Below are 115,343 nucleotides of genomic sequence, written 5' to 3' on the forward strand. Positions count from 1 at the left end.
CGTTCAAAATCCGATTCAGGAAGAACTCGCCGAAAAGCTGGGCAAACTTTCAGGCTGTGAAAACTATAATCTTTTTCTATGCAATTCGGGCGCGGAGGCCAATGAAAATGCCCTAAAGATGGCTTCCTTCATTACGGAAAAGTCACGCATAATCGCCTTTAAAAATAGTTTTCATGGTAGGACATCCGCAGCGGTAGCGGCGACGGACAACGCTTCCATCAACGCTCCTATAAACAAGCAGCAGCAAGTTACCTTTTTGGCCTTGGACGATGCGGAAGGCTTGAAAAAAGAATTGAGCAAGGGCGATGTATGTGCCGTCATTATCGAAGCAATCCAAGGGGTTGGTGGCCTGGACGAGCCATCGACACAATTCTATCAAAAAATAGCCGCGCTGTGCAAGGAACATGAAGCTGTCCTCATCGCCGATGAGGTACAATCCGGTTACGGGAGAAGTGGGAAATTCTTCGGTTTTCAGCATCATGGGATCGAACCAGCTATTATAAGTATCGCAAAAGGCATGGGAAATGGATTTCCTGTAGGTGGTATTCTATTGCACGAAGACATCAAGGCAAGTCACGGTATGTTGGGCACCACTTTTGGAGGAAACCATTTGGCCTGTGCCGCCGCCCTTGCCGTTTTGGAAGTGATTGAAGAAGAGAATTTAATAGAAAATGCCGCCAAGCTTGGCTCTTATTTTACAAAAAAGGCTACCGAAATACCCCAAGTGAAGAGGGTGAAAGGCAAAGGTTTGATGCTAGGGCTGGAATTTGGTTTTGAAGTGGGTCCCTTGCGAAAAAAATTGATCTATGACCATCATTTGTTCACGGGGGGTGCCAAGGACAAACATGTGCTGCGAATTCTACCGGCCCTGAATATTTCCAAAAAAGACATCGATATATTTTTTGAAGCCCTAAAAACTGCATTGAAGTGAACAAACAGTTGGACATAACGACCAGAAACGCCGTGCTTACGACCATGGCGCAACTGATTTCCATGGAGAAATCGGCCTTGTTTGCCGCCAACAAATTGGATATGGGTAATTACGACGGGGCGGATCTGGCCATGGGCGATCGATTGAAAGTGGACGATGCCAAAGTAGCTGGTATGATTTCCGCCTTGAAGCAATTGGCATCGGAACCGGACCCTTTGGGCATTGAACGTTTTGCCTTTTCCCATGAAAACGGTATTAAGGTCAGTAACAAAACAGCTCCTTTTGGAACCATCTTGATTATCTATGAATCAAGGCCCGATGTGACCATTGAGGCAGCGGGAATCGCCTTTAAATCGGGCAACAAAATTTTATTGAAAGGCGGCAAGGAGTCCCTGAACAGCAACCTATTTTTGGTAGAACTTTGGCATAAGGCGCTGGAAAAGCACGAGTGTCCTAAGGATTGGGTGACCTATTTAGAATTTGACCGTACACAGACCCAAGCCTTTTTGGAACATCCAACGCAGAAATTGGATTTGATAGTCCCTAGGGGCGGGGAAAAACTGATTGCCTTTGTAAAGCAACATGCCCGCTGCCCGGTCATCGTAAGCGGTAGGGGCAACAATTTTGTATATGTGGATACCGATGCCGATTTACAGATGGCCCTGGACATTATCATCAATGGGAAGGCCTCGAAAATATCGGCCTGCAATGCCTTGGACAAGGTGTTGATTTCAAGGGATTTGCCAAGAAAACAAGAGTTTTTGCACCACCTCATCCAATCTTTAAAAAAGCACAAGGTCGAGATTCTGACCGATGCAAAGTTGGAAGGATTGGAAGGCACTTCGGTCATGCCCAATGAAAAAGTATGGTACGAGGAGTTTTTGGATTATAAAATACTCATAGGGCAGGTACCGGATTTGGACGAAGCGATAATTACCATCAACACGTATGGCGGCGGGCATTCTGCCGTAATCGTCACAAACAATGAGGAAAAGGCAGCCGAGTTTATGAATTCCGTGGATGCTGCCGCAGTTTATCACAATGCATCCTCCCGCTTTACGGATGGGGGCGAATTTGGACTGGGAGGTGAATTGGCCATCAGTACGGATAAATTACATCAAAGAGGGCCTATCGGCCTTCAACATTTGGTGACCAACAAGTGGTATGTGAAAGGAAATGGGCAGGTTAGGTAAGTTGTTGGTAACATAAATAAAGCTGTTCGGTCGAGCGAAGTCGAGACCTAAAGGTGAAAAAGAATATGAGTTCTTGTTTTATAGTTTAAAATAGAGGGATTCGAACAGACTGGAAAAGAAAATAAGTTCAGTAGTTAGATGTTAGAATAATAAAATATAAAAAGACCCTCCAACAACTAATAACGAACTGGGCTAAGCGTCCAGCGAACGGCGAATAGCGAATAATGAAAAAAAGGATTTTATTAAAAATAGGCTCTAATACCCTTACCAAGGAAACCGATCAGATTTCCAGAGGTAAGATTGAGGATATCGCACGGCAAATCGCCAAACTGAAAAACGATTATGAATTCATCATCGTAAGTTCCGGGGCGATCGCCGCTGCAAAGCAGTTCGTAAAATTGGAACACAATGGGAAGGAAATTACCGTGAAACAGGCCTTGGCGGCTATAGGTCAGCCGCACCTCATGCGCATCTATCAGGAGAATTTTAGGGAGTTGGGACTGTTCACTTCGCAATGCCTCCTTTCCTATTCCGACTTTGAAAAACCGGAATCCAAGGAAAATATCAAGAACACCATCAATGTCTTGGTAGAAAATAATTTTGTTCCCATCATCAATGAAAACGATACGGTGGCAACAGACGAAATCAAATTCGGTGATAACGATAAATTAGCGGCATTAGCGGCAAGCCTTTTAGATGTGGATGTGTTGATCATCGCCACAAATACAGATGGCATATATGTCAAGGATACTATCCACGATTCTAAACCACAGACAATCCCGGAGGTAATGAATATTGAGGAACTGGAAAAAGAAATAAGCTTGGAAAAATCCTCCCACGGTACGGGCGGAATGGAATCCAAGATGCAGGCGGCCAGAATCGCAAAAAAGGCCCGCATCGAAACATGGATCGTAAACGGGCTCAAGGATAATTTTATTTTGGATGCCATTGAAGGAGCATCGAACTTTACAAAAATAGTAGTATGACGCATTATTTATCCATTAAAGACATTGATAATTTATCCGTATGGGTAAAGGAGGCAAAAATTTTAAAATCGCAACCAAAGGCAGATAAAAACCTAGGAGCGAATAAAACCATTTGCATGCTCTTCTTTAATAATAGCCTTAGGACACGTTTGAGCACCCAAAAAGCGGCGATGAATCTGGGCATGGACGTAATGGTCATGAATTTTGGAAGCGAGGGTTGGACCTTGGAATACGGGGATGGTACGGTGATGGACCAAAACACATCGGAACATGTCAAAGAAGCGGCCCAAGTAGTTTCCCAATTCTGTGATATTGTGGCCATTCGTGCCTTTGCTTCGCTCACCGATAAGGAGCAGGACGAAGCGGAAGTTGTCCTGAACGGATTCAAAAAATACGCCGGTATTCCCATTGTCAATATGGAAAGTTCCGTAGGTCACCCTTTACAGGCCTTGGCAGATGCCATTACCATAGAAGAGCACAACAGCAAGGAAAGACCAAAAGTTGTGCTGTCGTGGGCACCACACCCCAAGGCGCTACCCCATGCCGTTGCCAATTCCTTTGTGGAAATGATGCAGCTACAGGAAGCAGATTTTGTCATTACACATCCCAAAGGATATGAACTTAATCCAGCTATTACGAAGGATGTCCACATTGAATACAATCAGGAAAAAGCCCTGCAAGATGCAGATTTCGTATATATAAAAAACTGGAGCAGTTATAAGGAATATGGCAAGGTCCTGAACCAAGATCCTAATTGGATGATGACCAAAAAGAAGCTGGGGTCTGCAAAATTCATGCACTGTTTGCCGGTTCGAAGGAACGTCGTGGTCGAGGATGCTGTCTTAGACAGCGATCAGAGTTTGGTCATTGAACAGGCCAATAACAGGACATATGCGGCCCAAATCGTTTTAAAGAAAATTCTGGAAAACCTGTAACCTTGATTGAAGCAAAACTGAAAGACAAAGTATGTATCGTTACCGGCGCTACCAGCGGTATGGGCAAGGCGATTGCAACCAAATTTTGGGAAGAAGGTGCTAAATTGATTTTATCCGGTAGAAACGAAGAACGTGGGTTGGAGCTCTCATCCAGCTTAAAAGATTCCATTTTTATTGGAGGTGATATCCGCAATATAGACTACAATGAAAAGTTGGTAGCAACGGCGATTTCCCATTTTGGCACACTGGATATAGTTTCCCTGAATGCTGGAATACTGGGTTTGGGCAATGTGGTCAATCTTTCTATGGAGGACTGGAACAATACGATACATACCAACCTCAGCGCCATTTTTTATCTGTGTAAATATGCTGTTCCACATCTTCAAGCATCAAAAGGGAATATATTAATCAATGCATCCATCGCTGCATTCAAAAGCTTTCCCAATCACCCTGCCTATTGTGCTTCCAAGGCTGGTTCAGTAGCTTTGATGAAACAAATGGCCGTAGAGTATGGTCCAGAAGTACGCGTAAACGCAATATGCCCAGGTCCGGTTGATACACCCTTACTTTGGGATTCGGCGAAAGCATTTTCAGTGCCTGGTAAAGCCGTTGAAGATGCGGCCAAGGCGACCCTATTGAAACGCTTGGGAACACCGGAGGACATAGCAAAATTGGCCTTGTTCTTAGTCTCTGAAGAAGCTAGCTGGATAACGGGAACAGCGATGACCATTGACGGAGGAATTATAAATTCGTAAGTTGAAACCCTTAACGAAGGATTTATTATGGTAAGTTAAATATCTATACAGAAGGAAATGTTTAAGAATCAAGATATTGACCCAATTTTAAACGTATGAGAGAAAAACTGTCGGTTGTAAAAATTGGAGGAAACGTCATTGAGAACGAGGCCGAAATGGAGCGATTCATCCATTTGTTTTCCGAAATGGAAGGTCCTAAAATCCTGGTACATGGCGGTGGCAAACTGGCTACACAATTGGCTTCCAAATTGGGCATAGCATCCAAAATGGTAAACGGTCGCAGAATTACCGATGCAGAAACCTTGGACATTATCACCATGGTCTATGCGGGTCTTACCAATAAAAATATTGTTGCTAAATTACAGGCAAACCAGTGCAATGCGATTGGTCTGAGCGGTGCCGATGCTGATAGCATACAGGCCCAAAAAAGACCGGTTAAAGAAATCGATTTTGGATTTGTGGGCGATATTGATGGTGTGAATACAACAACAATTTCCAATCTGGTTTCACTAGGTCTAACCCCGGTGTTTTGTGCCATGAGCCACGACGGCAATGGGCAGCTTTTAAATACAAATGCGGATACTATCGCCTCTGAATTGGCCATTGGATTGGGAGAAAAATACGACACAACACTCTATTACTGTTTTGAAAAACCGGGGGTTTTGATGGACGTGACCGATGAAGCATCGGTAGTTAGGCACATCGATACAAAAAAATACAAGGAGCTTTTACACGAAGGCATCATTGCGGACGGGATGCTGCCCAAATTGGAAAATTGTTTCCATGCTTTACATCATAACGTAAAATCGGTCTGTTTGGGAAATATGTTCATGTTGGACCAAAAAAACGACCTATTTACGACCATAACCTTATAAAATGAACCAACGAACACTTACGGAAAAGGCCTTAGAACTGCTAAAGGAATTGATTTCCACACCCTCCTTTTCAAAAGAGGAAGAAGGTACGGCGGCTGCCTTGGAAAATTGGTTCAAGGGCCTGGATATTCCATTTGAGCGTATTCACAACAACATTTTTGCAAAGAACAAGTATTGGGACGATTCCAAACCAACACTATTGCTTAACTCCCATCACGACACCGTAAAGCCTAACCAAGCATACACAAAAGACCCCTTCCTGCCCCATATTGAGGATGGCAAATTATTTGGACTGGGAAGTAACGATGCAGGGGGATGTTTGGTTTCCCTGTTGGCAACCTTCGCCTATTTTTATCATGCCGAAAACCTGAATCATAATATTTTGATGGTCGCTTCGGCCGAAGAGGAAAATGCCGGAAAAAACAGTTTGCGGGGACTTTTGCCCAGTCTGCCCAAAATTGATGTGGCCATTGTTGGCGAACCCACACTTATGCAATTGGCCATTGCGGAAAAGGGCCTTGTGGTTTTCGATGCCGTGGTAAAGGGAACGCCATCACATGCGGCGCATCCTAACGATAATAATGCCATATATAATACAATCGAAGTATTGGAGTGGTTCAAAAACTATTCTTTCGACAGGAAATCCGAAGTTTTGGGAGACGTGAAAATGACGGTTACTCAAATAAACGCGGGGAGTCAACATAACGTTGTCCCTTCTCAGGTAGATTTGGTAGTAGACGTACGGGTGAACGATAAATACACCAACCAGGAAATTGCCGATTTATTGAAACGTGAGGCACCCTGCGAATTAAAGGAACGTTCGCTGCGTCTCAACTCCTCAAGCATCGACAAAGACCATCCCTTGGTAAAATCGGGCATCGCATTGGGACGTAAAACTTATGGTTCCCCTACCCTATCCGATCAAGCGGCATTGAGTTGCCAATCCTTAAAATTGGGACCGGGGGACAGTACACGTTCCCATTCCGCGGATGAATTTATATATGTATGCGAAATTGAGGAAGGCATTGATTTGTATATTAAGTTATTAGAAGGATTTATTAAATAATAAACACAAGTTCAAACACAAATTTTTTGAACTTGATGTTTGCACTTGAAATTGAATTTGAAAAACGATGAAGCTCTGGGACAAAGGATTTAGCACGGACAAAAAAATAGACCAGTTCACGGTTGGCAACGATAGGGAATTGGATTTACAACTCGCAAAATATGATGTGATCGCCTCAAAGGCACATGCGAAAATGCTGGGAAAAATCGGTCTTTTGACGCAAAAGGAAACCCAGGAGCTGGTCAAGGAATTGGATGCCATCGCCTCAAGAATTGAAAGGGGGACCTTCACCATTGAGTCCTCCTTTGAGGATATGCATTCCAAAATAGAATACATGCTTACCTTGAGTTTGGGCGATACGGGCAAAAAGATCCACACGGCCAGATCTAGAAACGACCAAGTTTTGGTGGCAATGCATTTATATCTGAAGGATGAGTTGACTGAAATTAAATCCATGACCAAAGAATTATTCGACCTGCTTTTGGAAAAGGCCGAAACATATAAGGATGTCTTGCTCCCGGGATATACGCACTTGCAGATAGCGATGCCCTCATCGTTCGGGCTGTGGTTTTCCGCCTATGCCGAAAGCTTAATAGACGATCTTTATTTTATAGAAGCTGCCTATAAAGTGGCCGACCAAAATCCCTTGGGGAGTGCAGCGGGATACGGAAGTTCCTTTCCAATAGACCGAAGCTTTACCACTAAGGAAATGGGCTTTGAGACCCTAAAATATAATGTGGTGGCCGCCCAAATGGGACGTGGAAAAGTTGAAAAGGCAACAGCTTTCGGGATGGCAAGTATCGCGTCCACCCTATCCAAAATGGCGATGGACATTTGCCTTTACATGAGCCAAAACTTCAATTTTATTTCCTTTCCGGACGAGTTGACCACCGGGAGCAGCATCATGCCCCACAAAAAAAATCCGGATGTCTTTGAACTGGTCAGGGGAAAATGCAACAAACTGCAATCCGTCCCCAACCAATTGACACTGGTCATCAACAATTTACCCAGCGGTTACCACAGGGACTTGCAATTGGTGAAGGAAATCATCGTGCCAGCCATCCAGGACATGAAGGCCTGCTTGGAAATACTTACGTTCAGCTTGGAGGAAATCCAGGTGAACAAGGATATTTTGGAAGATGAAAAATACGATTACCTGTTCAGTGTGGATACTTTGAACGAGTTGGTCCAAAACGGAATGCCGTTCAGGGATGCCTACAAGAAAATGGGACAGGAAATCCAGCAAGGTACCTTTACCCCAAAACGGGATATTTCCCATTCCCATCAAGGAAGTTTGGGCAATCTTTGTCTGCCCGAAATCAAATCGAAAATGGATAAAATAGGTTAGCCTGACGAAACGAACCTATCCGAATAGATCTTGGTAAACTGTGCACCAAAGGTAACGATGAGGCTGGAGTAGGAAACCCATAACATGATTAAAATGATGGAGCCGGCCGCACCGTAGGTTGAACCGGGTTCCGCTTTCCCAAAATAAAAGGCCAGGGCGTATTTTCCCATCAGGAACAAAAGTGCCGTAAGTGCCGCCCCAATTTTTACGGCACTCCACTTGACCACTTTGCTGGGCAAAAACTTGAACATAGCGGCGAATAGAAAGTAAATAAAAACCAATGATAATAAGATGTCCATTACAAAGGTCCAACCTACTACCTGAGAGGACAATAAGCTCGACAATTGCCTGGAAAATGCCGATAGCAAGGATGTAATCACAAAGCTTATCAGCAATAGAAAACCAAAAATCAGAATAAAACCAAAGCTTTTCAACCTACCAAAAATGGTAGCCAAAAGTTCGTTGGAATAGTTAGGTGATACGCCCCAAATTTCGTTAAGGGCATTTTGCAATTGGTAGAATACCCCCGTTGCGCCGTAAATAAGCACGCAGACCCCTAAAATGGTGGCCAAGGTGGATGTGTTTTCACTGCCTGTATTGGCCAACATTTCCTGGATGGACTGTGCCGTTTCAGGGCCCATGGCTGAAGATATTTCAGAAAAAAGTTCCCCACGAACTATTTCCCTTCCCCAAATGGAACCAACAATTTCAAGTATTATAATTAAAAGTCCGGGTAAAGAAAGAATCGCGTAATACGCTATTACGGCGCTTATTTTAAAAGGTTCCTTTTCCAACCAGGAATTAAAAGTCGCCCATAATAATTTTGGAAGCTGTTTCAAACTAAATTTCATCGTATCACCTTTGGCTTTTTGAAGCTATTTTATCTACTCCAATTTCGTTGACCCATATCGGAATTATACTATCCCAAACCCTGAAAACACTTGTAGAATTAATTGTGTAGGACTGTTTACAACTAATAATGGGCAACTGACATCATTTCTGATCCTTCCTAAAATAATTCGAGGTTGAAAGCGTTTTCAGCAAACATTATAATGTCGTATTATGTTCAAGAAGTTCTTCCCGTTTTTCATACTACTGATACTAGGCTTAAAAGCCAATTCCCAATCCTTCACTTCCATTTGGAATACGAACAATACAAGCAGCGGATCTTCGGCGGCCAATGAGGTAACCATACCTACAAATCCCGCCTATACGACCTATAACTATGACGTGGACTGGGGCGATGGAAATACGGATACCGGTGTTACCGGAACTATTACCCATACCTACGCATCTCCTGGAAATTATACGATACAAATTAGCGGTACTTTTCCTGCCATTTATTTTAACAATACGGGAGACCGACTAAAAATCATTGAAATACTGGACTGGGGCAACATCCAATGGCAAACCTTGGAAAATGCATTTTTCGGATGTGAGAACCTCAACTTTGATGCCATTAATTCCCCAGACTTATCGCAAGTTACCAACATGTTCCAAACCTTTCGAAATTGCCGAAGCTTTAACGGTATCATGAACAATTGGGACGTAGGCAATGTCACAACCATGGCCGGTCTGTTTCACGGAGCTACCATTTTCAATAGGCCCTTGGATGCCTGGAATACGATTTCCGTTACGGACATGACCAATACGTTTAATAGTGCAAACGCCTACAACGAACCTTTGGACAACTGGAACGTGGCCTCCGTCACTACCATGGAAGGAATGTTCTCAGCTGCCACTTCATTCAATCAAAACATCAATAATTGGGACGTAAGTCAGGTTACCAATATGTCCGGGACCTTTCAAAGTACAAATAGTTTCAACCGCCCTTTGAACAACTGGAACGTTGGCAATGTAACGGACATGTCCAATATGTTCTATTCCTCTGATTTTAACCAACCTATTGGCAACTGGAACGTAAGCAATGTGACCAACATGTCCGGTATGTTCGCACAAGGGGAATTCAATCAACCTATTGAAGGTTGGGACGTGAGCAATGTGACCAACATGAGCAACATGTTCTTTAGACATAGAACATTTAATCAACCTCTTAACAACTGGAACGTAAGCAATGTGACGAACATGGCCGGTATGTTCGATGGATGGATTTGGAACGTTACCTTCAACCAACCCTTGGACAATTGGGACGTGAGCAATGTGACGAATATGAGCTATATGTTCAGGGACACGGACAACTTCAATCAGGACATAACCGGATGGAACGTTAGCAATGTTACCAATATGAAAGGGATGTTCAATGGAGCCCATATGTTCAATCAACCTATTGGAAGCTGGGATGTAAGCTCCGTTACAGATATGAGCGAAATGTTCCAGAATGCTCCGTTATTTAATCAGCCTCTGGATAGCTGGGACGTAAGTAACGTTACACTAATGAACAATATGTTTTTGAGGGCATTGGTGTTTGACCAACCCTTGAACTCTTGGACCGTGGATGTTGTTACCAATATGAACGGTATGTTCAGGGGGACACCAGTATTTAACCAATCTTTATCCAATTGGAATACCGCCAGTGTTACCAATATGGGCAGAATGTTCCAAGAAGCTACTGCATTTGATCAAAATTTGGGTATGTGGCCTATTGGCAATGCATCCAGTATGGAGAATATGCTGTCCGATTCTGGAATATCCCAAGAAAATTACGACAATACCTTGATAGGATGGGCAGCTCAAACGGTCCAATCAAACGTAAACCTGGGAGCTACGAACCTTACTTATTGTGATGGTCGCGATGCCAGACAAGATTTGATGGATAACCATGGCTGGAACATTACCGGGGATTCCATAAACTGTTCGTTCGTACTTTGCGCAAACATTACAATGCCGGCGGCAGGTGATACCCAAGTACCCGCCAATAGTGATATTCGATGGGACCCGGTACCCAATGCTACTGGGTATAGGGTAACGGTAACCAGGGACGATGGCTCGGGACCCGTGGAGGTATACAATCAAACTTTGGGAGCGACTATTGTAGGAGTAGATTTCACCAATGAATTTATCCCAGGGGACGATGTTTCCGTATTGGTAATTCCATTTAATGCCGAAGGCGATGCAGTGGGTTGTACCCCTATTACCTTCACGGTAGTTGAAAGCTGGGTCAATAGTCCAGCTGCTTTTAAATTGACCTACAATACTACCCTGACCGACTATAAGAGTACACCCGCCAATCAGTTGCGAATAGAGGCCAATACGGGGTATCCAGGCTATTTAGCATATCATTATTCCATCGACTGGGGTGATGGCCAATACAATAATCATGTTACGAGTACCATAACGCATACCTATCTTACCCCAGGAATATATACCGTTTCCATTATAGGCAATTTTCCGGCACCCTACCATTATTACTCAAATTCGGATAGTTTTAAACTAATCTCCATAGATCAATGGGGCACCCAACCATGGGAATCTATGGAACTAGCCTTTTATGGATGCTCCAACATGGAATATAACGCCACCGATGTTCCGGATCTGTCAAGTGTAGCCAATATGCGAAGTATGTTTGGTTCCTGTGCATTGTTCAATGGAAATATTTCCAATTGGGACGTAAGCAATGTGACCGATATGTACGGCGTATTCATAGGTGCGACGGATTTTAACCAACCTTTGAACAATTGGAACGTAAGCAATGTTACAAACATGAGCGCCATTTTTTTAGCAGCAACCTCGTTCGACCAGCCCCTTAACAATTGGAATGTAAGCAGTGTAACCAATATGGCGGATATGTTCCGGCAGGCATCCGTATTCAATCAAAATATAGATAGTTGGAACGTAAGTAATGTTACCAATATGTCTTCCATGTTCGAAAGAGCGGAATTATTTAACCAGCCGCTAAATTCCTGGAACGTTGGCAATGTAACGGATATGAGTCAAATGTTCGATGGCTTTGTATCTGATATGGCCTTCAACCAACCCTTGGACAATTGGAACGTGAGCAGTGTTACTAATATGCAGGCCATGTTCCGTAGGAGCACGGCATTCAATCAAAACATAAATAGCTGGGACGTATCCAATGTTTTGGACATGAGTTACATGTTCCGCGATACGGATAATTTTGACCAACCCTTGGGTAATTGGGATGTATCCGAAGTTACGAACATGCAATACATGTTCTACGATGCAAAGGTCTTTGATCAAAACATCAATACCTGGAACGTTACCAACGTTACCAATATGCGCAGTATGTTCCAATTGGCAGGTGCTTTTGACCAACCTTTGGGCAACTGGGACGTGAATTCCGTCGTGAACATGCAATCCATGTTCCAATCGGCTTCCGTTTTTAACCAACCCTTGGATTCTTGGAACGTAAGTGCCGTAGCCAATATGGCATCCATGTTCGAGAGTGCGGCGCTTTTCAACCAACCATTGAATAGTTGGGATGTTTCTTCGGTTACTCTAATGAATTCCATGTTTGAGGATGCGGCGGTTTTTAACGGATCCATAGGTAACTGGAACGTAGGTTCCGTAACCAATATGGAAGCCATGTTCAAGGATGCCATTGTTTTTGACCAGCCAATACCAAATTGGGATACCAGTGAGCTATTGAACGCAAGGGAAATGTTCAGGGGAGCATCGGCCTTTAACCAAAATATAGATGCTTGGAACACTTCTTTCGTAACAACTATGGAGGCTATGTTCCAAAGTGCCACTTCCTTCAACCAACCCATAAATTCCTGGAACGTGGCATCTGTGACGACCATGCTTTCCATGTTCAATGGGGCATCGGCCTTTAATCAACCTTTGGATAATTGGAACGTACGTAGGGTCACCACAATGCAAAGCATGTTCGAAAATGCATCGGCCTTCGATCAAAATATTAATACTTGGCGCGTTTCCGGGGTAGGCAATATGAATTCGATGTTCAGGAACGCCTCAGCTTTCAATCAGCCTGTAGATCAATGGGACCTTGGCAGTGTTTCCATGCAAGCCATGTTTGAAAATGCTTCGGCCTTTGACCAGTATTTAGGGGATTGGGTAATGGGGGATGTCAGCAATGTGACCAACATGCTCAACAATACGGCGTTGACTCGCATAAACTATGACAATACCTTGATTGCATGGTCCGAGCAAAATCTTACTCCTGGTCTTTCGCTGGGAGCCCAAGGCTTGCTATATTGCGATGCGCTTGAGGAAAGGCAATCCATGACGGATAATTTTGGATGGTCCTTCTATCAGGATTTACTGGATTGCCCGATTCCTGAATGTACCCTACTTGTTGCACCCTTAAACGGTGAAGTTGATGTTCCTGTTAACACCAACCTAAATTGGGAGCCTGTCCTTTACGCCCGTGAATATCATTTGACCGTTGGCACTACTCCGGGAGGAAATGATATCCTGAATAATGAAATCGTGGTCAATGCAACATCCTACGAGTTCCCAACCGAATTTTTAGGGGGTGAAACCGTATACGTGAACATAGTTCCCACCAATGATACGGGAAGTGCCGTGGCATGTAGCGAAGAGAGTTTTACGATAGCTAACAATCCACCAACCATACCGGAATGTACCCAACTTACTATGCCCATGAACGGAGCTACGGAAGTAGCCGTGGATACCGATTTGTCCTGGGAACCCATTTCCAATGCGGATGGCTATAGATTGACGATTGGCACCAGTTCCGGGGGCAACGAAATCCTGGATAATGTAGACGTTGGGAATACCACCAATTATAATCTGGCAGCCAACCTACCCGAGGATACGGATATTTATGTAACGATAGTACCCTATAACGAACAAGATCCTGCTCTGGGATGTACCGAGGAAAGCTTCCGTACGGAGTTAATTCCCGTACCACCTGTGTGCACAAACCTAACCAATCCTATATCGGGGTCCGTGAATGTACCTATTGACACAGATCTAACTTGGAATTTGGTAGACGGCGCGACCGGCTATATCGTCAATGTGGGGATTACGCAAGGCGGTATTGAAATCGCCAATGGAATAGACGTAGGAAATACGACTACCTATTCTTTCGCGCAGAATTTACAAATCAATAGAACCCACTACGTGACCATTATACCCTACAATGAGGTAGGCGATGCCGTTGGATGTGCCGAGGAGAATTTTAGAACCGGAACTTCCACCTTGAACAACCCTCCCCTTTGTACGGCGCTTTCATCTCCATTGAATGGGGCGGCGAATGTACCTTTGGACACCAATATTAGTTGGAACGCTGCCGCAAATACGGATGGGTATTATCTTACTATAGGAACAGCATCCGGAGCTACGGATATTCTTGACGCAATGGATGTTGGGAATGTGACGATGTATGACCTTCCTTCGGATTTACCCGAAAATGCAACTATTTTCGTGACCGTTGAACCCTACAACAGTTTTGGAAGTGCCGCTTCGTGCACCGAGGAAAGTTTTACGACGGAAACCTTGCCAACCGCACCCAACTGTACCAGTTTGACGGCACCGCTCAACAATGCGACGGATGTAATCCTATCCACCAATATTTCATGGAATACCGTTTCCAACGCGGATGGATATTACCTGACCATGGGAACTACTTCCGGCGGAAATGACATTTTGGATGCTATGGATGTTGGCAACGTGAGTATGTATGATTTGGCAACGGATTTGCCCGAAGCTACTACCATTTTTGTGACGATTGTACCCTATAATTCCATAGGAAATGCCATGGGCTGTGCGGAAGAAAGCTTCGTAACCGAAACCTTGCCAACCGTACCCAATTGTACCGATTTGACGGCACCGCTCAACAATGCGACCGATGTGATCCTATCCACGAACATTTCATGGAATACCGTTTCCAACGCGAATGGATATTACCTGACCATAGGAACTACTTCCGGCGGAAATGACATCTTGGATGCTATGGACGTTGGCAATGTGAGTATGTACGATTTGGCGATGGACCTACCCGAAGAAACCGCAATTTTTGTCACAATAATCCCATACAATGCCGTTGGAAATGCCATAGGTTGTACGGAGGAAAGCTTCGTTACGGAAAACGTAATGAATGTTCCGGATTGCACCAACCTGACGAGTCCATTAAATAACGCAACCGATGTGATCCTATCCAGCGATATTTCCTGGGCTACCGTTACCAATGCCGATGGTTACTACCTTAGCATAGGAACTTCATCGGGCGGTAACGAAATTCTGGACAATGTGGACGTTGGAAATGTAGGTACCTATAATCTGACAACGGACCTGCCCGAAGCTTCCACCATTTTTGTGACTGTTGTTCCTTACAATGCCGATGGCAATGCAACGGGATGTTCCGAAGAGAGTTTTACCACGGAAACCTTACCCACCATACCTGATTGTACCTCCTTGCTCACTCCAAGCAATGGAGATATCAACGTTCCTGTAGATGTAACCTTGACTTGGGAGGAATCCCCAACTGCAGACGGATACCGTCTCAGCGTTGGTACTTCTTCCGGTGGCAACGATGTGGTCAATAATGAAGATGTAAGCATCCTAACTTCCTACTCGTTTACGGAAAGATTGATGGAGGACACCCGATATTATGTGACGATTACCCCGTATAATTCGCTGGGCAATGCCATAGACTGTACGGAATTTATGTTCACCACCATTAACCAGGACGACACCCAATACGGTTTCTCTCCCAATGGGGATGGCATTAACGATTTTTGGACCATTGACGGTATTGAACTAAATCCTGATAACACGGTCTCCATTTATAACAGATGGGGGGACCTGGTATTCGAGATCCAGGGTTATGATAATCAGTCCAATGTATTTAGCGGTACCGCCAACAGAAAAACCCAGCTTGGGGCCAGTGAACTGCCCAGTGGCACCTATTTCTTTAACATACAGGTATCTGGTGAACACAATCTAAATAAACTACAAGGGTTCTTAGTCTTAAAGCGATAATAAATGAACAGAACAATGTACCAATTCGCTTTATTGGCGATATACTTTTTATTTCAGATAGACGGAAGCAAATTACAGGCACAGCAGACTCCTTTGTTCGCTGAGTATAATTACAATCCGTATCTCATCAATACGGCCTATGCGGGACTGGCACCTAGCACGGAAGTCTCCTTGAGCAACACCGGGTTTTTCAATCAGGTGGAGGGAAGTCCGCGTAGTTTTGCCTTAAGCCTCCATACCCCTTTGAACCGGGGAAAAGTAGGTTTGGGAGCGGGGTTCATTAGGGACGAGATCGGGGTTACCACATCTACCAATGCTTTTGCGACCTATTCCTATAAAATATTCTTCGATACCAAGAAAAATAGGCCTTATTGGCAGGTGTATACGCCCAACTCCCTTTCTTTTGCCATCACGGGAGGGCTACAGCAATACCAGGACAATCTCCTTGATCTGGGTATTGTTGGTGATCCCAATTTCGCCCAGAACATCAATGCATCCATACCCACGATAGGCTTGGGAATATTATTGAATCTGGCAGATTTTCATTTGGGCTTTTCGGCTCCCAATGTATTGGGGGACACCTTGGCTACGGATGACAATCTAGATCTTTCCAATTCCTATTACGGATATTTTGGTTACCGATTCTATTCGAACATCTTTGAAGAAATCATGATCAAACCCAATGTGCTGGCCAAATATGAAAACGGCGCTCCGTTTCAAGTGGATTTTAACATCGCCATGAGCTATAAAAATAGGTTCGAGTTGGGCACTGGGTACCGCACCAATTCTTCCATAAACTTGTTGGCCGGAGTGTATCTCTTAAAAAACATACGTGCCATTTATAACTACAACTTGGCCTTTAACAACAATCCGCTTGGAAACACCCATGGGATCGTGGTGAGCTATCTTTTTGGCGAAGGGTATCATAGGGATTAATTGCACAATTTAGTTCCTTTGACGGAACTAATCAGCCTTGTTGAATTCAGGAATTTTGGTAGTACGGTTTTCAAACCCCATGGATAAAACACGGATATATTTTATCTTAGGCCGATATATTGTAAGCCAAACGAATCCATGATCAAATATCCCTGCAAGTCCATCGGTACTGTTTTCATTCTTTTTTTATGCTCGCTTTCCTTGGTATCACAGGATACCTATGTTAGAAATGCATCGGTCGATATAAAGAAATATATATTCAATTTACAGCTAAACGACACTACCAATATTATTGCAGGAGAGGCGGAAATCCATGTGGATTTTGAAAAAGAATCGGTTCCCTTTCAATTGGACCTTATAGGATATTCCGGCAAGTACGGAATGAAAATTTCGAATGTTTCCGAAGCGGGAAAACCTGCGGACTATGTTTTTGAAAACAATAAAATTACCATCACCCCTAATCAATCCATTCCCTTATCTCAGGTATATACGGTAATCTATCATGGCATACCTGAAAGAGGCTTGGTGATAGACACTACCAAGTTTGGCCAACGTTCCTTCTTTGGTGACAACTGGCCCAATTTAGCCAGACATTGGTTACCTTCCGTTGATCATCCGTACGACAAGGCTTCCATTGAATTTAAGATTACCGCCCCGGACCATTATGATGTGGTAGCCACGGGCGAAAAAATTGAGGAAAGCTATCTTGATAATGACACAAAATTGACCATTTATAGGGAACCTGCGCCCGTTGCCATGAAGGTCGTAACCATTGGGGTCACAAGATTTGCCAGTAGGTTGTTGGGGGAAGTGTATGATATTCCGGTTACGGCATGGGTGTATCCTGAGAATCGGTTGGAGGGTTTTTCAGATTATGGGGTGGCCACCAAAGTACTTCGATATTTTATAGACCAAATAGGGCCCTATTCCTATGCCAAACTGGCCAATATGCAAGCAAAGACCCAGTGGGGAGGCCTTGAAAACGCGGGAACCATTGCCTATTTTGAAAATTCGGTCAACGGGAAAAATGAAGTCGAGGGACTCATTGCCCATGAGATAGCGCATCAGTGGTTTGGAAATTCTGCTTCGGAAAAAGATTGGAACCATGTGTGGCTTAGTGAAGGTTTTGCAACCTACTTCGCCATTTTGTACCAAGAGAGCGTTTACGGGGACGAAAAAAGAAAAGAGGAACTGCTTTTGGACCGAAACCAAATATTGGATTATTACAAGAAAAACCCATCGCCCATCGTAGACCCTAGCATTAAGGACCCAATGAAGGTCCTGAGCGTGAATACGTACCAAAAAGGGGGCTGGGTGCTACATATGCTCCGTCGGGAATTAGGGGACACCTTGTTTTGGGAAGGCATTGTAGCCTACTATAAAAAATACCAAAACTCCAATGCACTAACGGAAGATTTCAAAACCGTAATGGAAGAAATTTCAGGAAAAAATCTGGATACCTTTTTTCAGCAATGGATATACACAAAGGGTTATCCAGAAATAAAATGGGGATGGAATTATGAGAAAAACAAGCTTTTTGTAGACATAGAACAGGTGCAGGAACATGCTACCTTTTCCTTTCCTTTGGAAATTCAAATTGGAAATGAGCAGGGAAGAACCTTTACATTGGACGTGGTAGGCAAAAAAACCATTTTTGAAATACCCATGAAAGAAGCTCCCAAGTCCTTGACCTTAGACCCAAATGTCTGGTTGTTGTTTGAGGAAAAATCGTAATTGGGTCCCAAAAAAATCTTTCAGAAATATTATCTTACATACGTCATGGGTAACTTAGGTCCATGAAAAAAATTGGTATAATTATAGGGGTAGTAATTCTCATTTTTATTTTGCTTACCTATATCTCTGTTTCCTCTACCGAAAAGGAAAGTAAAACTTCCATAGTTCTGAATATCGAAGATTTAAAATCTATGGATTTTTCCAGAATAGATTCGGTTCTTATTGCCCCAACTACACTGTATAAAGCAAATAAATTAAAAACGATAATGCAAGGACAGCAATATCGTAAAGTATGGTCCACACCCTTTCAATTTCCAATATTACAATTGGACACTTTACATGGAGGTGCCAAGATTTTGGAGGAAGGCGGTGGAAAACAAACCCATAGTCTCAAACTAGAAACCAAAGATGGGTATATTTTTACCCTAAGAAGCATAAATAAAGATCCAGAACCATTAGTTCCAAAATGGGCAAAAACTCTTGGTTTAGAGAATATAATTGTTGATGGGATTTCCGCCCAGCATCCATATGCCGCCATAGCGGTGGCTAAATTGGCCGAAAAGTCAAATCTCTTGCATACCCAGCCAAAAGCTGTTTTTCTTCCTAGACAAAATGCTTTGGGTACTTACAACAAAGACTATGGCAATAAAATTTACTTGCTGGAACATGAAACGGATGGAGGAAAAAATTGGACACCCTTTAAACAGGTAAAAGAAATTGTGGATACAGAAAAACTACAAGAATCGAAAATTGAATTGGGTGCTATGCTAAAGATAGACAAATCAGCATTTATTAGAGCTAGGCTATTGGATATTGTAATTGGCGATTGGGACCGCCATTCCAAGCAATGGGGGTGGGTAGTGATTGAAAATGAGACTGGTCATATGGCAATACCACTTGCGGGGGATAGGGACAATGCATTTTTTAGTATTGACGGAATCATACCCTCGATTATTTCAAACAAATATATATTGCCGGACCTCCAATCCTTCCAAGAAGATATAGATTATCTACCTGGATTAGTTATGCCCATTGATATTTATTTTCTAAAAAATACCTCCAGGGAAAATTTCATTAAAGAAGCGGACCTACTACAAAATAAACTTACGGATTTGGCTATTGAAGAAAGTTTTAAGGCTTGGCCAAATTCCATATTTGAATTGGACGGTGAAGAAATTATCAACTCTATTAAATCAAGAAGAGATAAACTTCCCCAAATAGCAAATGAATTTTACGAAATCATAAAAGATAAAGATTACCTAACAGAGCCTCTTAAAGGTTCAGAAGATTTAAAACTACCTAGTTCCTTGATTAGATGTTTTGATTGTCCCTGATTTGGACTTAGAGTGTTTTCTTTTTCTGTTTTTCAAGTATTTATAGCCAATATACCCAAGTTGAGCTCCAATCAATATTAATTTTGTCTTCCTGCTTTTTACCAAAAGTTTAGCAAAACCTAATACGGGTGATATATTCATGATTTGTCCTTTTTGACAATTTCGCATAATTGACAAAAAGAAGCTACCACATTCAAATCAAAGTTTGGTTCAAAAACCTTTCCCTTTGATTAGAAGATTATGAATAAATGTCAATTTTGACTTTACAGGCTCTGATATTACAAAAGGGTAGGCATCGTCCTTTCCCATAGACCTGTTCATACTGTTCAATGTATAAAACAATGGAATCGCAGTTCGTAAAATAGCTTGAAAATCGTTCTCCATGTAAGGGTCGAAATTGGCATTCACGTCCAGGTCATTTGTCCCTCTCAATTTCGGGTATGTTTTTAGTCCAAAATTATATGCGGTTTCCAAAGTATCCATTAGATGGAGATAATGAGACCAGGTTTCTGCCCAATCTTCCCAAGCATGTGAAGATGCGTATTTGCTAATGTGAAAATTCTGCCAATCATGACGTGGGCCGTTGGTATAATAATTCTGTAAGGAATTCTCGTAAGAAATGGATTCGTCACCAAAAATTTCCCGAAAGTTTGACAACGTAACTTTATCATTGCGTATCAAAACATCCCAGTAATAATGACCTACTTCATGTCTAAAATGACCAAGTATCGTTCTGTAACGCTCTTCCATATTTTGCTTAACCTTTTCCCTAACAACGGCATCCGCCTCAGATATAAGAATCGTAATAACACCGTTGGCATGTCCAGTTTTTAGGTTGTCCCTGTTTTTTGGAGATAGGAAATCGAAACATAGTCCCTCGACAAAATTTTCCTTTTTGTTGAAAATGGGTAACCTTAATCGTAGGAGCTGATAAACGAGCCTGTGCTTTGCGATCTCAATTTTCTTCCAATTTTCTTGGTTTTTTATTACGGTTAAATCCGGTATGGTCCTATTTAATGAACAAGCAAGACAAAATCCGGAAGGGCTGTCTAGGGGGACCAGCCAATTGCAGGTTCCATGTTGGCTGTTGGCACAATACTTGTATTGCCCATCGCCCAGGGAGGGTGTGTTCCATTGTGAAAGATTTGGGGAAAGGGAAACCATTTGATTATAGAACGAACTATAGGCCAGGTAATATCCGCAGGAAACACATCTATTATTTTCAAAAACAATTGAATTTCCACAGTTGGAACATTGGAATAATTTCATAGAAACTTAGGCATGGGCTACATTCATTTTATCATCTTAAAATTAATGACCTCCTGCTCGGTCAAGTACCTCCAATGACCTCTGGGCAAATCCTTTTTTGTGAGACCTCCATACACCACACGATCCATTCTTGCGATGGTATACCCCAATTGCTCAAAAAGTCTGTTTACAATTTTATTTCTGGAACTATAAATCTCTATGCCCACTTCCCTTTTTGGGGCATCGTCTATAAAACTGATATCCTGTACTTTGACGACCTTCTCATCCACCACCACGCCTTCCTGGATCTTTACCAGGTCTGCGTTTCTAAGATCTTTGTCCAATACCACATGATAAATTTTTCGCAATCCGTTGATAGGACTTTTAAGGCGTTTGGTGAAATCTCCGTCGTTGGTAAAAAGAAGAAGTCCGGTATCTTCCTTGTCCATTTTGTCAACTGGGAGTAGTTTTGATTTTGATGCACTGGATATCAATCCGGAAACATGACGTTTGCCCTTTTCGTCGCGAATGGTTGTGGAGAAATCCTTCGGTTTGTTCAAAAGCACGTATTCCTTTTTTACGGGATTCAACAACTGTCCGTCAAACCTAACTTCATCAGAAAGTTTCACTTTGTAGCCCATTTCGGTAACGGGTTTCCCGTTTACGGTAACATTTCCCGCAGAAATATAGATATCCGCATCCCTTCTGGAACAGACCCCGGAATTGGCTACATATTTGTTCAGGCGGATGGAGTTGGGGTCGCTTACCTGTTTTGGAGCGGTGTTTTTCTTGATAGGCGCATTGCCCCTAGCGTAACTTTTTTTCCTAAAAGTCCCCCCTTGTCTTCCCGATGCTTTATCCCCTTTGTTTGACTCTCCCCTACTCATAACGGTTTTATTTTGGACAAAGGTAAGAAAGGCGAGCCAATGCGTACACTAATTCCTGTACGTATCAAATATTATATTAAATAAGTACTTCTATATATTGAAGAAAATGAAAACATCCAATACTAAGGATTAAAGAATGCGATTTAAAACCAAGTCTACATCGATCAAGAGAATACTAAAAACGCCCACCACAATGACCAGTTTCAGGATGTTGTGCAGCCACAAAAAATGCTTTCGGGTGCTTGATTTAAAGAGGATGCCTAAAAAGAGCATAAAAAGAAGGATACATCCGGCAAAATAATAGTTCATATACCCCACATCGAACTTAAAAATCAGCAATAAGGCGGGTATCAGGGTCAATAACATCAGTATCGCTATCAGGAATTTGGACACGTTGACCCCATAAATAATGGGTATGGTTCGGTAATTTTGGGCGACATCCCCGGAAATATTTTCCAAATCCTTGATCAATTCCCGCGCCAAAATCAACAAAAAGAGAAACATCGCATGCACAAAAATGACGGTTTCAAAATTCTTGTAGTACACAAAAACCGCAAAAAAAGGGGTGATTGCCAAGGTAGCCGATACAAAGTTGCTAACGAATGGGATTTTCTTCAGTTTGTGGGAGTAGAACCATATACCGAAAATATAGGCCGAAAAGAAAAGCACTGCCCGAAAAGAAACGTAACTGGCCGCAAAAACGGCCAAAAAATTCAAAACGAAGTAGGTGCTCAATTTAAATCGCTGGCTCACCAAGCGGTCCAACATGGTCTTTCGGGGCTTGTTGATTAGATCTTTTTCCGCATCGTAAAAATTATTGATAATGTAGCCTGCGGCGATTACCAGAGCGGAAGCAATTACGATTACAAATAGATTTACATCAAAAACAACCTGTCTCAAGGGTAAATTTGGGGAAAGGATATAGATGGACGCCAGGTACTGTGCCAGAACGATCATCAAAAGATTATACCCACGTACCACGGAAAACAGACTCAATACTTTTAATAGCAAGAGTTTGTTTTTTCTACTAAGCATGAAAATGTTGGGTATATACTAGAAGTTGTAGACCACCTCCAATTTGTAATCCTTTAGGGCTTCCTGTGCTTTTTCAAAATCCTCTGTAAACCCAAGAAAGTAACCTCCGCCTCCAGAGCCACATAGTTTTAGATAGTAGTCATTGGTCTCGATTCCTTGTTTCCAAAGGTCATGAAATTTGGCGGGAATCATTGGTTTAAAATTATCCAATACCACATGGGAAAGCTTTTTCAAATTCCCGAAAAGTGATTTAATGTTACCGTTCACAAAATCCTCCACACAAGCATCGGTATGCTTAATAAATTGGTCTTTAAGCATATTCCTAAAGCCTTCATTCTTCATTTGTTCCATAAAGATTTGAACCATTGGGGCCGTTTCACCAATAGATCCACTGTCCAATAAAAATACGGCTCCCTTGCCTTCCAAATTTTGGGAGGGGATACTGGTAGATTCAATATTATCTTGGGAATTGATAAGTATAGGCAAACTTAAATAACTGTTCAAGGGGTCCAGACCGGATGACTTACCGTGGAAAAAGGATTCCATTTTACCAAAAATGAGCTTTAAAGATAAAAGCTTTTCCCGGGTCAGGTTCTCCAATACGGTAATCTTGTCCTTTGCATATTTATCGTAAATAGCCGCGACTAAAGCACCACTGCTACCTACTCCGTACCCTTGCGGGATGGAACTGTCAAAATACATGCCTTCCTCAATATCGGTATCCATCGCACTAAAATCAAAGGACACCAAATTTGGTTCCGTTATCGATAATTCCTTTAAATAGGACGCAAATTCACGCAACGCCTGATTGGACTTTTTCGCCTTTTCAGAATCGTTATTGGTTTTCAAAGCACCTTTAAAAAAATTATACGGAATGGAAAGTCCTTTGGAATCCTTGATGATACCATACTCCCCAAAAAGAAGAATCTTTGAATAAAATAATGGTCCCTTCATTTGTTTAAGTAAACCGGCAACGCCTTAGACAATTTAAATATAGACAACTAATTTGCAACTTAGGTGCTATAACATCAAAAATATTATTTCAAATGCTTAAAATCCTACTTCAACAACGCTTGAATTGAATTAGAAGTGTAGCAATTAATTTAATTTTACCGCACCCTGCCCAATTCGATCACAAATATACTGCTGGTTTTCGCAGTATGCAACCAACTCATTCACAATAAATTGATTTACTTTTTCCTTTTCAGTTTCAGGATAAAGCACATGAACATTTGCACCTGCGTCCAAAGTGAAGCAAACATGTGATCCGGATTCTTCCCTAAACGCCCAAATTCTATTGATAATTTCCAGTGTATTAGGTTTCATCAAGACAAAATAAGGGTCTCCTGTCATCATAATCGCGTGCAAGGTCAACGCCTCACTTTCAACAACCTGTATAAATTCTTCCAAGTTGCCGGATTTTAAAATCGGTTTTAATCGGACCAAATTCCTATGCGCCTGCTGAAAACGTTGCTCGGCAAATGGATGCCCCTTGACCAAATCGTGCCCCACGGTACTACTTACCTGTTTTTGTCCTTTGTCCACTAAAAGGATGGTATCGTGATAGTTTTTGAAAATAGGGTGTACCTCCCCTTTATAGGGAATTCCGTATAAATCCGTACTGTCTGGAATTTCCTTATGGACACCCCAAGTTACCAAGGGTCCTTCCAAACTTCTACAGGCACTTCCAGAACCCAAACGCGCCAGAAAAGAGGCCTTTTTTATGAAGAAATCATCATCCATTCCAGGGTAAAGCATTCGTTCGATTTCCATGAGACAGAGGGCCAAAGCCGACATACCACTTGCCGATGAAGCGATGCCACTGCTGTGGGGAAACGAATTGGAGGTTTCTATGGTGAAGTGATACTCCGTTAAAAATGGACAATAGGGGCTTATACGTTTGAAGAAAGTCTCGATTTTTGGTCTGAAACTAGGCTTAGGGCTTCCCTCGAAAAAAAAATCAAAAGTAAATCCATGAGAAGGACTATCCAGTTTTTTAAATTGGATTTTGGTGGTTGTGGCACAGGCACTCAAGGTAAAGCTGATGGAAGGGTTTGCAGGAATCTGTCCTTCCCTTTTCCCCCAATATTTCACCAAGGCAATATTACTGGGAGATTTATAACCGACTTTCCCCGCTTCGATAAAAACCTTGGGCTTTGAAGGGATAAAATCTTTTTCTGTCATGAAGCCAACAATTTCCGCAAAGATAGTTTTTAGGAGGAGCAATAAAAATAAATGATTATTTTAGGGCATGAACACAGCCCTACTTAGAAAAAGACTCCCATTTGTTTTTATAAGTGTTACCGTGTGTCTCATAATTGGGTTCGTATCCAGTGTGGTTACCCAAAGTTCCGTGAACGATTGGTACCTTACGTTGAACAAGCCCGGTTTTAATCCCCCTAATTGGCTGTTCGCCCCTGTTTGGACTACACTGTATATCCTAATGGGCATTTCTGCAGGTTGGGTATGGGCCAAGGGTTTCCATCATAAATGGGTAAAGACCGCCCTATATCATTTTGGTTTTCAGCTTCTATTGAATGCCCTTTGGAGCATTGTATTTTTTGGGCTGCAATCGCCTTTTTGGGCCTTATTGGTCATCTTGACGCTACTGGTCATGATTGTATTTACCATAAAATGGTTTAGGCTGGTGAGCAAGATAGCGGCACTTCTGTTGCTACCATATTTGGCATGGGTCTGCTTCGCGACTATCTTAAACTACAAAATCTGGGAACTTAACTAGTTTCTCCCATTTCGATTAACTTCATCATCGTACGATAGTTTCTGGTGGTTGCCTGGACGTTTAATTTTCGTTCCACAAGATTGTTGTTCAATTTGGCGTTTCCATACCCATTTTTGCAGCATAAATAGAGGCAATCTTCCACTAGCTCCCATGATTCGTCCGGATAGATTTCTTCCTTGAAAGAGGCTAATTTTTCCTTTTCCGGAGGACCGAAAAGCATGACAAAGTAAACCCTGTTGAACTCCAAATCCTCCTTTTTTGAAAAGGGATTATTGAGGATGATGTTTTGCAAATCGGGTAGGGACTTCACTAAAACGGGCACCTCAAAACCAAAATGGGCCCTAATGGTTTCTTCCAAAGTGACTTTTGCTTCTGGGGCCGAAACATGGGCTTCCTCAAAAATAATGTTGCCACTTTGTATATACGTACTAACGCCCTTAAACCCATTGTTGGTCAAGAGCGAACGCAATTCTGCCATGGGCACTTTCTTTTGTCCGCTCACGTTGATTCCCCTTAAAAAAGCGATTTGCTTGGGCATGTTTCTAGGTGTTATCAAAGCTATTTACGATTCCTTGGGCGGCCAAAAATCCGCCCGTCCAGGCATTTTGGAAATTAAATCCGCCCGTAATCGCATCAATGTTCAAAACTTCCCCCGCAAAGTACAAATTGGGGAGGACTTTGCTCTCAAAGGTCTTAAAATTGACTTCCTTTAGGTCTACGCCCCCGGCGGTCACAAATTCCTCCTTAAAGGTACTTTTCCCGTTCACAAAAAAAAGACCTTGTGTCAGTTGAGTCGTTAATTCCTGTAATTGGGCCTTGGTGACGTCTGGCCATGTAACATTGTCATCGATACCGGAAGCCCTTACCAAATTGGCCCAAAGTCTTTTAGGGATATCCAAGACCTTGGTCCGTAGAACGGTCTTTTTTTCCACCAGCTTAACCTTCAATAACAATTCCAGGAGTCCGGCCGGATGGTATTCCGGCACCCAATTGACCTTAATTTTGAACTCGTATTTATAGGAATCCAAAATTTGGGCTCCCCAAGCGGAAAGTTTCAAAATTGCCGGACCGCTCATGCCCCAGTGGGTAATCAACAAAGGACCTTCCGAAGAAAGGATTTCACTTTGGGAGGCGTTGTCGGTATTCCTTCGGGATTTAATTTTGTCCAAAACGGCAACTTCGGCGTGCGTACTTATCCCTGGAATATTTTTGATGCGTTCGTCCTGAATGTTAAACGTAAACAAGGAAGGAACTGGACTCACGATGTTGTGGCCCAACCTATGCAACAAATCCCAAATTTTGGGATTACTGCCCGTAGTTACCAATAGTTTTTTGCACTTGTACGTTTTTTTGGTGGTGTTGACTTGCCAGTAATCGTCTTTTGCGGAAGTAATATTTTCAAATCCCGTAACGGTACAAATCCTAAAAATTTTTACACCCAATCTTTCCGCTTCGGAGGTAAAACAATCGATTATGGTCTGTGAGGAGTCGGTTGTTGGAAACATTCTGCCATCCTCCTCAATTTTTAGGGGGATACCCCTTTTTTCAAAAAATCCGATGGTATTGCCTGTGGCAAAACTGTGAAAAGGACCTAACAATTCCTTTTCCCCTCTTGGATAATTGGACGCAAGGTCCGCGGGATTGAACTCGGCATGGGTAACGTTACATCTTCCACCGCCCGAAACCTTTACTTTGGTCAACACCTGTTTTCCGCGTTCCAAGATGGCGATTTTTACGTTGGGCCTAGCTTCGGCGATATGGATGGCCGCAAAAAAACCGGCCGCCCCGCCCCCGACGATGACCACATCGAACATTATTGTAGCCTTTCCGGGTAGTTGGTAATGATTCCGTCGACCCCAATACGTTTCATGGCGTCAATATCAAAATCCTGGTTGACGGTCCATACGTAAATTTTGAGTCCGGCTTCCCTAATTTTATTCGCAGTTTCCAAATCCAGATTTTTAAAATAGGGATTTATGGCAACCGCGTTCAGCTCCTTGGCCACGGGAATGGCGTCCACCGGGTTTTCCTCCGTCAAGACCGCTATCTGTACATTGGGGTTCAATTTTCGCATTTCCCGTAACTCGTCCCATTTGAAACTGGAAATGATAAAATTTTCGGGCGACCATCCTTGTTTCTCAATGTAATAGTTCATGATATGGTTGACCTTATCGGCTGTATCATCCCCTTTTAATTCGATGTTTAAAGCGACTTTATTGTCTATCAATTTGAGGACATCCTGTAACATGGGTATTTTATGTCCCCCATTTACTATTAATCTGCTTAGGTCGAAAATGTTGTATTCCTCGATCTTTCCCGGGCCGTTAGTCAATCTGTCCACCGTTTCGTCATGGAAAACAACGATTTCCCCGCTCTGTATCTTGAACACATCGATTTCTATCATATCAACGCCCAAATCCATTGCTTTCTGAACGGAAGCCAAGGTGTTTTCGGTCTCATGCCCCATGGCACCCCTATGCCCTATTACCAAAGGTTGATTCATATTGCAGGAAGATAATAGTATCCCAAATACCAAGGTTAATAATACTCTTTTCATTTGCTCTCTATATATCGTTTTTATCAGTCAAATATAAGTAACCCTGTTGATAGATATCAGGAGGATTGATCACATATTTATAAAACTTCAAAAATAAAGGACTCCAATGGGTCCAGATGCACATCTATATGCCCTTCATTATTAATGATTTTCAAGGTATATGTTTTTCCGTACAGTGTATCCCTTAAATCGTAGGCAGCTTTATTGAACCCCCATGATTGCAAGATCTCGGGCGGAACTTTTAAATCGAAGGAAAAAGAATCGGTCACATCAAAATTAACGATGATGATCAATTTTTGATTTTTGGACCATCTCACATAAGAAAGCACCCTATGATTATAGTTTTGGGTTCGTTCCTTATTGTAAAAATGAATCTCTCTGTATTCGGCCATCAAGGCCTCACTTTCCAGGGTGAAATTCAACAGCCTCCGGTAAAAATCACGTAAATCCTTTTCCTGTTGGGTTAATTGACCCCCGTCAAATTTTTTATTGTTCACCCATCGCTGATGATGTGGCACGCCTACATAATCAAAAATGGAAGTTCTGGAAGCGCTTCCAAACCCAGGATTTTCGGCGGCAGGTTCTCCCACTTCCTGTCCGAAATAGATCATGGTGGGAGAAGTACTGATGGTGGCGGAAATCACCATGGCCGGTTTTGCTATTTCGGCCTTGCCTACAAATTCCGGACTCGCAATACGCTGCTCGTCATGGTTTTCCAGAAAATGGAGCATGTGGTGTTCAATATCCTTCAGATTGTTCTGCACTACCGGAATATGGTCGGACCAACCATAGCCTTTCATGATATGTTTGAGGCCGTCATAAAAATCGACCTTATCGTACAAATAATCCATTTTCCCTTTATGGATAAAGGTCCTGTACAGATCGGGATTATAGACCTCGGCCATTAAAAATGCATCCTCGTTCCGCATCTTTATGTAGGAATTCATAAAGCTCCAAAATTCCACGGGCACCATTTCGGCCATGTCGTATCGGAAGCCATCCACTCCAAAATCCATCCAATACAGGGCAATGTCCCTAAATTTTATCCAGGAATCCGGAACGTCCCTATGCTGCCAAAACCGGAAATGTTCGGTATAATCCTTCTCCCCAAAATCATATGGCAGGAGGTCAAAATCCAAACCTCCATCGGGTCTTACCCCATAATTTACGCGTACGGTTTCGTACCAGTCGTTCATATCCGGCTTGGGACTTCTGGAACCGTTCCCTGTCCATTTGGCCGGATTTTCCTTGAGCGTACCGATGGATGTATGCTGTTCCCCGCCCAAGGGTTTATAGCCATCCTTCCAATCCGGCACTTCAAAACGGGCGCCGGGTATGTAATAAAAATCGTTGTTTTTCCGATACTCGTGATCGGTATCGTCATCGGCACCAAAACTGCGTACGCCATTGGGATTGGAGATACCTTGATAATCCCGGGCTACGTGATTGGGCACAATATCCATGATGACCTTCATACCATGTGCATGGGTCCTATTTATTAGCTCTTTAAATTCCTGCAACCTTTTTGCAGGGTCCAGGGCCAAATCCGGATTCACATTGTAATAATCCTTTACGGCATAGGGGGAACCTGCGCGCCCTTTGACCACGTTGGGGTCGTCATTTGAAATGCCATAGGCCGTATAATCCCTAATAACCGCATGGTGCGGAACACCCGTATACCAAATATGGGACACGCCGAGTTTCTTAATTTCGGATAAAGCCTTATCGGTAAAATCCGCAAACTTGCCCACCCCGTTCTCCTCGATGGTACCCCAAGGTTTGTTGGTGGTATTGGTATTTCCAAAAAGTCGGGTAAAAACGTGGTAGATAACGATTTTTCCTTGCATTTCAATTTCCTATTTCCAACAGATCGCTGGGAAGCCAAATTACGGGATTTTAGTTAACTTTTAAGGGCGTGTTGGGCAATAATTCATATGCTTCACCTCGCACCAGAATGGAAATTCCGTTGTCCCCGTTCAGTTCAAAGGTCAATTCGTTGGAAGCGACCTCTACCTTGATGATGCGGTTCCTAAAATTCACCTTAAAGGAATAAGCGTCCCATTGCTTTGGTATGCGGGGCTCAAAGGAAAGTGTATCATTGACCACACGCATACCCCCAAAACCTTCTACAATGCTCATCCAGGTACCAGCCATGGAGGTTATATGGAGTCCTTCCTCCACTTCTTTGTTATAATCGTCCAAATCCAATCGGGAAGTCCTCAAATAAAAGGTATACGCCTGCTCCATCCTTCCCAATTTTGCCGCCTGAATACTATGCACACAGGGCGACAAGGAAGACTCGTGCACGGTGAACGGTTCGTAAAAATCAAAATGCTTCTCCAGTTCCTCAGTGGTAAAATGATCCTCAAAAAAGTAGAACCCTTGTAGCACATCGGCCTGTTTTATATACGGCGAACGTAGAATACGGTCCCAGCTCCATTTTTGGTTAATAGGTCGTTCCGTTTTTTCCAAATCGCTCACCTTGACCAAATCCTTGTCCAAGAATCCGTCCTGTTGCAGGTATACGCCATGTTTCTCCGAATACGGGAAATACATGGAATCCGCCACTTTTTTCCAGGCATCGTATTCGGTAGGCGTAAGTTTGGTCTTGCCCATTATCCTTTTGTAATCCTCCGGATAGCCTTCCTTAACCTTGGTCAATTGTTCCAGGGTAAAATGGATACACCACTGGGCCAAGTAATTGGTGTACCAATTGTTGTTGACGTTATTTTCATATTCGTTGGGACCGGTTACCCCCAAAATGACATATTTGTTCCTGAAGGTGGAAAAATTCGCCCGTTGATGCCAAAAACGGGCAATACCAATGAGCACTTCCAAGCCCATCTCCGGTATATAGGAGTAGTCCCCTGTATATCGATAATAATTGTAAATGGCGAATGCGATGGCGCCGTTCCGGTGGATTTCCTCGAACGTTATTTCCCATTCGTTATGGCACTCCTCACCGTTCATGGTCACCATGGGATATAGGGCCGCCCCATTGGTAAACCCGAGTTTCTCAGCATTCTCAATGGCTTTTTCCAAATGGTTGTACCTATATTTCAATAATTTACGGGCAACCATTTCGTCCTTGGTGGCCATGTAAAAGGGAATACAGTAGGCTTCGGTATCCCAATACGTACTACCCCCATATTTTTCTCCTGTAAATCCTTTTGGACCTATGTTCAGCCTGGAATCCGTCCCTAAATAGGTTTGGTTCAATTGAAAGATATTGAACCGGATGCCCTGTTGGGCTTTCACATCGCCTTGGATGGTAATATCGCTCATTTCCCATATACCTGCCCAAGCCTCCTTTTGCTTTTTAAGCAAGTTTTCAAAGCCAAGCGACGAAGCCACGTCCAATACCTCGTTGGCAGCATCTACCAGTGCATCCTCGGGATGGTTTCTGGAAACGGTGTATCCCCCAAATTTTGTAAGGGTCAGTTTCTCCCCCTTTTCAGCTTTCTGCGAAAATCGTAAGGATACAAAGGTATCCTTGGATATATCCAAATTTCCGGGAACCGAAACACCTTTGTAATCCAAACTGGCCTGCATGAAAGTGCAGGTCTTGAAATTCGTTTTTAGGGTATGGGCTTCAATAAAGGCCCTGTTGCCTGATGAGGATACGTTGGTAGTGTTCCAGAATTTATCGTCCCAATTGCTATCCTCATTGGTGATACCGCTATCCAGATACGGAAGGAAAGTTATCTCTCCGCCTGTATTCTTCAAGGATATCTCAAATGAAATGGCCCCTACCTCGTCCAATGCCAAACTAAGGAATCTGGTAACAAGGACCTCAACTTGGGCGTCGTTGGCTAAAACCGCATCGTAGCTCCTTTTGTACCAACCTTCCTTCATATTAAGTTCGCGCCTAAAACCCGATACTTTCTTACAGGTAGCCAAATCGAGTTCGGTCCCATTTACCAGCACCTGTATACCAATCCAATTGGGCGCGTTCAAAACCTTGGCGAAATATTCCGGATAGCCATTTTTCCACCAGCCCACTCGGGTTTTATCCGGGTAGTAGACACCTGCGATATAACTGCCCTGGAACGTTCCCCCGGAATAGGCTTCCTCAAAATTGGCGCGTTGGCCCATGGCCCCATTTCCTATACTGAAGAGACTTTCGGAGGATTTTACCCTTTCCGCATCAAAGCCTTCCTCTATAACGGACCACTCGTTAGCTTGTATGTAATCCTGATTCATTATTTATTTGGGATAAAATTTTTGTTTCATTTTTAGTTAGCCGATACAGCCGATTTATGCTAGCAAGCCGTTCAAAAAATCGTCGGTCATTTCGGTGAAATCGTTGAAATTATAGTTCGCTTCGGTCAAGGTATTCGCATCCCCAATACCTATACTTGTCATTTGGGCATTGTTGGCTGCTTGTATTCCGGCCACTGCATCCTCAAAGACCACACAATCCTGGGGGGCTACTTGAAGATTTGTGGCGGCGATCAGGAATACTTCCGGATCTGGTTTCGCCTTGGTTACATTATTGCCATCAACAATACTCTCAAAATAGGGAAGCAACCCCACCTTTGCCAATATGGGCTTTGCGTTTTAACTTGCAGATCCCAAAGCGATTGGAGCCTTCTTATTTTTTAGAAATTCCAGGACACGCGGCACATCTGGTAAAATCTCCGATGCGTCCATCTTTGTTATATATTTCAAATAGTCCTCGTTCTTTTCGATCATCCAACGATCAAACTGCTCTTGACTGGCCTGGATGTTGCCTAATTCCAGAAGAATTTCCAGGCAGCGCTTTCGGCTTACCCCTTTAAAAAGTTCATTCTGTTGCAATGTAAATTCAAAACCTAATTCATTGGCCAGTTTTTTCCAAGCGAGGTAATGGTATTAAGCCGTATCCACGATAACGCCATCCAAATCAAAAATAAATCCTTTTTTCATGCGCTTAAAATTAGATTAATAGCTTTAATTAAAACATTTTCTATTTTAGTGGTATTTTACTTACCATAACAAGTCTCTCGCTAAGGGTCTTACAGATTTATATTTAAGGTCAACTATCCAAGATTTAAAAATTTCCCTCTTAATTTTGAAATAAAGGTTGCCTTACCCTATCCCTCGAAGAGGTTTTCATGCCGGCAAAAGTAACTAATTGATTGTGGATTCCCTATGGATGATAGTAGCGGAAATCACTTCTGTTTTATGGTTTCCTTCCAAATCGTTTTCTATACGGTCTATCAACAATCTGGCAGCAGTTTCGCCCATGAGCTCTCCATGTTGGGCCACAGTCGTCAATTTGGGCGTTGAATATCTGGACAAAATTCCGTTAGTAAACCCAATGAAAGAAATATCCTCCGGCACTTTCTTTCCCTGCCTTTGAACCACGTCCATGCATTTGATCGCAAAAATTTCGTTTACGCAGAGTACGGCATCGATATCGTTGCTTTCGAAAAAGTCCCAAATTACCGTATCGTCCTCACTTTTGTAAGGCAAGGTCAAGACCAAGGCCTTGTCCACATCCAATCCGTTCATCTCCAGGGCCCGTTTATAACCCCTTGCCCGATCGAAACTTACATTAAAATAACCCTCCGTGGTTACCAACGCAATTTTCCTTTTTCCAGAACGGATCATGCCCTGTACCGCGTCATAAGCTATCTGCTCATCGTTCAAAATGACTTTATCGCATTCGATATCTTCTGTAACCCTATCAAAAAGGACCAAAGGAATACCTTGACCCAATACTTCCTTAAGATGGGTGTAGTCATTCTTTTCCTGAGTTTCCGCGGATAAGGACATTATAAAGCCATCGATACTACCATTGGCCAACAATTCCATGTTCAAAATCTCCTTTTCAAAGGATTCATCCGAAACACAAATCATGACATTATAACCCCTTTCGCCTGCGTAGTGTTCAATTCCCCTAAAAACAGTAGTAAAAAAATGATGGACAATATCAGGTATGATAACTCCTATATTCTTGGTCTTTTTGTTCTTAAGACTTAAGGCAATATTATTTGGTCGATAATTGTAAAGCTTGGCGAAAGCTTGAATCTTGTCCTTCGTATCCCTACTAATCTCTTCGCTGTTTTTCAAGGCCTTGGAAACAGTTGAAACTGAAACGTCCAATTCCTTCGCAATTTGTTTTAAAGTAACCCTTTTTTTCAATGTGTACGTGAAGTTCTAAGCTGAATTTATTGGAATTTACACAAAATTTCAAACCTTAAATGAACGTGAACAATAAAATTGAAGATTAGATAATGTTAATAAGGGCTTAACGAAATTTAAAGAAAAATAAAATTTATATATTTGGCTAAAATTGCATTATTACATTAATAAGCCCTAACTTATTACGAATAGATTAATTAATAACTTGTATAATTAAGAATCCATAATTTAAAAAAGTTATTAACACGAAACCGTTTTCGTGAGTAAGCCTTTAGACTTACGATGTTCTTTATTGCTGTTTTTACATATTTTTAACGCTTGAATAAAATTAACTCAACTTAAATTAACATTTTATGAAGATTACGCTACTAAAATGCTTAGTTGTACTAGGAGCCTTTTTGACTTTTGGTATGGCTCAGGCTCAAGAGGTGTCTGGAACTGTTTCAGATGCTAGTGGTCCTCTTCCTGGGGCCAGTGTGGTCGTCAAAGGAACGACCAACGGAACTCAAACCGACTTTGATGGTAATTATACCATTGATGGTTTGGGTGATAATGCAGTATTGGTATTTAGCTACATTGGTTATAAAAACCAAGAAATACCAGTAGACGGTCAAACAACCATCGATGTAACCCTAGTGGAAGACACACAGGCATTGGATGAAGTAATTGTTGTAGGTTACGGTAACCAAGCAAAAAAGGAAATCACATCTTCAGTGGTAAGTGTTAGTACAGAAGACTTTAACCAAGGGGTGGTTCAGGAACCTACCCAGTTATTGCAAGGTAAGGTTGCCGGTTTGAGTGTTGTTAACAGAGGGGGAAACCCCAATGCCGAACCCGTTATACGGCTTAGAGGTATTTCTACCGTTGGAGGTAACCAACAGCCCCTAGTGGTAATTGACGGTATCTTGGGAGGTTCGCTAGCTAGTGTGGACCCAGCGGATATCGAGAATATTACCGTACTTAAGGATGGATCTGCCGCTGCAATCTATGGTTCACGTGGTTCTGCCGGTGTTATCGTAGTTACTACCAAAAGAGGTAAAGGCAATCAACCCTTACAAGTCACTTACAATGGACAAGTGGGTGTTTCTACCATTGCCAATCAAATAGACATAATGAATCGTGAAGAGTTTTTAGCTACTGGTGGTAATGATTAGGGAAGCGATACCGATTGGAGAGATGAGGTAACCCAAACAGGAGTTGCCCAAGTTCACAATATAGCAGCTTCTGGAGGTGGCGATGGTTTTAATTACCGTATTGCCGGTAACCTAAGGGATACCGATAATATCTTAATAAACACAGGTTTTCAACAGTTCAACCTTAGAACCAATTACACCGGTTTTCTTTTTGACGATAAATTAAAGATTGATGTGAACGCTGCCTTTACACAGCGTGATTCACAAATAGGTTTTAACGAGGCAATGCGTTATGCCACCAGTTATAATCCAACCGCACCTATTTTCGGGGATGACGCGCCTTTTGCATTTAATTCTTCACAATTTGGTGGTTATTTTGAAACATTGGGGCTTTTCGACAGTTTTAACCCCGTTTCAATTGCCGAATTGAACAGAAACGATGCGGCCGCTACTACATTAAATTATGGTGTTAATTTAAATTATAAAGTTACAGATAACCTGACACTCAATCTGAATTATGCAGCACAAAACATTAAGAGGGATAATAACCAATACTATCCAACTACCAACTTGTGGAGAGGCAATGCTTTAAGTCCTACAAGACGTGGGCGTGCAGATTTTAGAAGCGAGGAAAGAAAATTTAGACTGTTGGAAGGTTATGCAGCCTACACTGGTTCTGCTGAAAAGTTTAATTACACGGTAACCGCAGGTTATTCGTTTCAAGAAAATGATTATAATTTCAATTACTTCCAAATTGGAGATTTCCCTCCAGGGGTAGATTTTGATTGGAGTAACAATATTAGTGTTGCACAAGACCTTTTGGAAGCTGGGCGAATCGTAGCTGACAGTGGCCGTGAAGACGGAGACCGTATTATTCGTTTCTTTGGTAGGGCCAATGTAACCTTTGATGATGCCATCTTCTTTGATGCTTCCATTGCTCGAGAAGGTTCCAGCCGTTTTGGTTCTGAGAATCAATGGGGTATATTCCCATCGGTAGGTTTAGGTGCTGATGTGAATAAGTATTTGGAATTACCAAATGTTAATCTGTTGAAGGTACGTGCCGGTTGGGGTCTTACAGGGGCTATTCCACCTTCTGTAGGTCTTTACCAACAAATTTTCAACGTTCAAAATGGAGCCGATGGATTTAGCGGTGCAGCTACCACACAAGCTGGGGGTCGTGCTGCCAACCCAGACTTAAAATGGGAGGAAAAGTCCGAGTTCAACTTTGGGGTTGAATTTGCCATGGATCGCTTTGGAGCCACTGCAGATTACTTTGTTCGAGATATAAAAGACTTTATTACACTTGCAAACATAGATGCTGCAGAAAACAACGGATTCAGCCAAAGATGGCAAAATTCAGGTCAGTTAGGAGTAACAGGTATTGAGTTGTCCGCTAACTATGATGTTGTAAGAAATGATAAACTGAAGTATAATACGGGTCTAATCTTCACACACAACAAGAACATTTTGGAAGAGAATCCACAAGGAGACCAAGTTTTGGGTAACCTTGGCGCACCAGGTCAAAATAACACTTTCGTTGTACGTGTAAAAGAAGGCGAGGAAGTTGGACAAATTTGGGGGCCCGTTTTTTCAGGGGATGTTGATGCCAATGGAACGCCAATACTTGTAGATATTAACGGAGACGGTAATTTGGTTACCGGCCAAGGTAGTGCTTTGGACGATGATGCCGACTTTAGAGTATTGGGAAGTGGTATTCCAGATTTTGAATTGGGTTGGACAAACCAAATAAACTACGGTAATTGGGATGCCAATGTATTCTTTAGAGCCGTGGTAGGTCATAGTTTGGTAAATAGTTTCAGGGCCTTCTATGAACCCATCATTGGTTCACAAGCCTCCTACAACTTTGTAAATACCAGTTTGGCAAGGTCGGATATTAGAACAGCACAGTTTAGTGACTATTATGTAGAAAAAGCAGATTTCTTGCGTTTGGATAACATGTCCGTAGGCTATACCTTTGATATGAAGGAAGATAGCTATATTAAAGGTTTACGGTTGTCATTAGCCGGTCAAAATCTTTTTACAATCACTGGTTATACTGGCGTCGATCCAGAACCTTCTTTACAAGATGGTGGTTTGGGATTAAGTAATTTGGAAGGGTCTACTCCCAACCAAAATATACAACAGGTACAGGCGAACCCTCTAATTGCAGGTATCGAAAGAAGGGAAGCCTATTTTACAAGCACCACGATTACTTTAGGTGTTAATGTTAATTTCTAAAAAAAAAACTATGAAACGTATACTAAAACTAACATTGGCAAGTGTAGCATTGATTGCCTACTCTTGTACTGATTTAGATGATGAATTGGAAGATACCGTTACCGAAGAATTCTCTATTGAAGGAGTTTCTGTAGGTGGTGGTGGTGCAGATGGAGGTCCTTTGTTGGCACCATTTGGAAGACTAAGGTCTGGATCTGCCGGCAACACGGGTTTCTTTGCTTCGCAAAGTGTACCTTCCGATGAAATGGCCGTAGGTCAAAAAGGAGGTGACTGGTTTGACGGTGGTATTTGGATTCAACTACACCGCCATACATGGGATGCTGCCCACGAAAGAATTGGTGAAGCTTGGAACGATGCCTATGGGGGAATCGGAGAGTGTAATATTGCTTTAGCCGGAGGTAATTTGAATACAAACCAAACCGCTCAGGTAAGAGCTTTAAGAGCTTATTTTTATTGGAGGTTATTAGATTTATTCGGACGTGTAAAAATCGTAACGGCACCGGGTGGTGATGCACCACAATCAGAACGTACTGAGGTATTTGATTTCGTAGAGAGCGAATTGTTGGCCGCTTTGGGGATTCCAGCAGTAACTGCAGGAATGGATTTATCCGGCAGTGACTTAGGAACTGAAGTCAATAATTATAGAATCAACCAGTATGCTGCATTGGGTCTATTGGCTAAATTGTACCTGAATGCAGAAGTATATACGGGCACACCAAGATACCAAGAAGCCGATTGGGCTGCATCCTACATCATTGACAACAGTCCATACATTCTTTGTGATGAGGGGTGCGTTGCACCAAACTTGTCGAAAAGGCCGGAAGTAGATTCTGACCCAGAGACTCTAGAAGGTTATGCAACCGTTTTCGCTCCTAATAATGAGAACAACCCAGAAATCATTTGGTCTATTGAATACAATAGTGTAGGGCTTGGGGGTATGAATTTTAATCAAATGACATTGCACGGCCCCAGCCAGTTGACTTACGGATTGGACGCCGCTCCGTGGAATGGATTCCAGGTTCTAGAGGAATTCTACAACAGTTATGAAGATGGGGATGCACGTAAAGAAGCAAATTTCTTGGTGGGTCCACAAACAGATTTCTCTGGGAATGCCTTAATTGATTTCGCATCGGATGACGATGATCTTCAAGTGGTTTACACTCCAGAAATCAACGAGTTGGAGCCCAATTCCATTAGACAATCAGGAGCCCGTATGAAGAAATTTAGTTTCGAAGTATTGGGAAGACAGGATATGAACAATGACTACCCAATTATACGATTGGGAGATGTTCACTTAATGCGTGGGGAAGCTCGTGCAAGGGCAGCTGGGGATTGGAGTCTTTCCTTGCCTGATGTCAATGCAATAAGAGCTAGAGCTGGGGTAGCACCGCTAACATCTATCGATGCAGCTGAATTCTTGGCGGAAAGAGGACGTGAAATGTTCCAGGAATCAAGCAGAAGAACAGATCAAATTCGTTTTGGAACCTTTGACGATGTGTGGTGGGAAAAAACCAACACGGATGCTTTTAGATCTTTGATGCCTATACCATTTTCTCAAATCCAGGCTTCCAACGGAACCTTGACCCAGAATCCTGGATATTAAGAGATTTAGTAGTTATAATTTTGAAAGGGTTGTTCGTAAGAACAGCCCTTTTTTTACTAAGATATATACCTTTGTAATAAATTCTTGCTACCCAAGACAGGTTATCAATACCCATGAAAGTTATTCGTTCCCTATTCTTTTGGAATTTTATTTTCGCTTTTCTAACACTATCACTTTTTAGCTGTAAAAAGGAAGAAGCTAACCCATTTATTCCTCTATTTAATTTGCGTGACAGCAATACGGGTATTCATTTTGAAAATAATTTAGTGTACGATGAGCAATTTAACCCCTACCTCTACAGAAACTTCTATAATGGCGGAGGTGTAGCCTTGGGCGATGTAAATAATGACGGCCTTATCGATATCTATTTTACAGGCAACATGGTAGATAACAAATTGTTTCTGAATAAAGGAAATTGGCAATTTGAAGATATTACAATCAACGCAGGAGTAGCTTGCCCTAACGTGTGGTCCACAGGAGCTACCTTTGCAGACATAAATAAGGATGGCCTTTTGGACCTATATGTATGTAAAGCTGGAAAACCAGAGGGTTCCAATCGCCACAATGAACTCTTCATAAACAACGGTGACCTTACCTTTACGGAATCTTCCAAAGAATACGGTCTGGATATTGAAGGACTATCGGTGCATTCCGCCTTTTTTGATTATGACAAGGATGGGGATTTGGATGTGTATATCCTGAACAACTCGCTTCGTTCCATAGGCGGCTTCGATTTGAAAAAGGACTTACGAATGATACCCGATAAAAATGGCAATAAATTTCTTAGGAACGATGATGGCAAATTTATTGATATAACCCATGAGGTTGGAATATACTCCAGCAAAATTGGTTTTGGACTTGGAATAACATTAGGCGATTTCAACAACGATAATTGGACGGATATTTTCATTTCAAATGATTTTTTTGAAAGAGACTATTTATATATCAACGATACTAAAGGCGGTTTTACCGAAAATCTAGAAGAATACTTTGAATCGATATCCATGGGGTCCATGGGGGCGGATCTAGCGGATTTGGACAACGACATGTTGACAGACCTTATCGTTACAGAAATGCTGCCCGCCACGGAAGAACGTAAAAAAACCAAAACCCTGTTCGAATCCTGGGACAAGCAACAGCTTGCAGAAAAACAGGGCTATTTTAACCAATTTGCTAGGAATGCACTACAAAAGAATCTTGGTAACGGATCCTTTTTAGAAGTAAGTAGACAGGCCAATGTATCCGGAACGGAATGGAGTTGGGGTGCCCTTATTTTTGATATGGACAATGACGGATTCAAGGACATATTTGTAAGTAATGGAATTTACAAGGATCTATTGGACCGTGACTATTTGGCCTTTGATGCCAATGAGGAAAAAATTAGAAATAGAATTGCCCAAAAAGAAAAAAATGTCATCACAACGCTTATAGATGCCATGCCTTCACAAGCAGTCGCAAATTCCGTTTTTAGAAATAAAGGAAACTTTAATTTTGAAAACACTGCAGAAACTTGGGGTTTGGACACTCCCAGTTTTAGTAACGGAAGTGCTTATGGAGATTTGGACAATGATGGAGATTTAGATTTGGTAGTGAATAACGTAAATATGCCTTCCTTCCTCTATGAAAATACAACCGATACACTTAATCAACGAAGCATACAATTAGAATTTTTTGACAAAGAATTAAGGGCTATCGGTGCCAAGGCCATGATTAAGTCCAATGGCAAAGTCATAGGGTACGGAGAGAACTTCGTATCAAGGGGTTTTCAAAGTAGTGTGCCCTATGGCCTCCATTTTGGAGTTGGAAATCGCACAAAAATCGATTCCTTGATAATTACATGGCCAAACGGTACCGTTAGTACACAAACCGATTTAAGAACAAACCAAAAATATAGAATCGACCAACCCATTAAAGAAACCTCTCGATTGGAGTCCCTACCTAGCATGGAAAAGTATTCCTCTCCCCTTGGTAGAATCAATCCATTATTTCATTTTATGCATACGGAGAACCGTTATATTGATTTTGACAACGAAAGGTTATTGCCCCATATGAGCAGTAATGAAGGTCCAGCCCTGACCACAGCGGACATAAATGCGGATGGTAAACCCGACTTCTTTGTTGGAGGAGCAAAAAACCAAGCTGGTAAGTTGTTCATTTCCAATGATAATGGGTATACTGAACATGCTACACCATTTCTAAAGGATGCAGGCTCAGAAGATACCGATGCCGTTTTTTTTGATGGGGATGGGGATGGGGACCTGGATTTATATGTCTGTCACGGAGGAAAGGCATTTTCACCATATTCCATTGAACTTAATGATGCCTATTACATCAATGATGGCAATAGTTTTATAAAATCCCAAAGCTCGCCCAATTTTAGTTCTACATTTAGTTCTTCGGTCGTAACGACGTCGGATTTTGACAAGGATGGAGATATTGACCTATTTGTTGGTGAACGCTACAAAACCAATTTGTATGGTCTTCCGGGATCGGGATATATTCTTGAAAATGATGGAAAAGGGAATTTCGCCACAAAGGAAAACCCGCTTTTTAAAAATTTGGGGATGATTACCGATGCCCAATGGGGAGATGTCAACGGCGATGGATGGGATGACCTCCTAGTCGTTGGCGAATGGATGCCTATAAAGGTTTTCATCAACAAAGGGGGAATTTTTGAAGATCAAAGTACTGCTTTTGGATTCTCGGGGAGTTCAGGTCTCTGGAAGGCCATCGAGTTAAAAGATATTGATGAAGATGGGGATTTAGACCTCATTATTGGGAATATTGGCCGCAATGCTTTTTACGAGAAGAATATGAAGATATTCATTGCCGATTTTGATGGGAATGGTTTTCAAGAACAATTGATTTGTAAAGAACGGAACGGTAAATATTACCCAATAGCGGATAAAGATGAATTGGTTTCCCAAATACCTTCCTTGAAAAAGAAATTCTTATACTATAAGGATTATGCCAAAGCCGATATGACCATGATCTTTTTCCAGGAGCAACTTGCAAAATGCTATACCGCAGAACTTGATATCATTGAAAGTATGCTATTTATTAACAAAGGCGGAACCTTCAAAGCAAAGGTACTTCCTGATGAAATACAATATGCGCCAGTTTATGCAATCTCCATAGAGGATATTAATAACGATGGATATCAAGATTTATTTCTTGGTGGAAATCAATACATGGTAAAACCGCAATTCGGGAGGTATGATGCTTCAAAAGGATGGGCTATCTTTGGACCGATTATTTCTCAAAATTCTGAAGCTAACGTGAATCCTCTTTTTATAGAAGGGCAAATACGGGCTTTGGAATGGGTTACTTTAAAAGGAAAAAAAATACTAACGATAGGTAATAATAATGAAGAAGTTCTTTTTTATGAGTTCAAGAATAATCAATAGAATTGGCATCCCCTTATTGTTTTTATTAATCTTGAACTGTTCTACTGGTTCAGAATATTCGAAACTTATAAAGCGTGAAATGGCTACCGGCATCATTCACGACTCTCTACTTTTTAATTTGAAATTCGGTCAACATAGAATGGAATTTTTTAGTGCTTGTTGGAAACTGAACCAGCAAGGTTTGGTCTCCAATGGCCCCCAGAATGAGTCCGTAAAATATAAATTACCTTTGAGGCCAGAGGCACCCATGGAATCAGAAATTACCCTTCTCTTTGCAGGAAATTTCAATAATGAAAAAATTATGACAGGAATGGATCTTCAGTTTTTCTATACCGCATGGTCCATTTGGAACAAAGAGTTGCAAGCAAATAAATTGGTTCCAGTAGTTATGGATACCTTAAAAAAGTGGTATCCTGGAAATGATTTCATTAAGGTTCCTTTAGAGAAGGATAGTACCCATCTACTCGTAAAAGTTGACGGAAACCGCAGAATAGTGATAAGGCCCTTGGATGACGATCGCATTGTAAAGGCAAAAATAGACGACCTAAGGTATGTGCTTGAAGAAACAAAATAAAACGACGTTTGATAAGATGCTTTTAAGAGTAGGTGCATTTGCTTTTTTGACTTTGCTCCTGCCCTCTTGTAAAGACAAAACCAATGAGCCCGCCAATGATGTAAAAGGAACAGTTTTCAAATTACTATCGGCCCAAACTACTGGCATTGATTTCGTAAACGATTTAACATATGACCAAGAGTTCAATGTCTACAGATATCGTAACTATTACAATGGTGGAGGTGTTGCCATTGGCGATATAAACAACGATAGTCTGCCCGATATTTACTTCATTGCCAATCAAAAAGAGAATAGACTCTATCTCAACAAAGGCAATTTTCAATTCGAGGATATTACAGAAAAGGCCCATGTTGGGGGTACAAGGCCATGGTCAACCGGTGTAAGCATGGTAGATATCAATGCAGATGGTTATCTGGATATATATGTTTGTAATTCAGGTGACTTAAATGGCGAAAACAAACAGAACGAACTTTTTATCAACCAACAGGATGGTACCTTCAAAGAAATGGCGGCCGACTATAATTTGGATGATAAGGGTTTTTCTACGCACGCGTCTTTTTTTGATTTTGACAAGGACGGGGATTTGGATGTCTATATACTGAATAATTCCTACAAAGCCATCGGTGGTTTTGATCTAAAAAAGAACGAACGTAACAAACGCGATATCCTTGGTGGTGACAAACTCATGGAAAATGTAGATGGCACCTTTGTGGATATTAGCGAAAAGGCTGGGATTTATGGAAGTGTCATAGGTTTTGGACTGGGGGTTACCGTTGGCGATGTGGACAACGATGGCTGGGAGGACATTTATGTTTCCAATGATTTTTTCGAGCGTGATTATCTATATATCAACAATCAGGATGGCACTTTTACGGAATCTCTGGAAAATCAAATTACCGCCACAAGCGTCGCTTCCATGGGAGCGGATATGGCGGATATCAATAATGACGGCTATAACGATATCTTCGTTACGGAAATGCTTCCATCGGAATATGATCGATTAAAGACGGTAACCACTTTTGAAGATTGGAATAAATACCAATTAAACCTTAATAGTGGATATTACCATCAATTTACAAGGAATACCTTCCAGCTAAACAATGCGGACAATACTTTTAGCGAAATAGGTAGGCTAAGTGGTGTGGAAGCATCAGATTGGAGTTGGGGCGCCTTGATATTCGACATGGACCATGATGGCCTTAAAGACCTTTTTATCGCCAACGGAGTGTATCAGGATTTAACGGACCAAGATTATCTAACTTACATTTCCAATACCGAAATTCTCAAATCCATGATTACAACAGATTCGGTGAACTATGCCAAACTCATTGACCTAATTCCTTCGAACAAAGTTGAAAACCATGCCTATAAAAACCTTGGTAATTTGGAATTCGAAAAATACGAGGAATCCGGTTTACTTGTGGAGAGTTTTTCAAACGGGGCTGCCTATGGAGATTTGGACAATGATGGTGACTTGGATCTAGTAGTAAATAACCTTAACATGGAATCTTTTGTCTATGAGAATACTACCATGGATTCCAAAAAATCGAATTACCTCAAGTTTGATTTACGGGGCGAAGGCAATAACACCTATGCCATTGGTACTAAAATTGAGGTGCTACCGTACAATATCTCGGTGGAAAATCAGCCCGTACGGGGATTTCAATCCAGCATGGACATTAGGCCGAATATCGGATTGCCCAAGAATCAAAACGTTTCGGTAAGAATCACTTGGCCCTCAGGAAAGATTACCAAACTAAATGACGTCAAAGTAAACCGGACACTTATTGTTTACGAAAAAGATGCGCAAGACCCAACATTGGATAAATCTCCTTCGGAACCCAAACTTTTCGAAAAAGTAGCGGGGCTATTGGATTTCGTCCATCTGGAGAATCGCTTCGTTGACTTTGACAGGGACCGTCTTCTTAATCACATGGTAAGTACCGAAGGTCCTAAAATGGCTTTTGGCGATGTCAATGGTGATAAAAGGGTAGATTTATTCATAGGTGGGTCAAAAGGGAACCCCCCAAGTCTTTTTATGAACACCGAAAATGGTTTCATCCTAAAAAAGACCACCGACTTTGACCAAAGCAAAAATTCTGAGGATATGGAAAGTATTTTTTTCGATGCCGATGGGGATAACGACCTGGATCTGTACGTGTGCAGTGGTGGTATCGAATATTCACAGTATTCCGCTGAATTCTTGGACCGTCTCTATGTAAACGATGGTAAGGGGAATTTTAAATTATCCGATCAAAAGCTTCCTGTTAGCAATACCTTTCATAGTTCTTCCACTATCGATGTTTCTGATATAGACCAAGATGGTGACTTGGATATATTTGTGGGGGAACGTATGATTCCTTTAAAATATGGCATGGCCGGTTCGGGCTTTTTGTTGGAGAATGACGGAACCGGCAATTTTACCGATATCACGATGACTGCCGGAACAGATTTTCAGGGCATGGGTATGATTACCTCGGCCCTCTTCCAAGATCTGGATGATGACGGGGATGAAGATTTGATCATTGTTGGTGAATTTATGGCAATCGAAATATTTATCAACGAAGCAGGAAAATTTGTTAGAAAGGCAGATAATCCGTTATTGGATTTAAAAGGCTGGTGGAACACCATTGTCCCCAGTGATTTGGACGGTGATGGCGATGTTGATTTCATTGTTGGAAACCATGGGTTAAACAGTCGGTTTAAAGCCAGTAAAGACCGGCCTATACGCTTATACGCTGCCGATTTTGACAAAAACGGATTTATTGACCCCATACTCACATTTAGAAGAGAGGATGGACAGGATTACCCCTATGCACTTAGACATGATTTGATCGAACAAATAAAGGCTATTACAAAAAAATATCCAGATTATGAGTCCTTTAAAGATGCATCTGTGTCAGCTATTTTTTCGGAGGAGGCCTTGAAAGAAGCAAGAACATTGGAAGCCAACACCCTTGAATCCGTTATACTTGTAAATAACGGTAACTTGACTTTCGAGGTTTTGCCACTCCCCATCGCTGCCCAATTTTCAACTACCTATGCAATTGCCACGAACGATTTTGATGGAGATGGCGACCAGGACATCGTGTTGGGAGGCAATCTATACAATGTAAAACCAGAGGTGGGACGATATGATGCTTCCTATGGTGTATACCTGGAAAACAAGGGAGGACTTAAATTTGAAACAATAAAAAGCGGAAAGGGCTTCAAAGTTAAAGGTGAAATTAGGGACATGGGCATCATCGACCAAAAGTTATTCGTAAGTAGAAATCGAGACTCCCTAGCAATATTTAAATTCAACTAATGAAAGCTAATCTCCTACTAGTAACAGCTACATTCCTATTCTTAGCGTGTAACAAAGTACCAGAAGATAAGGCTACTTTGGAAAAGGCTCCTATTTACTTCAGGGATGTTCCTTCGGATAGCAGCGGAATCAATTTTTCCAATGACCTTGAGGATACGGGAGATCTAAACATCATCGAATATTTATATTACTACAATGGTGGTGGCGTGGCGATAGGGGATATTAACAACGACGGATTGGAAGACGTCTACCTAACGGCAAACCAAAAACCGGACCGTCTCTATTTGAATTTAGGTGGGTTAAAATTTAAGGATATTACTGAGGACGCTGGCCTTCTTATGGATACTAGCTGGTCAACCGGGGCTACGATGACCGATGTCAACAATGACGGCTTTTTGGATATCTATGTCTGTAAGGTTGGCGATTACAAAAGTCTTAAGTCCCAAAATGCACTTTATCTAAATAATGGTGATGCTACTTTTAAAGAGGTTTCCAAAGAATATGGTCTGGATTTTTCCGGGTTTTCAACCCAAGCCGCTTTTTTCGATTACGATAATGACGGAGATCAGGATATGTATCTCTTAAACCATTCCGTTCATACGCCTAGAAGTTATGGTAATATTTCCCTACGCCAAGAAAAAGATTCCTTGTCCGGCGATCGGTTCTATGAAAACAAGTTGGATGAAGGGGCTTCCTTTTTTGTTGATGTGACAGATGCCAGCGGTATTTACAGCAGTGCCCTAGGATATGGTCTGGCAATAAGTGTTTCCGATATCAACAACGACGGGTTTTTAGATATCTACGTAGGCAATGATTTCCATGAGAACGATTATCTCTATATAAACCAAGGTGATAAAACGTTTAAGGAATCTGTGGCAGATTATTTTAATCATACCTCACGTTTTACGATGGGTGTTGATATTGCCGATATAAACAATGATTTGCTTCCCGATGTCTTTTCGCTGGATATGATGCCTTTTGACGCACAAATCTTTTTGAGATCGGGCGGTGAGGACTCGGATAAAGTGAACCTCATCAAAAAAGGTTTTGGTTTTGAGGACCAATACGCCAGAAATACGTTCCAACTGAATACGGGCCAAGGACATTTTGCGGATGTTACCCTTTTAACAAATACACATGCCACGGACTGGAGCTGGTCTCCATTGATACAGGATTTTGACAATGATGGACAAAACGACATTTTTATAACCAATGGCATCTATAAAAGACCCAACGACCTGGATTACATAAATTATCTAAGCAATATCGACTTTTCAAAATACCAACAAGAAGAACAAAATGAAATTGAATCCAAGCTAATTGCTCAAATCCCTACGGTAAATATTCCCAATATAATCTTTAGGAATACAGGAAACCTTACCTTTGAGCGCCTTTCGGAAGCTTCTGGACTCAGTGCCTCTTATTCGAATGGAGCCGCGTATTCAGATTTGGACAACGATGGTGATCTTGATCTCTTGGTGAACAACATCAATCAAAAGGCAAGCCTTTTGGAGAATACAAGTAATCGTGGCGGAAACAACAATTATGTCTCTGTCAAATTGCAGGGAAATCAGGAATATAAGAGTCCATATGGGGCCAAAGTACTGGTGTTTTCAGGAGAAAATCGGTTTATAAAAGAACTGACGACCGTAAAAGGGTTTCAGTCTTCTTCTACGCATAGGTTGCATTTTGGATTGGGAAACAACACTAGCATAGATTCTATTCAAATTCGATGGTTGGATGGAAAAGTACAATCGGAAACAGGATTAGGCATCAATCAAGAACATGTTATTACAAGAAAATCGAAATTACCTGATACACCAAAAAAGGAACTGGGAGAAGCCACCGATTATGAATTTTTCAATTTTGTCCATTTAGAGAACAATTATCTTGACTACGAGCGAGAACGCCTAATTCCTGAAAAATTGTCCACCGAAGGCCCTGCCTTGGTCAAAGCAGACTTTAATGGCGATGGTATGGAGGACCTTTTTATTGGCGGTGCCAAATATCAATCCCCATCCCTTTACTTTGGAAATAACGATGGTACTTTTTCCGAAGTTAAAAATACCAGCCTTAGAAAGGATGTCATTTATGAAGATGTTGATGCCGTCGCATTCGATATTGAAAATGATGGCGATCTGGACCTTTATGTAATGAGTGGGAGCAATGAACTGGTGGAAGGAAATCCCAATTTGGAAGACCGGATCTATGTGAACGATGGAAAGGGTACATTTGAACGCCTCAACATCCCTTTGATTAAAACCAATGGAGGTAGTGTTTCTGCCGCGGATTTTGATGGAGACGGCTATGACGATCTTTTCATTGGCAATCGTTCCATTCCCGGTGGTTATGGATTGTCACCCGTTAGTTATATTTTAAAAAATGATGGTACCGGAAAGTTCGTGGTTTTACAACAGGAAAGAATAGGTATGGTAACGGACAGTGAATGGGCGGACTTGAATGCCGATGGTCTATTGGACCTAGTAATCGTAGGTGATTGGATGCCCGTTACGGTTCTCATAAACCAAGGCGGTTCCCAATTATTGAACGAGACCCAGAAAATGGGCCTGGAAAACACAAACGGAATGTGGAATACCGTATCGGTAACGGATTTGGACAACAATGGCCAACCGGACCTATTGGTGGGGAATGCCGGTTTAAATTTTAAGATAAAGACAAGTGTAGAGCGTCCCTTAAAATTATACATCGATGATTTTGATGAAAACCAACAACCGGATCCTATTATTTTTTATGATTTCTTCGGTAAATATGTACCTTTTGCCTCTAAGGATAAGCTCACGGAACAACTACCCTATTTAAAGAAGAAGTTTTTGAGCTATACCAAGTTTTCAAAAATTGAAGGTATCGAGGATTTGACGGGTAAAAAGGAAGAAGAAATTATGGAGACCAAACAGGTACAGGAACTTCGTTCCATGGTCTATCTAAACCTAGGAGAAAATATCAAAGCAGTTCCATTACCAATACCTGCACAAATGAGTAGTATTCAGGACTTCTTTATATCGGAAGATGGGAGTATATACTACGTTGGAAATTTCAAGGGGCAAACAAACGAATTGGGCCAAAACATTGAAAACCCCGGGGGGATTCTTCAAATGGATTCCAATAGGAACTTTATCCATAAAAGATTCCTGGAACTTCCGAAAGGTTCAGATTCGAGAAAAATAGCCCCAATTTCCCAAAACAAACTTCTGATTTTGACAAATAACGATCGTTCCTATATCCTTAAAGGAAATTGATACTTGGATTGTTAGGATTTGCCCAGCAACTCCCATAACACAATATTCTTTCTGTAATGCGCGTATCTTTTATTTTTATAATTCAGGTAGGCCATTTACCACTGACCGGGACTAAATTCATCGATAAGACTCGTTAGAACTAATAGGACCATTTATAATAAGAATGAAGCCCAATGTCAAAGTTTTACTCTTAGTCACAAATTGGATTAGAACATTTTACATATAAAAAACTAAAAAGGTTTAAGGAAAGTTTAATGTAGACCTTTTAGTCTCATTTTTAACCCTAAAGAATTGATTGGCAGTCAAAATAATGTAATTTTGTTGCTAAATCGAGGGCAAATTGATGATGAAAAATAAAATGAAATTAAAGATGTTCAAGAAAGTTTTGGCAGTATTGCTTTTAGCGGTCTTTTTTTCCTGTTCCCCGGAAAAGCAGCCTAGCACTGAACCGATCAAGGTAACGGCAGAAGACCTGCATACATCCATTGATAAGGTGGTAGAGATAATGATACACGACATTTTTTCCCCACCTGTGGCCAGTAGAATATTCGCCTACCCCAATATTGCGGCCTACGAAATCATTGCACAAGTAAATCCGGAATATAATTCCTTGGCCGGACAGGTAAATGAATTGACCCCGATACCAAAGATGGACTCCTTACAAAATGTGAATCCCAATTTGGCGGCACTTATTGCCCACATGAACATTAGCAAACAACTGATATTTTCAGAGGACAAATTCAACGTTTTACAGGATAGCCTTTTCAACAAATGGGAAACCATCAACAAGACGGAATTTGAAGCCTCAAAAGCCTATGGGGAAAAAGTTGCGGAGCATATTAAGGCATGGATGAACAAGGATAACTACCCGCAGACCCGCACCATGCCCAAATTTACGGTGGATACGGACGACCCTGCAAGGTGGCAACCCACCCCACCTGCCTATATGGACGGTATTGAACCCCATTGGAACAAAATACGTCCCTTTTTCCTGGATTCCGCAGCACAGTTCAAACCGGTACCGCCTCCGGCCTTCTCCATGGACAAGAACTCCCAATTCTATAAGGAGCTTCTGGAGGTCTACGAAACCAGTAACCGGATTACCGCCATTGGCGATGCGTCCGAAGAAGTGGCCATAGCCAAATTTTGGGACTGTAATCCGTATGTATCCGTAACCCGCGGACATTTGATGTTTGCCACCAAAAAAATTACCCCAGGGGCCCATTGGATCGGTATCACCAAAATTGCCTGCAGAAAGACAGATAGTGATTTTCAAAAATCACTTTATGCATATACCAAAACTTCTATGGCCATCGCAGATGGTTTTATCAGCTGCTGGGACGAAAAGTACCGGAGTAATCTTATCCGCCCGGAAACTTTGATAAATCAACATATTGACGAAAACTGGGTTCCCATACTTCAAACCCCTCCCTTCCCGGAATATACAAGTGGGCATAGCGTTGTTTCAGGTGCGGCCGCCACTGCCTTAACGGATATCTTTGGGGACGATTTTAGCTTTGATGACGATACGGAGCTTCCTTATGGTCTTCCCGTTAGAAGTTTTACTTCTTTCAACCAAGCTGCGGACGAGGCTGCAATCAGCAGAATGTACGGGGGTATCCATTACCGGGCCGCTGTAGAAGTGGGCGTGGGCCAAGGAAGAAAATTAGGTTCCTTGCTTATTGACAAGATAAAAATGAAAAACGACAACGCGGTCGCAACAAATCACGAATAAAAAAGTACCAAAGGAAAATTCTCGAAGTACAGACCCCTTTGGCGATGCCAATAAATTTTAGATTCGTAAATTCATACGTTCGTATCAAGATGTTACCCTATGATTAGAACGTTTCTTTTTTTACTATCCCTCACCTTCTTTTCCTGTACAAATTACGGTCAACTAAAGGTCGTTACAGATTTGCCTAGCAGCCTCAAGGAAAACTCAGGAATGGTTAGCCTAAAGGATTCCACGGTTTGGATTATTGAAGATGGAGGGAATAAGGATGAGTTATATAAGGTCGATTTTAAGGGAAATATCCTAAAGACCTTGAAGATGAAAAACGGGGACAACGATGACTGGGAAGATCTTACCAAAGATTCGTTGGGAAATGTATATATCGCCGATATAGGCAATAACAACAACAGCAGGAAAAACCTGAAAATTTACAAGGTTCCCAATCCGGAAATAGAACCTGGCGATAAAATCGATGCCGAGAAAATTGAATTAAGCTACCCCAACCAAAAAGAGTTCCCCCCTAAGAAATCGGGCCGTTATTTTGATGCCGAAGCTATCTTCCATCATAACAACAAACTGTTCATCGTAACCAAAAACAGGGCCAATCCCTTTACCGGTAGTGCTTACATCTATAGTGTCCCGGATCAAAAGGGAGTATACGAGGCCAATTTAGTTGGGGAAATCAATGTGTGTAAGAATTGGAAGACCTGCCAAATTACGGGCATAGCTATTTCACCAAGCGGCAAGAAGATAATCGCACTCAGTTACGGAAAGCTGTTCATTTTTACGGATTTTACCTGGGATAATTTCTCTAACGGAAAAATTGAGGAAATAGATTTGGGCATTAGGACGCAATTAGAATCTATCTGTTTCTTAAATGAAGATTTGATTTTATTGTCCGATGAAAGCTCTCATGGTTCTGGCAACAATCTATACTCCCTGGACTTAAGCAAGGTCAAAATCCAAAGCCGAGACCAAAGGTAAAACGAGGTCCGTCCTCGCTATGGAACAGGGCAAAGTTCAAGGTCAGGATATCCGCACTATTCAGATAAAAACCACCACCATAGGAAGTATGCCAAGTGTTTGAGGAAATTCCGGGCGACCATACCCTACCATAGTCAAATCCTCCGAAAAGCCCCAATGCCGAAGGTAAAATTCGGGTGCGCATTTTACGTAAGCTAAACCTCACATCCGTATTTTGGTAATAGGCAGCCTTTCCTGTAAAGCGTTGGTTTCGATAGCCCCTTAATCCATCGGTTCCCCCTATACTGGCAGCCTGATAGAACTCATAACCATTCCCTATATTTATGTGCCCTTTCCACTTGGTCGCCAAAACGAGTCGGCCACTAGGAATCAATTTATAGTCGAAGGAGATACTTGGAATCAAATATCCAAAATTCCTATTGGCCACACCAATGTTCTCCTTGAAGCCCAAGGCAATGGAGGTCGCCATGCCCATGGTAGGAAAGCTCCGGTTGTCATGGTTTTCATAGGAATAGGTTCCTTGGACGCCTACAAAACTATTGCCAGTCTCCTGTCCGTTCTGTTGGTAAAACGTATTGATGAAACGATCTGAAGTTTCCTCTACTTCAATGGATTCATATGAAACCCCCAGGTCGAATTTGGCACCCAAAGGGCTTCTCCATACCAATGATGGGGCAAATTCAAAATTCTGGATACGTACCCTGTTATAATCCAAGCCCAAGTCATCGTCCAAATTTTCGCTTTCATTCCCAAATCCAAAAAAGTTTATGGCAAAATTAGGGGTGGTAAATCGTGTATCCAGCGACAAGTTCCAACTCTCGAATACATTGGCAAACTCCCCCTTGTACCGTAGTTCTACGCCACTTGTGGCAAAATAATAGGAAGCACTTAAGGAATGTTGTTGGGTAAAGGGGTTTTGCCTGAAACCATTGTAGGTGTAGGTATCCATAAACCCTATTTTGACACCATCATCTGGATTGAAGCCTACCGTTGGGATCACTTGGTTATTGCTACTTCTAATATTTAAGGGGTTATAGGTGTTCACCGGATAATCGTCAGTCAGTTTGACCTTGGTTTTTGTCACCTCCTCAAAGGTGTTCTTTTTACTTTTGTAGTCATAGACAGCTACTCCCCTACCGTTCCCAATCCTATAAATATCATTGTTCTGTCCGCCAATGATCCTGACTTTAATACCACCGTAATTGTCTGGATTCTTTACCTCAAAAATATCATCGTCATCCAGGCCATAAACCCAGATTTCATTGGTGTTGGAAGTGTAAAAGACCTTATCAAAAAACTGCTTTTTCCTTTCCCCATCAATAATCCTATAGGCGCTCACTTGGGTTCTTTGCTCATCCAATCGGGTGATTACGAACCAATCATCCTTGTCAGTACCCACTACCGTGGCAAATTTGTTCAAGACTTTAAAATATTCGATAGCGGTATTTTCAATACCTTGAACCCTTGACAGCAGAATTCTTTTGATTTCTTGAACACCTGCATCCTGCACCTCCTTTGGAAACATGGTAAACGCTTCGTCAATAACCCTCTCATCAATCCTTTGCCGTAAAAATTTGGCCTGATTCCTCCAATCTTCCAAGGTACTTTCGGATAATAAGGCGAGATCCAGTACATACGTTTTTGGAGAGGAATTGAATCCTTTGACGTTTCTAATTTCCTCATGGAAACCTTCCATTAACCTGAGTCCGGGGATGATACGGGTGGCAAGACCCATAAAAATGCCATCGCCCATTTGGGAATAGGCCTGATCACGATCCCTGGGAACCGGTCTATAGACAACCTTTCCATCCTCCTTAAACTCCGCCCATCGCCATTGGTCCACATGACGGTCCCAATCTCCTATGACCATATCGAACAATCTGGCCCTGATGTAGGCATAAGTGTCTACTTCATACTTCTCGTCATCCCGAAGGTCTTCAAGCATGGAATCCGTGCTTTTCAGTTCATCGGAATATCCAAAACTCTCCAAATCCCCATGTCCATCTCCGGCATGCTCTTCGATCATATAGAGTTCGTTTCCAAAAACCTCGTTGTACTCACCCAACGCTTCCTGTTTTGGAATATAATAGAGTACCGGATTGGTATGAAGGATTCCAACGGCATCGGAAAGTTTACCAACCGTGAACGGGGCGTAGGGATGTGAACCTGTATAAAAGTCCTCCAGCAGTTCCTTTGTATAAGTTTCCTTTAAATCGTCCATAAGGTACTGATCTTGAAAAGCCATGGATTGCAAATACAGTTCAGGTAGTTTTCGAAGGGCGCGCATGACATATTCCTTTCCGGAAGCATGTCTTAAACGCAAGGACTTGGACTGATGCCCTCCTCCCTTTTTAACGGGTGTAAGTCCCCCGAACAAGGTATCTATATAGACCACGGGTGCGGTCACTTCCCTGCCATAATAGCTACGATAACGTTCTCCCCAAATCGCCTTGAAAAAACCGGATTTATCGATTTCCTCTTTGGTGTAAACGGATGCTTTTAGTTCCTTGTTGGGAATTCTAGGAAATATAGTGTCCAATTTCTGTGCATTTGGGGGCAATACTGCAGAAGTAAAAAGGAATTCCTCATTCCCCTGACCATCAACACCGTAATACCGAACCCGTGAAGACCCATCGGTATAGACTTCCAAGGTAGCGTAACCCATTCTACCGGTGGAAAACCGGGATCCATTCAATAACCTTGTTTCTCCCTTTTTAGCTCCGGAACCACTTACAATCTGAGGCGTACTGTTTTCAACGATATACTGTAATGTATGTTCGTGGCCAGAGGCAAAAATGACCCTATCCGAGTATTGCGCCAAGGTCGTTACCCTTTTTACAAGATCTAAATATCGTTTGTTTCCCATATCCTCTGTGGAAGCCCCGGATGTCCGCCTCAAAATATTTATAAAGGTTCCCAAACCTGGCAAAGGAACGGGTTGGTCCTTTGGATAAAAGTGTTTTTTGAAAGAGTATTGACCACCGTGAGGACCATAACTAGTCATTGGATGGTGCATGGCAATCAAGGTAGTTCTATCCCTGTAATCCTTTATGGCATCTTCAAGCTCCAAAAGAAATTTTTCCCGGCTTTTTATTTCACATTTATCGTTGATACCCGGCCTCCTGTTCCAGTTGGTGAGGTACCATTCCGTGTCCAAAACAATGATGGCCAGTGCATCGTTCACCTCTATTACGTCAATTGGACAACCATTTTTTGGCAAAAAGGCATCTTTATCATTCAGTTGTTCCTTGATATAATCCTCTTCCCGTTCCAATCCAATGAGGCCTTCCGTGTACCAATCGTGATTGCCCGGTATAAAAAGCTTTCTTCCCTTAAAATTGGTAAGCGTTCTCAATTGTGCATCCAAATGGCTCTTAGCGGTTAAATAAGCTACGGTAGAATCCTTGGGGTCCGGCAATCCTGCCGGATAAATGTTATCGCCCAAAAAAATGGCCGTACTATTTTCATCCGCTTGATCCAGTTTATTTTTGAAGATTTTTAAAGCCGGGTTCATACCCCCTAAAGGAGAAAGGCCCGCATCGCCAATGAGATAAAAGGTATGTTCAACTTCCTTGTGGATTTGAATATCCTCTGAATCCCGAATGTCCGCATATTTTGTCCTATAGGTAGCACAACCCGTAATCAAAAAAAGCAATAAAAGAGCGGTACCATATTTTTTCATGAAGACGTCCCTATGTTCTATTTTTTGTAATTTGGAATTCCTAAAAATATTTCCTCATGGCGGATATTCTTCAGAATACCAAAAATCACGTTGTAACCTTGCTGACAAAGGAGTTGGATTCAAACTATCTCTACCACAATCTAAGGCATACGCAACGTGTTGTTAAAAGTACTAAAGAATTATCTAAAGCATGTGCGATATCGGATAAGGAAAAAGAAGTATTGGAAATTGCCGCATGGTTCCATGATACTGGATATACGGTGGGGACTAAAGATCACGAAAAAAATAGCTGCATCATTGCGACAAAATTCCTTGAGGACCAAGGTTATGACCCGGACCTGATTTCCAAAGTAAACCGATTAATTATGGCGACGGAGAAAGATTCAGTGCCCAATTCCATTGAGGAAGAGATCATCAGGGACGCAGACGCTTCGCACTTTGCGCAAACAAGCTATTTGGAAACATCGGAACTATTACGCGAAGAGCTTAAACTATTGAACATAGCCGACTATGCTTACAAAGATTGGGTGGATGTCAATATAATAATGTTGGGCAATCAACATCGCTATTATACGGATTACGCCAAGGAAATCTGGCAAGAGAAAAAGGATGACAATTTAAAGAAGCTCATAAAAGAGAAAAAATCCATCAAGAAAATCGCAAAAAAAGAGAAGTTAAAGGCAAAATTCAAGGGTGAAAGTCCGGATAGGGGCATACAAACTTTATTCCGTGTTACGCTCAGGAACCACCTTACTTTGAGTGACATAGCGGATACAAAGGCGAACATCCTACTTTCGGTCAACGCCATAATCATCTCATTGGCTTTATCAAACCTTATCCCCAAATTGGATAATCCCTCTAACGATTATCTCATTTATCCAACCGCAATCTTTGTCCTATTCAGTGTCATATCCATGATTTTGGCCGTATTGGCCACTAGGCCAAATGTTACCAGTGGGGAATTCACTAAAGAAGATGTTGCAAAAAGAAAGGTGAACCTTTTGTTTTTTGGAAATTTCCACAAAATGGACCTACCCGATTATGAATGGGCCATCAATGAATTGGTAAAGGACAAGGACTATATCTATTCGTCACTGACCAAAGATCTCTATTTTTTGGGTGTTGTCTTGAACAAAAAATACAACTTGTTACGTTGGACGTATACAACCTTTATGATTGGAATGATTATTTCGGTTATAGCATTTGCATTGTCCTTTAAATTTTTTGGCCCGGAGAGACAGCTACAGGAACTGGTATCCCAAGCATTAGTCTTTTAAAGTAGCCATTAGATCTTCGTAGGTATAGGATTCCTGCGATTCTTGATCGGTCTTGTATAAAATTTCTGCCCTAATGGCCTTTAGACCGGAAACTCCTTGCAGTCCTTCCAACTCAACGATTTCTATCTTGTCTGTAAAGTATTTTTTGGATTTTAAAAATTTGATATATCTCAAATATTCCAGCTCGTCCTTTTTCTGAGAATAGACGATTGCAATTTTGCCAGTCTGGGTAAGTCGCTCGTTGGTTCCTTTGATATATGCCTTATCGATACGCTTTTTAATGACTTCATAACGGGCATTATAAGTTCCATCCACATCGAATTTTTTCTCATCCATTCGAAACCGAATGGACAATGAGGAACTGTAAACCAAAATCAGGGACGTGGCATCCAAGGGAATTGGCAACTCAGGTTTAAGTTTATAATGAACATTTTCCATCTCGCACATGACCTGTAACTGCCACAACCTAAGATTGCTTAAATAAAGTGAATTAAAACCTCCATTTTCGCTAATACTCTCCCCAATGTACATGTTGTGTTCCACTCCGTCCGTTTTGTAGCGTTCAAAATAATGCGGGAACATACCCTGTGCGTTTTCTTGTTTTTTATCAAGGACAGAGACCAACTTCTTATTAATCATGGTCACACTTTCATCATAGTTCTTTCTATGATCATAATAGGAACCCGTTCCCATATCGATCTTGGCCTCATAGGCCTCTATTTGTTGGGCGATTTTAGCGTCCGTCTTTTTTAGATGATCGAAAACAGGGTCGATTTCATCTTTTACAAAATCAAAAATGGCCTGCTCGCTATTGGTATAGAGCATTTCCTTGATACTGTCCAAATGGTTTTTTACCCTAAAAACGAGTTCCTCGTAAATGGGCAGTCTATTTTTTGCCAATACCTCCTCCAAGATGCCATTGATTTGGGACAATTGAATCATCAAATCCCTTTGAATGGCCTTATTACGGGCTTTGGACGAATCCTTAATATCGATTTGACCATATAGCGGATAAACATCCTTAAAAACGATTTCCTTGAAGGACGGAGATCTACTCTCCAACTGATCTTTTATAAAGTATTTTGCCTCTTCCTGAAATCTCCAATAGACGGAAGAATGCACAGAGGTACACTCATTTTGGATAATGGCATCAATTAGATTTTCTTCCTCTACCTTGGACCGCACCACTGCAGAAACTATGAAGGGCATTACATCATCCAGCTTTCGTGCATTGACTCCGTTCAATTCGTTTTTTCGATTGGAAACTACTTCCAAAACACCCAAAAGCTCGCCTTCAAAGGCCATTGGCGCCAATATGGCACTTTTAATCTCTTGTCCTTCCAGCACGTGGTATGGATCACTTTCATTCGATGTCTTGTTATATTTTTCTACATCGGAAATGGCAAAATAACTATTTTCTTGAATTAGCTTCTTATAGGAATAATTACAGAGGGCATCATGGCAAGGCTTCGAATCCTTTCCGTTGAGGATAAAGCTTGTCATATTTTTCCCGTATACTGGTTCAAATTGGTCCTTTTTTGCATTATAGACCACAAAACCAACCTTTATATCGGGCAACCTAAAGAATGACCGAAAGGTTTCCTGTAGGTTTTCCATAAAATTGTCGCTGGACCGCTTGTCGCTCGCGATTAAGCTGGATTTTATTTCAGAAATGGAATGCTCCGAAGTTACATCGAACATATTGGCAATAATAAAGCCCTTGGCCACAAAGCTATCGGGCGGAATCTTATCCTGCCAAAGGCTAAGGTTATCCGGGCTTTCCATAAGCTCATTGATATCTTCTTCAGACAGTTCTTTGGATTTATCCGTAGGAAGAATTTCCATGAAGTCCGCATTGTACATGATGCGGTAATGGTGCATTACCCCATTCGAATCCGGTATATCATAAAAATAGGGCCTGCTAAAATCAAGTTCAACCCCATAATGGAACTTGAGAATAACGATACAACCCATGATGTAATCCACCCCAATTTCCTGGTTCCTTATTTTTGGTTTATACGTTGGACCAGCCTGTTTGACGATTTTTTGAAAACGTTTGGAGGGATTGAAAAAGAAATCGAAATAAGGAATGGATGCTACCTTAATTTCGTTCTCGCCCAAGATAGGCGAAAAACTATCCTGTAGGATTAAGGAAATGACCTCCCGGTGCTCTTTTATCAATTCAAGATCGGAAAAACCGTCCCGCAACATTGGATAGGGCTTTTGGGCATCAAGAACTTGCTTGGCCCTTGCCGCCAATACAGGGTCATCGCCATCAAGCATACTTTCATACTCCCTTAAAAGTTTATCAAAACTTATTTGATAAACCAAGGGTCTTAATTTGTCATCACATCCCATATTGCGTTGGTCTCCCATACTCTCTCAAAATTACAAAACATACACCTGTTTTTTGTTAAAGTTTTACATTGCGATTTTACGGTTTTTCGGATATTTATAAAAACTTTGTAGATGTCCTCCTCAAATAGACTTTCAAGAGCGTATTCAAACGCAAAATATATTTCGTTTGATGATACCTCTAAGTTTATCCTTTTTAGTGATTGTCACCGGGGAGACAATAGTTTCGCCGATGATTTTGCCAATAACAGGAACATTTATTTCCACGCCCTAAACCACTATTACAATGAAGGTTTCGATTATTGCGAGTTGGGTGATGGTGACGAACTTTGGGAAAACCTTCATTTTGAATCAATCTTTGAGGCCCACAAGAATGTCTATAAACTCTTGAAAAAATTTCATTTGGAAAAGAGGCTACATATGATATGGGGAAACCATGATATGGTCTATAAGGATAAGGCTTATGTAGACAAGTATCTCTCCAGTTATTTTGAGCCTATTGACAATACCGATAAGGAGTTGTTTGAAGGTATAACCTACAACGAGGCCATCGTATTGAAACATACCAAGACCCAACAGGAATTGTTTCTTACCCACGGGCACCAGGCAGATTGGTGGAACTATACCTTTTGGCGATGGGGTAGGTTTTTGGTGCGCATTCTTTGGAAACCCTTGCAGGTTTGGGGTATAGCGGATCCCACCAGCCCGGCAAAGAACTTTAAGGAACTGATAAAGCTGGAGCGCCGGATCAAACGATGGATATTACAGAACAACCTACTCATTACCATTGTAGGCCATACTCATAGACCTAGGTTTCCGGAACCCGGAGATATTCCCTTTTTCAATGATGGTAGTTGTGTACATCCAAGGAGCATAACGGGCATTGAAATCGAAAATGGTCAAATTTCGCTTATAAAATGGCAAATCGATACTACTTTGGATGGAACACTAAAAGTTGTAAGATTACTGCTTGAAGGACCTCAAAAGTTAGTGGACTATATGAAAAAAAAGTAACTGTGGAACTTGACAGGCTTATCGAATACATTCCAATACGTCATAATCTTATTTCAACCATAATGTTTTTGGGGGTAGTCCAAAGCTCCTTCCTGTCAATTGTACTCCTTCTTAATTCCAGCAACAATGTTGGCCTTAAATGGTTGGGGTTTTCCATTTTGGCTACCGCCCTTATTTTTTTGGATGTTTATGTTTGCTACACAGGTCAAATTAAATATGTGCTGTTTCTAAACGATTCCACAGAAGCCTTGGTTTTAACTATAGGACCAACACTTTATCTGGCCATTTACTGCTTTTTGAAACGAGAGAATGTTACTTTCAAAAAACATTGGTTGCACTTTATGATACCAATTGGATATTTTTTGTCGCAGATTCCATTCTATTTGGCTCCAATATCGGTGAAATACAATGCCTATATTGGTGCCTATTATTCGAAGTTTCCTAGTGCCAGGATACCGGAATCTTTTAACTACAGCTATCATTACATAAAAGATATTTTTGATTGGCTGATACTTGCTACATTTCTTTTTTATACAATATTGTCCTTAAAAATGGTATGGGAAGAAAAATCCAGATTAAAAGAAATTGGGGTAAAGAACAAATCCAGTAAATATATTTTCACACGAAATACGGTTATAGTTCTGTTCATATTACTGGTACTCATATTTTCAATCTTCTATTCATTTGATGACGATGGAGGAGATCATTACTTGGGTATTTTCAACAGCTGTCTTGCATTTTTAACAACCTATGTCTTGGTCTCGGAATCCCGGTTTTTTGAAAAATCCTGGGTTGCGGACAAGTATGAAACCATTGGTCAATCTAAATCAAACCTAAATCTTGTTAGTATTGAATCCTATGTAGATGAAAACAATTATTTTCTTCTCCAAGATGCTTCACTAAACGATTTGGCCACTATTCTAAAAGTTCATCCAAACCATATATCAAAAATTATAAATCAAGGTAAACATTCCAATTTCAACGATTTTATAAATCAGAAAAGAATAGTCTTCTCCCAAGGGAAATTGATAGACCCCGGCTTTTCCAATTTGACCATAGAGGCCATAGGAGCAATGGCGGGTTTTAAGTCGAAATCCGCGTTTTATTCTGCATTTAAAAAGCACACAGGCACTTCACCATCCGCATATATAAGGTCTTTTTCTCCAAAATTGTAATTCAGGACAGTAAGCGTACCCTAAAAATTTGTCCATTTTAAGGTCAGGTCGATATTTGCCGAAAAAGTAAATCATGGAGACCACTATTAGGAGATACGATTTGGACTGGCTAAGGGTTATCGTATTCGCATTGCTTATTTTTTATCATGTAGGAATGTTTTTTGTACCCTGGGGATGGCATATCAAAAACAATGTGATTTACGATTGGTTAAAGTGGCCCATGCCATTTTTAAACCAATGGCGATTGCCCATATTGTTTGTTATTTCCGGTATGGGTACCTACTTAGCATTATCTAAAAGGAATCTTGGTCAGTTCAGTTGGGAACGAATTAGAAGATTAGGGATACCCCTTATATTCGGTATGATCTTCATTGTACCTCCTCAAGTTTATATGGAACGATTGGCCAAACACCAATTTTCAGGATCTTATCTAGAGTATTTTACCTCGGTTGCCTTTAAAGGTGTATATCCAGTAGGCAACATAAGTTGGCACCACCTATGGTTCCTACCTTATCTACTTGTTTTTTCACTTTTATTAGGGCCTTTGTTCGTTTACCTAAGAAATAACAAAAACCGTTTTAGCAATTGGATTAAAAAAATCATTGGCAAGCCCTTTGGTATATATTGGTTCGTTTTGCCACTCTACCTTTTGGAAGCATTGGTAGAACCTTTTTTTGATATAACCCATGCATTGATAGACGACTGGTTCAACTTTAGCTTTAGTTTGGTCTTGTTTTTTTACGGCTTTCTTCTAATTTCTACCGGAGATATATTTTGGAAAGTTGTGGAGGAATTAAAATTCAAAGCACTTTTAATAGGTGTTTTCACCTTTCTGAGCCAAGTTTTCATTTGGATATTTTTGGAAGACGGATATGTGGTCCATTTTACCGAAGCATTACTTAAAGTAGGCAATATTTGGTCTTGGATTTTGGTGCTTTTTGGGTTTGCAGCAAAATATTTAAACCATAAAAGTTTCTCTCTTTCCTATGCCAATAGGGCCGTGTATCCCTTTTATATCCTTCACCAAACAGTCACCGTTGTTTTGGCTTACTTCTTAATGGACCTTTCTTGGGGACTATTTCCAAAGGCATCACTCCTTATTTTGGGAACTTTTGGATTTAGCTGGTTGATATATCATTTCTTAATTCTAAAAATTCCGTTATTACAGCCCTTCTTTGGTTTAAAAAAGAAACGACAGCAATGATCTAAACTCTATTCGCCAATGTCTTCAATGCAATTATAAATGCATCAAGTTCCTTGGTGGTCGTATAAATATTTGGGGTAATCCTACAGCCCTGAACATTGGCATAATCAATCGCTACGGTAAATATGTTGTATTCTTCCAACAAGCTTTTGGCCAAGTCGGCCGGTTTCATGTGTGCTATGCCAACATTGGCAATACCACAGCTTCGGTGGGGATCTACAGGGGTATTTACCACAATGTGTTCCACGTTTCGGACTGCATCGCTCCAATACCGTTGTAAATAACGGAGTCGGTCTTCCTTTCTTTGTAGTCCGATATTTTCCAAATAATCTATAGCATCGTCTATGGCCAAATCGGTATGAACGGGCAATGTCCCCGTATGGTTAAGTCTTCTGATTTCGGGCACCTCATCCGTATGGTCAGCGAAAAGGGGCCAAATCTTGGCGATGTGTTTTTTTGCAACGAACAACATGCCACTGCCCAAAGGAACACTTAGCCATTTATGAAGGCTACTGCCATAATAATCACACCCAAGTTCCGCGATATTTACATCAATATGTCCAACACAATGCGCACCGTCTACCATTACCTCAACCCCGTGGCTATGGGCCATATCACATATTTTCTTGATAGGTAGGATTTGTCCCGTGATGTTAACCATGTGGCAGACCATCAACAATTTCGTCCTTGGGGTTATTTGGGATTCGTATAGGGAAACGATTTCTTCATCGGAGGCCGGATGGTTGGGAAGGGAAACGACCTTATTGACAACACCAAACCTTTTTGCCACCAAACCAAACTGGTCTTTCATGGCCCCATAATCCTGTTGTGCAAAGATGGCCTCGTCTTTCTTTTGCCATGGATAACCCCCAATGATCATATCCAAGGACTCCGTTGTATTTCTTGTGATAATCAGTTCCTCTGGAGAAGCACCTACCAATTGTGCCAAACGGTCCCTAACCTTGTCCTTATTTTCCCATTGTACCGTACGCATGTAATAGGAGGCCTCATAGTTCACCATATGGATGTGCCGTATATACTTTTCCATGGTAGGTTTTGGAATGAAGTTATAGTAGCCGTTTTCCAGATTGATATAATCCGGTTTTAGGTAGTAATCCTCGCGTATCCGCTGCCAGAAAGCATCCTCATTTTTGGGATATGGGGTTTGGGATTCTTCCAAAGGGTACTGGGGAAGTGCCAAAAACGGGGAAAGGAGCGCCGCACCACCCAATTGCTTTATAAAATCTCTTTTGTTCATCAGGATAGGGTCTTTTCTTAAAAGTATTAAAAAAGGAGCACTTGCATTTTACAAACCTTAAAAATTACGGATAGGTCAGGAAATTTATACTTTTTAAGGAAAATGGAATCGGCATGGAAGCGATACCTTCCTCCTAAAAAATTATCTTATATTCGGGTTTACAAACCAATCCAATAACAACCCATGCCTCTTGTCATCGTAGTCCTTGGAATCCTTCTTTTGTTCCTTTTGGTCGCAAAATTCAAACTCAACGGTTTTATCTCCTTTATTTTGGTTTCCCTTTTTGTGGGAATTACCGAAGGAATGGAACCCATTGCCGTTGTTAGTTCCATTCAAAAAGGTATTGGAAACATACTGGGCTTCCTCGTTCTCATATTAGGGCTTGGCGCCATGTTGGGCAAGCTGGTTGCGGAAAGTGGGGCCGCACAACGAATAACCACAAAGTTGGTGGATAAATTCGGGAAAAAGAACATTCAATGGGCCGTAGTGCTCACAGGTTTTATTGTGGGCATTCCCATGTTCTATTCCGTTGGTTTTGTGATTTTGGTGCCCCTGGTATTTACGATTGCCGCAGCCACAGGTTTACCACTACTTTATGTGGGCCTTCCCATGCTTGCTTCCCTTTCCGTTACCCATGGCTACCTTCCCCCGCATCCCGCCCCTACGGCCATAGCGGCGACTTTTAATGCGGACATCAGCAAAACGCTCCTGTATGGTATCATCGTGGCCATTCCGGCTATAGTGGTAGCGGGACCGTTCTTGTCCAGAACAATGAAAAATATCAAGGCCTCCCCTTTAAAAGAATTGATGAACCCCACCATACTTACGGATGATGAAATGCCAGGAACCGGAATCAGTATTTTTACGGCCCTACTTCCAGTAATCCTTATGGCGATTGCGGCCCTGGCCGCACTTTTTCTTCCTGCCGATTCCTTCCTAACTTCTATTTTAGTTTTTTGCGGGGACCCAGTGATGGCCATGCTTCTTTCGGTATTGGTAGCAATCTACACGTTAGGTTTGGCCCGTGGAAAATCAATGAAGGAAGTAATGGATACCGTTGGTGAGGCCGTAAAGGGTATTACCATGGTTTTATTGATCATTGCCGGGGCAGGTGCCTTAAAACAGGTATTGGTAGATAGTGGGGTAAGCGAATATATTGGAAATGCCCTAAGCGGATCTTCCATTTCACCGCTAATATTGGCATGGTTGATCGCAACGATCATAAGGGTTTGTGTAGGATCGGCCACGGTCGCAGGGTTGACCGCTGCAGGTATTGTTCTGCCGCTGATCGAAGGTACGGGCACCAGCGCGGAACTTATGGTGTTGGCCATTGGATCTGGCAGTCTTATGCTTTCGCATGTAAATGACAGCGGATTTTGGTTATTTAAAGAGTACTTTAATCTTTCCATTAAGGATACCATTAAATCATGGACTTTGATGGAAACGACCGTAGGTGTCATGGGTCTTATAGGTGTTTTGATCTTGAATCAGTTTATATAAATTATAGTATAATGAGTATCTCCAAAAAAATACAGGAATTAGGTCTGGAACTTCCTCCTGCTCCCCCACCGGCCGGTCTATACCGACCTATATTGGTGGTCGATAATTTTTTATACGTTTCCGGTCAAGGACCGGTTTTAAAAGATGGATCGCTCTACAAAGGAAGGGTGGGCCATGACCTTGATTTGGCCGGAGGAAAGCTGGGTGCAAGACACGTTGGCCTTACCATGTTATCCACCATCATTACCCATTTTGGGGAGGTAGACCGGATCAAACGCTTGGTGAAAACACTGGGAATGGTGAACTGTACCCCAGATTTCCAGGACCATCCCTTGGTAATAAACGGCTTCAGCGAACTAATGTCAGATGTCTTTGGTGCCGAAAATGGCGTAGGCGTACGAAGTGCCGTGGGCATGATGCTTCCGGGAGGTATCGCCGTGGAAATCGAGGCAATGTTTGAACTTCACAAATAAACTCTTATTAAGGGATTTGTTTTGGAAATACTAATGAACTTGCCCGCATACGTATTAAAATATCGATTTGTTAACTAAAAATTATGGGAGAAGAAACATGGTATCGGCTGAAGGATAGTACAAAGGTCATTTCCCCATCCTTATTAGTCTATAAGGAGAGGATCATCCATAACATTGAGGAGATGATAGGTATGACGGGGGATGCGAAGAAGTTGTGCCCCCATATCAAGACCCATAAATGTGCGGAAATCGTTCAGATGCAACTGGAACGTGGCATCACAAAATTCAAATGCGCTACCATCGCCGAAGCCGAACTGCTGGGAAATTGCGGTGCTCCCGAAGTACTTTTGGCCATGCAGCCCGTGGGCGCCAATATAGACCGATTTATCACCTTGATGAAAACCTTCCCCAATACCAAGTTTTCGGCACTGACGGATACCTCTGCCATTGCCGATACATTGGCAACATCGGGGAAAGAGAACGATGAAAAAATCGGTCTGTATATCGATTTGAACGTGGGCATGAACCGAACGGGCATTGCCCCAGATGAAAAGGCCTTTCAATTATATGAATATGTATCCGTAAATCCCCATTTGAAAATTCTCGGCTTACACGTATACGATGGTCATCTGAGAAATCCCGATTTTGATACCAGAAAACAGGATTGCGATAAAGCCTTCGATTCGGTCTTGGAATTGAAAGAAAGAATTTTGGAGGCCAAGCTTCCAAACCCCATTATCATCGCCGGGGGATCACCAACTTTCCCCATTCATTGTAAAAGGGAAAACGTCATAGCCAGTCCGGGTACAACGCTCTTATGGGATGCAGGTTACGGCAATCTTTTCCCCGAAATGAATTTTCTTCCCGCGGCCGTATTGTTCACTAGGATCATTAGCAAGCCCAAAGCGGGCATCCTATGTTTTGATCTGGGCCATAAATCCATTGCCCCGGAAATGCCCTTTCCAAGGGTGGAGTTTCTAAGCTTGGGACATGAAAGACAAATTGGCCAATCTGAAGAGCACTTGGTCGTGGAATATGATGACCTGAAAGTAATGGAAATAGGCTCGGAGCATTATGCGATACCCAAACATATTTGCCCCACGGTGGCCAAATACGACGAACTTCTGGTAGTGGACAAGGGTCACATTACCGATGCATGGAAGGTAGCCGCCCGTAACCAAAAAATTACCATTTAGCATGTTTATCCTGGATGCCCATTTAGACCTTTCCATGAACGCCATGGAGTGGAACCGAGATCTTACATGGTCCGTTGCCGCCATCAGGGCCAGTGAAAAAGGCATGACGGACAAGCCCGATCGGGGGAAGAACACGGTTTCCTTTGAGGCAATGCGAAAGGGAAACATAGGTATCTGTGTGGCGACACAGATTGCCCGTTATGTAAAGCCTGGCAATAATTTACTGGGATGGAAATCCCCACACCAAGCTTGGGCACAGACCCAAGGGCAATTGGCTTGGTACAGGTCCATGGAAAAAGAGGGGCACCTTTTTCAGATTCGGTCAAAAACCCAATTCAAAAACCATTTCAAGCGATGGAACCAAGATAAATCAAATTCGCCCATTGGTTATATTTTGAGTTTGGAAGGTGCGGATTCCATTGTTACCATGGAGTATCTCCACACCGCTTATGAAGAGGGCCTGCGCGCCATTGGGCCTGCGCATTACGGCCCGGGAACCTATGCGTATGGAACGGATTCCGTTGGGGAAATCGGCATCAAAGGAAAAGAACTGCTAAAGGAAATCCAAAAGCTCAACCTGATTCTGGACGCGACCCATCTGTGCGACCAAAGTTTTTGGGAGACCATGGCCGTATATGAAGGCCCGGTTTGGGCCAGTCATAACAATTGCCGGAAATTTGTGGATCATAACCGTCAGTTTTCGGACGAACAGATCAAGGAACTCATTACCCGAAAGGCTGTAATAGGTATGGCATTGGACGCTTGGATGATGGTACCCAACTGGGTTCGTGGGAAGTCAACTCCAGAAAGTACCGGAGTGTCTTTGGAACATACCATTCAGAACATTGACCATGTTTGCCAGTTGGCCGGAAACTCGGAACATGTTGGAATCGGGACCGATTTGGACGGTGGTTTTGGTTTGGAACAGTCACCAAAAGATATCGATACCATTGCCGATCTACAAAAAATTCCGGGTATGTTGGAAAAAAGAGGCTATGCAAAAACGGACATCGAAAATATCATGCACGGAAATTTCGTTCGCTTCCTACAGGAACATTTACCGGATTAAGAAGGCAAGGGTTACGATAATCGAATTTAACACCCCGTTAAGTCCCTGTGGCAGGGTATTTGCTATCTTTATTCCGATTATGGATATCCTAATGAACGGACGTAATTCATTTACTAGTTTCCTTTGCCTTTTGTCTTTTGGGTGGATTCAGGCCCAAACGGACCTACCTACGCAGAAACCCTTGAAGATTGAATCGGTCAACCCTATCGATAATTCGGGTACCACTAATTCCGGCAGTGTTCTGAACATTCCATCGGTCATAAAGGAACAGCCCAAACTGGATATGACCACTAAAAATCCAGTGAAAATGCTTCCGGACGAAGAACTCGTACAAGCAGGAACGGGACTTAAGATAGATCCGCGCATTGGCCCAGGCGAGCGCATGAACGGGTCGGGCCAATTCTTCCCGGACCAATATCTTGGTGATATCAAGAGTAATGGAAAATTCATAGGCATCGTTTGCAGGGACCACGAATATGTGGATGGTGATCGGGTCAAGATCTATGTCAATGATGTAGTGGTCGAATACAACCTTTTGTTGACAGGAGCCTTTAAAGGGGTCAACGTAGACCTACAGTCAGGGTTCAACAAAATAGACTTTGAGGCATTGAACCACGGTTCTTCCGCACCAAATACGGCCCAAGTGGATGTATACGATGAAAAAGGACAGCTCCTATATTCCAACAAGTGGTTGTTATCCACGGGCTCAAAAGCCACACTAATCGTTACCAAAGAATAACCCGTACCTCTGGAAATTTATTAATTAGGTTTAATTGCTCCTTTAAACTGGGGCATTCATCTTCTATTTAATATCTTTAATTTTCAAAACAATCATTTTTAGATGTCAAAGAATTACAAAGTCGCCGTTATACAGCTCAATTTGAATAATACCGCCGATGAAAATCGAAAAAAATGTATGGAGTGGATTAAAAAGGCCGCGCACCAAGGGGCCGAAGTTATCTGTCTCCCTGAACTGTATAGCAGTCACTACTTTTGCCAGAGCGAGGATGTGGAAAATTTTTCCATAGCCGAACCTTTGGGCGATGTTTCCTTTACAGCTTTCAGTGCCTTGGCCAAGGATTTGGGTGTAGTGATCATCGTTCCTTTTTTTGAAAAAAGAATGTCCGGCATCTACCACAACAGTGCCTACATCATTGATACCGATGGAAGCCAAGCAGGCCTGTACCGCAAAATGCATATTCCGGACGATCCCCATTTTTACGAGAAATTTTACTTTACCCCCGGGGATTTGGGCTTTCAATCCATCGGTACAAAAAAGGGAAATATTGGAACATTGATCTGTTGGGACCAATGGTATCCGGAAGCGGCCCGATTGACCGCCTTAAAAGGTGCCGAAGTATTGTTTTACCCCACGGCCATTGGCTGGCATCCTGCTGAAAAAGCACAATATGGCCAAAACCAATACGGGGCATGGATGAACGTCATGAAGGGACACGCGGTCGCCAATGGCATCTTTGTAGCTGCGGCCAACCGGATAGGTCTTGAAAAATATATCCCGGATACGGATGGTATCGAATTCTGGGGAAAATCATTTATCTGTGGACCACAAGGCGAAATATTGGCCTTGGCCTCCCATGACAAGGAAGAAATACTAATGGCCGAAGTAGATTTGGCCCTTCAAGAGAATGTCCGCCAAAACTGGCCCTTTTTTAGGGACAGGCGCATCGATGCCTTTGGGGAACTGACTAAACGTGCCTTGGATTAAGCTATATGGGTAAAAGAAGATTTCCCGCAGAATGGGAACAACAGAAAGGTGTTTTGCTTTGTTTTCCACATAATGGGAAGGACTGGCCAGGAAAATTTGGGGCCATTAAATGGGCCTTTGTAGAGTACATAATAAAAGTAGCGGCCTTTGAAACCGTTTTTTTGGTGGTCGCATCTGAAGCGCATCGCAAAAACGTAACTGAAATGCTCGAAATGGCCCATGTTGACCTTTCCAAAGTATCTTTTATTGTACATAAAACCAATCGCAGCTGGATGCGCGATTCCGGACCCATTATGGTCAAAAATGGAACGCAATGGGAAGCACTGAATTTCAACTTCAATGGCTGGGCCAAATACAATAATTGGCAATTGGACAAACACGTCCCTTCTTTAGTGGCCAAACATTTGAATGTTCCTATGACCCAAGTCACCTATAAAGGTAAAAAAGTGATTTTGGAAGGTGGTGCCCTGGAAGTCAATGGAAAAGGTACGTTGATTACGACCGAAGAATGCCTATTGCACCCCTCCATTCAGGTCCGTAATGTAGGATTCACCAAAGCCGATTACGAAGCTATATTCGAGGAGTACTTTGGCGTTACAAATACCATTTGGTTGGGCGATGGAGTCCAAGGGGACGATACCCACGGCCATGTAGATGATTTATGCCGATTTGTTAATGCCGATACAGTCGTGACAGTAGTGGAAACCGACCCTAAAAACAAAAATTACAAACCGCTGCAAGAAAATCTGAAAAGGCTCCAAAAAGCAGTTTTGCAAGATGGTTCCCCTTTGAAGGTAGTGGAATTGCCCATGCCAAAAACCATCCTATTTGAAGGTTTGGAACTTCCGGCCAGTTATGCGAACTTTTTAATCATAAACGGTGCCGTATTGGTCCCAACATTTAATGATCCCAAAGACCGTTTGGCACTCAATATACTATCCGATTGTTTCCCGGATCGGGAAATCATTGGCATCAATTGTATCGATTTGATTTGGGGCTTTGGAACGTTGCACTGTTTGAGCCAACAGATTCCGGGGTAGCAAATTCAAATGCAAACACAAATACAAGTTCAAGTGTCAAGTTCAAGCTCAAAAACAAATGGACCGACAACCTTGCTATCAAAAGAGATTACCTTCTTTCTCCAGGCCGATAGGTTTTTGTAGCCCTTTTCAAAACATCTTCCCTATAATAAGCGGCATCTTTCCAATCAATATTGATGTAGCGTTCCGTTTGGTCATCAAAATGCGGTGAAGCCGGGTCGCCACTTTGTCCCCCCGCCAAAATGGTCTTGGCTTTCACTTGGTCACCAAATTCCACTACTGCGGCAAAACTATTGCCCCTTGTACCGTATATATTTTTTGCATCTGGGGTAGTATATCTAGCCCCATACGCCGCCAAAGCACCCCAACGACCGGAGGCAAATCCAACTCCCACGCTTGGCAGGCTGTCGTTAAATACCTGAACAATGTCCCCGTTCAGACGTTGATAGCGATTGACCTCGCCCCAAGGCATTTTCCAAGTACCGAAATCCGAAATCAATTGATCGACAACTTCCTCAAAAATGCGTAAGCCCTCATCCGTGTGTTCGCCAAAATAAATCATCCGTTCCATATCGCTGAGACCTTGAGGGTAGTTGGCCCGCTGCCCCATGGCGGTGCCATAATAATGCGCCAAGGTCATGGCAACGGATTCTTTCGAGGTCTTATAATCCCATTCTTCAAGAATTTCTATGGGTTCCTGCAATTTTGGATTTTTATCATCGTGGGAATTATAGGCTTTTACCAGTCCCGGAATCAAAGCCTTGAAAGCAGGTAAATACGGGTCGTGGGCCAATTGAATAAGGCTATCAATGGTATACCCTTTCCGATCAGTCAATAATTCAATCGCATGAATCCCTCTAAAATTTTCCTGGTCTTTGGACATGTAGTAAGGATACGCCTCTCTTTTTGGGCTAAATTCAGCAGCAGAGGTATATGGGGTTGAATTACAATTCTGTATCCATCCGTTTTCCGGGTTCAATACCAAAATATTTTCATCCACGGTATGAAGTCCCTGCCAATCGGTTTGGGGGTTGCTCCCATCTACAGGTTCAGAATAATCAAAGCTGACATCCCGCTTCGGAATAAAATTACCGTGGAAGTAGGCGATATTTCCCTCGGCGTCGGCATAGACCGTATTGTTGGAGGAATTGGTGCGAATGTCCATCATCTTTCGAAAACCATCATACCCATCCTGTTTAGTGCGAATATACGACTGCTCCAAAGCCTTGACCGGTTCCCACATCATCGCCGATGCCGTCCATTGACCATCAACGGCATGCGTGATAGGTCCGTGGTGGGTACGGTACATGGGGAAGGTACGTTCCTTGATCCCCGTATCCGATGTATATTTTAAGGTTACCGATGTGGAATCTACCGGCCGCAGCTCCTCCCCATATTGGTAGTACAATTTTCCGTCGTTCTTTACAATGGTCTCCTTGAATTCGTCCATAACATCGGTATAGGTAGATGTGTGCATCCAACCTGTTTTTTCATTGAAGCCCTGATATACAAAAAACTGTCCCCAGGTAACAGCACCATAAGCATTCAGTCCCTCTTCGCTGACCACGTGAACCTCTCCCCTAAAATAAAAGGAAGTGTGCGGATTGATCAATAACATGGGGTTGCCCGATTCCGTTAATGATCCCGATATCGCTATTCCATTGGATCCTTGTGGTTCCGCCATTTCTTCCTTCTTCTGTATTTCCAACAACTCCATTACGGGAAGTTCCATCCAACTCTCGTAAAAGGATTCAATTTTTTTGGTAGAAATGCGTTCGATATCCCCACCGATACTGCCTTCGCTAAAATACATGGGCATCCAAGGTTCAAACCGGGTCAATAATTTGGGCTTCACTTCGGGGTGGGTATATAGGTAATAATTGATACCATCGGCAAAGGCGTCGCACAATTTTTTCAACCACTCCGGACTTTTTTCGTAATTGGCCTTGGCCTCTTCTTCGGTCATAAAAAGTTTCGCCCTCAAATCGCTGTAAATGGCATCCTCACCATCAACTTCGGCCAACCTACCGGTTGCCCAAATATAATTCTGTTCCACACGGTTGAAATCGTCCTCACATTGGGCATAAAGCAATCCAAAAACGGCATCTGCATCGGTCTTGCCATAAATATGGGGCACACCAAAATCATCACGAATGATTTCGATTTGGGAAGCCTGGTCCTTCCATTTTTCAACTTCTGAATTCTTTTCTTTACTTGATTTACAGGCAAATAGTAAAAATGCAAAAACGAGAAAAAATACTTTATTCATATTTTTAATATTTACGAATTGGAAGATACATAATTGTATGCCCTTATTCAAAAAGTATATGACCATGGTCATATTTATGAAATAGGAATTAATGTAGGTTTGGATACAGATTTTGAACTAACATGTCCATTATCATAGGTTATTATGTTTACAAACTATTTTAGATATCCCTTTTTAAAAAAAAGCATTCTATTGTTCGCCATGTTATGGTTGTTTTCATGTGGAGAAAAAATCGAAAAAATCTACCCGAAAAAAATGGCCATGACAGAATCAGTCTATGCCTCCGTAACTGTACAACCGGACAGTTTATACCAAGCGTATGCATCCGTTTCTGGAATTCTGCATAGAAACTTGGTAGAGGAAGGAGACTTGGTTCCTAAAGGATTTCCCTTAGTTCAGATTGTTAACACGGCACCGGAACTCAATGCGGAAAATGCAAGATTGAACTTTCAATTGGCGGAAGAAAATTATCAGGGTAGTTCTGGCGTTTTAAAGGCCTTGGAAGACGAAATAAAGTCAGCAAAATTATCCTTGGAAAACGACTCCGTCAACTATTTTAGGCAAAAAAGGCTTTGGGAGCAGCAAATTGGTTCCAAAGCACAGTATGAGAATAGAAAATTAGCCTATGAGCTCTCCCAGAACAACTTTCGTTTAACCATCAATCGTTACCAACGAACCAAAAATGAGCTTACTACACAATGGCAACAAGCACGTAACAATTACATTACAGCGCAGAGCAATACCCAAGATTTTACAATAGAGAGCAACATAAACGGAAAAGTGTACGCCTTGTTTAAAGAACCCGGGGAAATTGTAAATACGATGGAACCCATTGCTACGGTAGGTAGCAGTGATACTTTTATAATAGAAATGTTGGTAGACGAGGTAGACATAGTAAAACTTTCCAGAGGACAAAAAGTACTGGTCATCTTGGACTCATACAAAAACGAAGTTTTTGAAGCTAATGTTTACAAAATTTATCCAAAGAAGGATCAACGCTCCCAAACCTTTAAGGTTGAGGCTTCTTTTATTGACCCTCCAGCAGTCCTATATCCTGGATTGGCAGGGGAAGGCAATATCATCATTGCACAAAAAAATGAAGTATTGACTATACCCAAATCCTACCTCAACAAAGGAAATCAAGTACAAACAGAGGATGGCCCAGTAACCTTAAAAATTGGTCTTCAGAGTCTTGAACTAATCGAAATCCTCGAGGGGATAGACGAAAATACAGCTATCCTAAAACCCATAGAATGATAAATTGGAGCGTAATAATAGGAATAGCCAAAACACATTTACTAACCAAGATGAAAAGTACGGTGACAGCGGCCTTAGTTGTTACTTTTGGGATAGGGGCCTACATTACCATGGCAGGCTTCATGACCGGCTTGAACAACTTATTGGATGGACTCACGCTAAACCGGACACCCCACATCAGATTGTATAACGAAATAGAACCTTCCAAAAAGCAACCAGTTTCCTTATACGCAGATTTTGAAAATACCTTTAATGTAATTAACTCCATAAAACCCAAGGAAAGCCAAAAAAAAATCCATAATGCGCTACCTATTCTACAGTATTTAAAGACCGATGATGCCGTCAAAGGGGCCACACCTCAACTACAGACACAAATATTCTATCTATCAGGTTCCATTGAACTTGGAGGAATGTTGATAGGCGCTGATATTATGGAGGAAGCCAGACTCTCCAATATTAAAGACTACATAGTAAAAGGTAGCCCAGAAGCCCTTAGGAACAATGCCAACGGAATTCTTTTGGGAGCTGGGTTGGCGGACAAAATGACTCTTACCGTAGGAGACCGTATACAGGTTAGTACGGTGTCTGGCGACATTTTCCCGCTAAAAATCGTAGGGATTTATCAAAGTGGATTGGCAGAGATTGACAATGCACAAAGCTACGTGAACCTAAAGACAGCCCAACGAATATTGGGACAACCCGAAAACTACATCACGGATATACATATTAAACTTTTTGATATAGAATTGGCTCCAACAATGGCAAAAAGATTAGAGCGACAATTTGATATCAAAGCGATAGATATTAAAGAAGCCAATGCCCAGTTTGAAACGGGTTCCAATATAAGAAACTTGATAACCTATGCTGTTTCCATAACCTTATTGATTGTAGCGGGTTTTGGAATATACAACATTCTCAACATGCTCATATATGAAAAAATGAAGGATATTGCCATTTTAAAAGCCACCGGGTTTTCGGGAAACGACGTAGCACTTATCTTCATCAGTCAAGCAGTTATCATAGGATTCATGGGAGGCATTTTGGGTCTCTTGGTTGGATTTGGCCTTTCTGCTTTGATTGATAATACACCGTTTGAAACTGAGGCATTGCCAACTATCAAAACTTATCCTATAAATTATAGTCCTTTATATTACATAATAGGTATCGTTTTTGCCCTACTCTCCACTTTTATTGCTGGATATCTTCCCGCCAACAAAGCGAAAAATATTGATCCGGTCAAAATAATTAGGGGCACATGAGGTTAAACAAAGTAATATTTTGAAAAAGATGAGTTTGGTCCTGGAAACAAGAAACATTGACAAACATTTTTATAAGCCCAAGGACTTTCATGTGCTTAAAGATATTTCCTTTAAAATTAAGGAAGGTGAATTTGCTTCCATAGTCGGGAAGTCCGGTTGTGGAAAATCTACCTTGCTCTATATTCTTTCTACTATGGACACGGAATATACCGGAGAACTGTTTTTAAATGAGCAGCTTATTACCGGAAATTCCAAAGAGGAACTATCACGGATACGCAACAGGAATATTGGTTTTGTTTTTCAATTTCATTATTTGTTATCGGAATTTAGTGTTATTGAAAACGTGATGTTGCCAGCTAAAAAACTTGGAGAAAAATCCCCAAAAGAAATAGAGCAAAACGCAAGAGAGAAATTGGAAATGCTTCATATAGGCCATTTAGCAGAGCAAAAGGCTTCACGAATATCGGGCGGAGAAAAACAGCGCGTAGCCATAGCTAGGGCACTAATCAACAATCCAACGATTCTTATGGGCGATGAACCTACAGGTAATCTTGATAGCCATAATTCTGAAAATGTATTTAATATTTTCAGACGGCTTTCCATTGAAGAAGGTCTTTCTCTCTTGATAGTTACTCACGACAATGATTTTGCACAACGTACAGACCGAATCATAGAAATGGAGGATGGCCGGATTATAAGTTGACGATATCAGAAGAGGTTGAAACCTTTCCAAGCAAAGTGTATTGATAGAAAAACTACCTCTATCGTACTCCATTCATTACACATCCCCATAAAAAGGTATTTTTGTACTATGGCAGATAAAAAAGTAAGTATTCTACAGGCATTTAAGACCATCATTTGGCCTAGGAGAAAATTGGTTTTGATCGGGTTGCTATTAATCGTAATAAGTAAAGCGGCCAGTTTTGTGGCTCCCATATCCTTGCGCTATTTTTTGGATGACGTAGTACCCAATAAAAAATACGACTTTTTAAAGTTACTCGTAACCGTAGTCATCCTTTCATTTTTGGTCCAAGCCGTAATGTCGTTTCTTCTCACCAAAGTTCTCAGTATACAGGCCCAATACATGATTTCGGAATTGCGGGCGCAGGTTCAAAAAAAGGTATTGGCTTTGCCTATCCGGTTCTTTGACAATACCAAGTCTGGCTCATTGGTTTCAAGAATTATGAGCGATGTGGAAGGGGTTCGCAACCTCATCGGTACAGGATTGGTCCAATTGGTAGGAGGTACTTTGACCGCAGTGGGGTCATTGATCCTCTTGTTACGAATCAGTGCCACAATGACCCTGTTGACCTTTATTCCCTTGATTCTTTTTGCGGTCATCGCTCTAAAAGCCTTTAAAATCATACGCCCTGTTTTTAGGGACAGGGGCAAGATAAATGCGGAAGTAAAAGGCCGATTGACAGAAACGCTTGGCGGAATCAGGGTGATTAAGGGGTTCAACGCCGAAGCACAGGAAGCCAAAGTTTTTGAAGATGGTGTGGAGCGGCTTTATAAAAACGTGAAGAAAAGCCTAACGGCTACCGCAGTAATGACCAGTTCCTCTACCTTTCTTTTAGGTTTGGCCACAACGGGGATTATGATGGGTTATGGGGGGTACAAAATGATGCAGGGCGAACTCACCACGGGCGAATATTTTGAGTTTACCTTTTTACTGGCACTCATGGTAGCCCCTATTGTACAGATGAGCAATATTGGAAGTCAGCTGACCGAAGCCTTGGCAGGATTGGACCGTACCGAAGAACTCATGAACGAAATGACGGAAGCCGATGACAAACAACGAACCCTAGAACTGACCGAGATTAAAGGGGATATGCGCTTTGAAGATGTGTCTTTTGCCTATGAGGAGGATAAGGACGTATTGCACAATATCAGTTTTGAGGCCAAGGCCGGGGACGTAATCGCTTTGGTGGGAAGTTCTGGTTCCGGAAAATCGACCATTGCAGGTTTGGCGGCCAGCTTTTTGAATCCTGATTCTGGAATGATTACCATTGATGGCCAGGACTTGGCCAAAATCGATTTGACCAGCTTTAGACAATTTCTGGGGGTGGTCTTACAGGACGATTTTCTCTTCGAGGGTACCATACGCGAAAATATACTTTTCCCACGGCCCAATGCCACAGAAGAAGAACTAACAGAAGCGGTCAAAGCGGCCTATGTAAACGAGTTTACAGATAGATTCGAAAAAGGATTGGATACGATAATCGGGGAACGTGGCGTAAAACTATCCGGTGGTCAGCGTCAGCGCATTGCCATTGCCCGGGCCATTTTGGCCAACCCGAGAATATTGATCTTGGACGAGGCCACCTCTAATCTGGATACCGAAAGTGAATCCCTGATTCAAAAAAGCTTGGCCGAACTTACCAAAGGACGAACCACTTTCGTAATCGCCCACCGTCTTAGCACCATTCGAAAAGCGAACCAGATATTGGTCATAGAAAACGGTCGTATTGCCGAGCTGGGCACCCATGAGGAATTGATTGCTAAAGAAGGTAGGTATTACAATCTGTTTACGTATCAGGCGAGGATATAGATGGTTGTTGGTTGTGTTAGTTATTGGTAAAAAGTATACAACCTGACCGTTCGAGCGCAGTCGAGAACTATTGGTAATCAAAAGTTCAAGTACAAATTCAATAGTAACTATCCTGATAAGTAATTTCTAGTTTCTAGTTTCTAGTTTCTAGTGCAAATTTAAATTTTCGCTTGGTCTTGAACTTGACTCTTATATTTGAACTTGAATTTGAATTTATTAGAGTTCCTCAGGTGCAAGCTCCACTTCCAAGCCGTCCATAGCCTCCGTAATATGCAATTGACAACCTAGTCGACTATTTTCGCGTACGTTGAACGCCTCCGCTAACATCGCTTCCTCATCATCACTTTTCTCCGGTAATTCATGGTCAGATTTTACATAGCATTGGCATGATGCACACATGGCCATACCGCCACAGATTCCAATAGTTCCTTCAGGAGCCAATTCATAAGAGCGTACCACTTCCATCAGGTTCATGTTCATATCTGTGGGTGCGTCTATTTCGTGGAGGACACCATCACGGTCGATTATTTTGATTTTTATATCCATAAAGGGGTTAGGGGTTAAGGGTTAAGGGTTAAGGGTTAAGAACTAATAATTTTTCATGGAGTTGATTAATCCATAAATCCTCCTTGAAATTTCATTGGAACTATCTATTAACTTTTGTGTTTCGCTACTATTTAAAAAGTTCAACCTTTGAGATAACCAAAGCCTAGATCTAACCTCACTTTTAGAACTTGTGGCAATGTAAAGAAATCTTATGAAATCAATATTGGTTTTTCGGTCAAAACCCTCTCCTCTATTCTTGGAAATTGAAACGGAAGCCTTGAATATCTGGTCTTTATAGAAGTAGTCCTTTAAGCCTGAAAAGGATTTATATTTCGAAATTGCAAAATCTTGTGATTTTTGCCACACCACTAAATCCTCATATTTTTGAACGGTCATTATTACTGAACTCTGCTTCCTAAGTACTACTTCCTAAAATCAATCAATCGCTTTTATTACTGCCTTGGGAGCTTCTTTTTTGGAACCATCAAAACCACTAACACCCCCCACAGTGGTATATTTCATCACGTATTTTTTATCTGGGAAAATTCTTTGATAGGCACTTTGGCACATTAAAGTGGCTTCATGAAAACCACAAAGAATCAGTTTTAATTTACCGGGGTATGTATTTACGTCCCCAATGGCATAAATTCCTGGTACATTGGTCTGGTAGTCAAACGTATCTACTTTAATGGCGTTCTTTTCTATTTCCAAGCCCCAGTCCGCAATAGGTCCCAATTTAGGGGACAATCCAAAAAGCGGAATGAAGTTATCCACATCTAAAGTAATATCTTCCGCGGCATTTGAAGTCTTTCGGATCACCACGGATTCCAGTTTTCCGTTCCCGTTAAGACCAACGATTTCCCCTGGTGTTATCAAATTTATCTTTCCTTGGTTCTTGAGATGCTGCACTTTCTCCACAGAATCCAAAGCGCCTCGAAACTCGTTCCTTCTATGTACCAAAGTGACTTCAGAAGCTACATCGGCCAAGAAAATACTCCAATCCAGGGCGGAGTCCCCGCCACCTGCTATGACAACGCGTTTGTTTCGAAAGGCTTCTGGATCCTTGATAATATAGGAAACCCCATTGTCCTCGTAATCCCCAAGGTTCTCCAATAGCGGTTTTCTTGGCTCAAAACTACCTAGTCCGCCTGCAATGGCTACGATTGGGGCATTATGTTGGGTTCCCTTATTGGTGGTAACAACAAAAGAACCGTCCTCCAATTTTTCAATGGTTTCAGCCCTTTCGCCCAAGGTAAAACCGGGTTGGAAAGGCCTGATTTGTTCCATGAGATTGTCCACCAAATCCCCAGCAAGAACTTCCGGAAAACCTGGAATATCATAGATGGGCTTTTTAGGATAAATTTCGGAACATTGTCCACCTGCCTGTGGCAATGCATCGATTAGGTGACACTTTAATTGTAATAATCCTGCCTCAAAAACGGCAAAGAGGCCTGTTGGACCGGCCCCTATAATAAGTATATCTGTTTTAATCATGAAAAGCGCTATTAGCTAGCTAAACTACTTTCGGGAAAGCTTAAAAATTATGACTTTTATCAAGTTATCAATCCACATTGATAACCTCCTCGATTTGGGGGGCATACTTTTTTATGGTCATTTCCACACCACTTTTTAAGGTCATCTGATTGACACTACAGCCTACACAGGCGCCGTGAAGTTTTACCTTGACGGAATTTCCATTATCAATCGAAATCAAGGAAATATCCCCACCATCACTCTGTAAAAAAGGTCGGATTTCCTCCAATGCCTTTTCCACTTTTTCCTTTAAGTCGTCCGAAGTCATTGTTGTCATAACTACTTCTTTTTAACGGCAGAACAACCTGCCATTGTCGTTATTTTAATCGCCTCTGTGGGCGGTATATTTTCATTCCTTTCCACTACTTGTTGAACTACATTTTTTGTGAGTTCCTCAAAAGCGGCCTCAATAGGCGTAGCGGTCTGTAAGGCTGCCGGTCTCCCTACATCGCCGGCCTCCCTGATGCTTTGGACCAACGGAATCTCTCCTAAAAAAGGAACGTTCAAATCTTCCGATAGATATTTGGCACCTTCCTTTCCAAAGATGTAATACTTGTTCTCCGGAAGTTCGGCAGGAGTAAAATAGGCCATATTTTCAACAATTCCTAAAACCGGTACGTTAATGGAATCCTGTTGGAACATAGCTACCCCTTTTCGTGCATCGGCAAGGGCCACCTCTTGCGGCGTACTTACCACGACAGCTCCCGTTACCGGCATGGCCTGCATGATGCTCAAATGGATGTCTCCAGTTCCGGGAGGCAAATCCAATAACATAAAGTCGATTTCACCCCAATAGGCATCGAAAATCATTTGGTTCAGCGCCTTGGAAGCCATGGGTCCACGCCAAATTACGGCCTGATTGGGCTGGGTAAAGAATCCAATGGACAATAATTTTACCCCGTAATTCTCAACAGGCTTCATTTTGGATTTTCCGTCCACATTCACCGCCAAAGGTTTTTCCTGGGCCACATCGAACATGATGGGCATTGACGGACCGTAAATATCCGCATCCAACAGCCCTACCTTGAACCCCATTTTGGCCAAGGTCACGGCCAAATTTGCGGTTACGGTTGATTTGCCAACGCCTCCTTTACCGGAGGCCACCGCTATGATATTTTGAATTCCCGGAATGGGCTTCCCTTTTATTTCGTTCTTTTTTGAAGGCGTGGCCGGGGCATCTACCTTGATGTTCACCTTTATCTTGGCTTTCTCGTATACCTCCCTATGGATTGCCTTGAGAATTTCCACCTCCGTTTTTTTCCTGGCCTGAAGACTCGGGTTTTTTATGGTAATATCCACCTCGACCTCATCCCCAAAAATCTGTATGTTTCGCACGGCCCCGCTCTCCACCATATTATGTCCTTCACCTGGAACCGTAATGGATTCCAAAGCCTTTAAAACCTCCTTCTTATCTATCATCATTATGTAAATTCATTCTAAACAACAAAGATAATCCTTAGGCTTGAGATAAGGAAGCTATTACATTGAAATTGAAGATAAAACGATAGGAACAGTTTATAGGGTAAACCATTCAAATTTGGCTACAAAACATTTTAACTACCGATTATAAATACCGAATCAGTGTAATGTAGTATTTTAGGCCAAAACCAATACTGACTATCCATGCGGCACACCCTCAAAAGAAAACCCTTCCTTTTAGTATTTTTCATTTTTGTCTTCCTGATGTATGCCTGTGGAGGGACGAAGCGCGAATTCAACAAAAGGGACGTAAAGCGAGCTCAGAACTTGGTGGGCGTTGCCTTTACCAAAAAACAGCTTGATACACTTTATCCGTATTTGGAACGCAATAGGGAAGGATTCGACTCGCTACGAGCCTACGAATTGGATTATACGGTATTCCCTGCTATCAAATTTGATCCGCTGCCCTTGAATTTCGTCCCAAGGCCGCAGGACTCCTTCCCTATTTGGGAGATTCCTAAGGGTGTTGAACTACCTGCCAATAAATCCCAACTCGCCTTTTATACCATACCACAACTGGCATCGCTCATCAAGTATGGAAAAATAAGCTCAGTAGCATTGACCCAGTTTTTTATGGACCGAATCAAAAAATACGACGGAGTACTCCAATCCACCATCACCATTACCGAAAAAATGGCCATGGAACAGGCCGAAAAAATGGATGCCGAATTGCAAGCGGGAAAATACCGTGGAATTTTACACGGTATTCCTTATGGCGTAAAAGACTTGATTTCTGTAAAAGGATATAAAACGACTTGGGGAGCAGAACCGTATAAGGAGCAGGAGTTCGATATGACGGCCACCGTAGTCGAAAAACTTCAGGATGCCGGGGGCGTATTGATTGCGAAACTGGTATCCGGTTCCTTGGCGCGTGGTGATGTATGGTTTGGTGGGAAAACTAAAAATCCATGGGATATTAAAGAGGGCGCAAGCGGTTCATCCGCAGGTTCAGGGTCCGCCACTTCCGCGGGGTTGGTTCCTTTCGCCTTGGGTACCGAAACTTTGGGAAGCATTACTTCTCCCAGTACCCGTAATGGCATTACAGGGCTACGCCCTACCTACGGCCGGGTGAGCAGGTATGGCGTTATGAGCCTGAGTTGGTCCATGGATAAAATTGGCCCTATGGCCAGAAATGCGGAGGATTGCGCCATTGTCTATAGTATTATTTCGGGAAAAGATGCCATGGACCCCACTACTACGGACTATCCTTTTGGGTTAGACAAAAACAAGGATGTTACTACCCTTAAGGTAGGTTATCTGAAAAAAGACATCGACAAGGACACCTCCAAATCCAAGGACAACATGGTAAAGGCATTGGAGGTTATTAAAAAGATGGGTGTGCAAATGGACTCTCTGAAATTGCCGGAAGATGTTCCCTATAGTGGTTTCGATATCATATTAAGGGCCGAAGCGGGGGCCTTTTTTGATGACCTGGTACGTTCATCCGACGTAGACAAGATGGTGGAACAGGACCAGCGCTCCCGAGCGAATTCCCTGCGCCAGGCCCGGTTCATTCCCGCTGTAGAGTATCTTCAGGCCAATCGGCATCGGGAAGTCCTGATCGAGAAAATGCACGAACTGATCAAGGACTATGATGTAATTATCTCCCCCTCCTTCGGAAACAGACAATTGGTTATCACGAATCTGACGGGACATCCCGTTATTTCCATTCCAACGGGTTTGGACAAAGACAAACACCCGACCAGCATCACCTTGGTTGGGAATCTGTATGACGAGGCGAGTATTCTTTTATTGGCAAAAGCGTTCCAAGAACAAACGGAGTTTGATGAGATGCATCCGGAAGGGTATATGGATTAAACCTTCCTGCCGTCCAACAAATTGATAATCCGGGAACCGTAAGCAGCGTTTTTTTCTGAGTGCGTAACTTGAATAATGGTAACACCTTCCTCTTTATTCAGTTTCTTGAAAAGCTGCATTATTTCCTCGCTCTGTTGTGAATTGAGGTTTCCAGTAGGTTCGTCGGCCAAGATGAGTTTTGGATTGGCTATCAAGGCCCTGGCAACACCCACCAATTGTTGTTGCCCTCCACTTAATTGTGCCGGAAACAAATCCTTTTTGCCCACAATATTGAATCGGTCCAACATATCGGCCACCATGGCCTTCCTTTCGGAACCTTTAAATTTTTTATACAATAGGGGCATTTCCAAGTTTTCCTGTACCGTTAAATCATCTAAGAGATGATAGGATTGAAAAACAAAACCGATGTATTCCTTATACAGGTTGGAACGATGCTTTTCCTTTAAGGTGTGCACAGATTCATCCAAGAAATTATATTCGCCCTCGTCAAAGGTGTCCAACATTCCTATAACGTTCAATAAAGTTGACTTTCCAGAACCCGAGGGGCCCATTACGGAAATGAATTCACCCTCCTCGACTTCCAAATTAATGTCCTTTAAAAGGAAAATTCGTTGGCCGCCCGAATTGACCCACTTAAATATATTTTTTAGTTGCAGTAACATATGTTTAGTTGATTTTACTTTACAAAATTCCTATTTAAAATAAAATCTTAACCACTATTGTACCAAAATTTAATTATTTGATTTTTAATTATATAAGAAAGAAAATAAATTTTAAATGGTAAAATTTTTTTACAGGTAGTGTAAAAATATTTTACATTTATAGATTTTACCCAATGTACTTAAGCCCAAGTGAACACCAACCTACTAACTTGCTTTTTTGAAAGTTAAGCTCCTTGAAATTTTCCTATAGACTAGTTTGCAATTGATAGGTTTTGTAGCATAATCATTGACTCCTAGTCTAAAAATTTCTTTTCTAGTCTTATCGGTACTGTCCGCCGTTAAAACAACGATGGGAATATTTGTAACTTTAGATGAAACCTTGCCTCCCCTTATCATGGCAATTGCCTCAAAACCGTCCATGACGGGCATTTGAAGATCCATCAAAACGATGTCGAAATCCTCTCGGCAAAGTAAATCGAGACCTTCTTTACCATTGTTGGCGATGCTAAGTGTTGTATTTTTCCACTTTTTAGCCATTAATTTAATCACCTGTTGGTTCATTTTATTATCCTCTACCAATAGAATACGGGCACCGTCCAAATCATAAGCTTCTTCTTCGTCCTTATCTACTAGGGTGGTATTCAATTCCGCATCATACCCCAATACTAGATTGACGTTGAATTTGGTACCTCCGCCTTCATTATTCTTTATATCTATCGTGCCATTATGTAAGTCTACATAATTCTTCACAATAAATAAACCCAACCCTAACCCACTGAACTCTCTTTTATCCAAAAAAGACTTTTTGGTGAACGCTTCGAAAATAGTGCTCATTTTCTCTTTGGTAATTCCTGTTCCAGAATCGGAAACTTCAAGATTCAAATAGAATTTTGATTCTTCCTCTATTCTATATCTAAGAATAAAGGTAACTTTTCCAGTAGACGTGAATTTAATGGAATTGTCCAATAAATGATCTATTATCCTAATCAATTTTAATCTGTCCCCTATGATTCTTCCGGGTAAATTGGAAGGGATATCGATATTGAAATCCAGACCTTTTTGTTTTGCTTTTAGCTGGTTTTCGTCCAGCACTTTTTGAATTGCCGTTGATATATTAAAGGGGCACTGCTTCAATTCTTGATTTCCTTTTTCAATAACTGTAAAGTCCAGAATGTCATCTATATGACCCAATAAGTTTTCGGAGGAATTCAGGATTAGTTCACATTTTTCACCAATCTCCTTTTCCTGTTTTTTCTCCTTTAGGGAATGGGCTACACCCATTATTAGGTTTAATGGCGTTCTAAGTTCATGGCTAATGTTGGATATAAAAGAGGACTTAATTTCGTTCATATCCTCAGCACGTTGCAAAGCCAATAATTGGTTTTTCTCATTTTCCATACGCAGTGTACGTATTCTTTTGCTCATGGATATGGACAAAAAAGTGATTTCCAAACCAATACCGAATTTGGCCCCGTTATCGGTAAAAAAGGAACTCTCAACGGCATTGAAGTTGTTAAGAATAAAAACGATGAAACCGAATACCAAAAATGAGATACCCATCACAAAACTTGGGTCTACGGATATTTCTTTTTTTCTATAATAAACCAATGTAGTTAGAGCCTGGACCAACACGACGAGACCAATGGCATTTGCAATGGGGTAGGTAATTGACAAAAATCCTGGTATTACCACTAAGGCTCCCAGAGCTATTAAAATTACCAAACACATACCTAGGTAAGAATTGTAAAGCCATTTGTTCTGTTTTTTTACACCCAAAAATTCGCTTCCATATTTCACAAAAAAGAGCAAGGATAATAATGCGGTCAGTAAAACGGCGTAATTAGAAAGCCAACCTCCATTTGGCGTGATGTACTGGTGAAAAAAACCATCCAAGGAAAACTGCATCAATGCGATGAAAAATACATAAAGGCTGTAATATGCAAAGGCAACATCTTTGAGTCCAAAATAGAAAAACAGATATACTATAAATGCCATAAATAAAATACCATAAAAAAGCCCGTAGAACATTTGTTCCTTATAGGTGGTTTCCAAAAAATAATCCGTCGGAATCAAGTCTAAAGGAAGCATTACAACTTCCCCATCGCTTTTAAGATGAATAATCCCTGATAATGTACCATTTGATGGAATGAACACCTTAAAAACAGACTTACGATTCCGGACACTTTTTTCTTGAAATGGAATTACATCCCCACTTTTTTGTAAGGATATAACTTCATTGTGGCCAATTTCATAAAATGTAGCTACATCAGTTATTGGCCTTGCCGTTTGCAAGTATGCAAAAAGATCTTCGTTTGAAACATTTTCTATTTCAAATTTTATCCATAGATGGTCTTTTGTAAAACCATAATTGTTTTTAAAATCCTTTAGCGGCCTAAAATTTAAATTACCTTCATTTTTAAGAATGTAATCAATGCTATGAACTTCGTCACCAGCAACATACATTGTAGCATTGGATTTCAATGAGGTTATTACATTTAAATCTGTACTTACCTGTATTTGCGCGTTTAAAAAGGTTATACCAAATACAAGAAAAAGGAAAGTGATCCTAGTTGAAAATAACTGTTCTTTTGAAAGCATAAACGTAAGTAGGTTTTACAAACTTACCTTTGGGTAGCAAGTTTATTTTGGAAACCAAAGTACTATACCCTGATTTTTACAACTATTTAAAAAACGTGAGTTATGGTTTTATTGTACTTTTATTGGCTCTACGGTAAAGAAAACTCGTCGAAATAATCCCTAGCTTGTAAATCCTTATCTTTATAAGGAGTTGCCATCTATTCCGTTCGTAAACTTTTTACCGGGTTTGCCATTGCAGCTTCGATCGTTCTAGTCCCAATAGTTAAAAAAGCTATAGCCACAGCCAGAATACCTGAAACTGCAAAAAACACCCAGCTTAAATCAATCCTGTATTCATAATTTTCCAGCCATTTTTTAAGAAACCACCAAGCAATTGGAGAAGCAATCAAAAAGGCAAAAAGAACTAATTTTAAGAAATCCTTTGTCAGAATAAAGGTTATATTGGCCACGCTCGCACCTATCACCTTTCTTATACCTATTTCCTTCGTGCGTTGGGTAACTACCAGAATAGACATGGCAAAAAGGCCAATACAACTTAATATTATGGCTATTAGGGCACCACTGGTTATCAATAGAGCCATGGACTTCTCACTACGAAAGGTCCTATCTACATTTTCATCCAGGAATGAACCTAAAAAATCTGCATTGGGCTCCAGTTTTTTATAGGCATTCTCTACGGCCTCAAAACTATTCGCCATATTTGAAGAGGCCATTTTCACATAGGCATAGGTCAACGGCAAATCCTTACTCATATAAAATGTGATAGGTTCAATAGCTTTGTCCAAATCCTCAAAATGATAATCCTTAATAACACCTAATATTGGGCTTGTTTCATCACTGTCAATTGGTAGGGAAGCTGATAGGATATCCTCTTCGCCCAGTTGTTCGGCCATTTTTTCATTGATAAGAATTCCTATACTATCACCTATCCCGTTAAAGTTTCTGCCTAATGCCATTTCAAGTCCTAGGGTGGGCACATAATCAGGATCCACCACTAAAAAGTTTGTCCTTATAATTTTACCTTTGTAATCAAAGCCGATAACGCTCGATGATCGACTACCATCCTTGCCTCGGCCCAAATTGTTATCAGCACCGGAGACCTCCAAAATATCCGGATTGCCTCTTAGCTCATCCTTTAGCAAATTTAGCAGGGCATAACTCTCCTTTTTTCCGTTCAAAGGAAAGGAAAGCACATGAGCTTTATCATACCCCAAATCTTTGTTGCGCATATACTCTATTTGTCCCCTCAGCACAAGTGTACCTGTAATCAAAAGAATCGCAATACCAAATTGCACGACCATCAACATATCCCGTAACCTATTTTTACCGTTACTTTCCAATTTCCCCTTTAGGGATTGAATGGTTCCCAATTTGCTAAGTACTAATGCCGGATATCCTCCAACACTAAGGGTCACTAGTAGAACAATCGTAAAAGACAGACTCCAAAAGAGCGGTGTGGTTAAGGTATCTATGGAAGCTTGTGTACTAAAGGCGGTTTTAAAATCATCGAAAAGTAACAAACTGAGTAAAACGCCCATAATGGCCGAAGCCATAAAAATTAGAAAGCTTTCTCCCCAAAATTGAAAAAACAAGTGTTTTCTTTTTGCCCCAAGAGTCTTACGCATCCCTATTTCCTTGAGACGCTGGGAACTCTTGGCAAGACTCATATTTACGTAATTGACACAAGCAATGAAAAGGATTAGGAATGCGACGCCCATGATAAGATACGGCACACTTCTGCTTACCTCCGCATACCCTTTTCGGAAACTTGTAAAGTATTTGTCCCTTAACGGCAATAGTTTAATTTGCCTATATAATCCTTCCTCATTTGGGGAAGCCCCTGAATTTTTAGCATTCTCGATTACATCCTTATAATGAAGATTTACAAATGAGTTTGTGTTTTCTTCAAATTGTGCAGCCGTAACATTGTCCTCAAGTTCCACGTAAACAGAATGATATTGTTCATTCCAAGTTTCTTTGGTATCCAAATATTCTGGATTTCTTTCAAATCTTAAAGCGATTTCAAAACCCATTTTCGTGTTCTTTGGCAAGTCCTTGGCAATGGCCCCAACAGTGAAAGGTTCTTGTTTGCCATTGATTAAAACATTTATATTCTGTCCGATTACATCAGTCCTTCCAAACAGTTTATTGGCTGCTTCTTTTGTTAATACTACATCACCCAAATTTTCAAGAATATTACCGTTGACACCTTTTTCAAGCGGAAAACTAAACATGGTAAAAAAATCCTTATCCACCCAATTTGCATTTAGCATAAGTTCCTTTTCACCATTAATAACCAAAGACACATCTTCCAAAAGCCTAGTTGTCTTAGCTATTCCAGGAACTTCGGTTTTCAATGCTTCCGCAAAAGGTGTAGGTTGGCTAATACCTGCTTCTGAACCATCCTCGGTTTGCTGAACTATATAAACACCATAAATTTTTTCCCTGTTTTCATGAAAGTTTTCATAGGAAAGTTCATGAAAACCTGCCGTCGCCAATAAAATGGCCACTCCAAAGGCGGTGGTTAAACCTACCACATTAATGGTAGTAAAACTTTTGTCCTTCCAAAGATTTCTCCAAGCGATTTTTAAATAGTTTTTCAGCATGATTTTGTTTTACAATAAATGATTAAATAAATTTATTCCGCCCTTAAATTTTTCAAAGGTTTTAGCAAGGCGGCACTTATGGACTGATAGCTAATGGTTAGCAAGGCCACCAATAAAGCGATAAAGCCGGACATTAAAAATATATCCCACCCAATATTTATTTTATAGGCAAAATCTTCCAGCCATCTGTTCATCATATACCATCCTACCGGTACGGCGATTAAGATGGAGAGTAAAATCAACTTCATAAAATCCAAGGTCAGCAATTGATAGATACTTTTAAAAGGCGCCCCAAGTACTAACCGTATACTTATTTCTTTTTTTCGCTGTTCCACCAAAAATGCTGATAAAGCGAACAATCCAAGGCACGCCACAAGAATGGCGAACATTGTAAAACTGTTGAATATTTTTCCCATCCGTTTTACATCGTCGTGCATTTGGGCATATTCCAGGTCAAGAAATGTAAATTCAAATGTTTGATTGGGCACAAAATCATTCCATATACCTTTAATGTTCTCAATGACGTGATCACTTACGCCATTGGCAAGTTTCACGGAAACCATACTGGGTGCATTCCCCAATACCAAGGTTAGAGGCTCTATATCCTCCTTTAAATTTTTAAAATGAAAATCCTCCAAAACACCAATAATGGTCCAATCCTGACCATTATTTATCTGTTTTCCAATTGGATCATCCAATCCTAACTTTTTGGCCATACTTGTGTTGATTACAATGGCCGAGGAATCATTGGCAAATTCCTTGGAAAATCCTCGTCCACTTTTCATTTGGAGGCCTAATGTGTTTATATAGTCATAATCTACCCTCCAGATCTGTGCTGGAACGGACCTTTCCTCTGTTCCCGATGCTGATTTCCTAAAACTATTTCCATTACGCTTGGTTCCCTCAACCGGAAGATAATCACTGATGGATACTTCCTTTACCTCTGAAAGTCCCAATAACCTTTCCTTAAATGCCTGAGCCCGATTGTTCAATAGGTTTGCCCCCTGTACCACCAATACCTGTTCTTTATCGAAGCCTAGTTTTTTATCCAGGATAAAGTTCATTTGTTTGTAGATAATCAGAGTTCCTATGATCAGTACTACTGAGGTCGTAAACTGAAAAACGACTAGACCACTTCGTAGACTACCACTTTTACTTCCTATACTGAGGTTTCCCTTAAGGACATTCACAGGCTTAAAGGCGGATAAATAGAATGCTGGATAAAGACCCGCAAAAAGGCCAATCACCAAAGTCGAAACAACGATAATAGGTAAAAACCACCACGAAGCCCAAGGCATTACTATGCTTTTGTCAGCTATGGAATTGAAGTTGGGCAATAAAAGCCAGGCCAACAAAACCCCTATAAAAAATGAGATAAAACTATAGATTATTGATTCGGTCAAAAACTGGCTTATCAAATTACCCTTAAATGCCCCAACCGCTTTTCTGAGTCCAACTTCCTTTGCCCTATTGGCCGATTTTGCCGTGGAAAGATTGATAAAATTTATGACCGCCAACAAAAGAACAAAACCTGCTATAGCCGCAAATAACCAAACAAAGCGTATATCACCATGTTTGAGTCCGTCCCCCATTTTTATATCAGACTTCAAATGGATATCTCCAATGGGTTGTAGTTTGTACTCTAAGGTTTTCAATACTTCCATAAAATCCTCGCCCATCCCCCTTTCCATTTGGGCGGGAATAAAATAATCCTCCAATATGGCACCCATTTTTTTTTCAAGGGAAGGGATATTGGTGTTTTCATCCACTAGCACATAGGTAAAATAATTGGTTGTGGTCCAACTGGTATTTTTGTCTTCTATGACGAGTAAAAAATCAAAATCAAAATGGGATTTGATAGCGGGATTATTTTTTACAATTCCCGTTATGGTGTAGGGCTTGTCCGTGTTATCATCCAAAAACAAGGTCTTTCCTAGTGCATCGCCATTTCGGAAATACCTTTGGGCCTTTTCTTCGGTGAGTATTATACTGCTAGGGTTTTTAAAAACCTCATCCCTATTACCCTCCAAAAAGTCCAATTCCAATATCTCTACTGCCCGCTGATCGGCAAAAACAAAACCGTCGTCCAACATGTTTTGTGAAGACCCTTGAATCCTTAGTGCCCTTTTTCCCGCACCGAACAATTCGCTTGTATTTATTTTACCGGCTTTCTCAATTTCTGGATAGGTCGATTCCAAAGTTTCTGCAAAAAGTCTTTGAAAATGAACACTTTTCAAAACCTCTCCATCCATGGTTCCCTGCATTACCACCCTAAATATTCTATCCTTTTTTTGGTAGTGGCTATCATAGCTCAATTCATTATTTATAAAAAGGGCTATTAACAAGCATGCTGCTATCCCAATGGAAAAACCGCCTATTTTGATAATGGTGAAGAGTTTGTCCTTTTTTATATTTCGCCAAGCGATTTTTAAGTGGTTTTTAAACATACTATTCGTTTCTTGATGAGATGATGAACCTAGTTTTATTTTGTAAAACTAATTTCATGCCACTTCAATAAACATCTGATTTTAAAACACTTAAATTTTATATACATCAAGAGACTGTAAAATATTTGGACAAAACATGTACAATATATTTACAACCTTTTACTAGTATGATAAAGATTTATGGATTTATGCTTTGGTTACATTTTGGGTGTTCCTGTGCGTTTTGAAATTACGGGAAACTTGTTGTTTGGAGTTGCTTACTCCGTTCGTAAACTTTTTACAGGGTTGGCCTTGGCGGCTTTAATCGCCTGAAAACTTACAGTAAGTAAGGTTACACCAAGTGCTCCCAACATAGCCAAGGCAAAAATCCACCACTTTAAAACTACCCGATACGGATATTCCTGAAGCCATCCGTTCATAATGAAATAGGCAATGGGGACAGCGATAAAACAAGAAATGATGACCAATTTTAAAAAGTCTTTGGAAAGCATATTCCATACATTGAATATAGAAGCTCCCAATACCTTCCGAACACCAATTTCCTTCTTACGCTGCTCCGCAACGAAGGATGTAAGTCCAAAAAGTCCAAGACAACTGATCAAGATGGCCAAAGCCGTGAAGACCCCGGACAAGGTTCCTATGCGTTCTTCCGAAGCAAACTTTTCTCCATACTGACTGTCCACAAACTCATATTCAAAAGGGATATCAGGGAAGTGCTCTTTGAACACCCTTTCTACTACCGCTAAATTCTGTCCAGCACTTTGGTCCGGGTTCAATCTAAGGTTATAATAACTCCCATTATTGAACCGATCATATACATAAATACCTTGTTTCACGGGTTCGTAAGGAGATTGGGTAATCATGTCCTGTACTACGCCAATAATTTTCAAGGGAGGCCCTGGGTCTTCCTCGTCATCGTCCTTTAGGAGTTTCCCCACTGGGTCTGGCATACCCAAATATTTTTTAGCGGTTTCATTGATGAGTACGCCCAAGGAATCCGTGGCATACTCCCTTGAAAAATCCCTACCCTCTACTATTTTTAAGTTGAGCGACTTGGCATATTCCGGTGAAACCTCGGTCCAGGCCAAATCTTCCTGAAAACCTTCCGGTTTTCCCTCCCAGGTAAATCCACTTCTATTGGACCAAATCTGCGTTGTGGGACTACTGGAAGTGGACATTTCTACCACTGCTCCAGAACCTATAAACTCGCTTCGCATTAAATCATATTTACCCACAAAATCTTGACTGAAGGTAGGTATCTGGATAAGCCCTTCCTTATCATAGCCTACCGGTCGATTTTTTGCGTAATTGATTTGCTGCATTACGATAACGGTGCCAATGATAAAAGCCACGGAAACCGTAAACTGTAACACCACCAATATCTTTCTAGGAAGACCAGCGTACTTGCCTGCCTTAAAAGAACCTTTCAGGACATCTACAGGTCTAAAGGACGAGAGATATAGTGCTGGATAACTTCCCGCCAATAAGGAAGTGAACAAGATAAACCCAAGGGACACCAGCCAAAACGTACCATTGGCCCAAGGAAAGGAGATTTCCTTTTTGGACAGTTCATTAAAACCGTTCAATGAAAGAAGTACCATGACCAGAGCCAAAACAAACGCAAAAAGAACTACCAAAAAAGACTCACTTAAAAACTGATAGACCAACTGACCCTTCTGAGAGCCTATAGATTTACGAATACCTACCTCCTTGGCCCTTTTCTCAGATCGTGCGGTACTCAGGTTCATAAAGTTGATGCAGGCCAGTAGTAGCACAAATGCCCCTATAATGCCAAAAAGCCAAACATATTTGATGCGGCCTCCTACTTGTTTTCCATTTTCAAAACTGCCCCTAAGATGCCAATCCTCCATGGGAAATAGAAAAATTTGTGGATTGAACTCCGCGCTATTCTCATTCAAGGTCTTTTTTACATCCTTTATTTTTGTTGTAACACCCGCCATGGTGGTATTATCCGCAATTTGTACGAACATTTGAAAAGAATTGTTACCCCATTGGTCCTCCGCATTTCGTATCCATTCATTATTCGCCAAGTACTTTTCCCAAGGAATGATAAATTCGGTATCGTTGAAAGAGTTGTTAAAGGGAATATCCTTGTAAACGGCACTAACGTTCATATCATGCTCGTTGCTCACTTTGATGGTTTTTCCAATGGGGTCTTCACTGCCAAAAAGTGCATTGGCGGTGGACTCCGATAGCATAATGGAATTGATTTCCCTTAATCCGTCCTTTTCCCCTTTTATGATTTCCAGATTAAAAAGTTCCGGACCTACACGCTGCATATAATTGCCCGGTCTGGAAATGCTCTTCTCCCCATATTTAAGGTAATGGTCATTGGTCCATGAACACATGATCAAATGCTCAAAATTGTCACTATAACCATCCCTTAGGGCCTTTTCAAGAGGTCTGGGTATAGCTGGCCCCGTTCCAGTTTCTCCATTGAAAGTTTGGGACTGAAAAATCTGGGCGATTTTTTCCTTGTTCTTAAAATAACTGTTGTGGGATAGCTCGTCCTGTATCCAAAGACCAATAATCAAGGTAACCGCCATACCTAGGGCCAGTCCACCAATATTGATAACCGAATAACCTTTGTTTTTTAAAAGGTTTCTCCAGGCTATTTTTAGATAGTTTTTAAACATGATTGATGAATTTTTGTACTGCAACTAAGCTCAGTAAAGGTTGATGTTTTTTATAAAGACTATCTTTTTTTTAAAATGTGTCACTCTGCACGCAAACTTTTTATTGGGTTTACTTTAGCTGCCTTTACCGCTTGATAACTTACCGTTATTATGGCTACTATTAAGACTCCAATAATTGCAGTTCCAAAAACCCACCATGGCATGTTCGTTCGGTAGGTATAATTTTCCAACCACTGTTTCATAAAATGGTATGCAACAGGAACCGCGATAAGACCGGAAACAATTATCAAAAACACAAATTCTTTGGAAAGTAGTTGGAATAAGTTCGGAACGGAAGCACCCAAAACTTTTCGGATGCCGATTTCCTTAGTGCGCTGCTCAGCCATAAAAGTTGCCAATCCAAAAAGACCCAGACAACTAATGAAAATCGCAAGAATCGAGAAAATTTCGGACAATTTACGCATACGTTCCTCAGTCTTGAATTTTTTTTCGAAGGCAGCATCTACAAATTGATAGTTGAACGGAACGCCAGGCGAGAACTTATTAAAGACCGTTTCGATTTGCCCGAGCGATGCCGCAAGGCTTTTTCCAGAGGCCAGTTTTAAATTAATCCAATTCATTTGATTGTAATTTATGGAATATATGGCCGGCTTAACGGGCTCAAAAGGCGATTCGGTCAATAGGTTCTTAACCACCCCAATGACTTCATGTTGCCCATCATACCAACGAATCTTTTTACCAATCGGATTTTCCAACCCCATATACTTTACAGCAGCCTCGTTTAAGATGTAACTGGTGGAGTCCGAGACAAAATCCCTTGAAAAATCACGTCCTTGGGACAAATCACAATCCACAGTATTGCCATAATCATGGGATACATAAAAAGCAACAATATTGGTAACAAAATCGGAATCTTTACCTTCCCATTCATAACCGGCATTACTGTTCCAGACCTCGGTCAAAGGACTTGAGGATTCCGCCATTTCCTGTACCGCGCCGCTTTCTTTCAAAGCATCGCGAAGCGCATTATACTTACCTTGATAATCTTCTGTGGTTTTTTCGACCATGACCAATCCATTTTTGTCATACCCAACAGGTCGGTCCTTGGAATGTTGAATCTGCCGATTAACCACTAAAGTACCGGCTACCAGAATTATGGAAACCGTAAATTGAACCACAACCAGTACTTTACGGAATGATGTCGCCGACCTTCCCGTACGGATAGTACCTTTTAACACCTTTACTGGACGGAAAGAGGAAAGGTATAATGCCGGATAGCTTCCGGCCAAAAGACTCGTAACCAAAATTAATCCTGCGCAAATAATCCAAAAAATTGGGTTGGCGACAGGAAACAAAATCTGTTTGTTGGCCAATTGATTGAAAAAGGGCAGTAGTAATAATACAAGTCCACAGGCCAAAATAAAGGCATAAAGGGTGACCAATAAAGATTCGATCATGAACTGACCCACCAATTGGTTTCTTAGGGAGCCCACGGTCTTTCTTATTCCCACTTCCTTGGCACGCTTTTGAGCCCTGGCCGTGCTTAAATTCATAAAATTAATACAGGCCAGCAGTAGCACAAATATGCCTATAATGGCAAACATACGTACATATTGGATGCTTCCCCCAACAGGTCGTCCGTTCTGAAAAGTAGACCTTAAATGCCAATCCTCCATAGCATGCAGAAATAGTTGAGGATTGCTCCTTTTAGTAACCTCGGGCACATGTTGATAAAGAACATTTTTTATTTTATCGCTTACGGACTGCATGGAAGAATTGTCCGCTATCTGTGTATAGAGCAAATACGAATTATTGTCCCATAACTTTTGATCTCGCGCGGTCTTCACCCAATCGTTCATGGTCACATACAACTCCCAAGAAGCGACAAATTGAAGTGCCTTTGGTTCAGAAAACGCACTAAGGGCATCAAAAATATTGGCATTGTTCGCAAAATTTTTAAAAACACCTTTCACCGTAACCACCGCGTCTTTATTCAACTGCATTGTTTTTTCCATGGGATCTTCATCCCCAAAAAACGCTTTAGCAGTGGATTCGGAGATGATAATGGCATTGGGATTATCGAGTGCATTTTGATTACCCTTTAACATAGGAAACGAGAACATATGAAGGACACCTTTCTCCATAAAAGCACCGAATTCATTCAGGTGCTTATCTTTTACGGACAACACATTGTCTCCGGGAAAGGAACTCATGACCACCTCATCAAAATCGTCACCGTATGTGCTACGCAATACATCGGCCAGAGGATAGGGATGATTATACCGGGTGCGGATTTCTCCATTTCCAGTCTTATTCATCAAAACCTGAGCTATACGTTCATGGTTTTTAAAATTGGTGTTGAAGGATAATTCTTCATGTACCCATAAGCCAATGAATAGGGCCACAGCAATGCCCAAAGCAAGACCACCAATATTTATAAGGGCATACCCTTTGTTCTTCCAAAGATTGCGCCATGCGATTTTCAAATAGTTTTTAAACATGTTTTTCGTTTGTGATTGATGAGTCTATTCCGTTCGTAAACTTTTTACAGGATTTTTTTGCGCAGCATTAAGAGCAACTATTCCAACAAGAACTGAGGTTCCAACAAAAACCAGCAAGCCAACAATTAAAAAGACATACTGCCGTATTTCGATCCTATAGGCAAAACCGTCCAACCACTTACTACTTCCGTAGTAGGCAATTGGCCATCCTATCAACAAGGCAATCACACTGAAAAAGATGTATTCCTTAACCGTGGTTTTGATAATATGACCGTCTGAAGCACCCAAAACCTTACGAATGCCAATTTCCCTTCTCCTAGCAAGAACCAAGAAAATCGTTATCCCTACAATACCTATAGCGGATAGAAGAATCGCCAAAATATTTAAATGGAAAATCAATTCAAGAGCCTGTTGTTCTTGTTTGTAGAGTCCGGCAAGATTATCACTTAAGAAATTGACTTCCAAAGGAAAAGGCTCGTTCAGGCTTTCATATACTTGGTTGATCTTGCTTACAACTTCGGCTCTTTGTTTTGGATCAAAAGATATAATGCTCCTACCGTTCATTCGTACCGCTGGGGAAAGTGTGATAAAATAAGGGGTGACTTCCTCTTTCAAAGAAAAGAGATTGATATCCTCAAATATACCTCCAATGGTGAAAGGAAACCCCACTTGGCCATCCTCCGAAATATATTCGGGTTCCGTAATGACTACGGTCCCAATTAATTCCTCTGGTGAAACATTTTTAGCTTTGGCAAATTTTTCTGCCGCAGTTCTATTTATAATCGTAGTTCTTTCTAATGGGGCTTCGACGTTCAGGGTGGTTTCAATACCATAGGCCTTAACGGCCTCATAGTCTAAATACAATTGATTGGCATCATCAAAAATGGCATCTTCCCCTTGTAATTGATAAGTACCCTGATTATAGGTTTCAATACCTAAATTAGATCCATTACCCACATATTCTATCTCTGGTATCTGACGCAATTTTTCTTGGAAAGCGTCTAGTTTCTCCCCAGAGGAATAGGCATATAATATACCCTCCCTGTTGAAACCCAGGTCCTTGTCTTGAATATAATTCATCTGTCCGTTCACGAAATAAGAAACGGAAATTATAATAATGAGAATGGCAAACTGACTTATGACCAAATACTTCCGAATTGAAAAATGTTCGAACCTATTGTCCTTTAAATTTTCCTTGAACAGGCTCAACGTATTTTTATTGGAGAACAAAACGGCAGGGGCAATACTCGCCAATAGCCCTAAAATTACGGCCAGGGCGACCATCATCACCAAGATTTTGGGGTTGTTTAAGAAATTTTCACTGATCTCCACACCCATCAAATCGTTAAAGTAGGGAACCACTAAATGCATCAAAATCGCCAAAAGCGGTAAGGATATTAATGCCAATACAACCCCCTCGAGCATAAATTGAAATGCGACCGAACTGTTCTTGGCTCCCATGGCTTTTTTAATACCGATAGACTTTCCCTGTTTTGACTTCGTCGCCAAAGTAAAATTTGCATAATTGAACAAGGTGATCAAAAGAATAAACAGGGCAAAACCGGTAATCAAGGTTATAAACGAGTAATTCCCCGGCGTTTTTAATTCATAAAGAATATTCGATTTTAAATGAATATCCTCTATAGGTTGTAAAAAGTGTTTTTTATAATATGGGTCATTTACTAAGACAGGATTAAAGGTCCCCACCGCAGCATTGATTTTTTCAGATATATCGAGATAATTTACATTTTCAGCCAGTCCCAAATAGATTCTACTCCCCCAATAATCAATCCTCGGTTTATTGATGGCTATGGAGAAATCAAAATGGGAGTTGCCGGGAACATCTTCAATTATGGCAGAAACGCTATAATTGTCTCCCATAATTTTTAGGTTTTGACCGATAATTTTAGAAAAATCGTCTGAATTATCCCCAACTAGTTTTCTTGCCGTAGTAGCCGTCAAAATAACTTTGTTCAGGTTTTGGCCGAAATCATCCAAGTTCCCTTCCAAAGTTTTCCACGAAAATAGGTTAACAAATTCTGATGGGGTGTTGGTTGTTAAAAACCCCTTTTCCTGAATCCTCTTTTCATTCATTTCTATATACTCCAAGTTTTCCGAAGTAATAAACTGGGCCGCTGTTTTCACGCCAGGAATATTTTTTAAACCCTTAATGGAATTTAACTGTTCGTCAGCTGTGGACTCGTTCCATCTTTCAAACCCTACAATACTATAATCTTGGGAACGTGTGGTGCGCCCAAGCCTATAAATATTTTCGGAATTCTTGTGATACTTATCGTAACTATACTCATAATCCAAGTAGCTTATGGCGATAAAAACAACGAACAACCCTGCTACCAAGCTAAAAAGATTAATTGCCGTAAAAAATTTATTTCTGATAAATCCCCTAAGGGCTATCTTTAGGCTTGTATGTATCATTGTTTTAATTTTATTCTGTTCGTAAACTTTTTATTGGATTTGCTCTTGCGGCTTTGATCGCTTGAAAACTAACGGTAAAAAAGGCTATTATAAGGGTCAACCCTCCGGAAACGAGGTAAACCCACCATGATATATCTATTCTAAAGGCAAATTCTTCCAGCCAACTGCTCATAAAATACCAAGAAACCGGTATGGCAATAAGAATGGAGATAAAGACCAACTTCAAAAAATCTTTTGAAAGTAGCCCCGTTATGGTTGCTACGGAAGCTCCAAGCACTTTGCGCACTCCTATTTCCTTGATCCTATTTTCCGCAACATAACTTGCCAAACCGAACAATCCCAGGCAGGAAATAAAAATGGTCAAAAGCGTAAATATATTGGCTAGTTTCCCAGTGGTGCGATGGTCATTGAACTTTTTGGCATAAGCGGCGTCCACAAATTCATAATTAAAGGGATATTCCGGATTGTATTTATTAAAAATCCGTTCGGCCACGGCCAAATTTTGGGCCGTGTTCACCTCTGGGTTCATTCTCATATGAATGACATTGAACCATCCTTTGGCACCTTCTATAACCATAGGTTCTATTTTTTGGAAGGGAGAATTGTAAACAAAGTCCTTCACCACCCCTATAATATGCCAATCTATTCCATTGTCCTTTATTTTCTTACCAATAGGGTCTTCAAAGCCCATTAATTCCAAGGCAGATTGATTTAAAATTGCTGCGGTAGAATCTGTTGGGTATTTTTGAAGATCAAAATCCCTCCCTTCTATAAGTTCGAGTCCCATGGTATTTACAACATCGTCATCGGAAATCAGTCTATGAACAATGGTCTTATCCTGCTCATTTTTACCCTCCCACTCAAAACCCCAAGTATTGCTCCAACTCTCAGTAATAGGTGAATTGGTCTTGGTTACCGCTGTAAAGGCCCCGGATTCAAGTAATTCGGTCTTTATTAAATCATAGTTCTTCTCCATATCACCTTCAAGAGAACTATAGATCAGGTTGTTCTTAGCGTATGCCAATTGCCTATTTTGAACTTTATGAAGCTGCTGGGTAATTATTAGGGAAGCGGTTATAAGTACTATAGCTACCGAAAATTGGAGAATGACCAACACCTTTCTTGGTGTAACCATCGCATCCACTTTTTTAAAAGTACCCCTTAATACCGATGATGGTTTGAATCCCGATAGATATAGGGCCGGATAACTACCGGCCAACAATCCCGTGAAAATAGTAACCCCTATGGCAAAGATCCAAAAACCGACACTTGCCAAATCCAAAGAAAGAGGCCTCTCCACCAAATCGTTAAAAGAGGGAAGCAATAACATTACGAAAATGACTGCAAAAGTTGCGGAAATGAAGGTAATAAGTACAGATTCTCCTATAAATTGCCCAATCAACAGCTTTCTAGAAGCACCCAATACCTTACGTACACCAACTTCCTTGGATCTCTTTTCACTACGTGCCGTGCTAAGGTTCATAAAATTGATGCAGGCAATAATCAAAATTATTATGGCAATAAGCCCGAACATTCGTATCAGATCAATCCTGCCTCCCTTTTCCACACCATTTTCAAATTCCCCATATAGGTACATACGGGAATACGGGTATAACAGTGTTTTCATATCGGGGGTATCCTTGTCATAATTCTTCCGCAGCGTAGCTATCTTCTCCGAAAAAGTGTCGATATCTGTATTTTCCTTTAAAAGAACATAGGTGGCTACCGAATTATTCCCCCAGTTTTCATCGTCCCAGCCTTTTTGGGTCAAATAGGACCATGGAATTAAAAACTCAAATGTAAACTGTGTATTTGGCGGTATATCCTTTAATATTCCAGTCACCTTAAAAGTATCCCGGTTATCAATTTTCACCATTTTACCCATAGGGTCCTGGTTTCCAAAAATCTTTTTCGCCAAGGACTCTGTTACAAGCACCGAATTAACATCGCTCAAAACGGTGTTTAGATCACCCTGAATCAACGGAAATGAGAACATATCCAAAAAATCCGGGTCTACCATGGTTCCGGTTGCCTTTATCTTTTGGTCGTTCCAAGCGAACAGGAAGGTATTGTCATAAAAATACCGGGTTTCTTTCTCTACTTCAGGATAGTCCTTCTTTATGGCAGGTCCCATAGCTTTTGGGGTAGAATTCCATGTCCAGATTTCGCCATCTACCATATATTGGTTGTTCACCTCGTATATACGATCTATTTTTTCATGAAATCTATCAAACCCCAACTCATAGTTTATCCATAGAACAATCAATGTAGTCATGGCCAGGCCAATGGATAATCCAAGGATATTCAATAGAGAAAAACTTCTGTTTCTAATTAAGTTTCTCCAGGCTATTTTTAAATAGTTCTTGAGCATTATTTAATTCGTTTTAGCCCCTCCCCAAGGGGAAGGCAGCTGAATAAGATAGATTTTTATTTTTCATTCCTTTTGGATTTCGCACACCATCCTTTGGATGGGTTCAAAATAACTTTTCACATTCTGTTATACCCAAGTTCCCTTTGCTTGGGGTGGTTCCGTTAGCCATCGGGATAGGGGTTAGGCCCTATTCGGTCCTTAAGCTCTTAACTGGGTTCACAATCGATGCCTTTATACTTTGATAGCTGACGGTAATAACTGCAACAGCTATGGCCAAAAAGGCCGCTAGAGCGAACACCCACCATGGAATATCAATTTTATAGGAGAAATCCTCTAACCACTTGTTCGTGGCATACCATCCTAGTGGCAAAGAAATTAAAATGGCCACGCCCACCAACTTTAAAAAATCCATGGTGAGTTTTACCGAAATTTGCGTTACACTCGCTCCAAGTACTTTACGTACACCTATTTCCTTAACACGCTTTTCGGCATTGAAGGCAGCTAATCCAAATAATCCCAAACAAGCAATGATAATGGACAGTACGGTGAATATGACAAAAATATTTCCCAATCTACGTTCACTCTGGTAGGAGTCGTTGAAGGAGTCGTCCATGAAGTAGTAGTTAAAGGGTTCTCCCGGAACAATATTGTTCCATACATTCTCGATTTTTGAAACCGCATTTTCAAAGTTTCCAGCTTCAATTTTGATAGCCATGGCATAAGCGTTGTTCGCCAATCTTAGACTTAATGCATCTATTTCCTCCTTCATGGTTTCAAAGTGGAAATCCTTAACCACTCCTATGATGGTAAAGAACTCGGGGTTTTCAGCATTGAAGTCAGGTGAATATCTTTCCCCCAAGGCAGTCTCGGGGGTTAGTTTCATTACTTTTACAGCAGTTTCATTGACTATGATCGCCGTTGAATCATTGCCGAAATTTTCATCGAAATTACGACCAGTAACAAATTCGAATCCCATGGTAGGCACATAATCATAATCCACGCCCCAAGTTTGCATACTTACCGCATTTTCCTGATCTGTTAGCCCTTCTTCAGGAACGAAAGTACTATCACTCCGACTGGAAGGCGTTGGAAAAAAACTACTCAATGTGGCGTTTTTAACAAAGCTTAATTGCTTTACCTGTTCCTTGAACGAGTTGGCCTTACTACCCGCAGTGTAGACATCGTTCACTACTAGTACCTGATCTTTAGAAAACCCAAGATCTTTGCTCTGTATATATTTCAATTGCTGATACACCACCAAAGTACTGATAATCAAAAACACCGATATGGCAAACTGAAAGACCACTAGAGAGTTCCTTATTTTTCCACCCCCTACACTACTTTGTCCACCTCCCTTTAACACGTTCACGGGAATAAACCTTGACATAAAAAATGCCGGGTAACTTCCTGAAAATAATCCAAGTACAATAACCCCTCCAAAAAGAATCAACCAAAAGAAAGGACTTAGAAACGGAAGTGAAATGTCCTTGTCCGCCAGCTCATTAAAAAAGGGTAGGGCCGATACGGCCAAAACCAGTGCCAAAAGCAACGATATAAAAGATATTAGACCAGACGCTACCAGAAACTGCCTTACCAAATCCCTTTTATTGGAGCCTAAGGTTTTACGGACACCCACCTCCTTGGCCCGTTTCAAGGATTGTGCCGTGGAAAGATTCATGAAATTAACAGAGGCCAAAACCACTAGAAAAACTGCGATAAAGGACAGAATATAAACACTCTGCATATCATTGTTAGAACTCATTTCGGCAACCAAATTGGAGCTTAAATGAATATCGGTCAAAGGGATCGTACTGTAATTCAAATAGTTTCCAGCAGCAGCAAATTGTTCTTCGGTAATACCAGGCATAAAACTTTGGGCCCATGGAATTAGATATTTACCCAAGAATCCTTGCAACGGTTCTTTTATACTCTCCACATCTGCAGAGGGAATTAGTTTGAAAAAGGTTTGATAGTTATTACTTCCCCAATTTACGGTCTGAGCATCCTCATTGCCTGCCATAGCCTCGAACAAACTGTAGTCCCTAAGAAAAGAGTTATTGGGTAAATCTTCAATTACCCCTGTAACCGTAAATGGCTCTTCATTGTTCAATATTAAATCTTGACCCACCGCATTGGTCACTCCAAAGTGCTTTTCTGCAGCAGTCCTTGTCATTACGATTGAGTTTGGATTCTTTAAGGCCGTAGTTGGGTCACCAGCCAACAGCTCAATCCCGAACATTTCAAAAAAAGTGGCATCCACAAAAGTAGTTTGCTCCTCCTTGACGTTGGCTTCAGCATCTGCTTTCCTGACCAAAGCACTACCCCGAGTCCTAAACCTGGTAACCACTTCAATTTCAGAAAAATCACTTTGTAAGGCATCTGCCATTGGTGCAGGACTTACGGCATACTTTCGGGCATCGCCACCAAATTTAATATCCGCATTAATCCTATAGATTCGGTCTGCATCCTTAAACATGGTATCATAGGTCAATTCATCATAGATATATAATGAAATAAGTAGGGCTCCTGCCATACCAATGGCAAGTCCGAAGGTGTTGAGGAAGGTAAAAAATGGTTGCTTTTTTAAACTCCTCCAGGCGATTTTGATGTGATTTTTAAACATGATCGACGATTTTTTGATTGATGCTTCCACTACCTCGGTACAAGTTGACGTAATGGATCATATACTGTTGTGTCCAATTCCGTGCCAATTAGACAATTATTTGTTTTACAGGCACTTAAATAATTTTTCCTTTTAAGGGTGTAAAATATTTTGACAAAATATGTACAATATATTTACAGGAAGCTTCTTAAAAAAGCACTATGATCTCTTTATAATCGATACATTTAAATCAGAAAACGATATTGTATTGTGCTACTCCGTTCGTAGGCTTTTGACTGGATTCGAAGTTGCGGCATTAAATGCTTGAAAACTTATAGTTAAAAGAGCGATGGTAACAGCGGTAAATCCGGCAATTATAAACACCCATATATTTATTGATATTCTGTATGCAAAGCCTTCTAGCCAATTCTGCATAAGATACCAAGCGATGGGTACCGCTAGAATAAATGCCAAGATCACAAGTTTTAAAAAGTCTTTTGATAACAGGCCCACAATCCCTGATATACTTGAACCCAATACTTTTCTGACACCAATCTCCTTTCTACGCTGATCCGTAGTAAAGGCGGACAATCCAAAAAGACCAAGACATGAAATGGCAATTGCGATAAGTGCAAAAACCTTTGACAGATTTCCAATAAGCCTTTCCTTATTAAACTTGGCTTCATAGGCGTCATCCACAAATTCATATTCAAAAGGAAATGCCGGATTGTGTATTTTCAAAACTCCTTCTACTGAGGAAAGTGCCCGCTCGGTAGACACTCCATTTTTTGTTTTAATGTAAAGATATCGAGCCTCAGAAGGGTCATTAAAGAAAATAACAGGGTCACTGGAACCGTACATATCATCATATAAATAATCCTTTACCACCCCAATTACCGGATAATCATTTTCAACTGTTTTTCCAATGGCACTGCCGGGACCCATGAGTTTCGCAAAGGACTCCGTAACTATTATATTGGTGCTATCCTGCGCTGGGTTATCGCTAAATCCCCTTCCTTCCACCAATTGCATTCCCATGGTATTGAAAAAATTGGTACTTATTTGACGTATAGAGACCAAAACCCCCTCCGTATCCACACCGCCTTGCCAAGATAGCCCAGAGGTATTATTTCCTCCTGATAAAACTGTAGAGTTACTAACCCCAATATTTTGAATATTGCCAGTGGCAAGCATATCCTCTTCTATAGGATTTAGATTTTTTATAATATCCCCATTCACAGGTATTCTTACTACATTGTCTTTGTCGTATCCAAGATTTCTAGACTTTACATGTTGTACTTGCTGATAAACAATCAATGTGCTTATAATAAAGATAATGGAAACCACGAACTGGGCGGCCACCAACCCCTTACGGATTGCCTTTGCACCTCCAGAGGTTTTATTCGTTCCCTTCAAGACCGAAACAGGTTTGAAGGATGACAGGTAAACAGCGGGATACAATCCGGCCACAATTCCACAAATAAGGCCTATAGCCAGAAAAACCATCCAATGTTTGGGGTCGAAAAAACTTATGCTGAGGGACTTTCCAATAATGGTATTGAAATATGGTAATACTAGCTTTATCAGCAAAATGCCCAAAAAGGAAGCAAAGAAAGAAGCCAGTAAAGCTTCGGTCATAAATTGGGACAATAATCCTTGCCTACTGGAGCCCAAAACCTTTCTTACACCCACTTCACCTGCTCTTTTTTCACTTCGCGCAGTTGCCAAATTCATAAAATTGATGCAGGCCACCAGTAAAATCACCAAAGCAATTAGACTAAAAAGTTTTACATAAACTATTTGCCCGCCAACGTTTATACCTCCATCAAAAGTTGACCTTAAGTGCCAATCCTTTAATGGATGCAAAAAGGCGTAGATTTCATCGTCTTCGGTTTTGGCAGGTAGGAGTTCCTTTACCTTCCTATTGACCTCATCAAAGTTGGCTTGGGGAGAAAGTTCTACAAAAGTGTCGGCGAAGTTGGAACCATATTCCTCTATCCATGCTTTTCCCTGGGCAAAAATTTCAAACGGAGCGACCCAATCGTATGTGTAAGTTACATTCTTGGGCAAGTCTTTATATATCCCAGCTATGGTATAAGTTGATTGGTTATTTATCCTAACAGTTTTATTATGTGCAGCCTGACTTTCGCCGAATAGGTTTTTTGCCAGGCTTTCAGAAATCAAAATTATATCGGTACTATGAAAATCTACAGCCTTACCCCCTTCTAAAAAATGGAAATCGAACATTTCCAGAAAATCGGGGTCTACGTATCTGCCGTTTTTTGTGAACGAGTGGTCCCCTACCTGAAACAATAGATTGTCCGATTTGGTGCGGGCCGCACGAACGATACCGGGAACTTCGTTTTTAAGATTCTCTGCCAAGGGTCCAGGTGTAGCTTCGAAAAACGTTCGCCATTCCCCATCGTATTTCTGATTTGTAGGCAAGTAATATATTTGATCCTGTTTGCTTATATAGGTGTCATAGTTGAGTTCATCCTCTACCCATAGCAAAATGATACAGGCACAAGTAATACCAATGGACAACCCAAAAATATTAAGTAGGCCATAATCCTTTTTTTTCCAAAGATTCCTCCAAGCGATTTTTAGATGGTTCTTAAACATGGCCTAATTCATTTTTTGGATAGTGGCCTCGCCAATAACCAATCCCTTTTTAACTTCGGGCGAACCTTCATAGGCAATGATAGCTTCGCCAAAGGCCGTGACTTTTAGCTTGTCCTTTACCGATAGTCGATAACTTCCTTCACCATAGGCCGTTATTTTTGCATCATTGCAATCAACATTCAAAGTATTTACCTTGGATTCTCCATATGCGGTAATTTTTTGGCTGTCAATACTACCTTCTTTAAGTTCAAGAAAACTTTCTCCATAAATGGTCGTGGACAAGTCACCTAATTTGACTTCGTTAAAATACACTTGAGATTCGCCAAAGATTTTAAGGATAAATTCATTTTGGTCGATTGTACTTTTACAAATGAATTTTTCCTCCCCACGCAAAGACAATTCTTCCAGGTTTTTATAAGTAACCGTGGCCTTGACCACTGTGCCGTTATAGATTGGAACTTTGTAATCATAATTATCTCCCTCTATGTCTTTACTTTCCGTGTAGGTCTTGGCGCCATCTAGGTACAGTCTAAGGGTTTTGCCAATAACTTCAATATTCAATTTTGAAAGCGGTTGGGTGCTAGCATGTACTTCCACCATTTCAGTAGTACCTTCTACAAAGGTCACTTCAATATGTGGGCTTACGATCACCTTTTCAAAAGGGTCCACTACTTTTTCCAACTGGGCAGAAACCGATGTAATTGCGAATAAAAAAGTGAATGCAACTGAGATTGTTTTAAAAAATGGAATCTTACTTTTGAAAATTTTCATGACCGTTCGTTTTTTAATTGTTTTTGATTGTTTTTGATTGACCCTTTGCTTCGACTTGGGTCAGCACAAGCTCGATCAGGGCTAGTGAATAAACTCCTTTTTAAATCATGGCACCAATTGCTCGGTTCTGGCTTTCAGTAACGATTTGTCCATCGAATAAGTTAACTACCCTATGCGCATAATGGGAATCTCTGTCCGAGTGGGTAACCATGACTATGGTCGTTCCTTCTTGGTTCAGCTCTGTTAGCAAATTCATGACCTCGATACCATTTTTGGAATCCAGGTTACCCGTGGGCTCATCCGCCAATATCAATTTTGGATTGGTTACCACGGCCCTTGATATGGCTACACGTTGTTGTTGTCCACCGGACAATTGCTGTGGAAAGTGTTTTTCGCGATGCGCAATTTTCATACGCTCCAGCACTTTCATTACTTTTTCCTTACGTTCACTCTTCCCCATTTTTAGATAGATGAGTGGTAGCTCCACATTTTCATAAACCGTTAGTTCATCGATCAGGTTAAAGCTTTGGAATACAAAACCAAGGTTACCTTTTCGCAATTGGGTACGCTGGCTTTCCTTTAGCCCACCTACTTCATGGCCCGCAAAATTGTAACTTCCATCGGTAGGGTTGTCCAACATGCCTATAATGTTCAACAAGGTGGATTTGCCGCAACCCGAAGGCCCCATGATGGCAACAAATTCGCCGTCCTCTACTTTAAGGTTCACGTTATTCAATGCTAAGGTTTCCACTTCCTCGGTACGAAAGCTCTTTTTTAAATTCGTAATAGTTATCATCATCTTTTTTTGATTTTATTGATTGTTATAAAGACACCACAACTGCGCTTGATGTGACACTTTCTAATTTATTTTAGTACGATTCTTTCTGCTTCCCCAAAACTGTCATAGTTGCTGGTGATTACTTTTTCACCTGCATCCAATCCTTCAAGCACTTCATAGAATCTTGAGTTTTGTTTCCCAATTCTGATAGGCCTTTTTAACGCTTCTTCCCCGTTTTTACCTACTACAAAAATCCATTGTCCTCCTGTACTTTGGAAAAAGCTTCCTTTTGGTATTAACAAAGCGTCATTGGATTCTCCCAATTGTAATCGTATGTTGTAGCTTTGACCAGTACGTATTGTTTCCGGTTTTTCTTCCGTAAAGACCAAATCTACCCGAAACCTTCCATTGCGGACTTCAGGATACACTTTTCTAACCCGTAAGGGAAATTCATTTCCGTTACGCTCAAGTACAGCGTTCAAATCCCTTTTCACGCGGTCAATGTAATGCTCGTCTATATCCGCTTCAATCTTATAATCCGTTAGCACATTTATTTGACCTATTCGTTGTCCTTGGGAAATATTCTGCCCAATTTCGGCATCCAAAAAGCCCAATTGGCCATCTGCAGGGGCTCTAACATTTAAGTGGTCCAATCTTTGGTAGACCATCCCCAAAGTTTTCTGCATTCTTGCCAAATCATTATCCAAACCCGTCAGGGACGTTTCTCGTAACTCATCATCGTTCTCTGTCTGAAGCTTGATTATTTCATATTGCTTTTGGGACAGCTCATAGTTCTCCTTTGAGGTGAGGTAGGCTTCCTGGGAAATAAGTTCCTCGTCATATAGGGCCTTATTCTGTTCATAATTTCGCTTTAAGCGCTGAAGGTCCGTACTCGCAGTGGCCAAGGACCGCCTACCCTCCACTTGGCGAGAATCAAAGGTCAGTTTTGTAGAACGAAGGTCATTTTGTTTTAGTGCCAAATTACTTTCGCTGGCCAAAATCTGCTCGTACAGGTTCATGTTTTCCAGTTTTAGGATAATGTCCCCCTTTTTGACCATGGCACCTTCCTCGATCAATTTTTCGGTAACCCTTCCACCTTCATAAGCATCCATATAAATGGTGGTGATCGGTGCTACATTCCCGTTTATAGTGATGTAATCATCAAACTTGCCCTGGGACACTTCTGCAATGGAAAGTTTATCCTTTTCTGTTCTAAATGTGGAAATAGAACTGGCAAAAAGCAATTGATACCCCACAAATAACAACAATAACCCCAAAGCTATATACCCGTAGTGTTTGGGTCGCAATCCTTTTTTCTTTTCTAATTTAATATCCATGCTATTCTCTAATCTAATTCTAGTTAATGTTAAATACGGGAAGTCCCCTATAAAAATCCAAAGTGCTTTTATTGATTTCTGATCTTAGTCTTACTTGCAAATTCTCATTTTGCGCACTGGCGAACAGGTTTTTTGCGGTGAACAGTTCTATGGCGTTAATCATGCCTTTCTCGTACCGTTTTTGGGCAATGGTAAAGGACAATCGCTGTGCTTCCATATTTTGCCGACTCTGTTCCGTTTCCACCAATAGTGAATTGTATTCCTGAACCAACTGTTGAATGGTCTGGAAAAGCACTTGCTCCTGAACTTCCAAATTGTTTTCTTGACGTAACCTTTCAATTTTGGCCTGTTTCACCCTTGATCTTGCAGACCATCCATTACTTATGGGAACACTAAGACTGATACCGTAAAACCTAGACGTATTGTCCCTGAACTGTTGACGAAAAGGGAAGGTATTGCCCAGGGAATCCTGAAAGGTTTCAAAGTAACCTGTACCAATACCCGCGAAAAGGCTCAACGACGGATATAGGTTTCCACGGGCAACGCCCACCTGTTTCTTAGCGGCTTGTGCCCGTAGTTCCTGAGCCTTTATCAAAGGCAAAAAATCCCTAGCCTTCTCGTATACGGAATCAGATTCCATGATCCCTAAAACTTGGGCTTCTGCCTTGTGGCCCATATCCGTGATAATTTGAATGTCTGAAGTATTCTCTAGGTTCATTTCCTGTATCAGGGTTAACTTGGCCGCAGCCAATTGGTTTTCTGACTGGGTTAGGTTTAGCTCATCGGCCAATAAAAGGGATTGTGCCTCGTACAAATCGGCACCCGCCATCAATCCCAGTTCAATCTGCTTCTCCACCAGTTTATAATTGGTTTTGGAAACATCTACTTGCTCATTGGCAATTGCTACCAAGCCCTCAAAAAATTGGATGTTGTTAAATGCCTGCATTACCCTAAAGGCCAAAAGATACTTTTGTTGCAACACCTCTTCTTTAGTGGCACTGTACAATAACTTGGACGCCTTAATGGAATTAATTTTTTGAAAACCCCTGAACAAATCGATGTTGGACTGCAACGAATAGCTATTGGAAAAGAAATCCTGAACCACAAAGGTACCCGTATTGGGGTCTTCGGCCCTACCTGAATTAATGGTATAATCTGAATTGGCGTTCAAAACCGGCAACAAGTTACGTACAGACTGTCGATACATCTCCTTATTTGAAAGATTGGTATATTCAAAATCGTTCAATTGTAAGTTATTTTCCAAGGCATAGGAGATGCATTCATCCAAGGTCCATGACTTTTGCGCCATTAGGGACGTACTCCATAATAAAAAGATAATTAGTAATAATCTTAGAAAATGTATCATACTTTTTTTGCTATGCCAAAAAACATACTATTTACATGCCACAAATACAAAAAATTGATTTTCAATACATTAAAATTTTGGTATGGTGTAAAATAATAATGTACTGTAAAATAGTTGTACAGATATTGTAAAATATTTTGACACTTACTATAAACCAATCTCCTCTATTTGTAGTTTTATCCGTATCAACCCACAAATTATTCCCAATTATGGTGGATGCAAAAATATTGGTCATTGATGACAATAAGAGTGTTTTAAGTGCTTTGGAAATACTATTGCAATTCGAGTATAAGAGCGTGCAGACCATCTCAAACCCCAATCAAATCACGTCCTTTCCAAATTTCAATTCGTTGGACATCATTTTGTTGGACATGAACTTTTCCGCTGGTGTAAATACCGGAAATGAAGGACTTTACTGGCTTCGGGAAATAAAGAAAAAAGCCCCCCACATTTCTGTAATCATGATGACCGCATACGGCGCAATAAACCTTGCCGTAGAAGCTTTAAAGGAAGGGGCATCCGACTTTATCCTAAAGCCTTGGAACAATGAACGGTTATTGACTACCGTAAAATCTGCCTATGAGCTTAGAAAAACACAAAAAGAAGTAGTACAACTTAAAGAGAAGGAAACAAACCTTAAACAGGTAATCAACCAAAATTCCAACTACATCATTGGGAATTCCAAGGCCCTGAACAGGGTGTTATCCCTGGTACGAAAGGTAGCCAAAACCGATGTGAACGTACTGGTTACCGGTGAAAATGGAACCGGTAAAGAGCTTATAGCAAGGGAGTTGCATAAATTATCCGCAAGGCAAAATGAGGTTTTTATTTCTGTGGACATGGGTTCCATTTCGGAAAACTTATTTGAAAGCGAATTATTTGGACACGTTAAAGGTTCTTTTACAGATGCAAAGGAAGATAGGGCCGGAAAATTTGAAGCGGCCAATGGAGGGACCTTATTCCTGGATGAAATAGGCAATCTTTCATTGCAAATGCAAGCCAAATTATTATCCGCCATACAAAACCGGGTTATTGTAAGAGTCGGTTCCAACAAACCCATTCCCATTGATATCAGGCTTATATGTGCGACCAATTGTAATTTGGATAAAATGGTTTCTGATGGCTTGTTTCGCGAAGATCTCCTGTACCGCATAAATACTATTCGGGTAGAAGTACCACCTCTAAGGGAACGAGAGAACGATATACTGGTATTGGCCGATTTCTATTTGAACAAATTCATCAGCAAGTACGGAAAACAGGGGCTGCGAATAAACCAACAGGCCCAAGAAAAATTGATGTCCTATGCTTGGCCCGGAAATGTACGCGAATTGCTTCATACCATGGAGAGGGCCGTCATCTTGAGCGAAGGTAATGTTTTAAAGCCTGATGATTTTTTATTGGAACCCAAAAATTCCATTAGCATGGAAAATGTTCCCAGCACTTTAGAGGAAATGGAACTGCTCATGATTACCAACGCCTTGAACAAGCATGATGGTAATTATAGTGCCGCAGCCGAACAATTGGGAATTTCAAGGCAGACGCTATATAACAAGCTTAAAAAATCCTCCAAATAAAATGGTCAGCCGTAATATATATCTTCAGTTGGTTTTAAGGATTGTCTTTATAGTCCTTACCGTTGTAATCTCTACATATCTCTTTTTCAAGGAGAGTTATGTAGGCTGCGGTATTGGCATTTTGATTATAATAGCCCAAACTTCGGCCTTGATCAATTACGTAAACCAGACCAATCGAAAAATAGCCTATTTCTTTGATGCCATCAAAAATGAAGATTTCACACTGAGGTTTCCGGAGAAATTGAGCGTAAAATCCCTGGAAGAGCTAAATCATAGTTTGAACATGCTCAATAACATGATACAGGATATCCATCTAAAGAAGCAGGCCCAAGAGCAATACTATCAGGAAATACTCAGGCAAGCGGATATTGGAATTTTCACCATAAATCCAAAGGGGCATATCCTTTTTGCCAACCCAACGGTGCAAGAGCTGCTCAATTACAGGCCATTGAACCATATAAAACAGTTGAACCAGGTAGACCAAGAGCTATACCAGCTCTTTCAAAAATTAGAACCCTTTGAAAATAGAATCTATCAACTTGGAAATGAACGGGGAAAACGGGATTTAAGTATTAAATGTACCCCATTGACCATTGAAGGACAAGATTTATTATTGGTTGTGGTGCACGATATACATCGGGAATTGGACGAAAAGGAAACGGATTCTTGGGTAAAACTGATTCGGGTTCTCACCCACGAAATCATGAACACCATTACTCCTATCACCTCAATTTCGGAATCCATCCTTAAGTATTTCAAGAAGGGAAGTTCCAATACCCATCCTACCGAATTTAGTAAAGACCAAATAAAAAATACGGCAAAAGGATTGGAGGTAATCAAGGACCAAGGGAATGACCTTATGAGTTTTGTTCAATCCTACCGTAAATTCCTTAGTGTACCAGAGCCTGAAAAAGAGCTTGTTTCCGCCAAAAAACTTTTGGAAAGGGTAAAGCTTTTGTTAGAGGAACAGACGGATGAAAATCCGGTGAAAATAGAAATTGGGGTCCACCCGAAAGAACTGGAGCTATATATTGATTCCCAACAAATATCGCAAGTGTTGCTAAATCTGGGCAAGAATGCCAAACAATCCTTGGAAGGTCAGGAGAATGGAAGGATAAAATTCATTTGTGGTATCAACGAAATGAACAAGAAGTTTATACAGGTCTGGGATAATGGAGTAGGAATCCCTCCTGAATTGTTAAATGAAATTTTTGTTCCCTTCTTCACTACAAAAAATTCCGGAACAGGTATCGGGCTAAGTCTTTCCAAACAAATCATGCGATTGCACGGGGGAAGCATACAGGTGCTTTCAGATGAAAACACGGTATTTACCTTGATCTTTGATTAATTGGTTTCTCTCAATTCTTTCCAAGGATCCCAAAAATGTTTTTCCAAATCCTGTATCTGGTTGTCCTTGACCTTAACACCTTCACTTTCCAACAATTGCTGCATGAGATTTGTTCCCTCAAAATGGTGCTTTCCCGTTAAAAGTCCCGCTTTGTTGACCACCCTATGGGCGGGAA

The 115,343-nt window shown here is 41.3% G+C and carries 76 protein-coding genes and 1 pseudogene (2 of these 77 only partly in view); 40 read left to right on the top strand and 37 right to left on the bottom strand.

What is annotated here, in order from left to right; genetic code table 11:
- The 8 genes from ACZ41C_RS05085 to argH form a co-directional block, all read left to right on the top strand.
- Window positions 1-931: the 3' portion of an aspartate aminotransferase family protein gene (locus ACZ41C_RS05085; RefSeq protein ID WP_464564822.1), read on the top strand. The gene continues 197 nt to the left of window position 1, outside the view; the window shows 931 of its 1,128 coding nt (coding positions 198-1,128); the start codon falls outside the window, past its left edge; the stop codon is at window positions 929-931.
- Window positions 928-2,124 (top strand): glutamate-5-semialdehyde dehydrogenase, encoded by a 1,197-nt coding sequence (locus ACZ41C_RS05090; protein ID WP_464564824.1) that lies wholly within the window; start codon window positions 928-930, stop codon window positions 2,122-2,124. Before ACZ41C_RS05085 ends, ACZ41C_RS05090 begins: the two co-directional genes overlap by 4 nt.
- A gap of 221 nt (window positions 2,125-2,345) precedes the next feature.
- Window positions 2,346-3,110 carry a glutamate 5-kinase gene (proB, locus tag ACZ41C_RS05095; RefSeq protein ID WP_138257036.1) on the top strand — a complete coding sequence of 255 codons (765 nt, stop codon included), beginning with the start codon at window positions 2,346-2,348 and terminating at the stop codon, window positions 3,108-3,110.
- Entirely contained in the window at window positions 3,107-4,045 is a 939-nt protein-coding gene (locus ACZ41C_RS05100; RefSeq protein ID WP_464564826.1) for a Rossmann-fold NAD(P)-binding domain-containing protein, read from the top strand. Before proB ends, ACZ41C_RS05100 begins: the two co-directional genes overlap by 4 nt.
- A 2-nt stretch (window positions 4,046-4,047) precedes the next feature.
- On the top strand, window positions 4,048-4,800 hold the full coding sequence (locus tag ACZ41C_RS05105) for an SDR family NAD(P)-dependent oxidoreductase (protein WP_240042653.1): 753 nt from the start codon (window positions 4,048-4,050) through the stop codon (window positions 4,798-4,800).
- Between the two features lie 95 nt (window positions 4,801-4,895).
- Window positions 4,896-5,675 (top strand): acetylglutamate kinase, encoded by a 780-nt coding sequence (gene argB, locus ACZ41C_RS05110; RefSeq protein ID WP_272636180.1) that lies wholly within the window; start codon window positions 4,896-4,898, stop codon window positions 5,673-5,675.
- Between the two features lies 1 nt (window position 5,676).
- Window positions 5,677-6,741: a M20 family metallo-hydrolase gene (locus ACZ41C_RS05115; RefSeq protein WP_464564829.1), complete on the top strand. Its 1,065-nt coding sequence runs from the start codon at window positions 5,677-5,679 to the stop codon at window positions 6,739-6,741.
- A gap of 67 nt (window positions 6,742-6,808) precedes the next feature.
- Complete coding sequence (gene argH / locus ACZ41C_RS05120) at window positions 6,809-8,089, top strand: argininosuccinate lyase (RefSeq protein ID WP_464564831.1); 1,281 nt, start codon at window positions 6,809-6,811, stop codon at window positions 8,087-8,089.
- Here argH and ACZ41C_RS05125 read toward each other — a convergent pair.
- The gene (locus tag ACZ41C_RS05125; RefSeq protein ID WP_464564833.1) at window positions 8,086-8,940 is read right to left on the bottom strand and encodes a YihY/virulence factor BrkB family protein; all 855 of its coding nucleotides are present in this window, start codon (window positions 8,938-8,940) and stop codon (window positions 8,086-8,088) included. The two genes, argH and ACZ41C_RS05125, sit on opposite strands and share 4 nt — an antisense overlap.
- A 211-nt stretch (window positions 8,941-9,151) precedes the next feature.
- On the opposite strand from ACZ41C_RS05125, the gene ACZ41C_RS05130 reads away from it, so the two are divergent.
- The 4 genes from ACZ41C_RS05130 to ACZ41C_RS05145 all read left to right on the top strand — a co-directional run bounded on the left by ACZ41C_RS05130 (window position 9,152) and on the right by ACZ41C_RS05145 (window position 19,980).
- Window positions 9,152-15,976 (top strand): BspA family leucine-rich repeat surface protein, encoded by a 6,825-nt coding sequence (locus ACZ41C_RS05130; RefSeq protein ID WP_464564835.1) that lies wholly within the window; start codon window positions 9,152-9,154, stop codon window positions 15,974-15,976.
- Window positions 15,977-15,979: 3 nt separating this feature from the next.
- Window positions 15,980-16,912, top strand: coding sequence for a PorP/SprF family type IX secretion system membrane protein (locus tag ACZ41C_RS05135; protein ID WP_464564836.1), 933 nt, complete (start codon window positions 15,980-15,982; stop codon window positions 16,910-16,912).
- A 138-nt stretch (window positions 16,913-17,050) separates the two neighbouring features.
- A complete protein-coding gene (locus tag ACZ41C_RS05140; RefSeq protein ID WP_464564837.1) occupies window positions 17,051-18,646 on the top strand; it encodes a M1 family metallopeptidase in 1,596 nt (531 codons plus the stop codon).
- Window positions 18,647-19,002: 356 nt separating this feature from the next.
- Window positions 19,003-19,980, top strand: a complete 978-nt coding sequence (locus ACZ41C_RS05145) for a hypothetical protein (RefSeq protein WP_464564838.1) — start codon at window positions 19,003-19,005, stop codon at window positions 19,978-19,980.
- Between the two features lie 210 nt (window positions 19,981-20,190).
- Here ACZ41C_RS05145 and ACZ41C_RS05150 read toward each other — a convergent pair whose 3' ends face one another.
- The 5 genes from ACZ41C_RS05150 to ACZ41C_RS05170 form a co-directional block, all read right to left on the bottom strand.
- Entirely contained in the window at window positions 20,191-21,249 is a 1,059-nt protein-coding gene (locus ACZ41C_RS05150; protein ID WP_464564839.1) for a zinc-binding metallopeptidase family protein, read from the bottom strand.
- Between the two features lie 23 nt (window positions 21,250-21,272).
- Window positions 21,273-22,115 carry a pseudouridine synthase gene (locus ACZ41C_RS05155; RefSeq protein WP_464564840.1) on the bottom strand — a complete coding sequence of 281 codons (843 nt, stop codon included), beginning with the start codon at window positions 22,113-22,115 and terminating at the stop codon, window positions 21,273-21,275.
- 129 nt (window positions 22,116-22,244) lie between these two features.
- Complete coding sequence (locus ACZ41C_RS05160) at window positions 22,245-23,150, bottom strand: geranylgeranylglycerol-phosphate geranylgeranyltransferase (protein ID WP_464564841.1); 906 nt, start codon at window positions 23,148-23,150, stop codon at window positions 22,245-22,247.
- 18 nt (window positions 23,151-23,168) lie between these two features.
- Window positions 23,169-24,104, bottom strand: a complete 936-nt coding sequence (locus tag ACZ41C_RS05165) for a mevalonate kinase family protein (protein WP_464564842.1) — start codon at window positions 24,102-24,104, stop codon at window positions 23,169-23,171.
- A gap of 144 nt (window positions 24,105-24,248) precedes the next feature.
- Complete coding sequence (locus ACZ41C_RS05170; protein WP_464564843.1) at window positions 24,249-25,334, bottom strand: diphosphomevalonate decarboxylase; 1,086 nt, start codon at window positions 25,332-25,334, stop codon at window positions 24,249-24,251.
- 67 nt (window positions 25,335-25,401) lie between these two features.
- Between ACZ41C_RS05170 and ACZ41C_RS05175 the strand changes: the two genes are divergently transcribed.
- Window positions 25,402-25,890 (top strand): TspO/MBR family protein, encoded by a 489-nt coding sequence (locus ACZ41C_RS05175; protein ID WP_138257022.1) that lies wholly within the window; start codon window positions 25,402-25,404, stop codon window positions 25,888-25,890.
- Here the strand turns inward: ACZ41C_RS05175 and ACZ41C_RS05180 are convergent.
- From ACZ41C_RS05180 to ACZ41C_RS05210, 7 genes and pseudogenes are all read right to left on the bottom strand, one after another.
- Window positions 25,883-26,428 (bottom strand): DUF1697 domain-containing protein, encoded by a 546-nt coding sequence (locus tag ACZ41C_RS05180; RefSeq protein ID WP_464564844.1) that lies wholly within the window; start codon window positions 26,426-26,428, stop codon window positions 25,883-25,885. The two genes, ACZ41C_RS05175 and ACZ41C_RS05180, sit on opposite strands and share 8 nt — an antisense overlap.
- A gap of 4 nt (window positions 26,429-26,432) precedes the next feature.
- Window positions 26,433-27,704 carry a BaiN/RdsA family NAD(P)/FAD-dependent oxidoreductase gene (locus tag ACZ41C_RS05185; RefSeq protein WP_464564845.1) on the bottom strand — a complete coding sequence of 424 codons (1,272 nt, stop codon included), beginning with the start codon at window positions 27,702-27,704 and terminating at the stop codon, window positions 26,433-26,435.
- Window positions 27,704-28,447 (bottom strand): glycerophosphodiester phosphodiesterase, encoded by a 744-nt coding sequence (locus tag ACZ41C_RS05190; RefSeq protein ID WP_464564846.1) that lies wholly within the window; start codon window positions 28,445-28,447, stop codon window positions 27,704-27,706. Before ACZ41C_RS05190 ends, ACZ41C_RS05185 begins: the two co-directional genes overlap by 1 nt.
- Before the next feature lie 77 nt (window positions 28,448-28,524).
- A complete protein-coding gene (locus tag ACZ41C_RS05195; RefSeq protein ID WP_464564847.1) occupies window positions 28,525-30,294 on the bottom strand; it encodes an alpha-amylase family glycosyl hydrolase in 1,770 nt (589 codons plus the stop codon).
- Window positions 30,295-30,343: 49 nt separating this feature from the next.
- Entirely contained in the window at window positions 30,344-32,650 is a 2,307-nt protein-coding gene (locus ACZ41C_RS05200) for a glycoside hydrolase family 65 protein (protein ID WP_138257017.1), read from the bottom strand.
- 54 nt (window positions 32,651-32,704) lie between these two features.
- Window positions 32,705-33,355, bottom strand: a pseudogene (gene pgmB / locus ACZ41C_RS05205) (beta-phosphoglucomutase).
- A 204-nt stretch (window positions 33,356-33,559) separates the two neighbouring features.
- Window positions 33,560-34,576, bottom strand: coding sequence for a LacI family DNA-binding transcriptional regulator (locus ACZ41C_RS05210; protein WP_138257015.1), 1,017 nt, complete (start codon window positions 34,574-34,576; stop codon window positions 33,560-33,562).
- A gap of 353 nt (window positions 34,577-34,929) precedes the next feature.
- Between ACZ41C_RS05210 and ACZ41C_RS05215 the strand changes: the two genes are divergently transcribed.
- From ACZ41C_RS05215 to ACZ41C_RS05255, 9 genes are all read left to right on the top strand, one after another.
- Window positions 34,930-35,730 (top strand): carboxypeptidase-like regulatory domain-containing protein, encoded by an 801-nt coding sequence (locus ACZ41C_RS05215; RefSeq protein ID WP_464564848.1) that lies wholly within the window; start codon window positions 34,930-34,932, stop codon window positions 35,728-35,730.
- A gap of 213 nt (window positions 35,731-35,943) precedes the next feature.
- Entirely contained in the window at window positions 35,944-37,947 is a 2,004-nt protein-coding gene (locus ACZ41C_RS05220) for a TonB-dependent receptor domain-containing protein (RefSeq protein WP_464564849.1), read from the top strand.
- 10 nt (window positions 37,948-37,957) lie between these two features.
- Window positions 37,958-39,550 (top strand): RagB/SusD family nutrient uptake outer membrane protein, encoded by a 1,593-nt coding sequence (locus ACZ41C_RS05225; protein WP_138257013.1) that lies wholly within the window; start codon window positions 37,958-37,960, stop codon window positions 39,548-39,550.
- Between the two features lie 113 nt (window positions 39,551-39,663).
- A complete protein-coding gene (locus tag ACZ41C_RS05230; protein WP_464564850.1) occupies window positions 39,664-42,957 on the top strand; it encodes a VCBS repeat-containing protein in 3,294 nt (1,097 codons plus the stop codon).
- Window positions 42,935-43,531: a hypothetical protein gene (locus ACZ41C_RS05235; protein WP_138257011.1), complete on the top strand. Its 597-nt coding sequence runs from the start codon at window positions 42,935-42,937 to the stop codon at window positions 43,529-43,531. The genes ACZ41C_RS05230 and ACZ41C_RS05235 overlap by 23 nt, the downstream gene beginning before the upstream one ends.
- Window positions 43,532-43,547: 16 nt before the next feature.
- Entirely contained in the window at window positions 43,548-46,838 is a 3,291-nt protein-coding gene (locus tag ACZ41C_RS05240; RefSeq protein ID WP_464564851.1) for a VCBS repeat-containing protein, read from the top strand.
- Complete coding sequence (locus ACZ41C_RS05245) at window positions 46,838-50,095, top strand: VCBS repeat-containing protein (RefSeq protein WP_464564852.1); 3,258 nt, start codon at window positions 46,838-46,840, stop codon at window positions 50,093-50,095. Before ACZ41C_RS05240 ends, ACZ41C_RS05245 begins: the two co-directional genes overlap by 1 nt.
- Before the next feature lie 370 nt (window positions 50,096-50,465).
- Window positions 50,466-51,830, top strand: a complete 1,365-nt coding sequence (locus tag ACZ41C_RS05250; protein WP_464564853.1) for a vanadium-dependent haloperoxidase — start codon at window positions 50,466-50,468, stop codon at window positions 51,828-51,830.
- Window positions 51,831-51,929: 99 nt separating this feature from the next.
- Window positions 51,930-52,811 carry a hypothetical protein gene (locus ACZ41C_RS05255; RefSeq protein ID WP_138257008.1) on the top strand — a complete coding sequence of 294 codons (882 nt, stop codon included), beginning with the start codon at window positions 51,930-51,932 and terminating at the stop codon, window positions 52,809-52,811.
- Here the strand turns inward: ACZ41C_RS05255 and ACZ41C_RS05260 are convergent.
- Window positions 52,783-56,493 (bottom strand): metallophosphoesterase, encoded by a 3,711-nt coding sequence (locus tag ACZ41C_RS05260; protein WP_464564854.1) that lies wholly within the window; start codon window positions 56,491-56,493, stop codon window positions 52,783-52,785. The two genes, ACZ41C_RS05255 and ACZ41C_RS05260, sit on opposite strands and share 29 nt — an antisense overlap.
- A 56-nt stretch (window positions 56,494-56,549) precedes the next feature.
- Here ACZ41C_RS05260 and ACZ41C_RS05265 point away from each other — a divergent pair, with 56 nt between their 5' ends.
- A complete protein-coding gene (locus ACZ41C_RS05265) occupies window positions 56,550-57,770 on the top strand; it encodes a Pycsar system effector family protein (protein ID WP_154918036.1) in 1,221 nt (406 codons plus the stop codon).
- Here ACZ41C_RS05265 and ACZ41C_RS05270 read toward each other — a convergent pair.
- On the bottom strand, window positions 57,759-60,146 hold the full coding sequence (locus ACZ41C_RS05270; protein WP_464564855.1) for a GAF domain-containing protein: 2,388 nt from the start codon (window positions 60,144-60,146) through the stop codon (window positions 57,759-57,761). The two genes, ACZ41C_RS05265 and ACZ41C_RS05270, sit on opposite strands and share 12 nt — an antisense overlap.
- Before the next feature lie 93 nt (window positions 60,147-60,239).
- Here ACZ41C_RS05270 and ACZ41C_RS05275 point away from each other — a divergent pair, with 93 nt between their 5' ends.
- The 3 genes from ACZ41C_RS05275 to ACZ41C_RS05285 all read left to right on the top strand — a co-directional run bounded on the left by ACZ41C_RS05275 (window position 60,240) and on the right by ACZ41C_RS05285 (window position 63,518).
- The gene (locus ACZ41C_RS05275; RefSeq protein WP_138257005.1) at window positions 60,240-61,139 is read left to right on the top strand and encodes a metallophosphoesterase family protein; all 900 of its coding nucleotides are present in this window, start codon (window positions 60,240-60,242) and stop codon (window positions 61,137-61,139) included.
- 2 nt (window positions 61,140-61,141) lie between these two features.
- Entirely contained in the window at window positions 61,142-62,314 is a 1,173-nt protein-coding gene (locus ACZ41C_RS05280; protein WP_138257004.1) for a helix-turn-helix domain-containing protein, read from the top strand.
- A 73-nt stretch (window positions 62,315-62,387) separates the two neighbouring features.
- Window positions 62,388-63,518 (top strand): acyltransferase family protein, encoded by a 1,131-nt coding sequence (locus ACZ41C_RS05285; RefSeq protein WP_464564856.1) that lies wholly within the window; start codon window positions 62,388-62,390, stop codon window positions 63,516-63,518.
- Between the two features lies 1 nt (window position 63,519).
- Here ACZ41C_RS05285 and ACZ41C_RS05290 read toward each other — a convergent pair whose 3' ends face one another.
- Window positions 63,520-64,776, bottom strand: coding sequence for an aminotransferase class V-fold PLP-dependent enzyme (locus ACZ41C_RS05290; protein ID WP_138257003.1), 1,257 nt, complete (start codon window positions 64,774-64,776; stop codon window positions 63,520-63,522).
- 183 nt (window positions 64,777-64,959) lie between these two features.
- Between ACZ41C_RS05290 and ACZ41C_RS05295 the strand changes: the two genes are divergently transcribed.
- From ACZ41C_RS05295 to ACZ41C_RS05325, 7 genes are all read left to right on the top strand, one after another.
- The gene (locus tag ACZ41C_RS05295) at window positions 64,960-66,276 is read left to right on the top strand and encodes a gluconate:H+ symporter (protein ID WP_138257002.1); all 1,317 of its coding nucleotides are present in this window, start codon (window positions 64,960-64,962) and stop codon (window positions 66,274-66,276) included.
- An 11-nt stretch (window positions 66,277-66,287) separates the two neighbouring features.
- Window positions 66,288-66,749, top strand: coding sequence for a RidA family protein (locus ACZ41C_RS05300; RefSeq protein ID WP_154918033.1), 462 nt, complete (start codon window positions 66,288-66,290; stop codon window positions 66,747-66,749).
- A gap of 83 nt (window positions 66,750-66,832) precedes the next feature.
- Entirely contained in the window at window positions 66,833-67,945 is a 1,113-nt protein-coding gene (locus ACZ41C_RS05305) for a D-TA family PLP-dependent enzyme (protein ID WP_464564857.1), read from the top strand.
- 1 nt (window position 67,946) lies between these two features.
- A complete protein-coding gene (locus ACZ41C_RS05310; RefSeq protein WP_464564858.1) occupies window positions 67,947-69,014 on the top strand; it encodes a dipeptidase in 1,068 nt (355 codons plus the stop codon).
- 79 nt (window positions 69,015-69,093) lie between these two features.
- Window positions 69,094-69,753: a hypothetical protein gene (locus ACZ41C_RS05315; RefSeq protein ID WP_430905250.1), complete on the top strand. Its 660-nt coding sequence runs from the start codon at window positions 69,094-69,096 to the stop codon at window positions 69,751-69,753.
- Window positions 69,754-69,855: 102 nt separating this feature from the next.
- A complete protein-coding gene (locus ACZ41C_RS05320; protein WP_464564859.1) occupies window positions 69,856-70,740 on the top strand; it encodes a carbon-nitrogen hydrolase in 885 nt (294 codons plus the stop codon).
- A 5-nt stretch (window positions 70,741-70,745) separates the two neighbouring features.
- Window positions 70,746-71,780 carry an agmatine deiminase family protein gene (locus ACZ41C_RS05325; protein WP_464564860.1) on the top strand — a complete coding sequence of 345 codons (1,035 nt, stop codon included), beginning with the start codon at window positions 70,746-70,748 and terminating at the stop codon, window positions 71,778-71,780.
- Between the two features lie 88 nt (window positions 71,781-71,868).
- Here the strand turns inward: ACZ41C_RS05325 and ACZ41C_RS05330 are convergent, their stop codons facing one another.
- Entirely contained in the window at window positions 71,869-74,049 is a 2,181-nt protein-coding gene (locus ACZ41C_RS05330; protein ID WP_464564861.1) for an acylase, read from the bottom strand.
- A gap of 261 nt (window positions 74,050-74,310) precedes the next feature.
- Between ACZ41C_RS05330 and ACZ41C_RS05335 the strand changes: the two genes are divergently transcribed.
- The 4 genes from ACZ41C_RS05335 to ACZ41C_RS05350 all read left to right on the top strand — a co-directional run bounded on the left by ACZ41C_RS05335 (window position 74,311) and on the right by ACZ41C_RS05350 (window position 79,116).
- Window positions 74,311-75,306, top strand: a complete 996-nt coding sequence (locus tag ACZ41C_RS05335) for an efflux RND transporter periplasmic adaptor subunit (protein WP_240042649.1) — start codon at window positions 74,311-74,313, stop codon at window positions 75,304-75,306.
- Window positions 75,303-76,565, top strand: coding sequence for an ABC transporter permease (locus tag ACZ41C_RS05340; protein WP_464564862.1), 1,263 nt, complete (start codon window positions 75,303-75,305; stop codon window positions 76,563-76,565). Before ACZ41C_RS05335 ends, ACZ41C_RS05340 begins: the two co-directional genes overlap by 4 nt.
- Window positions 76,566-76,593: 28 nt before the next feature.
- A complete protein-coding gene (locus tag ACZ41C_RS05345) occupies window positions 76,594-77,268 on the top strand; it encodes an ABC transporter ATP-binding protein (protein WP_464565706.1) in 675 nt (224 codons plus the stop codon).
- Window positions 77,269-77,376: 108 nt separating this feature from the next.
- Entirely contained in the window at window positions 77,377-79,116 is a 1,740-nt protein-coding gene (locus tag ACZ41C_RS05350; RefSeq protein ID WP_138256994.1) for an ABC transporter ATP-binding protein, read from the top strand.
- Window positions 79,117-79,332: 216 nt separating this feature from the next.
- Here the strand turns inward: ACZ41C_RS05350 and ACZ41C_RS05355 are convergent, their stop codons facing one another.
- The 5 genes from ACZ41C_RS05355 to ACZ41C_RS05375 form a co-directional block, all read right to left on the bottom strand.
- On the bottom strand, window positions 79,333-79,662 hold the full coding sequence (locus ACZ41C_RS05355; RefSeq protein WP_138256993.1) for a 2Fe-2S iron-sulfur cluster-binding family protein: 330 nt from the start codon (window positions 79,660-79,662) through the stop codon (window positions 79,333-79,335).
- 42 nt (window positions 79,663-79,704) lie between these two features.
- Complete coding sequence (locus ACZ41C_RS05360) at window positions 79,705-80,058, bottom strand: four helix bundle protein (protein ID WP_138256992.1); 354 nt, start codon at window positions 80,056-80,058, stop codon at window positions 79,705-79,707.
- 39 nt (window positions 80,059-80,097) lie between these two features.
- A complete protein-coding gene (locus ACZ41C_RS05365; RefSeq protein WP_464564863.1) occupies window positions 80,098-81,156 on the bottom strand; it encodes an NAD(P)/FAD-dependent oxidoreductase in 1,059 nt (352 codons plus the stop codon).
- A gap of 67 nt (window positions 81,157-81,223) precedes the next feature.
- Window positions 81,224-81,463, bottom strand: coding sequence for a NifU family protein (locus ACZ41C_RS05370; RefSeq protein WP_138257341.1), 240 nt, complete (start codon window positions 81,461-81,463; stop codon window positions 81,224-81,226).
- 11 nt (window positions 81,464-81,474) lie between these two features.
- Window positions 81,475-82,617 carry an Mrp/NBP35 family ATP-binding protein gene (locus ACZ41C_RS05375; protein WP_464564864.1) on the bottom strand — a complete coding sequence of 381 codons (1,143 nt, stop codon included), beginning with the start codon at window positions 82,615-82,617 and terminating at the stop codon, window positions 81,475-81,477.
- Between the two features lie 201 nt (window positions 82,618-82,818).
- Between ACZ41C_RS05375 and ACZ41C_RS05380 the strand changes: the two genes are divergently transcribed.
- Entirely contained in the window at window positions 82,819-84,492 is a 1,674-nt protein-coding gene (locus ACZ41C_RS05380; protein ID WP_464564865.1) for an amidase, read from the top strand.
- On the opposite strand, the gene ACZ41C_RS05385 is transcribed toward ACZ41C_RS05380, so the two are convergent.
- The 14 genes from ACZ41C_RS05385 to ACZ41C_RS05450 form a co-directional block, all read right to left on the bottom strand.
- Window positions 84,489-85,154: an ABC transporter ATP-binding protein gene (locus tag ACZ41C_RS05385; RefSeq protein ID WP_154918021.1), complete on the bottom strand. Its 666-nt coding sequence runs from the start codon at window positions 85,152-85,154 to the stop codon at window positions 84,489-84,491. The two genes, ACZ41C_RS05380 and ACZ41C_RS05385, sit on opposite strands and share 4 nt — an antisense overlap.
- Before the next feature lie 204 nt (window positions 85,155-85,358).
- Window positions 85,359-87,752, bottom strand: a complete 2,394-nt coding sequence (locus ACZ41C_RS05390) for a hybrid sensor histidine kinase/response regulator (RefSeq protein ID WP_464564866.1) — start codon at window positions 87,750-87,752, stop codon at window positions 85,359-85,361.
- A 197-nt stretch (window positions 87,753-87,949) separates the two neighbouring features.
- Window positions 87,950-90,358, bottom strand: a complete 2,409-nt coding sequence (locus ACZ41C_RS05395; RefSeq protein WP_464564867.1) for an FtsX-like permease family protein — start codon at window positions 90,356-90,358, stop codon at window positions 87,950-87,952.
- 32 nt (window positions 90,359-90,390) lie between these two features.
- Entirely contained in the window at window positions 90,391-92,805 is a 2,415-nt protein-coding gene (locus ACZ41C_RS05400; protein ID WP_464564868.1) for an ABC transporter permease, read from the bottom strand.
- A 257-nt stretch (window positions 92,806-93,062) separates the two neighbouring features.
- The gene (locus ACZ41C_RS05405) at window positions 93,063-95,462 is read right to left on the bottom strand and encodes an ABC transporter permease (protein WP_464564869.1); all 2,400 of its coding nucleotides are present in this window, start codon (window positions 95,460-95,462) and stop codon (window positions 93,063-93,065) included.
- Between the two features lie 80 nt (window positions 95,463-95,542).
- Entirely contained in the window at window positions 95,543-97,963 is a 2,421-nt protein-coding gene (locus ACZ41C_RS05410) for an ABC transporter permease (protein ID WP_464564870.1), read from the bottom strand.
- Between the two features lie 24 nt (window positions 97,964-97,987).
- Window positions 97,988-100,399 (bottom strand): ABC transporter permease, encoded by a 2,412-nt coding sequence (locus ACZ41C_RS05415; RefSeq protein WP_464564871.1) that lies wholly within the window; start codon window positions 100,397-100,399, stop codon window positions 97,988-97,990.
- A gap of 10 nt (window positions 100,400-100,409) precedes the next feature.
- Window positions 100,410-102,770, bottom strand: a complete 2,361-nt coding sequence (locus tag ACZ41C_RS05420; protein WP_464564872.1) for an ABC transporter permease — start codon at window positions 102,768-102,770, stop codon at window positions 100,410-100,412.
- Between the two features lie 187 nt (window positions 102,771-102,957).
- On the bottom strand, window positions 102,958-105,393 hold the full coding sequence (locus tag ACZ41C_RS05425) for an ABC transporter permease (RefSeq protein ID WP_464564873.1): 2,436 nt from the start codon (window positions 105,391-105,393) through the stop codon (window positions 102,958-102,960).
- A 252-nt stretch (window positions 105,394-105,645) separates the two neighbouring features.
- Window positions 105,646-107,994, bottom strand: coding sequence for an ABC transporter permease (locus tag ACZ41C_RS05430; RefSeq protein WP_138256979.1), 2,349 nt, complete (start codon window positions 107,992-107,994; stop codon window positions 105,646-105,648).
- A gap of 3 nt (window positions 107,995-107,997) precedes the next feature.
- Window positions 107,998-108,765 (bottom strand): head GIN domain-containing protein, encoded by a 768-nt coding sequence (locus ACZ41C_RS05435; protein WP_138256978.1) that lies wholly within the window; start codon window positions 108,763-108,765, stop codon window positions 107,998-108,000.
- A 100-nt stretch (window positions 108,766-108,865) separates the two neighbouring features.
- Window positions 108,866-109,561, bottom strand: coding sequence for an ABC transporter ATP-binding protein (locus tag ACZ41C_RS05440; protein ID WP_138257340.1), 696 nt, complete (start codon window positions 109,559-109,561; stop codon window positions 108,866-108,868).
- Window positions 109,562-109,629: 68 nt separating this feature from the next.
- A complete protein-coding gene (locus ACZ41C_RS05445; RefSeq protein ID WP_138256977.1) occupies window positions 109,630-110,880 on the bottom strand; it encodes an efflux RND transporter periplasmic adaptor subunit in 1,251 nt (416 codons plus the stop codon).
- Between the two features lie 19 nt (window positions 110,881-110,899).
- Complete coding sequence (locus tag ACZ41C_RS05450; protein ID WP_138256976.1) at window positions 110,900-112,246, bottom strand: TolC family protein; 1,347 nt, start codon at window positions 112,244-112,246, stop codon at window positions 110,900-110,902.
- Between the two features lie 209 nt (window positions 112,247-112,455).
- Here ACZ41C_RS05450 and ACZ41C_RS05455 point away from each other — a divergent pair, with 209 nt between their 5' ends.
- Together ACZ41C_RS05455 and ACZ41C_RS05460 are read left to right on the top strand one after the other, a co-directional pair.
- The gene (locus tag ACZ41C_RS05455; RefSeq protein ID WP_138256975.1) at window positions 112,456-113,820 is read left to right on the top strand and encodes a sigma-54-dependent transcriptional regulator; all 1,365 of its coding nucleotides are present in this window, start codon (window positions 112,456-112,458) and stop codon (window positions 113,818-113,820) included.
- Window positions 113,735-115,168 (top strand): sensor histidine kinase, encoded by a 1,434-nt coding sequence (locus ACZ41C_RS05460; protein ID WP_464564874.1) that lies wholly within the window; start codon window positions 113,735-113,737, stop codon window positions 115,166-115,168. Before ACZ41C_RS05455 ends, ACZ41C_RS05460 begins: the two co-directional genes overlap by 86 nt.
- On the opposite strand, the gene ACZ41C_RS05465 is transcribed toward ACZ41C_RS05460, so the two are convergent.
- Window positions 115,165-115,343 carry the 3' portion of an MGMT family protein gene (locus ACZ41C_RS05465; RefSeq protein ID WP_138256974.1) on the bottom strand. The gene runs 163 nt beyond the window's last position, so 179 of the gene's 342 nt are visible here — the last part of the coding sequence; the start codon falls outside the window, past its right edge; its stop codon occupies window positions 115,165-115,167. The two genes, ACZ41C_RS05460 and ACZ41C_RS05465, sit on opposite strands and share 4 nt — an antisense overlap.

It is taken from the genome of Maribacter sp. C-4077 (assembly GCF_055378385.1).

Bases quoted from the DNA above. Each gene is read 5' to 3' on its own strand.
- ACZ41C_RS05100 (WP_464564826.1), top strand. From the start codon at position 3,107: ATGACGCATTATTTATCCATTAAAGACATTGATAATTTATCCGTATGG.
- argB (WP_272636180.1), top strand. From the start codon at position 4,896: ATGAGAGAAAAACTGTCGGTTGTAAAAATTGGAGGAAACGTCATTGAG.
- ACZ41C_RS05115 (WP_464564829.1), top strand. From the start codon at position 5,677: ATGAACCAACGAACACTTACGGAAAAGGCCTTAGAACTGCTAAAGGAA.
- argH (WP_464564831.1), top strand. From the start codon at position 6,809: ATGAAGCTCTGGGACAAAGGATTTAGCACGGACAAAAAAATAGACCAG.
- ACZ41C_RS05125 (WP_464564833.1), bottom strand. From the start codon at position 8,940: ATGAAATTTAGTTTGAAACAGCTTCCAAAATTATTATGGGCGACTTTT.
- ACZ41C_RS05130 (WP_464564835.1), top strand. From the start codon at position 9,152: ATGTTCAAGAAGTTCTTCCCGTTTTTCATACTACTGATACTAGGCTTA.
- ACZ41C_RS05135 (WP_464564836.1), top strand. From the start codon at position 15,980: ATGAACAGAACAATGTACCAATTCGCTTTATTGGCGATATACTTTTTA.
- ACZ41C_RS05140 (WP_464564837.1), top strand. From the start codon at position 17,051: ATGATCAAATATCCCTGCAAGTCCATCGGTACTGTTTTCATTCTTTTT.
- ACZ41C_RS05150 (WP_464564839.1), bottom strand. From the start codon at position 21,249: ATGAAATTATTCCAATGTTCCAACTGTGGAAATTCAATTGTTTTTGAA.
- ACZ41C_RS05155 (WP_464564840.1), bottom strand. From the start codon at position 22,115: ATGAGTAGGGGAGAGTCAAACAAAGGGGATAAAGCATCGGGAAGACAA.
- ACZ41C_RS05160 (WP_464564841.1), bottom strand. From the start codon at position 23,150: ATGCTTAGTAGAAAAAACAAACTCTTGCTATTAAAAGTATTGAGTCTG.
- ACZ41C_RS05165 (WP_464564842.1), bottom strand. From the start codon at position 24,104: ATGAAGGGACCATTATTTTATTCAAAGATTCTTCTTTTTGGGGAGTAT.
- ACZ41C_RS05170 (WP_464564843.1), bottom strand. From the start codon at position 25,334: ATGACAGAAAAAGATTTTATCCCTTCAAAGCCCAAGGTTTTTATCGAA.
- ACZ41C_RS05175 (WP_138257022.1), top strand. From the start codon at position 25,402: ATGAACACAGCCCTACTTAGAAAAAGACTCCCATTTGTTTTTATAAGT.
- ACZ41C_RS05180 (WP_464564844.1), bottom strand. From the start codon at position 26,428: ATGCCCAAGCAAATCGCTTTTTTAAGGGGAATCAACGTGAGCGGACAA.
- ACZ41C_RS05185 (WP_464564845.1), bottom strand. From the start codon at position 27,704: ATGTTCGATGTGGTCATCGTCGGGGGCGGGGCGGCCGGTTTTTTTGCG.
- ACZ41C_RS05190 (WP_464564846.1), bottom strand. From the start codon at position 28,447: ATGAAAAGAGTATTATTAACCTTGGTATTTGGGATACTATTATCTTCC.
- ACZ41C_RS05195 (WP_464564847.1), bottom strand. From the start codon at position 30,294: ATGCAAGGAAAAATCGTTATCTACCACGTTTTTACCCGACTTTTTGGA.
- ACZ41C_RS05200 (WP_138257017.1), bottom strand. From the start codon at position 32,650: ATGAATCAGGATTACATACAAGCTAACGAGTGGTCCGTTATAGAGGAA.
- ACZ41C_RS05215 (WP_464564848.1), top strand. From the start codon at position 34,930: ATGAAGATTACGCTACTAAAATGCTTAGTTGTACTAGGAGCCTTTTTG.
- ACZ41C_RS05225 (WP_138257013.1), top strand. From the start codon at position 37,958: ATGAAACGTATACTAAAACTAACATTGGCAAGTGTAGCATTGATTGCC.
- ACZ41C_RS05230 (WP_464564850.1), top strand. From the start codon at position 39,664: ATGAAAGTTATTCGTTCCCTATTCTTTTGGAATTTTATTTTCGCTTTT.
- ACZ41C_RS05235 (WP_138257011.1), top strand. From the start codon at position 42,935: ATGAGTTCAAGAATAATCAATAGAATTGGCATCCCCTTATTGTTTTTA.
- ACZ41C_RS05240 (WP_464564851.1), top strand. From the start codon at position 43,548: ATGCTTTTAAGAGTAGGTGCATTTGCTTTTTTGACTTTGCTCCTGCCC.
- ACZ41C_RS05245 (WP_464564852.1), top strand. From the start codon at position 46,838: ATGAAAGCTAATCTCCTACTAGTAACAGCTACATTCCTATTCTTAGCG.
- ACZ41C_RS05250 (WP_464564853.1), top strand. From the start codon at position 50,466: ATGTTCAAGAAAGTTTTGGCAGTATTGCTTTTAGCGGTCTTTTTTTCC.
- ACZ41C_RS05255 (WP_138257008.1), top strand. From the start codon at position 51,930: ATGATTAGAACGTTTCTTTTTTTACTATCCCTCACCTTCTTTTCCTGT.
- ACZ41C_RS05260 (WP_464564854.1), bottom strand. From the start codon at position 56,493: ATGAAAAAATATGGTACCGCTCTTTTATTGCTTTTTTTGATTACGGGT.
- ACZ41C_RS05265 (WP_154918036.1), top strand. From the start codon at position 56,550: ATGGCGGATATTCTTCAGAATACCAAAAATCACGTTGTAACCTTGCTG.
- ACZ41C_RS05270 (WP_464564855.1), bottom strand. From the start codon at position 60,146: ATGGGAGACCAACGCAATATGGGATGTGATGACAAATTAAGACCCTTG.
- ACZ41C_RS05275 (WP_138257005.1), top strand. From the start codon at position 60,240: ATGTCCTCCTCAAATAGACTTTCAAGAGCGTATTCAAACGCAAAATAT.
- ACZ41C_RS05285 (WP_464564856.1), top strand. From the start codon at position 62,388: ATGGAGACCACTATTAGGAGATACGATTTGGACTGGCTAAGGGTTATC.
- ACZ41C_RS05290 (WP_138257003.1), bottom strand. From the start codon at position 64,776: ATGAACAAAAGAGATTTTATAAAGCAATTGGGTGGTGCGGCGCTCCTT.
- ACZ41C_RS05295 (WP_138257002.1), top strand. From the start codon at position 64,960: ATGCCTCTTGTCATCGTAGTCCTTGGAATCCTTCTTTTGTTCCTTTTG.
- ACZ41C_RS05300 (WP_154918033.1), top strand. From the start codon at position 66,288: ATGAGTATCTCCAAAAAAATACAGGAATTAGGTCTGGAACTTCCTCCT.
- ACZ41C_RS05305 (WP_464564857.1), top strand. From the start codon at position 66,833: ATGGGAGAAGAAACATGGTATCGGCTGAAGGATAGTACAAAGGTCATT.
- ACZ41C_RS05310 (WP_464564858.1), top strand. From the start codon at position 67,947: ATGTTTATCCTGGATGCCCATTTAGACCTTTCCATGAACGCCATGGAG.
- ACZ41C_RS05315 (WP_430905250.1), top strand. From the start codon at position 69,094: ATGGATATCCTAATGAACGGACGTAATTCATTTACTAGTTTCCTTTGC.
- ACZ41C_RS05320 (WP_464564859.1), top strand. From the start codon at position 69,856: ATGTCAAAGAATTACAAAGTCGCCGTTATACAGCTCAATTTGAATAAT.
- ACZ41C_RS05325 (WP_464564860.1), top strand. From the start codon at position 70,746: ATGGGTAAAAGAAGATTTCCCGCAGAATGGGAACAACAGAAAGGTGTT.
- ACZ41C_RS05330 (WP_464564861.1), bottom strand. From the start codon at position 74,049: ATGAATAAAGTATTTTTTCTCGTTTTTGCATTTTTACTATTTGCCTGT.
- ACZ41C_RS05335 (WP_240042649.1), top strand. From the start codon at position 74,311: ATGACAGAATCAGTCTATGCCTCCGTAACTGTACAACCGGACAGTTTA.
- ACZ41C_RS05340 (WP_464564862.1), top strand. From the start codon at position 75,303: ATGATAAATTGGAGCGTAATAATAGGAATAGCCAAAACACATTTACTA.
- ACZ41C_RS05345 (WP_464565706.1), top strand. From the start codon at position 76,594: ATGAGTTTGGTCCTGGAAACAAGAAACATTGACAAACATTTTTATAAG.
- ACZ41C_RS05350 (WP_138256994.1), top strand. From the start codon at position 77,377: ATGGCAGATAAAAAAGTAAGTATTCTACAGGCATTTAAGACCATCATT.
- ACZ41C_RS05355 (WP_138256993.1), bottom strand. From the start codon at position 79,662: ATGGATATAAAAATCAAAATAATCGACCGTGATGGTGTCCTCCACGAA.
- ACZ41C_RS05360 (WP_138256992.1), bottom strand. From the start codon at position 80,058: ATGACCGTTCAAAAATATGAGGATTTAGTGGTGTGGCAAAAATCACAA.
- ACZ41C_RS05365 (WP_464564863.1), bottom strand. From the start codon at position 81,156: ATGATTAAAACAGATATACTTATTATAGGGGCCGGTCCAACAGGCCTC.
- ACZ41C_RS05370 (WP_138257341.1), bottom strand. From the start codon at position 81,463: ATGACTTCGGACGACTTAAAGGAAAAAGTGGAAAAGGCATTGGAGGAA.
- ACZ41C_RS05375 (WP_464564864.1), bottom strand. From the start codon at position 82,617: ATGATGATAGATAAGAAGGAGGTTTTAAAGGCTTTGGAATCCATTACG.
- ACZ41C_RS05380 (WP_464564865.1), top strand. From the start codon at position 82,819: ATGCGGCACACCCTCAAAAGAAAACCCTTCCTTTTAGTATTTTTCATT.
- ACZ41C_RS05385 (WP_154918021.1), bottom strand. From the start codon at position 85,154: ATGTTACTGCAACTAAAAAATATATTTAAGTGGGTCAATTCGGGCGGC.
- ACZ41C_RS05390 (WP_464564866.1), bottom strand. From the start codon at position 87,752: ATGCTTTCAAAAGAACAGTTATTTTCAACTAGGATCACTTTCCTTTTT.
- ACZ41C_RS05395 (WP_464564867.1), bottom strand. From the start codon at position 90,358: ATGCTGAAAAACTATTTAAAAATCGCTTGGAGAAATCTTTGGAAGGAC.
- ACZ41C_RS05400 (WP_464564868.1), bottom strand. From the start codon at position 92,805: ATGTTTAAAAACCACTTAAAAATCGCTTGGCGAAATATAAAAAAGGAC.
- ACZ41C_RS05405 (WP_464564869.1), bottom strand. From the start codon at position 95,462: ATGTTTAAAAACTATCTAAAAATAGCCTGGAGAAACCTTTTAAAAAAC.
- ACZ41C_RS05410 (WP_464564870.1), bottom strand. From the start codon at position 97,963: ATGTTTAAAAACTATTTGAAAATCGCATGGCGCAATCTTTGGAAGAAC.
- ACZ41C_RS05415 (WP_464564871.1), bottom strand. From the start codon at position 100,399: ATGATACATACAAGCCTAAAGATAGCCCTTAGGGGATTTATCAGAAAT.
- ACZ41C_RS05420 (WP_464564872.1), bottom strand. From the start codon at position 102,770: ATGCTCAAGAACTATTTAAAAATAGCCTGGAGAAACTTAATTAGAAAC.
- ACZ41C_RS05425 (WP_464564873.1), bottom strand. From the start codon at position 105,393: ATGTTTAAAAATCACATCAAAATCGCCTGGAGGAGTTTAAAAAAGCAA.
- ACZ41C_RS05430 (WP_138256979.1), bottom strand. From the start codon at position 107,994: ATGTTTAAGAACCATCTAAAAATCGCTTGGAGGAATCTTTGGAAAAAA.
- ACZ41C_RS05435 (WP_138256978.1), bottom strand. From the start codon at position 108,765: ATGAAAATTTTCAAAAGTAAGATTCCATTTTTTAAAACAATCTCAGTT.
- ACZ41C_RS05440 (WP_138257340.1), bottom strand. From the start codon at position 109,561: ATGATAACTATTACGAATTTAAAAAAGAGCTTTCGTACCGAGGAAGTG.
- ACZ41C_RS05445 (WP_138256977.1), bottom strand. From the start codon at position 110,880: ATGGATATTAAATTAGAAAAGAAAAAAGGATTGCGACCCAAACACTAC.
- ACZ41C_RS05450 (WP_138256976.1), bottom strand. From the start codon at position 112,246: ATGATACATTTTCTAAGATTATTACTAATTATCTTTTTATTATGGAGT.
- ACZ41C_RS05455 (WP_138256975.1), top strand. From the start codon at position 112,456: ATGGTGGATGCAAAAATATTGGTCATTGATGACAATAAGAGTGTTTTA.
- ACZ41C_RS05460 (WP_464564874.1), top strand. From the start codon at position 113,735: ATGATGGTAATTATAGTGCCGCAGCCGAACAATTGGGAATTTCAAGGC.